This is a genomic window from Roseibium sp. AWQ4_290, from assembly GCF_056160985.1.
Genome location: NZ_JBSWYG010000003.1, coordinates 171821 through 283744 on the forward strand (window position 1 = coordinate 171821; position 111924 = coordinate 283744).

The 111924-nt window shown below is 59.7% G+C and carries 102 protein-coding genes, 1 tRNA gene and 2 pseudogenes (2 of these 105 only partly in view); 52 read left to right on the forward strand and 53 right to left on the reverse strand.

Translation table 11 applies throughout. From position 1 onward, the window contains the following. The 3 genes from ACXAH0_RS04510 to ACXAH0_RS04520 all read left to right on the forward strand — a co-directional run. Positions 1-635: the 3' portion of a GIY-YIG nuclease family protein gene (locus tag ACXAH0_RS04510; protein ID WP_475189392.1), read on the forward strand. Its footprint begins 580 nt before the window's first position; 635 of the gene's 1215 nt are visible here — the last part of the coding sequence; the start codon falls outside the window, past its left edge; the stop codon is at positions 633-635. 459 nt (positions 636-1094) lie between these two features. Next, positions 1095-1601: an antirestriction protein ArdA gene (locus tag ACXAH0_RS04515; protein WP_475189393.1), complete on the forward strand. Its 507-nt coding sequence runs from the start codon at positions 1095-1097 to the stop codon at positions 1599-1601. 99 nt (positions 1602-1700) lie between these two features. Then, positions 1701-2450 (forward strand): hypothetical protein, encoded by a 750-nt coding sequence (locus ACXAH0_RS04520; RefSeq protein ID WP_475189395.1) that lies wholly within the window; start codon positions 1701-1703, stop codon positions 2448-2450. Positions 2451-2452: 2 nt separating this feature from the next. Here ACXAH0_RS04520 and ACXAH0_RS04525 read toward each other — a convergent pair whose 3' ends face one another. Continuing rightward, positions 2453-2611, reverse strand: a complete 159-nt coding sequence (locus ACXAH0_RS04525) for a hypothetical protein (protein ID WP_475189396.1) — start codon at positions 2609-2611, stop codon at positions 2453-2455. 344 nt (positions 2612-2955) lie between these two features. Between ACXAH0_RS04525 and ACXAH0_RS04530 the strand changes: the two genes are divergently transcribed. After that, positions 2956-3591, forward strand: a complete 636-nt coding sequence (locus tag ACXAH0_RS04530) for a recombinase family protein (RefSeq protein WP_475189397.1) — start codon at positions 2956-2958, stop codon at positions 3589-3591. Then, positions 3581-3730: a hypothetical protein gene (locus ACXAH0_RS04535; RefSeq protein WP_475189399.1), complete on the forward strand. Its 150-nt coding sequence runs from the start codon at positions 3581-3583 to the stop codon at positions 3728-3730. Before ACXAH0_RS04530 ends, ACXAH0_RS04535 begins: the two co-directional genes overlap by 11 nt. Positions 3731-3796: 66 nt before the next feature. On the opposite strand, the gene ACXAH0_RS04540 is transcribed toward ACXAH0_RS04535, so the two are convergent. The 5 genes from ACXAH0_RS04540 to ACXAH0_RS04560 all read right to left on the reverse strand — a co-directional run bounded on the left by ACXAH0_RS04540 (position 3797) and on the right by ACXAH0_RS04560 (position 6605). Next, positions 3797-3979, reverse strand: a complete 183-nt coding sequence (locus ACXAH0_RS04540) for a hypothetical protein (protein ID WP_475189400.1) — start codon at positions 3977-3979, stop codon at positions 3797-3799. Positions 3980-4157: 178 nt separating this feature from the next. Beyond that, entirely contained in the window at positions 4158-4631 is a 474-nt protein-coding gene (locus ACXAH0_RS04545; RefSeq protein WP_475189402.1) for a hypothetical protein, read from the reverse strand. Positions 4632-4646: 15 nt separating this feature from the next. Further along, positions 4647-5945: a relaxase/mobilization nuclease domain-containing protein gene (locus ACXAH0_RS04550; RefSeq protein WP_475189403.1), complete on the reverse strand. Its 1299-nt coding sequence runs from the start codon at positions 5943-5945 to the stop codon at positions 4647-4649. Beyond that, positions 5942-6364, reverse strand: a complete 423-nt coding sequence (locus ACXAH0_RS04555; protein WP_475189404.1) for a hypothetical protein — start codon at positions 6362-6364, stop codon at positions 5942-5944. The genes ACXAH0_RS04550 and ACXAH0_RS04555 overlap by 4 nt, the downstream gene beginning before the upstream one ends. Continuing rightward, positions 6342-6605, reverse strand: a complete 264-nt coding sequence (locus tag ACXAH0_RS04560) for a hypothetical protein (RefSeq protein WP_475189406.1) — start codon at positions 6603-6605, stop codon at positions 6342-6344. The genes ACXAH0_RS04555 and ACXAH0_RS04560 overlap by 23 nt, the downstream gene beginning before the upstream one ends. 635 nt (positions 6606-7240) lie before the next feature. On the opposite strand from ACXAH0_RS04560, the gene ACXAH0_RS04565 reads away from it, so the two are divergent. Then, positions 7241-8557 (forward strand): NAD(P)/FAD-dependent oxidoreductase, encoded by a 1317-nt coding sequence (locus ACXAH0_RS04565; protein WP_475189407.1) that lies wholly within the window; start codon positions 7241-7243, stop codon positions 8555-8557. Between the two features lie 108 nt (positions 8558-8665). Here the strand turns inward: ACXAH0_RS04565 and ACXAH0_RS04570 are convergent, their stop codons facing one another. Both ACXAH0_RS04570 and ACXAH0_RS04575 read right to left on the reverse strand, forming a co-directional pair. Then, positions 8666-8950, reverse strand: a complete 285-nt coding sequence (locus ACXAH0_RS04570; protein ID WP_475189408.1) for a hypothetical protein — start codon at positions 8948-8950, stop codon at positions 8666-8668. A 156-nt stretch (positions 8951-9106) separates the two neighbouring features. Then, a complete protein-coding gene (locus ACXAH0_RS04575; protein WP_475174019.1) occupies positions 9107-9781 on the reverse strand; it encodes a TetR family transcriptional regulator C-terminal domain-containing protein in 675 nt (224 codons plus the stop codon). A gap of 224 nt (positions 9782-10005) precedes the next feature. On the opposite strand from ACXAH0_RS04575, the gene ACXAH0_RS04580 reads away from it, so the two are divergent. The 4 genes from ACXAH0_RS04580 (at position 10006) to ACXAH0_RS04595 (ending at position 13262) form a co-directional block, all read left to right on the forward strand. Beyond that, complete coding sequence (locus ACXAH0_RS04580; RefSeq protein WP_475174016.1) at positions 10006-10776, forward strand: ABC transporter ATP-binding protein; 771 nt, start codon at positions 10006-10008, stop codon at positions 10774-10776. Positions 10777-10841: 65 nt separating this feature from the next. Next, the gene (locus ACXAH0_RS04585) at positions 10842-11615 is read left to right on the forward strand and encodes a transporter substrate-binding domain-containing protein (protein ID WP_475174015.1); all 774 of its coding nucleotides are present in this window, start codon (positions 10842-10844) and stop codon (positions 11613-11615) included. A gap of 90 nt (positions 11616-11705) precedes the next feature. Beyond that, positions 11706-12422, forward strand: coding sequence for an ABC transporter permease (locus ACXAH0_RS04590; RefSeq protein WP_475174012.1), 717 nt, complete (start codon positions 11706-11708; stop codon positions 12420-12422). A 96-nt stretch (positions 12423-12518) separates the two neighbouring features. Next, a complete protein-coding gene (locus tag ACXAH0_RS04595; RefSeq protein ID WP_475189519.1) occupies positions 12519-13262 on the forward strand; it encodes an ABC transporter permease in 744 nt (247 codons plus the stop codon). A gap of 60 nt (positions 13263-13322) precedes the next feature. On the opposite strand, the gene ACXAH0_RS04600 is transcribed toward ACXAH0_RS04595, so the two are convergent. Next, a complete protein-coding gene (locus tag ACXAH0_RS04600) occupies positions 13323-14084 on the reverse strand; it encodes a class II aldolase/adducin family protein (RefSeq protein ID WP_475189409.1) in 762 nt (253 codons plus the stop codon). Further along, on the reverse strand, positions 14081-14770 hold the full coding sequence (locus ACXAH0_RS04605) for a hypothetical protein (RefSeq protein WP_475189412.1): 690 nt from the start codon (positions 14768-14770) through the stop codon (positions 14081-14083). The genes ACXAH0_RS04600 and ACXAH0_RS04605 overlap by 4 nt, the downstream gene beginning before the upstream one ends. A 200-nt stretch (positions 14771-14970) precedes the next feature. On the opposite strand from ACXAH0_RS04605, the gene ACXAH0_RS04610 reads away from it, so the two are divergent. Both ACXAH0_RS04610 and ACXAH0_RS04615 read left to right on the forward strand, forming a co-directional pair. Then, positions 14971-16155, forward strand: a complete 1185-nt coding sequence (locus ACXAH0_RS04610; RefSeq protein ID WP_475189414.1) for a M20 metallopeptidase family protein — start codon at positions 14971-14973, stop codon at positions 16153-16155. A gap of 54 nt (positions 16156-16209) precedes the next feature. Then, positions 16210-17127 (forward strand): homocysteine S-methyltransferase family protein, encoded by a 918-nt coding sequence (locus ACXAH0_RS04615; protein WP_475189415.1) that lies wholly within the window; start codon positions 16210-16212, stop codon positions 17125-17127. Between the two features lie 389 nt (positions 17128-17516). On the opposite strand, the gene ACXAH0_RS04620 is transcribed toward ACXAH0_RS04615, so the two are convergent. The 4 genes from ACXAH0_RS04620 to ACXAH0_RS04635 all read right to left on the reverse strand — a co-directional run bounded on the left by ACXAH0_RS04620 (position 17517) and on the right by ACXAH0_RS04635 (position 21843). Further along, positions 17517-18917, reverse strand: a complete 1401-nt coding sequence (locus ACXAH0_RS04620; protein ID WP_475189416.1) for an amidase — start codon at positions 18915-18917, stop codon at positions 17517-17519. Between the two features lie 123 nt (positions 18918-19040). Next, on the reverse strand, positions 19041-20345 hold the full coding sequence (locus ACXAH0_RS04625; protein ID WP_475174001.1) for a HAMP domain-containing sensor histidine kinase: 1305 nt from the start codon (positions 20343-20345) through the stop codon (positions 19041-19043). A 3-nt stretch (positions 20346-20348) separates the two neighbouring features. After that, positions 20349-21035, reverse strand: coding sequence for a response regulator (locus ACXAH0_RS04630; RefSeq protein WP_475174000.1), 687 nt, complete (start codon positions 21033-21035; stop codon positions 20349-20351). Positions 21036-21141: 106 nt separating this feature from the next. Beyond that, positions 21142-21843, reverse strand: a complete 702-nt coding sequence (locus ACXAH0_RS04635) for a Spy/CpxP family protein refolding chaperone (protein ID WP_475189417.1) — start codon at positions 21841-21843, stop codon at positions 21142-21144. Between the two features lie 527 nt (positions 21844-22370). Between ACXAH0_RS04635 and ACXAH0_RS04640 the strand changes: the two genes are divergently transcribed. From ACXAH0_RS04640 to ACXAH0_RS04670, 7 genes are all read left to right on the forward strand, one after another. Next, a complete protein-coding gene (locus ACXAH0_RS04640; RefSeq protein ID WP_475189419.1) occupies positions 22371-24149 on the forward strand; it encodes a hypothetical protein in 1779 nt (592 codons plus the stop codon). Positions 24150-24527: 378 nt separating this feature from the next. Further along, entirely contained in the window at positions 24528-25901 is a 1374-nt protein-coding gene (locus tag ACXAH0_RS04645) for an ABC transporter substrate-binding protein (protein WP_475173995.1), read from the forward strand. 192 nt (positions 25902-26093) lie between these two features. Beyond that, positions 26094-27398 (forward strand): carbohydrate ABC transporter permease, encoded by a 1305-nt coding sequence (locus ACXAH0_RS04650; protein ID WP_475189420.1) that lies wholly within the window; start codon positions 26094-26096, stop codon positions 27396-27398. Continuing rightward, the gene (locus ACXAH0_RS04655; protein WP_475189421.1) at positions 27395-28240 is read left to right on the forward strand and encodes a carbohydrate ABC transporter permease; all 846 of its coding nucleotides are present in this window, start codon (positions 27395-27397) and stop codon (positions 28238-28240) included. Before ACXAH0_RS04650 ends, ACXAH0_RS04655 begins: the two co-directional genes overlap by 4 nt. Continuing rightward, the gene (locus ACXAH0_RS04660) at positions 28240-29298 is read left to right on the forward strand and encodes an ABC transporter ATP-binding protein (protein WP_475189422.1); all 1059 of its coding nucleotides are present in this window, start codon (positions 28240-28242) and stop codon (positions 29296-29298) included. Before ACXAH0_RS04655 ends, ACXAH0_RS04660 begins: the two co-directional genes overlap by 1 nt. A gap of 10 nt (positions 29299-29308) precedes the next feature. Continuing rightward, complete coding sequence (locus ACXAH0_RS04665) at positions 29309-30799, forward strand: glycerophosphodiester phosphodiesterase (RefSeq protein ID WP_475189425.1); 1491 nt, start codon at positions 29309-29311, stop codon at positions 30797-30799. Further along, positions 30792-31823 (forward strand): LacI family DNA-binding transcriptional regulator, encoded by a 1032-nt coding sequence (locus ACXAH0_RS04670; RefSeq protein ID WP_475173988.1) that lies wholly within the window; start codon positions 30792-30794, stop codon positions 31821-31823. The genes ACXAH0_RS04665 and ACXAH0_RS04670 overlap by 8 nt, the downstream gene beginning before the upstream one ends. A 45-nt stretch (positions 31824-31868) precedes the next feature. Here the strand turns inward: ACXAH0_RS04670 and ACXAH0_RS04675 are convergent, their stop codons facing one another. From ACXAH0_RS04675 to ACXAH0_RS04695, 5 genes are all read right to left on the reverse strand, one after another. Continuing rightward, positions 31869-33506: an MFS transporter gene (locus ACXAH0_RS04675; RefSeq protein WP_475189426.1), complete on the reverse strand. Its 1638-nt coding sequence runs from the start codon at positions 33504-33506 to the stop codon at positions 31869-31871. 188 nt (positions 33507-33694) lie between these two features. Beyond that, complete coding sequence (locus tag ACXAH0_RS04680; RefSeq protein WP_475173984.1) at positions 33695-33964, reverse strand: DUF1427 family protein; 270 nt, start codon at positions 33962-33964, stop codon at positions 33695-33697. 29 nt (positions 33965-33993) lie between these two features. Further along, positions 33994-35733: an amidohydrolase gene (locus ACXAH0_RS04685; RefSeq protein ID WP_475189428.1), complete on the reverse strand. Its 1740-nt coding sequence runs from the start codon at positions 35731-35733 to the stop codon at positions 33994-33996. 68 nt (positions 35734-35801) lie between these two features. Beyond that, positions 35802-37598 carry an amidohydrolase gene (locus ACXAH0_RS04690; RefSeq protein WP_475189429.1) on the reverse strand — a complete coding sequence of 599 codons (1797 nt, stop codon included), beginning with the start codon at positions 37596-37598 and terminating at the stop codon, positions 35802-35804. A gap of 116 nt (positions 37599-37714) precedes the next feature. After that, positions 37715-38413, reverse strand: a complete 699-nt coding sequence (locus ACXAH0_RS04695; protein WP_475189432.1) for a hydrolase — start codon at positions 38411-38413, stop codon at positions 37715-37717. 163 nt (positions 38414-38576) lie between these two features. Between ACXAH0_RS04695 and ACXAH0_RS04700 the strand changes: the two genes are divergently transcribed. Beyond that, positions 38577-39473, forward strand: a complete 897-nt coding sequence (locus ACXAH0_RS04700) for a helix-turn-helix domain-containing protein (RefSeq protein WP_475189433.1) — start codon at positions 38577-38579, stop codon at positions 39471-39473. A 137-nt stretch (positions 39474-39610) separates the two neighbouring features. Here ACXAH0_RS04700 and ACXAH0_RS04705 read toward each other — a convergent pair whose 3' ends face one another. The 5 genes from ACXAH0_RS04705 to ACXAH0_RS04725 all read right to left on the reverse strand — a co-directional run bounded on the left by ACXAH0_RS04705 (position 39611) and on the right by ACXAH0_RS04725 (position 44245). Further along, positions 39611-40666, reverse strand: a complete 1056-nt coding sequence (locus ACXAH0_RS04705; protein WP_475173975.1) for an L-idonate 5-dehydrogenase — start codon at positions 40664-40666, stop codon at positions 39611-39613. Between the two features lie 8 nt (positions 40667-40674). After that, positions 40675-41952, reverse strand: a complete 1278-nt coding sequence (locus ACXAH0_RS04710; RefSeq protein WP_475173974.1) for a TRAP transporter large permease — start codon at positions 41950-41952, stop codon at positions 40675-40677. 2 nt (positions 41953-41954) lie between these two features. Continuing rightward, the gene (locus ACXAH0_RS04715) at positions 41955-42470 is read right to left on the reverse strand and encodes a TRAP transporter small permease (RefSeq protein ID WP_475173972.1); all 516 of its coding nucleotides are present in this window, start codon (positions 42468-42470) and stop codon (positions 41955-41957) included. Between the two features lie 62 nt (positions 42471-42532). Beyond that, positions 42533-43510 carry a TRAP transporter substrate-binding protein gene (locus ACXAH0_RS04720; protein ID WP_475173971.1) on the reverse strand — a complete coding sequence of 326 codons (978 nt, stop codon included), beginning with the start codon at positions 43508-43510 and terminating at the stop codon, positions 42533-42535. 12 nt (positions 43511-43522) lie between these two features. Continuing rightward, positions 43523-44245, reverse strand: a complete 723-nt coding sequence (locus tag ACXAH0_RS04725) for a GntR family transcriptional regulator (RefSeq protein ID WP_475189434.1) — start codon at positions 44243-44245, stop codon at positions 43523-43525. 143 nt (positions 44246-44388) lie between these two features. Between ACXAH0_RS04725 and uxuA the strand changes: the two genes are divergently transcribed. Together uxuA and hmuQ are read left to right on the forward strand one after the other, a co-directional pair. After that, positions 44389-45606 (forward strand): mannonate dehydratase, encoded by a 1218-nt coding sequence (gene uxuA / locus ACXAH0_RS04730; RefSeq protein WP_475189436.1) that lies wholly within the window; start codon positions 44389-44391, stop codon positions 45604-45606. A gap of 183 nt (positions 45607-45789) precedes the next feature. Then, positions 45790-46104: a heme-degrading protein HmuQ gene (hmuQ, locus tag ACXAH0_RS04735; RefSeq protein ID WP_475173964.1), complete on the forward strand. Its 315-nt coding sequence runs from the start codon at positions 45790-45792 to the stop codon at positions 46102-46104. Between the two features lie 34 nt (positions 46105-46138). On the opposite strand, the gene ACXAH0_RS04740 is transcribed toward hmuQ, so the two are convergent. From ACXAH0_RS04740 to ACXAH0_RS04750, 3 genes are all read right to left on the reverse strand, one after another. Beyond that, on the reverse strand, positions 46139-46597 hold the full coding sequence (locus tag ACXAH0_RS04740) for a DUF302 domain-containing protein (RefSeq protein ID WP_475189439.1): 459 nt from the start codon (positions 46595-46597) through the stop codon (positions 46139-46141). Positions 46598-46756: 159 nt separating this feature from the next. Continuing rightward, positions 46757-47389 (reverse strand): ferric reductase-like transmembrane domain-containing protein, encoded by a 633-nt coding sequence (locus ACXAH0_RS04745; RefSeq protein WP_475189440.1) that lies wholly within the window; start codon positions 47387-47389, stop codon positions 46757-46759. A gap of 8 nt (positions 47390-47397) precedes the next feature. Beyond that, entirely contained in the window at positions 47398-47886 is a 489-nt protein-coding gene (locus ACXAH0_RS04750) for a twin-arginine translocation pathway signal (RefSeq protein ID WP_475189441.1), read from the reverse strand. Between the two features lie 844 nt (positions 47887-48730). On the opposite strand from ACXAH0_RS04750, the gene ACXAH0_RS04755 reads away from it, so the two are divergent. Beyond that, positions 48731-50422 (forward strand): methyl-accepting chemotaxis protein, encoded by a 1692-nt coding sequence (locus ACXAH0_RS04755; protein WP_475189443.1) that lies wholly within the window; start codon positions 48731-48733, stop codon positions 50420-50422. A gap of 382 nt (positions 50423-50804) precedes the next feature. Next, positions 50805-51863: a hypothetical protein gene (locus ACXAH0_RS04760; RefSeq protein ID WP_475173955.1), complete on the forward strand. Its 1059-nt coding sequence runs from the start codon at positions 50805-50807 to the stop codon at positions 51861-51863. A gap of 184 nt (positions 51864-52047) precedes the next feature. Here ACXAH0_RS04760 and ACXAH0_RS04765 read toward each other — a convergent pair whose 3' ends face one another. From ACXAH0_RS04765 to ACXAH0_RS04775, 3 genes are all read right to left on the reverse strand, one after another. After that, entirely contained in the window at positions 52048-55437 is a 3390-nt protein-coding gene (locus tag ACXAH0_RS04765; RefSeq protein WP_475189444.1) for an error-prone DNA polymerase, read from the reverse strand. Between the two features lie 265 nt (positions 55438-55702). After that, positions 55703-57154: a Y-family DNA polymerase gene (locus ACXAH0_RS04770; RefSeq protein ID WP_475189445.1), complete on the reverse strand. Its 1452-nt coding sequence runs from the start codon at positions 57152-57154 to the stop codon at positions 55703-55705. After that, positions 57123-57749, reverse strand: coding sequence for an ImuA family protein (locus ACXAH0_RS04775; RefSeq protein ID WP_475189448.1), 627 nt, complete (start codon positions 57747-57749; stop codon positions 57123-57125). Before ACXAH0_RS04775 ends, ACXAH0_RS04770 begins: the two co-directional genes overlap by 32 nt. A gap of 583 nt (positions 57750-58332) precedes the next feature. Here ACXAH0_RS04775 and ACXAH0_RS04780 point away from each other — a divergent pair. From ACXAH0_RS04780 to ACXAH0_RS04795, 4 genes are all read left to right on the forward strand, one after another. Continuing rightward, positions 58333-59643 (forward strand): extracellular solute-binding protein, encoded by a 1311-nt coding sequence (locus tag ACXAH0_RS04780; protein WP_475189449.1) that lies wholly within the window; start codon positions 58333-58335, stop codon positions 59641-59643. 112 nt (positions 59644-59755) lie between these two features. Then, positions 59756-60637 carry an ABC transporter permease subunit gene (locus ACXAH0_RS04785; protein ID WP_475173947.1) on the forward strand — a complete coding sequence of 294 codons (882 nt, stop codon included), beginning with the start codon at positions 59756-59758 and terminating at the stop codon, positions 60635-60637. Between the two features lie 10 nt (positions 60638-60647). After that, positions 60648-61490, forward strand: coding sequence for a sn-glycerol-3-phosphate ABC transporter permease UgpE (ugpE, locus tag ACXAH0_RS04790; protein WP_475173944.1), 843 nt, complete (start codon positions 60648-60650; stop codon positions 61488-61490). A gap of 8 nt (positions 61491-61498) precedes the next feature. After that, on the forward strand, positions 61499-62575 hold the full coding sequence (locus ACXAH0_RS04795) for a sn-glycerol-3-phosphate import ATP-binding protein UgpC (RefSeq protein WP_475173943.1): 1077 nt from the start codon (positions 61499-61501) through the stop codon (positions 62573-62575). Positions 62576-62786: 211 nt separating this feature from the next. On the opposite strand, the gene ACXAH0_RS04800 is transcribed toward ACXAH0_RS04795, so the two are convergent. After that, positions 62787-63143 carry a cupin domain-containing protein gene (locus tag ACXAH0_RS04800; RefSeq protein ID WP_475173941.1) on the reverse strand — a complete coding sequence of 119 codons (357 nt, stop codon included), beginning with the start codon at positions 63141-63143 and terminating at the stop codon, positions 62787-62789. Between the two features lie 357 nt (positions 63144-63500). Here ACXAH0_RS04800 and ACXAH0_RS04805 point away from each other — a divergent pair, with 357 nt between their 5' ends. After that, positions 63501-64631, forward strand: a complete 1131-nt coding sequence (locus tag ACXAH0_RS04805; RefSeq protein ID WP_475189450.1) for a DNA alkylation repair protein — start codon at positions 63501-63503, stop codon at positions 64629-64631. Between the two features lie 24 nt (positions 64632-64655). On the opposite strand, the gene ACXAH0_RS04810 is transcribed toward ACXAH0_RS04805, so the two are convergent. Both ACXAH0_RS04810 and ACXAH0_RS04815 read right to left on the reverse strand, forming a co-directional pair. Beyond that, a complete protein-coding gene (locus tag ACXAH0_RS04810) occupies positions 64656-65861 on the reverse strand; it encodes an MFS transporter (RefSeq protein ID WP_475189452.1) in 1206 nt (401 codons plus the stop codon). Continuing rightward, positions 65851-66210: an MmcQ/YjbR family DNA-binding protein gene (locus ACXAH0_RS04815; protein ID WP_475189453.1), complete on the reverse strand. Its 360-nt coding sequence runs from the start codon at positions 66208-66210 to the stop codon at positions 65851-65853. The genes ACXAH0_RS04810 and ACXAH0_RS04815 overlap by 11 nt, the downstream gene beginning before the upstream one ends. A gap of 433 nt (positions 66211-66643) precedes the next feature. Here ACXAH0_RS04815 and ACXAH0_RS04820 point away from each other — a divergent pair, with 433 nt between their 5' ends. The 3 genes from ACXAH0_RS04820 (at position 66644) to ACXAH0_RS04830 (ending at position 68448) form a co-directional block, all read left to right on the forward strand. Then, positions 66644-67504, forward strand: coding sequence for a LysR family transcriptional regulator (locus tag ACXAH0_RS04820; RefSeq protein WP_475189454.1), 861 nt, complete (start codon positions 66644-66646; stop codon positions 67502-67504). A 197-nt stretch (positions 67505-67701) separates the two neighbouring features. Further along, positions 67702-68130 (forward strand): Hsp20 family protein, encoded by a 429-nt coding sequence (locus tag ACXAH0_RS04825; RefSeq protein WP_475173931.1) that lies wholly within the window; start codon positions 67702-67704, stop codon positions 68128-68130. A gap of 33 nt (positions 68131-68163) precedes the next feature. Beyond that, on the forward strand, positions 68164-68448 hold the full coding sequence (locus ACXAH0_RS04830; protein ID WP_475173930.1) for a BQ00720 family protein: 285 nt from the start codon (positions 68164-68166) through the stop codon (positions 68446-68448). Between the two features lie 126 nt (positions 68449-68574). Here the strand turns inward: ACXAH0_RS04830 and ACXAH0_RS04835 are convergent, their stop codons facing one another. From ACXAH0_RS04835 to ACXAH0_RS04850, 4 genes are all read right to left on the reverse strand, one after another. Further along, positions 68575-69882, reverse strand: a complete 1308-nt coding sequence (locus tag ACXAH0_RS04835; RefSeq protein ID WP_475189456.1) for a serine hydrolase domain-containing protein — start codon at positions 69880-69882, stop codon at positions 68575-68577. After that, on the reverse strand, positions 69879-70520 hold the full coding sequence (locus ACXAH0_RS04840; protein ID WP_475189457.1) for a DUF1700 domain-containing protein: 642 nt from the start codon (positions 70518-70520) through the stop codon (positions 69879-69881). Before ACXAH0_RS04840 ends, ACXAH0_RS04835 begins: the two co-directional genes overlap by 4 nt. Next, a complete protein-coding gene (locus ACXAH0_RS04845; protein ID WP_475189460.1) occupies positions 70517-70879 on the reverse strand; it encodes a PadR family transcriptional regulator in 363 nt (120 codons plus the stop codon). The genes ACXAH0_RS04840 and ACXAH0_RS04845 overlap by 4 nt, the downstream gene beginning before the upstream one ends. 274 nt (positions 70880-71153) lie before the next feature. Further along, positions 71154-72167, reverse strand: coding sequence for a GlxA family transcriptional regulator (locus ACXAH0_RS04850; RefSeq protein WP_475189461.1), 1014 nt, complete (start codon positions 72165-72167; stop codon positions 71154-71156). A 134-nt stretch (positions 72168-72301) separates the two neighbouring features. On the opposite strand from ACXAH0_RS04850, the gene ACXAH0_RS04855 reads away from it, so the two are divergent. Together ACXAH0_RS04855 and ACXAH0_RS04860 are read left to right on the forward strand one after the other, a co-directional pair. After that, on the forward strand, positions 72302-73465 hold the full coding sequence (locus tag ACXAH0_RS04855; RefSeq protein ID WP_475173925.1) for an S-(hydroxymethyl)glutathione dehydrogenase/class III alcohol dehydrogenase: 1164 nt from the start codon (positions 72302-72304) through the stop codon (positions 73463-73465). Between the two features lie 148 nt (positions 73466-73613). Then, positions 73614-76163: a heavy metal translocating P-type ATPase gene (locus ACXAH0_RS04860; protein ID WP_475189464.1), complete on the forward strand. Its 2550-nt coding sequence runs from the start codon at positions 73614-73616 to the stop codon at positions 76161-76163. A gap of 292 nt (positions 76164-76455) precedes the next feature. Here the strand turns inward: ACXAH0_RS04860 and ACXAH0_RS04865 are convergent. Continuing rightward, positions 76456-76809, reverse strand: a pseudogene (locus ACXAH0_RS04865) (integrase core domain-containing protein); the annotation flags it as partial. Positions 76810-76907: 98 nt separating this feature from the next. On the opposite strand from ACXAH0_RS04865, the gene ACXAH0_RS04870 reads away from it, so the two are divergent. After that, positions 76908-77267 carry an ArsR/SmtB family transcription factor gene (locus ACXAH0_RS04870; RefSeq protein WP_475173923.1) on the forward strand — a complete coding sequence of 120 codons (360 nt, stop codon included), beginning with the start codon at positions 76908-76910 and terminating at the stop codon, positions 77265-77267. A 30-nt stretch (positions 77268-77297) separates the two neighbouring features. Next, positions 77298-77651 carry a hypothetical protein gene (locus ACXAH0_RS04875; protein ID WP_475173922.1) on the forward strand — a complete coding sequence of 118 codons (354 nt, stop codon included), beginning with the start codon at positions 77298-77300 and terminating at the stop codon, positions 77649-77651. Between the two features lie 453 nt (positions 77652-78104). On the opposite strand, the gene ACXAH0_RS04880 is transcribed toward ACXAH0_RS04875, so the two are convergent. Further along, positions 78105-79430 carry an OpgC family protein gene (locus ACXAH0_RS04880; protein ID WP_475189521.1) on the reverse strand — a complete coding sequence of 442 codons (1326 nt, stop codon included), beginning with the start codon at positions 79428-79430 and terminating at the stop codon, positions 78105-78107. A 49-nt stretch (positions 79431-79479) separates the two neighbouring features. Then, positions 79480-80865: a tetratricopeptide repeat protein gene (locus ACXAH0_RS04885; RefSeq protein WP_475189466.1), complete on the reverse strand. Its 1386-nt coding sequence runs from the start codon at positions 80863-80865 to the stop codon at positions 79480-79482. A 286-nt stretch (positions 80866-81151) separates the two neighbouring features. Between ACXAH0_RS04885 and ACXAH0_RS04890 the strand changes: the two genes are divergently transcribed. Next, a complete protein-coding gene (locus tag ACXAH0_RS04890; RefSeq protein ID WP_475189467.1) occupies positions 81152-82312 on the forward strand; it encodes a YeeE/YedE family protein in 1161 nt (386 codons plus the stop codon). Positions 82313-82671: 359 nt separating this feature from the next. Here the strand turns inward: ACXAH0_RS04890 and ACXAH0_RS04895 are convergent, their stop codons facing one another. After that, positions 82672-83433: an SDR family oxidoreductase gene (locus ACXAH0_RS04895; RefSeq protein ID WP_475189469.1), complete on the reverse strand. Its 762-nt coding sequence runs from the start codon at positions 83431-83433 to the stop codon at positions 82672-82674. Between the two features lie 248 nt (positions 83434-83681). Between ACXAH0_RS04895 and ACXAH0_RS04900 the strand changes: the two genes are divergently transcribed. From ACXAH0_RS04900 to ACXAH0_RS04935, 8 genes are all read left to right on the forward strand, one after another. After that, positions 83682-84467, forward strand: a complete 786-nt coding sequence (locus ACXAH0_RS04900; RefSeq protein WP_475173912.1) for an ion transporter — start codon at positions 83682-83684, stop codon at positions 84465-84467. A gap of 145 nt (positions 84468-84612) precedes the next feature. Further along, on the forward strand, positions 84613-85464 hold the full coding sequence (locus tag ACXAH0_RS04905) for a CE1 family esterase (protein ID WP_475189471.1): 852 nt from the start codon (positions 84613-84615) through the stop codon (positions 85462-85464). 60 nt (positions 85465-85524) lie between these two features. After that, the gene (locus ACXAH0_RS04910; protein ID WP_475189473.1) at positions 85525-86775 is read left to right on the forward strand and encodes a CaiB/BaiF CoA transferase family protein; all 1251 of its coding nucleotides are present in this window, start codon (positions 85525-85527) and stop codon (positions 86773-86775) included. A gap of 175 nt (positions 86776-86950) precedes the next feature. Further along, a complete protein-coding gene (gene panC, locus ACXAH0_RS04915; RefSeq protein ID WP_475173907.1) occupies positions 86951-87838 on the forward strand; it encodes a pantoate--beta-alanine ligase in 888 nt (295 codons plus the stop codon). 35 nt (positions 87839-87873) lie between these two features. Beyond that, a complete protein-coding gene (gene panB / locus ACXAH0_RS04920) occupies positions 87874-88698 on the forward strand; it encodes a 3-methyl-2-oxobutanoate hydroxymethyltransferase (RefSeq protein WP_475173906.1) in 825 nt (274 codons plus the stop codon). 95 nt (positions 88699-88793) lie between these two features. Next, the gene (locus ACXAH0_RS04925) at positions 88794-89846 is read left to right on the forward strand and encodes a bifunctional transcriptional activator/DNA repair enzyme AdaA (RefSeq protein ID WP_475189475.1); all 1053 of its coding nucleotides are present in this window, start codon (positions 88794-88796) and stop codon (positions 89844-89846) included. A gap of 210 nt (positions 89847-90056) precedes the next feature. Beyond that, positions 90057-90179, forward strand: coding sequence for a hypothetical protein (locus tag ACXAH0_RS04930; RefSeq protein ID WP_475173902.1), 123 nt, complete (start codon positions 90057-90059; stop codon positions 90177-90179). A 121-nt stretch (positions 90180-90300) separates the two neighbouring features. Further along, entirely contained in the window at positions 90301-91188 is an 888-nt protein-coding gene (locus ACXAH0_RS04935) for a delta-class carbonic anhydrase (protein ID WP_475173897.1), read from the forward strand. Between the two features lie 126 nt (positions 91189-91314). Here the strand turns inward: ACXAH0_RS04935 and ACXAH0_RS04940 are convergent, their stop codons facing one another. The 6 genes from ACXAH0_RS04940 to ACXAH0_RS04965 all read right to left on the reverse strand — a co-directional run bounded on the left by ACXAH0_RS04940 (position 91315) and on the right by ACXAH0_RS04965 (position 99328). After that, positions 91315-92961 (reverse strand): ABC transporter ATP-binding protein, encoded by a 1647-nt coding sequence (locus ACXAH0_RS04940; protein ID WP_475173895.1) that lies wholly within the window; start codon positions 92959-92961, stop codon positions 91315-91317. A gap of 2 nt (positions 92962-92963) precedes the next feature. After that, positions 92964-94028, reverse strand: coding sequence for an ABC transporter permease (locus ACXAH0_RS04945; protein WP_475173893.1), 1065 nt, complete (start codon positions 94026-94028; stop codon positions 92964-92966). Positions 94029-94038: 10 nt separating this feature from the next. After that, on the reverse strand, positions 94039-94995 hold the full coding sequence (locus tag ACXAH0_RS04950) for an ABC transporter permease (RefSeq protein WP_475173892.1): 957 nt from the start codon (positions 94993-94995) through the stop codon (positions 94039-94041). Positions 94996-95282: 287 nt separating this feature from the next. Then, positions 95283-96893, reverse strand: a complete 1611-nt coding sequence (locus ACXAH0_RS04955) for an ABC transporter substrate-binding protein (RefSeq protein WP_475173890.1) — start codon at positions 96891-96893, stop codon at positions 95283-95285. Between the two features lie 530 nt (positions 96894-97423). Continuing rightward, positions 97424-98029 (reverse strand): TetR/AcrR family transcriptional regulator, encoded by a 606-nt coding sequence (locus ACXAH0_RS04960; RefSeq protein ID WP_475173888.1) that lies wholly within the window; start codon positions 98027-98029, stop codon positions 97424-97426. Positions 98030-98083: 54 nt separating this feature from the next. Further along, positions 98084-99328 (reverse strand): MFS transporter, encoded by a 1245-nt coding sequence (locus tag ACXAH0_RS04965; RefSeq protein ID WP_475189478.1) that lies wholly within the window; start codon positions 99326-99328, stop codon positions 98084-98086. Between the two features lie 608 nt (positions 99329-99936). Between ACXAH0_RS04965 and ACXAH0_RS04970 the strand changes: the two genes are divergently transcribed. Continuing rightward, positions 99937-101328, forward strand: coding sequence for an MFS transporter (locus ACXAH0_RS04970; protein WP_475189480.1), 1392 nt, complete (start codon positions 99937-99939; stop codon positions 101326-101328). 151 nt (positions 101329-101479) lie between these two features. Here ACXAH0_RS04970 and ACXAH0_RS04975 read toward each other — a convergent pair whose 3' ends face one another. The 3 genes from ACXAH0_RS04975 to ACXAH0_RS04985 all read right to left on the reverse strand — a co-directional run bounded on the left by ACXAH0_RS04975 (position 101480) and on the right by ACXAH0_RS04985 (position 104116). Then, the gene (locus ACXAH0_RS04975) at positions 101480-101890 is read right to left on the reverse strand and encodes a hypothetical protein (RefSeq protein WP_475173881.1); all 411 of its coding nucleotides are present in this window, start codon (positions 101888-101890) and stop codon (positions 101480-101482) included. A 231-nt stretch (positions 101891-102121) separates the two neighbouring features. Next, positions 102122-103435, reverse strand: coding sequence for a COG3904 family protein (locus ACXAH0_RS04980; RefSeq protein ID WP_475189482.1), 1314 nt, complete (start codon positions 103433-103435; stop codon positions 102122-102124). Between the two features lie 309 nt (positions 103436-103744). Next, positions 103745-104116 carry a winged helix-turn-helix transcriptional regulator gene (locus ACXAH0_RS04985; protein WP_475189485.1) on the reverse strand — a complete coding sequence of 124 codons (372 nt, stop codon included), beginning with the start codon at positions 104114-104116 and terminating at the stop codon, positions 103745-103747. 48 nt (positions 104117-104164) lie between these two features. On the opposite strand from ACXAH0_RS04985, the gene ACXAH0_RS04990 reads away from it, so the two are divergent. The 3 genes from ACXAH0_RS04990 (at position 104165) to ACXAH0_RS05000 (ending at position 108446) form a co-directional block, all read left to right on the forward strand. After that, complete coding sequence (locus tag ACXAH0_RS04990) at positions 104165-104665, forward strand: VOC family protein (RefSeq protein ID WP_475189486.1); 501 nt, start codon at positions 104165-104167, stop codon at positions 104663-104665. 1826 nt (positions 104666-106491) lie between these two features. Continuing rightward, entirely contained in the window at positions 106492-107034 is a 543-nt protein-coding gene (locus ACXAH0_RS04995) for a hypothetical protein (RefSeq protein ID WP_475173872.1), read from the forward strand. Between the two features lie 26 nt (positions 107035-107060). Then, positions 107061-108446 carry a Hint domain-containing protein gene (locus ACXAH0_RS05000; protein WP_475173871.1) on the forward strand — a complete coding sequence of 462 codons (1386 nt, stop codon included), beginning with the start codon at positions 107061-107063 and terminating at the stop codon, positions 108444-108446. Between the two features lie 57 nt (positions 108447-108503). On the opposite strand, the pseudogene ACXAH0_RS05005 reads toward ACXAH0_RS05000, so the two are convergent. The 3 genes and pseudogenes from ACXAH0_RS05005 to ACXAH0_RS05015 all read right to left on the reverse strand — a co-directional run. Further along, positions 108504-108626: pseudogene (locus ACXAH0_RS05005) on the reverse strand (helix-turn-helix domain-containing protein); the annotation flags it as partial. Positions 108627-108798: 172 nt separating this feature from the next. Beyond that, positions 108799-109584: a hypothetical protein gene (locus tag ACXAH0_RS05010; protein WP_475189489.1), complete on the reverse strand. Its 786-nt coding sequence runs from the start codon at positions 109582-109584 to the stop codon at positions 108799-108801. A gap of 218 nt (positions 109585-109802) precedes the next feature. Continuing rightward, positions 109803-109892, reverse strand: a tRNA-Ser gene (locus tag ACXAH0_RS05015). Positions 109893-110576: 684 nt separating this feature from the next. Between ACXAH0_RS05015 and ACXAH0_RS05020 the strand changes: the two genes are divergently transcribed. The 3 genes from ACXAH0_RS05020 to ACXAH0_RS05030 form a co-directional block, all read left to right on the forward strand. Beyond that, complete coding sequence (locus ACXAH0_RS05020; RefSeq protein WP_475189524.1) at positions 110577-111233, forward strand: 50S ribosomal protein L21; 657 nt, start codon at positions 110577-110579, stop codon at positions 111231-111233. 54 nt (positions 111234-111287) lie between these two features. Further along, complete coding sequence (gene rpmA / locus ACXAH0_RS05025) at positions 111288-111557, forward strand: 50S ribosomal protein L27 (protein WP_055119650.1); 270 nt, start codon at positions 111288-111290, stop codon at positions 111555-111557. 138 nt (positions 111558-111695) lie between these two features. Next, positions 111696-111924, forward strand: the 5' end (the start) of a protein-coding gene (locus ACXAH0_RS05030; protein ID WP_475189491.1) for a GNAT family N-acetyltransferase. It continues 377 nt past the right edge of the window; the window shows 229 of its 606 coding nt (coding positions 1-229); its start codon is at positions 111696-111698; the stop codon falls past the right edge of the window.

A 111924-nucleotide genomic window follows, 5' to 3' on the forward strand; every position in this document is an offset into this window, starting at 1 on the left:
TTGGCGGTCAGACCTTGTATGTCGCAGAAGTCGGCGAACCTATAAAAGCCCCAAATGGTGAAATGGATGCTCGTCTGCGTGTAATTTATTCGAATGGCACGGAAAGCAATATTCTGCTTCGCTCGCTTCAGCGTGCAATTTACAAAGATGAGACCAGTCGCAGAATCTCCGAGCCTTCCGCTGGGCCGTTATTTTCGGATCAGTCTGAGGAGGACGATCTAGAAAGTGGCACAGTTTATGTTCTGCGTAGTAAGTCTGAACACCCCGTTGTCGCGGAAAACCGAGAAGTCTTGCATAAGATCGGCGTCACTGGCGGAAACGTTGAAAAACGCATTGCGAATGCTGCAAAGGAAGCAACTTACCTGCTCGCAAGTGTCGATATTGTAGCGACATACAAGCTCTACAACATCAACCGAACAAAGCTTGAAAAGATCATTCATCGGATTTTCGAACCTGCAAAACTCGATATAGAAATCAAGGATCGCTTCGGCCATCCATTTACTCCGCGTGAGTGGTTTTTAGTGCCTCTAAATGTAATTGATCAAGTGGTTGAGCACATTAAGAACGGCACGATTACTGCAGTCGTTTACGACCCAAAGTGCGCGCAACTTTCAAAGCGTGATCGTGGTGACTGATCTTGGTAAAGTATTTGATCTTGCTAATTTAAGGCGCGCCTATAGATGGACGTTGTCCAATCCAGACGCCGCCTACAAATCCTATTTCCGCGATTCATATGATGCCTTTGCTATCACTTCTCACACACACCTTAAATGGATCAGGGCTGAACGCGTGATAGTACCTTAATTAGGTAAATGACTTTAAGCGCCCCGTACGGGCGGGCTGTCGTGAACCGAGCCTGGTGTCTCGGCCATTCGGCGTCCATCCCTTGCGCAGGTTAATCGGGCTGAGGGGCGTTGCCCCTACGCCCTCAATACGCAGGCTGTTGGAACGGGCAGGACCGCGTTCTTCGCGCAGATCAGTTTGATCCGCTCTTCCCGCAGTCCGGCCCGCCGCGCCTGCATATCTACCCCCTTACCCCATCCTCGCCGGAAGCAGGGTTGCATGAGCAACCCACTATCTATTTGGAGGATGAAATGACATTATTATTTGCGCAGCCTTACGATGTTTCGGCCACGGGCTTTTATTTCGACAGTTTTAAAGACTACCAAGACAAAGTGGCCAAGGCCGTGAACGATTACGGCCAGCGCGTCGAAGAGTTCGAGATTCAGTTTATCGACGGTGAGGACATTGATTGCGATTTGGCGAAAGCCTGGGGTTTAAGCCAGTGTAGTATTGCAGCATTTTTCGAAGCTGCTGACGAATGGGACGAAGATGAAAAGACGCGTTTCATCATTGCCGTTGGTGAGTGCGGCTATGCGTTTGATCCGGCCACTGCCGATCCGGATGATTACGACGTAGACATTTATCATCTAGACTGCATGAAAGAGCTAGCCGGGCATTTCGTTGATGAGGGTTTATTCGGTGATATCCCGGAACGCCTGCAATTCTACATCGACTATGACGCTATCGCCCGCGATCTGTCGGTTGACTACGCCGAGTCAGAAATCGCCGGACAACGGCTGATTTACCGATGTGCATGATTACAATGGGCTGAGTGCATTTGTATGCATGCACTCAAATTTGCACCCATCACCTAAAACGCGGTAAAATATTGAGGAATAACAAGAAATTGGTATGTGATGGTGTATTGGGAGGAATTCAACAGGGTTTCGGGCAGTGACGCGCAAAAGCGCGCTCAGATTGACTTTGACGATCACCAAAACGAAGCCGCAGGCCGAGACGTTGGCCGGATCAGACGTTTCCTCACGGGTGACCAGCACGACCCCCAAGCCATCCAGAAACGCCGCGCTGAGCGGGAAACCACATTCTTCCTGGCTATGACTGAAAGCACGAAACTCGCCCGCCTCACCGAGGAATGGGGCGAGAAGCTGCTTGAAGCCCGCAATTTCCTTGATGATGCCAGAGAGAAGTTGTCCGCGATCCGTGCCGGGATCGAGGCGCAGGAGGAAGAAATACTAGCCCGCGCCGCGCGCTTGCCAGACGGAACGCTGGTGTTTCAGGGCAAGGACGGGCGCGCTTATACGCGTGATGGCAAGCTCAGCGATGATCCAGATGCGCAAAGCATCATCTGGCAAAACCATCACGCCACGCTTGAAGACATCCAGAACAATGATGCTCGCAGGCAGAAAGCGAACGCCTTGGAGAACAAGTTGGATAACGCCGACGCGCAGCACGGCGAAATGGCCGAGCGCCGGAGCGATCCGGATAACCAGATGACGGTGGAAGACGTCGAAGACGAAATCCAGTCTCTGGACGACCTGATGGATGACATTTCTGGGAGCCTTACTGACTTACAGCATGACCATTCATCGGAATTTGGTCAAAATACCAGTCCAACACCGCCATCCGAATTTCCGAAATTGCAGTAAAACTACTTCGCTGGAAACCTGCCACATGCCTTGAAAATCAGGGCGAGCAGAACGGCATTCGGTTCATATTTCACGTTCTCGCGGATCGTCTTTAGAATTTCGTCCAAACGGTGGTTGTTTTCGTCTTCTTCTTCGCCGTACCAGTCATCAATGCATCTCATCAACTCTTTATCTGTCTGTGACGCAATAGTTAGGGCCATAAGTACGGACGTGCTGACAAAGCCGATCTGGGATTTCTCCTCCCATTTCTGAAAGTATTTGCCTTTTTCTTCAGCTTGTAACGGCGAAGATAGTGCGAAGAAAAATAAAGTAATAATTGCAATATTCTTCGATATAATCGATAACAATAACGATGGTTTTTGTTAAACGATACTTATAGAAAATAATAGTGGAATTTATGCTGTGTCCAAAGCCGCAAAGCCCCGGTTTCTCTCAATCACAATCTGAGGAAAGATCGTCATGCAGGTTTCACAAAAACCATCGTTTTTGTGAAGCGGAAAAGCGCATGAAACAGTCAGTTTCCGGCCAATCTCGCCTGATCGGTTATGCCCGCGTATCCACCAATGATCAAAACCCCGACATGCAGGTCGAGGCGCTTAAAAAGCAGGGTTGCCACCATATTTTCGTGGAAAGTGCATCCGGCGCGAACTGGGAACGGCCCGTGCTCGATGCAACGCTTAAGGAGCTGCGCGCTGGCGACACGCTGGTGATATGGCGGCTTTCACGGCTTGCACGGTCCTTGCGCCACTCTATCTATCTGGCCGATTTTCTGCACACCCATGGCGTCGGCCTGAAAGTGCTGGATCAGGCGATTGACACGACTACGCCCGCCGGACGGCTCTTCTTTCATATCATCGCGGCCTATGACGAATTTACGCGTGAGGTTATCGCCGAGAACACCGTCGCGGGACTGCAAATTGCGCAACAAAAGGGCAAGACCCTGGGCCGCCCGCGCAAACTGGACGAGCGCCAGGCGCGCGAGGCGTTTGAGGCGATGATCCTGAACGAGTTTAATTTCGCTGATACCGCCGCTCAATACGGCGTGTCCCACATGACGCTGCGCCGCGCTTTTAGCCGTTACGGGCTGAAAGAACCGGACTTACCCAAAAATCAAAAGAAGGAGAAAACCCATGAGCAATGACCAAGACGACGAACTAACCCCCGATGAGCGCGCCAATCTGGAAGCTATGGCCCGGCTGGTGCAAGAGCTGACAGGAAAAGAAATGACGAAGCTTACGGCAGAGGGGCTGGCAAACTTGCTCAAGAGTGGCCAAACGTGACACGGCTGTGAAATGTAGCCGCAACGCCGGATGGTTCCGGCATCGCCGCAAAGGTAGAGCCGCGCACTAAAAGCCCGGCGTGCAGCGCGAAGCCAATTCCGCTTCGATATTGCGCTGTGATGCCAGAGCGATTTCGCGCTCATGCGAGCCGCGCGGAGCGGCAGCCAGGGCGTTAAAAGCCTCGCGGAGAAGACCGTGCAGCTCAGGCGTGCTGCGCTTCGCCGCTTCAAATCGCGTGATGAGTTTCATTTGATCCTCCTTGGGTTCAAGGAGGCCCCGACCATCGGAGCCTTTCGGCCCCGGCTCACACACCATCATCAGGGACAAGAAGGCATCCGCATGGATCGGCGGCAGACGTCAACCCGAAGCGGGGATCAATTAAAAACTCATCTGATTTGAACGCAGATCGCGCACCGAGCACACGACTTTAAAACGGTATTTCATCGTCAGGCTGAGGCCCCGAAGGCAGCTTCGTTTCCGCTCGCATCGCTTCCTCAATTTTTAGGAAATCTGCATATTCCCTTTCAACGGTAAGGCGCAGCATTTCTTCAAAGGACACACCTTCGAACCGCGCCATTTCATCGAGTTTCATCGCCTGTGTATTGCTCATTCGGAACTTCGGTATCACGACCATTTTCATCTCCTTTCTCGTTTGTTTGTTAAACTCCAATTCGAACAGAATCCGGTCATTCCACCCGGCACACATGCGCACCTGGATGTATTCCCAGACCTGCCGCCACAGCTGGAGGTCTTCCGGCGTATTAACCGCAGTCAGACAGAACTGCGCCTCGTGGTACTCATCAAGACCGCGTTCTTCGCATTCACGAATAAACGCCCGCGCGCATAAGAGCGCGTCGAAGCTCATCCGCAATGTCCAGGTTTCGATTTCGTCGTCTTCCATCAAGAACTCCTTTGGTTACGATGGTTCGTGGGTTATGCCGCGCTGATCGCGCGTGCGTGATCGCCGACGTTCTGTATTTTTGTTGCGCTTCTCGGGCGGCTGGCTACGCATCTCCATGAACTTCACAACATCGCGGTTCAGCGCTTGAATCTTTGCTTGCTGCTTCTCTCGGGCCTGCTCGATCTTGCGCTGCAAGGCCCGGCGTTCGCTGAGTTGGTGCTGGATGGCTGCATGTTTTTCAGCGCGGTCCCGTTGCTGCGTCCGTTCAATCTCGGTTTCGTTCTCTTTACGAATTTTCTTATTTTTGCCCGTGACCCAGCCCCACAGGCCGCGAATACCTTTTGGCGTCCGCGCAGCCCTTTTGCGCTCTTCTTCCAGCCAGCGCGTCTCTTGCAGCGCCTTAAGCTGGGCTCTGGCCTTGCGGTGACGCTGCACCATCTGCTCGCGCTGGAACTGCGCAGCGAGGTTTTGCTTTTGCGCGCGGGCTTCCTCTTCCTTCGCCCAGGCCTTGAGCTTCGGCGTCATCCGCTCGGCGATATGGGCTTTGGCGGCATGCGTTGATTGCAGGTCTTTCGGATCGCCAAGCCGTTCTGTCAGCGTTCTGGTCTTTGCGCCCGTGGCCCGGCTCAGGGAATAGACCTCACCGCGCCAATCGACGGCAACGAAGCCGCGCCGATCACCCTTCGCGAGGAAATAGCCTTGCTGGCGCAGAGCCGCTTCGAAGGACTTGCGCGAATCTGACGAATTCCAGCATTGCGCCAGCGCCTGTTTGATCGCTTTCGGGTCTTGCCGCGTGCGCTTGGCCTGCTGCCATTCCTCGCGGGTAAAACTGAGCGGATCGCGGTTCCGGCCATGCTTGAAACCGTCCGGCAATTCCCAGCCATGCTCAAGATAGAGATCATGGGCAATACCGTTCAGCTTGCGTTTGTAATGGGAGAGATTGACCGCCTTCATTTCATCACCGTCAATCCGGCTCCAGACCGCATGGGCGTGGCGGCGGCCTTCTTTTTCATGGAAGACAATGGCGCGTGGCTGGCCGTCCAGACCAAGCTCACCTTCGATCCGGCCGATGGCGGCTTCGAAAACTTCGACTGGCACGTCTTCATTTTGCGGCGGGCTCAGACTTAGCGAGAACAGATGGTTTTTGCAGCGCGTGCCTTTGGCAATCGCCGCGCTTTCCTGCATGGCTCCATGCAGATCATCGCTCACAAAGCCGCGCAGTTCATGCAGCTCGATATGCTCGTTCTCAGCGCCCATCATTAAATGGTTGGCGAGTTCCCGTGCATGGCCGCGCTCATTGCCCTTGAGGATCATGATGAACCTCCATCCAGGCCGAGCGCTTCAATCAACACCGCACGCATCAGCGCAACATCGGAGCAAGCTTCGCGCAGTTCATTCTCGACTTCCGGGTGTACGGGCAAAGTGCCTGTATTCACCGCGCGGGCGAGCTGATTGAGATTGGAGGAAAGATGCGATTTTCCGAGCGCTGAAAGCACGCGGCCCAGGGCTTCATGATCCTTGACCGGATTGGTGTTCCGGCGGCGAACCTTCGGCAGCTCCTCGTCAAATAAGAGCGCTCTAATATAAGCGCCAAGCGGCACGCCATTCGCAGCCGCATCCAGTTTCGCCCGTTCTTCAAACGTTAGGCGCAGCGAAAACGGCGGCGGGGCTTTGCCCTTCCGTTTTTTGCTTTTAGCTATCTTATTGAAATCACGGTGCGAATTCGTCATCATCGCACCTCAGACTTTCAAAGTCTAATTGTGCGAGATGCTGTTCCCAATCCTGGAGAGCCTCGAACAAACGGTTCGATTCTTCTCCCGTCAGGTCCACCATTCTTCTTCTCCTCTTAAAATCATAATTTTTTCTCTGACCAAAGCAAAGTGTTGGCAGGTCTGGAAGCGGGTTTGTGTTGGATGCAGCACCAGCGGCGGCATTGCGGACAAGACTGCCGTAATACCAGGCGCAGTTGCTCATGACCTCTTTGATGCCCCATGTCCGTTCAACGGCCAGGCGCTTCGTGTGACCCGGTCTTGTCGATCGGGTTAACGAGTCAACGGTGCAACGATGTCCGATGGGCGGAATTGGGTCACCGGAGGCCGCGCTTGGAGGGTCTTCGGACTTTGTCGCACGTCTGCCCGATGACCCGTTTCGACCTGTGACGCGCTCCTGGCCGAAGCCCCTCCAAGCGCGGTCAAATGGATCATGATCAAATGCGCTTGGTGTGAGTTCTGTTTGGAGGAACGCCTGCCAATGCTCGGAATATATGCAGCATTTCTATCCTGTTGGCTGATGAACGACACCATTCACCAAGGATCATGGACCGGTTTGCCGATCAAAAGACGATGATCCAGCACGTGGGGGCGCCAAGAGCACTCTCACTTTTGCTCGAAAGAAGTTGGATTTGGTATTGGGCATAGCCTCCGGACGCAACGAAGCGCCGGCGAAAGGCGCGGGCGCCGCGCCCATCTAGACAGCCAGCCATACCTAGCCTGCTGATTGCAAGACCGAGGACGAGAAAAACCCGGCAAGGTGGGCTTCCCTTTTGGGTGGAAATGCCGCTATCTGCCGGTCCAGAACGCGCACAGCCTTGTCGGAGCTTCTCCATACCAATGTCCAATCGAACCACGAAATTACAAGATACGTGTGGCTGGACGGCGCTTGCGCCGGGGCTGGCCCCGTACCCATCCCTGGGAGCGGATCTGTCAGCAGATTGTGTTGTCGTCGGTGCCGGGTTTACCGGTCTGGCAGCGGCACGCCGTTTTGCGGAACTGCGGCCTGAGGCACGGATCGTGCTGGTGGACGCAAAGCGTGTTGCAGGCGGTGCCAGTTCGCGCAATTCCGGCTTTGCGGTTGCCAATGAAGGTCCCGGGCACGCCCAGCTTCATACCGAGCATGGGCGCGCCAGCTATTTCACCATGAACCGGATCGACCGGAATGGGGTTGAGGAGCTGCGACGGCTGATTGCAGAGCACGGTATCGAGGCGCAGTGGGAGGATACGCCGTCGATTCATGCAGCGCATGATCCTCGGCATTTCGGGCGTTTGCGCCGCCATGTCGAAGCGTTTCACCAGTTGGGGATCAACGCGCGCCTGTTGGAAGCACCGGAGCTGAAAACGCGATTGGGCACCGGATTTTATGGTCTTGGGGTTGAGACGAGTGGTGGCGCCCTGCTGCAGCCGGCGATGCTGGCGCAAGGGCTTGCTGCTCATCTGCCAGAAACTGTTGAAGTTTATGAAAACACGCAAATATCGTCACTCCGGTATGTGAATGGCGGCTGGGTGTTGGACGCAAACGGGCACAGCTTGCGCACGCCAAAGGTAATTGTCGCGGTGAACGCGTTTTTTCCCAGGTTAGGCTTGAAGCGGTTGCGGGTTTTTCCGCTGGCGCTGACCGCCAGCCTGACCCGGCCGCTGAGCCCGGACGAAGAGAGCGAAATCGGCAGCCCTGCCAGTTGGGGTATCCTCTCGCCGCGATCCCTGGGAGCGACAATGCGGCTGACCCGCGACCGCCGCATTCTGATCCGCAACACGGCAGAATATCTGCCGGGTGGAATCAATGCGTGCCAGTTGGCCACAAGGCGCGGGATACACGGCGTCGGACTGTCCAAACGCTTCGCTTTCCTTGATGAAAGCGCCATTGACTATACATGGAGCGGGGCGATTTGCATAAGCCGCAACGCCAAGCCGGTCTTTGAGGAAACCCGGCCGGGGCTTTACCTGTGCGGCGGCTACAACGCCTCTGGTGTTTCCCGTGGCACGGCCATGGGACGCCTGATTGCGGACTTCGCGCTAGAGCAACAATCGGATCTGCTGAGCGACGCGTTGAAGCTGATCAAGCCCACTTTCATCCCTCCCAGGCCGTTTCTGGATATGGGGGTGAGGCTGCGGGTCTGGGCCGAACGGCGGGCTGCGGCGAGTGAGCGGTGAGGTTGTCTCTTTGGCCAGGCCGGTTTCACGACCGGCCCGGCATATCCGCGGGCCAATGCCCACCTGCTCAAAAACGTGGTCAGGATTTCGAAGCTTCGGGCAATCGCATCAATTCGGCCATGCAGGCACAGCGCTCCGGGAAACCGTTTGTTCGCTCAACGCAACAATCTTGCGCATGGCGTCGATGAGTGTGGCATAGGGCAGCGTCAGGGCCACAAAAACAGCAAAGAGCGTTGTCTGGGTGCCGGGGAAGCAGAGGATGTTCCCGCCGGTGATGTCCGGTGCCTTGCTGCAACAGGTCTTCACGAGCGCGTCGACAAGACCCGGTTCGCCGCGCCCGTTTGAATACCGGGCGCGGCCGCTGCGCAGAGCTTCAACGCAGGCTTCGGGCAAGTCTGGATCGGTGGCGATGTCCGGCTCACCAAGGTCAGTTCAATAACGGTTTCTCCAGCCGCAGCCTGGGCACGTGCAGCATTGTGGATTGGCCATTTGTCCCCCCCCAAAAAAAAGATTTTGCAGGCGTTCCGTGATCGCGGCGTCGTGCATGGATCAACTCCTCTTGTCCGGCAGAGCCAGATGGTGTGTGAGAGTGCTTTGGGGAAGGCCCAGCATCCGCTCGGAGGCTTCCAAGGCAATTTGAGGCAATTGTTCGGTGTTGTAGAGACCGTGCGCCAGTGAGCCCTCTAGCCAAAGCCCATCAATCAGACCATTCAAGGCTATCGATAACTTGCGGCAGTCCTGCGGGCTCGCAGGTCGTTCGTGTTCAACAAGGACCGGGTGGATCAGGGACTGAAGCAAGTCAAGGAAGTCCCGATAACTTTCCCGATGAATGTCCGAATAACCGGGCTCGTTCCGCACCCGCCCAATAAAGGTCGCCCACAAGGAGACTTTTTGCTCCGACAGATTGGGCGGTGAAACATTGGCTTGTATGAACCGGCTCAATGTCATTGCAGGCACCGCCGATGCACGTTCTGCCGCCGCTGCTGCGGTTTGAGCCGCGTCACTGGTCAGTTGCCCGGTCAAATATGTGTAGGCAGCGTGAACCAGATCATCCTTGGACGTATAATAGTGCCGGATCAATCCTGGAGTTATTCCCGCCTTAGCGGCGATTCTGCGTACGGTCGCGCCGCTCAATCCATGTTCTGAGATTACGTTTAGTGTTGCCTCGATCAACGCCTTTCGGCGTGTGTCTTCTGATAGACGTTGAAAACTTTTACGGCTCATTCAAGAGACACTCCGAAAATTGCCCACCGATACTCTGTTCTACAAATGTAGAAATCTTAAGCAGTCGCGCCTCATTTAGCGTCAACGCGCAAATGAGAATATGATCGAATGTTGATTCACCTAGATATTTGTTATTCAGTTGTATAACAATGATCAAGAGATCAGTTTGGAACCTATGAAGCGCTGACCAAGTGCTTTGGGGCCTGCAAGACAACGGACAGAGTATGAAAGACAGCCCGGCAATCGAAATTCGGGATTTGCACAAGAGTTTCGGTGATACCGAAGTTCTGAAGGGCGTGTCGCTCAAGGCCTATCCCGGTGATGTCGTTGCGATCATCGGCGGGTCGGGATCCGGCAAGTCGACCATGTTGCGCTGTATCAACATGCTCGAGACGCCGACCTCCGGCGAAATTCTGATCCAGGGTGAAGCTTATAGTATGCGCAGGACACGTCAGAGGGGGCTGGAAACTGCGGACCCCAAACAGGTGCAACGAATCCGGGCCCATCTCGGAATGGTGTTTCAGAATTTCAATCTGTGGCCGCATCGTACGGTCCTGGAAAATGTCATCGAAGTGCCGGTGCATGTTCTCAAGATTCCCCGCAAACAGGCCATCGCCAAGGCAGAAGACTTGCTGGCGCGGGTCGGCTTGGCGGAGAAGCGGGACACCTTTCCGGGGTTCCTGTCCGGCGGACAGCAGCAACGGGCCGCAATTGCCAGAGTGCTCGCGGTCGAACCGCACGCCATGCTGTTTGACGAACCGACGTCAGCCCTGGATCCGGAACTTGTCGGTGAAGTCCTTTCCGTCATCCGGAAACTGGCAGAAGAGAGCCGGACAATGATCCTTGTGACCCATGAAATGGCCTTCGCCCGCGATGTGGCTTCGCATGTCATCTACCTCAAGGATGGCGTGATCGAAGAACAAGGCCCGCCGGAGGAGATCTTTGGCAATCCAAAATCGTCTCATCTTAAACAGTTCATCAGTGTTTTTGCCTGATCAGGCACGTTCCAGAAAAAGCGCCGTGAGGCGTGTGCTTTTTCCGTTCAACCATAGGAGACCCCATGTTCAAGAAACTAGTGCTTGCAGCAATTGCTGCAGTCAGCTTTGTGCTGCCGGCTGCCGCGGACACTTATAAAGTTGGAATTTCCGCGGAACCATATCCGCCTTTCTACAAGCCGGATGCAGATGGCAACTGGACTGGTTGGGAAATCGACTTCATGAAGGAACTCTGCTCACGGCTTGAAGCAGAGTGTGTTGTTACGCCGATTGCATGGGACGGCATTATTCCGGCGCTAAAAACCGGCAAAATCGACATGATCATTGGTTCCATGTCAATCACGCCGGCACGGGCCAAGCAGATCAACTTCTCCGACAAATACTATCAGTCTCCGACCGGCCTGATGACCACCAAAGGCGCCAAGTTTGAGCCGAGCCCGGAAGGTCTGTCGGGCGCAATTATTGGCGCTCAATCTGGCTCTATTCAAGAGGCCTATGTCGAGAAACATTATGCCGAGACCGCAGGTGATGTTCGCATTTATCAGACCTTGGACGAGGAGCTGCAGGACCTTGTCGCGGGACGACTTGATGCGGTTGTCGGGGATTCGCTTGCAATGGAACCCTTTATGCTGTCTGAAGAAGGCAAGGCCTGCTGCGAATACAAGGGAGCTGTGGCTGCGGACACGGCGATCCTTGGAGCGGGAGCCGGCGTTGGCTTGCGCAAGGAAGACACGGCACTTCTTGACCGCGTGAACAAGGCCATTGCGGAGATCCGCAGCGATGGCACCTATGCACGCATCTCCAAACCGTATTTCGCCATTGATATCTACGGCAACTAAAACCGATTGCGGACCGTTTCTCATCAAGCGGTCCGTACTTCATTGAACTTTTCACAGGCCACGGGACGATAAGGCGCAGCGTTTACAATCATGGATATGATCGATTTCAGCCTGTTGGCCTATAATTCGCCCGGGTGGGGCGGCGCATTGCTGGCCGGTTTCTTCACGTCGGTCCAGCTTGCCGCCGGCGGCTATGCGCTCGGCCTCGTCATCGGCACGATTGGGGCTGCCTGCAAGCTTTACGGCGGTCCTGCCTTGAAGGATCTGGCAGAAGTCTACACGACCGTGATCAGGGCGGTTCCCGAACTCGTGCTGATGTTGGTGTTTTACTATGCCGGAACTGATCTCTTGAACCGGCTGGCGCAGTCTTTGGGCTATGAGGGGTTCGATATAAATGGCCTGATGGCCGGGATTTTGGTGATCGGCCTGGTAATGGGCGGCTATGCCACCGAGGTTTTGCGTGGTGCCATCAAAGCCGTGCCGCAGGGGCAAATCGAGGCAGCACACGCCTTCGGTATGCCGCCCTTTCTCGTCTTCCGACGGGTAACGCTGCCGGCCATGACCCCGCATGCCCTTCCCGGACTTGCCAATTTGTGGATGATTGCGACCAAAGACACTGCACTGCTTGCTGTGATCGGCTTTACCGAGCTGACATTGGTCACCCGGCAGGCCGCCGGTGCCACGCGCGCTTACTTCCTGTTCTTTCTGGCGGCGGGCGCGCTCTATCTGATCCTGACCCTGGCCTCGAATGTGGTGTTGCGGTTGGTTGAAAAAAGGGCCCGTCGAGGCCTTGTTCCGGCAGCCTGAGAAACTGGGATGGCACAGATCGAAACGACCGAAAAACTGGTAGTCCCGAGCCATCCGCTACGCGGTTTTCTTCGTGCTCTGGCCCAGCCTCACCGTATGATCCTGCTGGCTTTCGCGCTGGCCGGGCTCGCTGCCATTGTCCTCCTTATGGACTGGTCCTGGTTGCCGCAGTATCTGCCGAAATTGTGGCAGGGACTTCAGATGACCCTCATAATGCTGACTGCCAGTGTCGTCGTAGGCTTTGTCTTTGCCCTGCCGCTCGGTCTGGCTCAAGTTGCAGGACCTGCGCCTTTGCGTTGGGCGGCCGCCGGATTTTGCACGATTGTCCGCGGTACGCCGCTCCTTCTTCAGATGTGGCTGATCTATTTCGGACTTGGGTCTCTTTTTGCGCAGTTCCCGGAGATCCGTGAGTCCTGGGCGTGGCCGTACCTCCGCCAGGCCTGGCCTTACGGGTTCTTCTCACTGGTGGTGTCCTTCGCCGCCTATGAGGGGGAGGTGATGCGGGGCGCATTCGCAGGTGTTCCCAGAGGTGAGCTGGAGGCGGCGAGAGCCTTTGGAATGTCGCGCTGGCTTGTCTTCCGCCGGGTCTGGTTTCCCCGAGCCGTACACAGGGCACTGCCTACCCTGACAGGTGAGATCATCTTGCAACTGAAATCCACTCCGCTGGTGGCCACCATCACCGTCATGGATCTCTATGCGGTGGTGACGAAAATCCGCCAGGCCACCTATCTCACTTATGAGCCGCTGCTGCTTCTGGTGGCAATCTATCTCTGTTTGAGCGGTGTCCTTGTGGTCTGCATGCGGATGCTCGAAAACAGTGTGCCATCCACGACCCGTTAAGCGGCTTCGCACTGGTAGTCTGTCTCCGGTCTGTGAATGCTCCCCCGGAGACAGCCGTGTCTAGTCCTTGTAGTCTGGATGAACGTCTTCCAGCAGGCGGAGATGGGCCGCCCACTCCAGGGCAACATCGTCATCCTCTCCCATGCTGTTGGCATATTGCTGGACGACCTTGTCCGCAATCTCATCTGGCACAGCCCTGAGCGGCTGGCCCATGGACAAGGTGGCCACCTGGATCTCACACGCCCGTTCCAGATAGAACATGTTGTTGAACATTTGCGCCGCCGTGCGGCCGGTGGTCAGCAGACCGTGGTTGCGCAAGACCAGCGCCGGTTTGTCGCCCAAACTGGCGACGATTCGCGACCGTTCATCCAGATCCAGCGCAATTCCCTCATAGTCGTGATAGGCGACATTGCCGAAAAACTGAAGAGCGATCTGGTTTAGGGGCAACAGACCGTCTTCCAGGCTTGAAACGGCGACACCAGCACGCGAATGGGTGTGCATCACCCAAGCGGCCTCATGACTGGCACGGTGTATGGCCGAGTGAATGGTGAAACCGGCCGGATTGACGTTGTGGGGGCTGTTGCAGACCTTGTTGCCGTCCACATCGATTTTGACCAGCGAAGATGCAGTGATTTCCTCCCAGCGGAAGCCATAGGGATTGATCAGGAAATGCCCGTCTTCACCTGGAACCCGCGCCGTGATGTGGGTGTAGATCAGATCCGTGAACTTGAAATGGGCTGCGAGACGGTAACAGGCAGCCAAGTCGCACCGGGTCTGCCATTCGGCCTCAGATATGGAAACAGGAGGGGGTTGAACGGTCATAGTGTCTTCCTTTTTGATGGAACTGTCTTAAAAGCGCGCGCGGTTGATGCTGAGCCCTCGGACCAGGTCCTCCCACAGGGCACAGGACGTTTCGATAACCTGGGCGGCAACGAAGTCAGGCCTGGTATCGCTGGCAACATGCGGCGTGATCCGCAGCGCCGGTGCTGCCCGGAACGGGAGGTCTTGCGGCGACGGCTCCTCACGGAAGACGGCAAGAGTTGCTCCCGATAAGGCGCTGCGATCAAGTCACCTTCGACCAGATGTTCGCCCCAGCCAATCTGGACGGGCCTGGCGCCGGGGGGCTGGCAGGCGAAAAGATCTTTGTTCAAGATGGTTTCGGTCGAGGGAGTAAGAGGCAGGACGTTGATCAGATGATACGCCCCGGCTGCCGCATCGCGCGGGGTGGTCGCCGCAGAAAAAAGGCCGTCTGCAAGTCCAGGGTGGGCAGGATGCGCATCGATCCCCGCGCCGACGGACATGGCCAGTTCCAGGTAGGGAGAGCCGGCGAAGGGGGCATCCCCGGAAAGCCTGCAAATGGCGAAACGCATCGCTTCAAGCCGCTGGATCTCCTCCGGATGTTTCAAGATCACCCGGGCGGAGGCAGCACACAGTGCGGCGCCAAAAAGCTCGTCGTGGCCGAGCATATCGCTCAAGTAGACACTGCGGATTGTTTTTGAGTAACTCATCTGAAAAACGCCTCCGGAAGTGATGGTGTTCGCCTGCGGTGAATACTTGTTGCACAATCGTATAATAAATGCCAAATCCCTTGCAGCGGATATGCGATGGTCCTAGGGGGAAACCGCCGTTCAAACCGGTGAGGCCGCCCGCAATGGCCTGTCAGCTGCTGCAGCCAATCGCCAGATACCATCCACTTGAGACATCAGCTATGGAAAAGCCGAACGATATAGGACCCGTCATTGACGCAATCGTTTCAGAAAACGAAGAACGTTTGGTGGCCATCCGGCGTGACATTCACGCCCACCCTGAAATCGGCTTTGACACTGTGCGCACGGCGGGCATTGTCGCCGGTGAGCTGAAGGCACTCGGATTGAACGTCAAGACCGGCGTGGGCCGGACCGGCGTTGTGGCGGAGATAGAGGGCGGGCTGCCCGGCCCCTGCCTCATTCTGCGCGCAGATATGGATGCCCTGCCGATCCAAGAGCAGACGGGCTTGCCATTTTCTTCCACCGTCCCCGGGACGATGCATGCCTGTGGCCATGACATTCACACCGCGTCCTTGCTGGGGGCCGCCTCTGTTCTGGTGCAGCTTGCGCCCAAATTGAGCGGCCGGGTGCGGCTGGTCTTCCAGCCAGCGGAAGAAACGCTCGACAGCGGTGCCCGGGCGATGATCGGGGACGGGGCCGCCGATGGGGCGGATATGGCCGTTACATTCCATAATATGCCGAACCTGCCTGCGGGCCACCTCCGGCTGATCCGGGGGGCAAGCACCGCCTCTTGCGACGACTTTAAGGTCACGATCACCGGCAAGTCAGGTCACGCAGCAAAGCCCAACATGGCCCGGGACCCGATCGTATGTGCCGCCTCGGTGATCCTGCAGCTGCAGACAATTGTCTCGCGCTTCGCCGACCCATCCGACTCGCTGGTGTTGACCATCGGCAGCATTCACTCCGGTTCCACCCAGAATATCATTCCAGACAGCTGCGTCTTTGAAGGCACAGTGCGCTGCCGCTCGGTGGCGGCTCGGGACATGGCCGAGGAAGCCCTGACCAAAATTTGTCAGCAGGGCGCTGCGGCCATGGGCCTGTTTGCCGATGTTGAGTATTTCCGAGGCGTTCCGGCGCTGCAAAACGATGACCGGATTGTCGATTCCGCCTTCGCCTCCCTGAGTGAGCATTTCGACGAGCCGCCGCAGGTGGAAATCGGAAAGGATTTTGGGGCAGAAGATTTTGCCCTTTTTTCCGAAAGGCTGCCGTCCCTGCAGCTGCATGTTGGCTCGGGTCAGCCAGGCCGGGACGACAAACTGCACAATTCCGACTATCAGCCGGATGAGCGGGTGATTGCCCAAAGCGCCAAGGCTTTGTCGCGGATCGCGATCGGCCTGTTGAAATAGCAATCCGGCCGCCGGGGAGGCGGTGGATCACGTTTGATGAACAACGAGAAAACAATGAAAACTGTGACTTTGCTCGACGGCGGCATGAGCCGGGAGTTGGAGCGCTGCGGCGCTGTGTTGCGTCAGCCGGAATGGTCGGCGCTTGCCTTGATCGACCGGCCGGAGACCGTAAGGGCCGCTCATGAGGCCTTCTTGAAGGCCGGGTCGGACGTGATCACCACCAATACCTACGCGGTGGTGCCCTTCCATCTGGGTGAAGACCGCTTCAAGACCGAAGGGCCGGCGCTTGCCCGTCTGGCGGGCCGATTGGCCCGTGAGGCGGCAGCCAGCAAACCCGGAGCCCGGGTGGCTGGGTCCCTGCCGCCGGCCTGCGGGTCTTATACGCCGGAGAGCTTCGACGCGGCTGCGGCCAAAACCATTTTGGCAACACTGGTCGAGGCGCTGGAGCCGAGTGTGGATTTCTGGCTGGCAGAAACCATGAGCAGCCTGGAAGAAGCGCAGGTGACAGCCTCTGCCGCCGCAAGTTCCAAGCGTCCACTGTGGATCTCCTACACGCTGCGCGACGATGTCACGCCGGAAGAGATGGGCGAGCCGATGCTGCGTTCGCACGAGAGCGTGCGCGATGCCGTCAAGCTTGCCATCGATCTCGGGGCGGAGGCTGTCCTCTTCAATTGCTCCATGCCGGAGGTGATGCTGCAGGCGGTCGAGACGGCTGCCCGGACCATAGCGGATGCGGGCAAGACACTTGCCATCGGCGTCTATGCCAATGCACTGCATTCGCAGGATGAAGACGGGGCAGCGAACGAGGTGATTTCCGTGGTTCGTGACGATCTGCAGCCGGACACATATGGTGCTTGGACCGACCTTTGGGTTGCTGCCGGGGCTTCTCTCATCGGAGGCTGTTGCGGCATAAACTCTGAGCACATCAAAGCTCTAAGCGCCCGCTATGACCGGGAACTGACCCATGTTTAAACCTATCCCCTGCGGGAGTCCCGCAGGAGATTAAGGCGTGATACACATGGCGCAGTTGAGCGTTGTCAGACGCTGGCATTTCGTGATCAGCTTTCGATCTGGGAGGTTTCCCGGTGCGCCGGTATCTCCCGATACTGTTCGAAAGTCTCTGCGCACCGATACCGATACTGATGCACCCACATAACGGTCCAGCAAGCTCGACGCCTTTGCCCACACGGGTTTTTGACAGCTAAGCAAATCGAGAAGCTGCGCGAAGAGCCAGAGCTGTCCCGGTCCAATAGGGTCTTGTTTGGTGAGGTTGCTATTCGCTGTAGGGAGTTCAACCATCTGCAACGCGCCGAACCGGTATCATAGGCTCAGGAGAGTGGCGGCCGGAACTACGCTATGTATTACCCTCCAATCATCTCCTCCAACCGGGCCATCAGCGACAGAACCTTGCCGTCCGCGCCGCGGGCGCCGATGGCCTGGAGGGCAACGGGAAGCCCGGCAGATGTTGTGCCGCAGGGCACCACCCCGGCGGGCTGCTGGGTCAGGTTGATGGGGAAGCTGAAACTGGCCCATTCGGTCCAGCGGCTGAGGCCGGAGCCGGCCGGAACTTCCAGGCCCGCCTCAAAGGCCGGGACCGTGACCGCAGGCGACAGGATGAAGTCATACTCCGCTAGGGCCTCGTCCATGCGCGCGCCAAACTCGGCCCGCGTCACCTGGGCGGCCACAAGGCTTCTGGCGTCGAGTGCCAAGCCTTGCTGCTCGATTTCCGCAAGGCCCGGATCTATCCCGGCCCGGTCTTCGTCCGGATAGGCGGCCAGCCGGGTGGCCGCGCCGGAAAACCAGTGGGCATGGAAAGTTTCAAGAAGGTTGCCGCCCGGCAACTCAAACGGCTCGATCTGCGCGCCCGCAGTTTCCAGGCGTTTCATTTGCTTGTCCACCAGGGCGGCGATCTCCGGGTCCAGCGTGCCGGCCGGAGGGGTGGTCCAGTAGCCGATGCGCAGGTCTTTCAGTGCGGGCGGGCCGAACGCCAGCTCAGGCAGGGCGCCTTCGCCCTGAAACCAGTCGCGCCGGTCCCGCCCGGACATGGCTGAGAGCATTGCAAAGGCATCGGCCGCGCTGCGGCCCATGGGGCCGATATGGGCAACTGTGCCGAAGGCGCTTGCCGGATAGGCGGGCACCCGGCCAAAGGTCGGTTTCAGGCCGGTAATGCCGCAAAAGGCGGCTGGCACCCGGATCGAGCCGCCGCCATCCGTGCCCAGATGAAAGACACCGGCGCCGAGGGCGGCGGCCACCGCGGCCCCGCCGGACGAGCCGCCAGAGGTCATGGCCGGATTGTGCGGGTTGCGGGTGATCCCGAAGGCTCTGCTGTCGGTCAGCGCCTTCCAGCCGAATTCCGGTGTCGTGGTCTGGCCCAGAAAAACCGCGCCCGCAGCCCGCAGCAGCCGGACGCTCGGGGCATCGTCTTCCAGCGGGGTCTCTCGGGTTAACGTGCTGCCATAGCGCACCGTCCATCCGCGCACCCAGACAATGTCCTTAAGGGTCGTCGGGACCCCGTCAACCGGCGACAGGGGGGCTCCGGCTGCCCAGCGGGCCTCGGAGGCTTTGGCTGCTTTCAGCGCGCCGTCATGATCAAGAAAGGTGAAGGCGTTCAAGGCCGGGTTGATGGCCTCCGCCCGGGCAAGACAGGCCCGGGTCACTTCGACGGGGGAGAGGGTGCGGTTTCGAAAAGCTTCGGCAAGATCTTGCGCGCTCATGCGGCACAGGGCGTCCGCATCATCAAGGGTCATACGATCAGAGGTCATTGGCAATCGCCCTAGGGGAAGGAGGGATACAGATGGTAGCCAATTTTACCGCTGCGAAAACCCCTAAATCTGTCAAATAGCCGCCGGGACCGACCAAACCGCTGCTCAGGCTGGTCTGACTTGTCAGGCCGGGTCTCGGGACAGGGGCAAGCGCACCCGGATCAAGGACGGCCGGGCGGGATCAGGGCAGACCGAAGCGCTGCCCCCATGGGCTTCGGCGATCTTGCGCACAAGCGGCAGACCAAGGCCATAGCCGTCGGATTTGTGGGTCTCCGGGGAGCGGTAGAAGGGCTGAAAGACATTTTCCCGTTCGCTTGCAGCAATGCCCTCGCCGCTGTCGCTGACCTCAATCTCGATATGATCTGCGGTCTGGCCCAGATGAATGGAGACCGGGGCCTTGCCGTGTTTGAAGGCGTTTTCCAGAAGGTTTCCGATCATGCGGTGCAGCAGGCGCGGGTCGCCGGTGAAGTCCGGGGCGCTGCCCGAGAGGCTGCAGCCGTCGAACCGGGCGCATTCTTCGGCGGCCAGTGCCAGCAGATCGACGGTCTCGGTGCGCTCCATGGGCGTCGCTGCATCCAGCCGGCTCATGACCAGGATTTCCTCAATCAGGGCATTCAGCTCCGCAATGTCCTGTTTCAAGGCGGCCCGGCGGGCGTCGGATTGTTCGGCCTGCTCCATTTCCAGCCCCAGCTTTATGCGGGCCAGCGGCGTGCGCAGCTCGTGGGACGCATTGGCCAGCAGCAGCCGGTGGGCGGTGACCAGATTTTCGATCCTGTCGGCCGAGGCATTGAAGGTGCGCGCAAGCTGGGCGACTTCATCCTGGCCTTCCACCTCTACCCGGGCCTTCAGGTCCCCGGCGCCGATGCGTTCCACCCCTTCGCTCAAGGTTTCCAGCCGCCGGGTGAGGCGCCGGGCAATCGGATAAACGCCGACACCGACACAGATCCCGACCAGCGCCAGCGGCACCAGCAGGTTGAGGATCGGAGAGACCGGTGGCTTTTCGAGTGGATCGGCCACCAGCCAGCGGCCATCGGGCAGGGACAGCGCCAGCACCGGGCCGCCCGCTCCGGGAAACCAGCCAGTCTGGCCCGTGCGGTTGTCCGGCGGCATATGCGGGTCGCCATGGACCGCAATCCGTTGGCCGGTTTCGTCGAAAAGCGCCATTGCAATATTCAGTTCACTGCCGAGGGCTACCACCGTCTCGCGCTGCTGTGCCTCAGGGGCTGAGGCCGGGGGCAGGGTGAGGGCGACAAAGCGGCTGACCGTGTCCAGAATGGTCCGGTCCTGCCGCTCCCGGCCGACATATTCCCACAAGAACCCGGAAAGGATCACCACCAGAACCAGGCTGGCGACCAGGGTTGCGTAGATCTGCAGATACAGCCGGCGGGCCACGGTGGAGGCAAAGAGCCGGTGTCTGGAGCCGCTCATGGTCTACTCCTGCGAACGGGCAAAGACATAGCCCGCCCCGCGCACGGTGATCAGCCGGCGCGGCTTGTTTGGATCATCCTCGATCTCGGCGCGTATGCGCGAGACATGCACGTCGATTGACCGGTCGAAAGCGGCCAGTTCCTCGCCTTTCAGGGCGGTCATGATCGTGTCGCGGGACAGTACCCGCCCGGCTCGGCTGGCCATCACTTCCAGCAGCTGGAACTGATGGGCGGTCAGATTGCACACCTTTCCGTCCACCCGTGCCTCCATGGCCGAAACGTCAATTTCCAGCCGTCCGAAGCGCAGGACGGGACTGCCGTTCTGGCTGGGCCCGCGCCGCAGCACTGCTTTCAGGCGCGCAAGCAGTTCACGGGGCTCAAAGGGTTTGGGCAGATAGTCGTCAGCGCCCAGTTCCAGGCCGATGATCCGGTCCATGGGCTCGCCCTTGGCGGTCAGCATCAGGATCGGGGTCCGGTCATCGGCGCGCAAGGTCCGGCAAACCTCCAGCCCGTCCATATCTGGCAGCATCAGGTCCAGCAAGATGGCGTCAAAGGACTGGCGCTTCTGCAAGGCAAGGCCTTCCGCACCACTGGCGGCAATCGTCACGGCAAAGCCGGAGGTGCCCAGATAATCCTGCACCATGGCGGCAAGCCGGACGTCGTCCTCAATCAGAAGAATGTGCTGGGTCATGGTCTTTGATACGTGAACAGAGCCCCCCGGCCGGGGCCGGAGGGCTTTTCTTATGGCGGTTTCCGGGCTTCAGATCAACGGATCTTCCGCTGGGCGCCGGGTGAGGTCAGCGGCGGGGCATCATCCCGGGGCCTTTGGCGTGAAAGGCCATCAGGCGGGCATCCAGCTGCTTGCGCTGTTCCGGCGTAAGGATCTTGGCGACCGCGACAAGGGCCTTGGTCACCTTTTTGCTGATGTCATCGGCCAGCGCCAGTTTTTCCGCCCGCAGGGCCTCAATGGCAAAGCCGTCCACCTCATCAGCCAGCAGCAGGGCCTTCAGATCCTTGCCGACCGTGTCAAACTGGCCACGGGTGTCTTTCAGCTCCAGGGCAAGCGGGGTGACGATTGCCAGGATCTGCTTCACCTGTTCAGGCGTCGCGTCGATTTCGATGGCCGCATGACGGACCATCCGGCTCAGCTCGGCGGCAAGATCGGCATCGCTCAGCATGAACAGCATGCCTGGATCACGCGGTCCGCCCGGTCCGGCATGTCCACCGGGGCCTCCAGGAGCTCCAGGGGCGCCGGGTCCACCATGGCCTCCCGGGCCACCGGGGCGCCAGCCAGCCTTGATAAGGCCCGGCAGCACGGTGGTGGCGGCATCAGCCGACATCTGCGACGTCAGATCCTTCAAGCCGGAGGTTTGCGGTGCGCTGCTGGCGCCCATGGCAGAGGTGGCCAGAATACCGGCACTGAGCAGGCCGGCCGCAATCACGCGGCTTGTCCGGACGGTGGGGGTCTTGAAACGGGAATTCTCAAGTTTGTTCAGCATGGGGGGACTCCTGTCTTGAACAAGATGCGAGGCGGGCAGCGCCGATGCGCGGCAGATGGCCGGGTTCTCTTTGGCGGGATAGGGCTCAAGAGATCCGGCCGGCAGGGAGCCGCACGGCAGCGCCCGGAGAGCTGACGGTGGAAGGCCGGAAGAGTGGCGCCGCCAGGAAACACCAGGGTGGGGGCGGTCGGTGTTTCCTGGCGGCTCTTCGGGGCACAGTCAGCGCTCCGTTGCCGCAAACAGAAATAGGCCGGGCCAGTTTCTGGTGTTCGTCCGCTCTGTAAAGAAATGTAAAGCTCACCCGGGTTTGGGTCTGAGACCGCGCCTGAGGTGGAATCTGGTGCGGGGTCTTGCGCTGGCCTGGGTCTTGGGGCGCAAAGGGCGGCGATCTATCGGTCACCTAAGCCAATCTTAATCTGTCCCTGTCACAATTGCCCTGTTCCAATCATGTCTTGGGTGCTGGAGTGATGCAAAACGTGCCGGGGGCGGCAGATACCAAACACGCAGACCGCGCCGGTGGGGGCGCCGTGCACCGCGGAGGAGCTGCGGCCCCGGCCTTTGCGTTTCCGGGTGCGGCGTCCGGTCAGGCCCATTTCCAGCTGGCTGTTGTCTGCGTCGCAGTCTTTTGCCTGGCAGCCATTGGCATCCTTTGCGTGCCGCTGGTACTGCCGGTCGGGCCGCTCTATTGGGACACGTTTATCTATTATGACGCGATCGGGCGGATCGAGACCGGCCAGTTGCCCGGGATTGATTTTCTCGCCCCTGCCGGGCCCCTGGAATATTTTCTGGCCTGGCTGGGCTACCGGGTGTTTCCGTCCGCGCATCCGGTCCTGCTGACCCAGTTTCAATGGCTGCCGCTGACGGCTCCGCTGTTGATCGTGATCCTGCGGGATGCGCGCCGCCATGGGCCGGTGGCCGTCTGGGGACTGGTGATCCCCTGGCTGGTCATGAGCGCGCTTCCCTTCAATCCCGGCGGGCCGCACAGTCCGGGGGTGGATGGCTATGGCATCTACAACCGCAATGCGGCGCATCTGATGTTTCTGGCTTCGGCCGCCATCCTGTTTCTGCGGCGCGCCTGGGTGCAGGTGGCGGTGTTCAGCCTGGTTCTGCTGGCCCTTGCCTTTTGCAAGATTACGGCCTTCGTGGCCGTGGGGCCGCTGTTTCTTCTGGGGTTTGCAGCCGGGCGCCTGTCCTGGCGCACAGCGCTGGCCACCACCGTGATCTGCCTATGGACCACGCTTTGTGTGGAATGGGCCACCGGGCTGGTGAGCGCCTATCTTGGCGATCTTCAGACCCTGCTGTCGCTGAACAGCGAAGGTGAGGGCAAGCGGCTGTTGCGGGCGGTTGAAAACCGGTTCGACGTGGTGTTGGCAACACTCATCCTGTGCTCGCTGCCGCTGGCCCCGCTTGTCAGACCCCCTAAAGAGGAGGCTGCGTGGATCCGGGCGCCCTTCGACCGGCCCTGGATCTGGATCTCGGTGTCGCTGTTCTGCGGCGTCCTGTTTGAGACGCAAAACACCGGCAGCCATCCCTATGCGGTCATGCTGCCTGCGCTTTTGCTGCTGGCGCTGCTGCCGTTGCGCCCTGAGGCGGGCTGGCGCTGGGCTGCGCTTGTGGCGGTGGCCTTCATTGTGGTGCCGATGACGGCCGACATGATCAGCCGGGCCGCCGGAACGCTTGTGCGGTTGCCAAGTTATGAACGGGTGGATGCGGCCAATCTGGGTGGGCTTGGCCGGGTCTCTGCCAAGCCCCGTTGGCTGGAGCGGGCCGCGCATATGCGCGCGGCCTATAGCGGCCATCCAGGCACTTTTGAGGAACTGGCGGCAGAGGGGGAGCTTCCGGCCCCCGCTCTCTTTGCCGATCCGGACTTCCAGACGCTCTATCTTCAGGAATTGAGCGCTGCCGTGGCTGCGCTTGTCCGGTTGGAGACCGTGGTCGGGCGTCATGCCAAGACGGTCTATCTGCTCGATTTCACCAGTCCACTGGCCTTCCTCATGGGGCGTGAAGCACCGCGGCATGTCAGCATCGGCGCCGCGCCGGGGCGGACCGTGCCGCCCTTGACGCCCGAAACCGCAGCGGCCCTGGACGCGACCGAGCTGATTCTGGAGCCCAAATGCCCTGCTGAAGCCCAGCAGCATGCTTTGGCTGAGCATTTCAAACCGGCGCTTGCGCGCCGCTCGCGCTATCGTCTGACCCCGTGCTACGATGTGTTGTTGCAGCAGGACAGCGCCTGGGCCCGGTATTTCGACGGGCTGGCGCCGCAGGAGGGCCCGGCGGCTGATAGCAGGACGCCAGCAAAGCCCTGAAAGGCTGCTCCAGCCTTCTTGCGGATCACCATGTCCGCCTGAAAGGCCCGGGTGAAAGAACCTGCACTGGTCTGTTCCGGAAAAATCACAGGACATGCAAATTCAGTTCAATCGGACTTGCCTGCTGCGCTTCCCCTCAGGGATTTCAGCGCAAAAGACATAATGGCTTGAATCTGAAGGAACGCGACACGCACACAGCGGACAGGCACAGCCCGTATGTCCGTGAACTGGCCCTCGTCTTTTCCTGCAAATGCCCGACTGTCATATCAGCGTAATGACACGTCAGTATTTGTCCACCTGCACACGTGTGCAAAAAGACGATACGGCGCTAGTTTTTCCCCTCCCGGAAACGGCGCATGACCAAGACAGGTGAGACTGATGACCACTCTTGTTTCCAAATTGCGCCAGTCCGCTGCGGCGGCCGTTCTGGCGCTCACGGCAGCAGCGGCTGCCGGTGAAGTCCAGGCGAAGGATCTGACCATCACCGTGTGGGCCGGCGGTTCCAATGACAGTGATGTCTACCGTCTGGACGCCATTTCCATGGCGGCCGATCTGCTGGAGCGTGAATACAATATTGCCGGCAAGGACCTTCACATCACGGTCGAAAAGAAACGCGACTTTGCCGATTGGGCGGCCTTCAAACAGGCTGTCACCCTGGCGGCGGAAGCCGGTGACGCGCCGAACATCGTTGTGACCAGCCACCTGGACATTGCCCCCTGGAGCCAGGCCGGCCTGATTGTTCCGGTCGAAGACTATGTCGACATGGATGCCTGGCCGATCAACGATATCTACGACAACCTGATCGAGATCACGTCTTACAATGACGTTGTCTATGGCCTGCCGCAAGATTCCGAAAGCCGCCCGTTCTTTTTCTGGAAAGACACGATGCGCAAGATCGGTTACACCGACGCGGAAATCGACGCGCTGCCGGGCCGGGTCGAATCCGGCGATTACACGCTCCAGAACGTTCTGGAAGATGCCAAGAAAGCCGTCGACATGGAAATTGTCGAAAAGGGCTACGGCTTTTATCCACGCGTGTCCAACGGTCCGGACTACGCCCAGTTCTACCAGTCCTTCGGCGGAGAATTGCAGGACAAGGAAACTGGCAAGCTGCTTCTGGACAAGAAGGCGATGACCGAATTCTACCAGTTCTTCGTGGACGCGGTAGAAGCTGGGGTCACCCGCAAAAACCATCTGGGCACGGAATGGGACCAGTGGTATGCGGAAGTGGCGTCCGGCAAGGCGGCCCTGTGGCATGGCGGCACCTGGCACTATGCCCGCTACACCGGCAAGGAAGGCCTGAAGGACTTCTTCGGCAACATCCAGTTCACCCTGATCCCGGCGGGCAAAAAAGGCGAAGGCCGTGCCAACACGATCACCCATCCGCTTGCCTATCTGCTGACGAAACAGGACGACGAAGAAGCAGTCGAGATCGCTGCCCAGCTGATCAAGATCGCTTCGGAACCGCGCATCAACACCCTGCATGCGATCAAATCCGCGCATCTGGGCATTGCCCATCAGCAGTCCAATATCGAACTTTATGCGAATGACCGATGGGCGGCTGAAGCCACCGAGCGCCTGCTGGTTCATGCCAACGCCCAGCCGAATCACACCGGGTACGGCCAGTTCTCCCAGATCATGTTCAAGGGTCTGGAAACAGCCTGGACCGGCACCAAAACCCCTGAAGAAGCTGTGGCCGAAGTTGAAGCGGAAATGAAAGCCACCCTCGGCGATGAGCTGATTGTCCGCTAAGCGCTGATCCGCTGCGCCGGCTTTTGAACCGGTCTGGCGCAGCGGCCTCAAGGCCTGGCCGTGAAGGTTCCTCAGCGACGGGGAGCGGACACTAAGCCGGGCTTTGGGCTGCACTCCGGGTGGCGGTTTTCTCCCTTTCCCGCCGCCCGGGCCTTTTTCTAGGGCCTCTTAGGTAATTTCCGGAGTTGTTTGATGCGGCGCACATATTTGCTGGGCCTCGGCTTTCTGACGCCTGCCTTTCTGATCATCCTGTTCCTGTTTCTGGCTCCTGTCCTGCTGACCGTGTTGTTTGCCTTCACCAACATGAGCACCGCAACGGGCATCATGGGCGGGGCCTATGAGATCAACGCAGCCTCCTTACGCCGCCTGACCGATGCGGGCGCGCAGAAAGCCTTTGTCGAGGCGCTCGGCACACAATCCTACACGGTCGATAGCACCGGGATCTCCGAGGTCGCCGCTGTCTATGGTGAAGACTTTGCCAGCGAGATCGGCGCGCGGCTGCAGGGAGAGCACTTTCAAAGCCGCCGGGACCTGGAACGGGCCCTGCGCAAGCTGAAAACCCGGCCGCGCTCGACACGGGATCTCAAGAAAGCCGCTGATCTTTTCAAACGCTCCGTGATCAACACCCGTTATGAGACCGCTGACGGGCTGTTGTCTGCCGCCCGGCAGAATGGCGTGCAGATGACGGCGGAGGAGGCACAGCTGCTCACCCGCACTGTCTATACCGGCTGGACCTGGACTTCCGGCAATTTCAAGCTGATGGCACAGATCCCCTATATCTGGCGGGTGGCGGGCAACACGCTGCTTTACGTGGTGCTGACCCTGGCGGTCGCGGTCGGCCTGGGGCTGTTTCTGGCCATCACCACCTTCTACCTACCCTCAGCCTCTGCCACCACGTTCCGGGCGATCTGGTTCCTGCCGCGCATTCTGCCCAATGTCATCTTTGTTCTGATGTGGAAATGGCTGGCCTGGGACACCGGGTTCCTGTCGTCGTTCCTGGCGAATTTCGGGGTGCCGCCGCGCAACTGGATGCTGGATACGGGGGTGAATGCCTGGGTGTTCATCGTCTTGATCAACGGGTTTGTCGGCGCCTCGCTGGGCATGATCCTGTTCGGCAGCGCTATCAAGGCCATCCCGCAGTCCATGCTCCATGCCAGCGAAGTGGACGGCGCCTCGCGCTGGCAGCAGGTGCGTTACATCATCCTGCCGCAACTGCGCTGGCCGGTCATGTTCATCTGCGCCTACACCACGCTCTCGCTTCTGACCAGTTTCGAATACATCCTCCTGGCCACCGATGGCGGGCCGGGCGGGGCAACGGAAGTCTGGGCGCTGATGGCGTTCCACACCGCACTCGACAACTATGCAGGCAATCTCCAATACGGGCTCGGCTCGGCCATGGCCCTCGTGCTGGTGGCTGTCGGGGTGCTAGCATCGCTAGCCTATCTGCGGGTGTTCAATTTCAACGATCTCGTGGCCAAACCACGGATCGAACAGTGAGGGAGAGCGCCATGTCGTCTGTAAATTTCCGCTCCTGGCCCCTGTTTCTGCTGCTGGCCGTGCTGTCGATGCCGCTGGTGACCATGTATGTCTATCTCTTCGTCGACACGGTGACCGACAGCACGGCCGGGTCGCTCATTCCGGACCGGTTCACGCTCCGGCACTGGCGCTTCCTGTGGGAAGAGCCGGAGACAGGCCGCGTCAGCATCTGGGCGGTCACGCTCAACACGTTCATCTTTGCCACCAGCACCATGGTGCTGAATGTGACCGCCTCGGTGACCTGCGGCTATGCCCTGTCGCGGCTGAACCTGCCGTTCAAGCGGTTCTTTCTCGGCAGCATCCTGACCCTGCATGCCTTCCCGACCATCACCCTGATCATCTCGATCTTTCTGATCCTGCAGATGATCGGCCTCTACAACACGCTGATCGGGGTCATTCTGGTCAAGACCGCCCTGGAACTGCCGCTCGGCATCTGGATCATGAAAGGGTTCTTTGACACGGTGCCCTGGGAGATCGAGATGGCCGGCCTTCAGGATGGGGCGAGCCGGTTCACCGTTTTCTGGAAACTGGTTCTGCCCCAGGTTCAGCCCGGGATTGCCGCGCTCGGCGTGTTCATCTTCCTGTCCGCGTGGAGTGAGTTCATCATTCCGCAGGTGCTGGCCCCCAGCGGCAGCGCACAGGTGCTGTCCACCTATCTCTCCAACCTGATCTTTGATGACGTGAAGCCGGACTTCAACATGTTCAAGTCCGTGGGTGTGTTCTACGCCCTGCCGGTCATCGTCATCTATCTGATCTTCAACAAGCAACTCATGAACATCTATGGCGGAGGCACGAAGGGCTGATGCGGATCTCAATCGAAAACTTCACCAAGACCTTTGGTGAGACGACCGTGATCGAGAACATGTCCCTGGACATTGCCAGCGGTGAAATGCTGGCGCTTCTCGGCCCGTCCGGCTGCGGCAAGTCGACAACCCTGTTTGCGGTCTGCGGCATTCACCGCATGGATGGCGGACGTCTTCTGTTCGGCGGGGAGGATGTCACGGCGGTGTCCTCGCAGAACCGCAATGTCGGGGTCGTTTTCCAGAATTACGCGCTGTACCCGCATATGAATGTCTATCAGAACATCGCCTTCCCCTTGAAAGTGCGCAAGGAGAGCAAGGCAGAGATCGACCGAAAGGTGCAGGAGATTGCCGGTCTGGTCCATATCGGCGAGCTTCTGGAGCGCCGTCCGGTGCAGCTGTCGGGCGGCCAGCAGCAGCGGGTTGCCCTGGCACGGGCGCTGGTGCGCAAGCCCGACATTCTGCTTCTGGACGAGCCGCTGGCCAATCTGGATGCAAAACTGCGGCTGGAAATGCGCTCCGAAATCCGGCGCATTCAGCAGCAGACCGGTATCACTGCCATTCTGGTAACCCATGATCAGGTGGAAGCCATGTCCATGTGCGACCGGATCGCGATCATGGACAAGGGGCAGATCGTTCAATTGTCGGCCCCAAAAGAGATGTATGAAGACCCCAAGTCGGATTTTGTCGCCGGGTTCCTGGGCAATCCTCCCATTGCATTTCTGGAGGGCCTGGCCGGGGAGGGGGGCTTCCGGCTCGCCAAGTCCGACATCACTCTGCCCGTTCCCTCCGGCATTGCCGTTCCAGCGGCCGGTGCGGCCATGCGCCTTGGCATCCGGCCGGAATTTTTCCAGCCCGGCCATGCGCTGAAAGTCCCCGGCCGGATCAGTTTTGTCGAGACACAGGGCCGTGAGGAGCTTTACGACGTCACGCTGGAAAATGGCTCTGTACTGCGCTCCATCCAGCCGCAGGGTGGCGGGTTCCAGCTTGGGCAGGAGGTCAGCTGGGGCATCGCCCAGGATCGCATCCTCGCCTTCGGCCCGGATGGCAACCGGTTGTGACGGTGCGCTGATGGCTGCTTTCCTGCCGGACAAGAACTGGGTGCGCGCGCATACGGGCCTCCCCTTGGCCATCGCTCATCGCGGGGCCAGCGCCTATGCGTTCGATAACACCTTGCGGGCATTTCAAGTTGCCCATGAGCTGGGCGCTGACATGTGGGAGGTGGATATCCGCCTGACCCGCGACGGTGTGCCAGTGGCTTTTCACGATGCGAATCTGAACATGGGCGCTGGGAACATTCACCCGCTTTCAGAGATCTCTTCACAAGAACTGTTTGCCGTCACCGCAGCCGCAGGCCGTCCGGCACCCGCCTTTGAAGAGGTGGCGCGGCTGGCCGCAGCACTTGGAACCGGCATCTATCTGGATGCCAAGGAGGGGGACGCGGCAGCGCTTGCAATCGAGATCCTGAAGGCACAGCGGATCGGCAAAGTGATTGCCGGTGCCAACACGCCGGAGGATTGCAAAAGCCTCAAGGCGGCTGGGTGCCCCTATCCGGTATCCCTGCTGGTGGGATGCGGCCAGGATCCGTTTCCACTGGCGCAGGCCTGCGGAGCCGAGATTGTTCACCCGTGCTGGGAAAAGGCCTCTGCGCGCCCGGACCGCCTGCTGGACGCGGCTTTTTTCCGCCAAGCTGAGGTCTTGGGCCTGCCGGTGGTGACCTGGCATGAGGAACGGGCAGAGGTGCTGCGCGAACTGGTGCGGATGCCTTTGCTTGGCATTTGCTCTGACCAGCCGGAAATGATTGCTCGATACCGGTATGAGGACGCAGCCCTGCCGGAGATGGTCTGCCATCGCGGCGCCTGCCGGATCGCACCGGAAAACACGCTGGCCAGCGCACGGGCCGCCTGGGACGCGGGCTTTGCCTATGTGGAAATCGACGTGCGCGAGACCGCTGACGGGCATCTGGTGGTTCATCATGATGCGCAGCTGGAGCGCACGACCTCAGGTGGGGGGGCGCTTGGCAAGCAGACGCTGGCCGCCCTCAAACATCTGGACGCCGGACACAGCTTTGACGCGTTTTTTGCCGGCGAAGGCCTGCCTGAGCTGGGTGAGGTTCTCGCCCTGGCCGTTGAAAAAGGCGGCAAGCTTTATGTGGAGCTGAAACAGGCGGACCCGGTCAGGACGGCACACACAGTCCTGGACCGGCTGCCAAGCGACAGTGTTTTCTTCTGGTCGTTCGATCAAACTCTTTTACGGGACATCCGGGCGGCCATTCCAGAGGCGCGGCTGATGGTCCGGCCTGAGGACTATGGCTCTTTGGAGGCCTGCCTGACGGCGTTTGACGCAGATATTGTGGAATTCAATGCATCGAACGCGGGGGAGGAGGCTATTGCGGCTGTGCGGGCAGCGGGCCGTCAGGTTATGATCGCCTATATGGGGGACGCGCCAGACGTGATTTTGAAACTTGCCGGGCTGCAGCCGGATCTATTCAACGTGAATGCGCCGTTTCTTGTCCGCAGGCTGAGCGCGCAAGCGTCAGAACGGCCGTCCAGCCATGCCTGATCAAGGACCGTCGAAAAAGCAGGTCAATTCCTTTGATGTCGCCCGGCTTGCGGGGGTCTCCCGCTCCGCCGTGTCGCGCACCTTTACCGATGGCGCCAGCGTGTCGGCGGAAACCCGGGAGAAGGTGATAAAGGCCGCCCGGCAACTGGGCTACCGGGTGAACGTGCTGGCCCGCTCCCTGCACAAGCAGAAATCGGATCTTGTCGGTCTTGTGGCTGCTGATCTCGACAATCCGTTCCGGGCCGAGCAGGTGGACCTTCTCTCCCACGGGCTTCTGGAGCTTGGGTTCCGGCCCATTCTGCTAAGGGGCGATCCGGAGGCCGATGTGGCTGATCTGATCGGTTCGCTGCTGCAATACAGCGTCGCGGGGGTGATCGTCACCTCAGACACACCACCGGAGGAGATATGCCGGGAATGCCTTGAAAACGGGGTGCCTCTGGTGGTGGTCAACAAGCGCGACCCGGGCGCGCCGGTTGACCGGGTGGTCACTGACTTTGAGGCCGGTGGGCGCCTCGCGTTTGAACATCTTGTCTCTCGGGGCTGCCGTAAACTGGCGGTCGTGACCCCGGAGCGTTCGTCCTATTCCATCAAGGGCCGGGCGCGAGCATTTGAACGGGCGGCCCTGGATGAAGGCATTCCTGTCCGCTACATCGCCCGGGGCACCCAGTCCTATGACGGCGGGCTGGAGGCAGCCGCTTTTGTCGGCGCACTGAAAGATGAGATCGACGGGCTTTTCTGCACCGCCGACTATCTGGGCCTAGGGGTCCTGGACGGCCTGCGCTACGAGTTCGGCATCAAGGTTCCTGACGACATGCAGGTCATGGGCTATGACGATATCGTGCAGGCTTCCTGGAAATCCTATGACCTGACCACGATCCTGCAAAGCCGCCAAGATCTGTGCGACATCACCCTGGCCCTTCTGATGCACCGCCTGCAAAATCCGGATCTGCCGCAACAGGTGGAAACCTGCGATGTATCCCTGATCCAGCGTGGCACGACCCGGGCAGCGCCAGAGCCGGTGTGACCGCCAGCCGGAACGCGATGGGCTCGGGCCAGAGGCCTTCGCAAGCTACCGCTTCGGGGCGATCAGATGGCGAACTTTTGGGGGGGCCTCCCCGGTGTGGAAAGTGTGCAGGTTGCCCTGCAAATCCGCATCTGTCCGGGTGACCCGGTCATGCTGGCGCAAATGGTCGAGCCAGCTGGAGACGATGAAACATTCCGTCCAGAGGTCTTCTTCTTCGCCGTCTTGAAAGATGTGCCAGTCCACGGCGCCGTCCCGCCGCCTCTGTCCGGAAAAGGCCCTGAGTGCAGCCAGAAAACTCCTGGTGTCTTCGGGCTTGACCCGGTACTCGATCAGGATCATGACCGGTCCCCGGTCCGGTTCCAGTTCCCCGCTGATCTGGGGGGCTGGCCAATGGGCGGACGGGGCAAGGTCAAGCGTGCCCACGGAGGTTAAGGGAACTTGCCGCACCAGGGCAAGGAAACCGAGAAGCAGGGCGGCGGCGGCAATCAGAGCGGTGGGGATGGAGGCGAAAGACGCAACTTGCCCCCAGATCACACTTCCCAGGCTCATGGAGCCGAAAAAGACAGTCAGATAGATCGACAGTCCCCGGGCGCGCACCCATTCGGGCAGCGAGGCCTGGGCCGAGACATTCAGGCTCGACAGCACCGCGATCCAGGACAATCCGGCCAGCAGGGACACAGCGTAAGCGGCAAGCTCTGACGGAACCAGCGCGAAGACCAGAAGCGCCAGAGCGGTTCCCGATGTTCCGGCGGCCACCGTGTTGTTTGCCCCTAGCTGCTTTCGAAGCTTTGGCAGAAGCAGGGCGCCCAGAACCGCACCGGCCCCGACAAAGCCAAGCAGCAGTCCGTAAAGGCCGGGGCCGCCTTGAAGCAGGTTCTTGGCGATCAGTGGCAGCATCGCCCAATAGGCGCTGGCAAAGAGAAAAAAGGCAACGGCCCGCACAAGCGTTGCCTTCAGGGCAGGACTGTGAAGAGCGTAACGCAGCCCGGTCTGAATAGCGCTGAAAACAGGTTCCGGCGGCAGGTGCCGGGTGGTCTCCCGATCCTGTTTCCAGAAGATGAGCGCTGCCAGAATACCGATGAAACTGATCGCATTCAGCGCAAAGGGGGCAGCAAGCCCAACGGCGGTGATCAGCACTCCGGCCAGGGCCGGGCCGATGGCGCGGCTGATATTGATGCCCATGGAATTGAGGGCCACGGCTGCTGCAAGGTCCTTTTTCGGAACCAGGCTGGGCACGATCGCCTGCCATGCGGGCGCGGCAAAGGCTGCTCCGGTACCGAGCAGAAAGGTAAAGATCAAAAGCAGTTCGATGCTTTCCTGCCCGCTGGCCACAAGAATGGCGAACAGACCCGCCAGGACACCCATGAGAAGATTGACAATGAGCAGCAGTTTCCGCCGGTCAACACTGTCGGCCACCGCGCCCGCAAGGAGCGCAAACAGAAACACAGGCAGGGTTGTTGCCGCCTGAACCAGCGACACCATCACCGGGCTGGGAGACAGGGTTGTCATCAGCCAGCCCGCTCCGACATCATGCATCCAGGTGCCGACGTTGGAGACGACTGTGGCGGTCCAGAGCAGGGCAAAGGGAAGGGACTGGAACGGTGCCCAGGCGCCGCCACCCTGCGTCCCGGACTTTGAGGCCTTCATATCCTGGGTGGGCTCGTCAGAGGGTGCCGTTGTCATGGGGTCTGGTCCTTTCAGGAAGCCGTTAGTCAACGCGATCTGAAGTTCGTCTCATTTTCCAGCATGTTCAGAACGAATTTCAGTTCCATGAGGGTGACTGGTAAGACTATGTTTCTAATGTGATTTCCGGAACGGAAACACGCTACGGCGTGCGCTGCGCGAATGAGGCGGATTTCAATTCCACCACACTAGGCGTTTGTGATGTCTTGGGCCGGTCTGTCCTCCCGCCGGGGCGTTTTTGTTACGGCAAAGCTTTTGCCGTGAAGGCACTGGGCGGCGGCTTCCCGGCTGGTCATCCTGTCCTTGATCCAGGTAACGGCCGTCTCGCCCGCCAGCATGCCAAGAAGACCCAAAAGAGCGATCACCGGCGGGGCCGGGGAGCGGGTGCCAAGCAGCGCATAGAGAACGCCGACACCAAGGCCGATCCCCAGAGACACGAGATAGGGAGTTGCAGTCATGTTGTTCTCCTGAAAGGACCGGTTGTGTTCTAGCTGAAGCGACCCTGCTCGCCCGGTGCGCCGGGTGCGCCGAAAAACGGCAAGGGCGACCAGTCGGGCAACTCGGCAAGCGGTGCGGGGGCAAGTTCGGCAAAGCTGCCCTTGGCATGAACGATTGCGCCACCGGACAGGGTCAAATCGGATGAAATATCGGCAATCTCATGCTCTTGGACCGTGAAATAATCCCGGTCCAGCACCGCGAGATCAGCGAATTGGCCAGGGGTGATCTGGCCCTTGAGGCCTTCTTCCCGGCTGAACCAGGCGCCGTTGGCTGTCCAGTGCCGCAAGGCCTCTTCCCGGCTCAGCCTGTTCTCAGCGGCCCAGATGACATCGCCGCCCCGCCCCCTGCCGGAGACGGCCCAGTGGATTGCCAGCCAGGGATTATAGGACGACACACGGGTCGCATCGGTTCCGGCGGCAAGAGGAACCCCGGAGGCCATCATTTTGCGCACCGGCATCACCTGCCTGAGGGCTGCTTCGCCATAACGGTTCTTGTAGGCAGTCGCCTGAAAGGCGATGCGGTTCTGATACGAAATGCCCCCGCCGAGCCGGGCGACCCATTCCATTGTCTTTTCCGAAATCGTTTCGCCGTGGTCGAAAATCCAGTTGAGCGCGTCGAGCCCCTTGTCGCGGCCAACCTCCTCCAGAACCGTCAACAGGCGGTGTGCGCTTTCTTCATAGGTGCAGTGAAAACGGATCGGCCAGCGGTTCTCCAGGAGGAACTCAAGCACCGGTCTGAGGTCGCCTTCCATGCGTTTGGGCAGTTCGGGCCTTGGATAGGAGAAATCCTCAAAATCATAGGCGGAGGCCACGAGCATTTCCCCGGCGCCGACGCATTTCAGATAGGCGTTGCCCTGATCAGGTTTCACCATGTCGTGCCAGCGCTTGAAGTCATCAAGTTCCAGGGTTGGCCGTTGTGCGAAGAGCTGATAGCCGATGCGCACGGTCTGTTCGCCGCGCCGGTTCAATTCGGAAATCACGCCGTAATCATCCGGGTAGTTCAGAAAACCACCGGCACAATCCAGCGCTGAGGTCAGTCCGAGCGCGTTGAGGGCCCGGAAGTAGTGTTTTGTGGACAGGATCTGCTGCTCAAACTCAAGTTTCGGAGCCATGTCGAGCAAGGCGTAAAGCGGCTGTGCATTCGGGCGGGCCAGGGCAAGGCCTGTGGGCACGCCATTGCTGTCCCGTTCCAGGCGCCCGGAAACGAAAGGCTCATAATAGTGGCTGTCGATTCCAAGGGCCCGCAGGGCGGCCTTGTTCAGCCAGGCCCGGTCATAAAGATGCAGAACATAAACCGGAACGTCCGGTGCGGCCGCATTGATCTCTTCAAGGGTCGGCAGCCGTCTCTCCGCGAACTGGTCGGCGGACCAGCCGCCGACGACCCGGATCCACTGGCCCGCCGGTGTGCGCTGAGCCTGGGCCCTCAGCATGGCCAGACCATCTGCAAGCGAGGGGACACTGTCCCAACGCAGCTCCATGGCGAAATTGTTTCCCTGCCGGATGATATGCGTGTGGCTGTCGATCAGGCCCGGGATCACCCGCTTGCCCTGCAGGTCGATCATCCTGGTGCCGGGGCCCTGAAACCGCAGCAGGTCTGCGGCCGCGCCAACATCCAGGATCCTGCCGTCCCTGATGGCAATGGCATCCGCTTCCGGGCGGGCCGGGTCAAAGGTTGTGACCTTTCCGTTGGTCAGGATCATGTCTGCATGGGTCACGTCAGCGAAAGTCATGGGAAAGGCTCTCCGGAGTTGCGCCGAAAGGGGGGACCCGGTCCAGGTGACCGGGTCGTTTCAAGGGGTCAGCTGTTGCGGGTGTCGCCGAAGGTGATCACCGGGGACCAGTCGGGACTGACCGGAGGCACGTGGCGCAGGTCATGATGGGCCAGTTCTCCACGGGCAAAGACGACCTTGCCGTCCACCGCAGTCAGGGCGGAGGTAATGCGGGCGATTTCCGCGTCGGTGACGGCGAAATAGTCCCGGTCCAGAATGGCGAAATCCGCCAGCTGGCCTTCGGCGATCGCACCCTTGCGGCCTCTGTCGCCGGTGAACCAGGCCGATCCGGTTGTCCAAGTGCGCAAAGCCTCTTCACGGGTGAGCAGATTGGCATCGTCATACATGCGCATGCCGCCGCGTGAGAGCCCGGTGGCCATCCACTGGATCGAGTACCAGGGATTATAGGAGGTCACACGTGTGGCATCGGTGCCGCCGCCCATGGGCACGCCGAGATCCATGATGAAACGGAAATCCGGTGTTGTCTTGAGCTTCTCCGCTCCATAATTGCGCACGAAGTCTTCCGCTTGGAACTGAAGGCGGTTTTGCAGGGCGATGCCGCCGCCAAGCTCCGCAATGCGTTCCAGATTGCGCTTGGAAAACGTTTCGACATGGTCGACGAACCAGCCATCGACGAGCCCGGCGCCCTTGGCGACATCCTCGTAGACTTTCAAGAGCCGGTCGCCGGTCTCGTCATAGGTGATGTGCTGGCGGAAGGCCCAGCCCTTTTCGCCCAGAAGGGTCATGATCTTGTGCTGGATCTCTTCCGCATCCCGGTCAATCTCTGGACGGGGGTCACCGAAAATCTCATAATCATAGGACGCCCAGGTCAGGTTCTCGCCTGCTCCGACAAGTTTCAGCATGTCGTCGCCGGTTCCAGGCGTGAACGTGTCTGTCCATGCGGTGTAATCGTCGAGTTCGCGTCCCTTCACCTGTGGGAAGGTGTGATAGCCGATCCGGGTGGTCAGCAGGCCCTCGCGGTGCATGTGATTGATGACCTTGTAAGGGTCGGCCTCGGGAAACTCCATACCGCCACCGCCCGCGTCCGACACGGACGTGATGCCGAGCGAATTCAGTTCGTCCATATACTGCATGGAGGAGTTGATCTGGTCCCTGATCGACAGTTTTGGCGCCTGGCTAAGGGTCTTGTACATCAATAGGCCGGACGGAGCAGCCAGCAGGCGGCCGGTTGGCACGCCACCGGCGTCCTTCTCGATCAGGCCGCCCGGATAGGTTGGGTGGTCCGCCTTGTCATAGTTGAAATACGAGACCGCCCGGCTATTGAGCAGCGTCATCTTGTAGAGATAGTGGATCAGCACAGGGTGATTGGGGGCGACGCTGTCAAGTTCGGCCCGGGTCGGCAGACGCTTTTCCTTGAACTGGAATTCGGAAAACCCTCCGGCCACACGGATGAACTGCCCTTCGGGGGTGCGGCCGGCCTGAAGGCGCAGAAGGTGCAGCGCCTCTTCAAGACTGTCGGCTGCATCCCAGCGGACTTCCAGATTGTAGTTGACCCCGCCCCGGATCGAATGGGTGTGGCTGTCGATCAGACCTGGAATGACCCGCTTGCCGTTCGCCCGGATGACCTGGGTAAAGGGACCGATCAGCGGGGTCACGTCCGCCTCGCTTCCAATGGCGATGAAACGGTCGCCGCGGGCGGCAAGTGCGCTGGCCTCCGGCCGGGCCGGATCCATGGTTGTGATGCGGCCGTTCAGAACCACCAGATCCGCATGGGCCGCAGAGGCCTGCGCCAGAGCCGGGGACACGGAACTTGAAGCCAGAAGCGCCGAGGCGCCCTGAAGAAACTGTCGGCGGTGAAGAGGCATGAGAGATCTCCTGCCGCACAAGGCGGCGGTGTGTGTTCAGCCGTTGCTGGAAAAGGGAAAGGCCCGGTCACCTGCGCATTCGGATCAGGCGCAGGTGACGGTAAGCGGACAGGGCTTTAGGCGGCAGCACTTGTCTGCGCTGCCGGAACCGGGTCAAGCCGTTCGCCATGGGCAACCCGCTCGGGCGCCTTGTGAACCATGGTGTAGGCATAATCGACGCCCATGCCATAGGCGCCCGAATGCTCGCGGACAATGTCCATCACTGCGTCATAGGTCTCCTTGTGCGCCCAGTCACGCTGGAGCTCCAGAAGCACCTGCTGCCATGTGACGGGCACGACACCAGCCTGGATCATGCGCTGCATGGCCATGTCGTGGGCGCTTTGGGAAGTGCCGCCGGACGCGTCTTCGACCATGAAGATTTCGTATCCGCCTTCGCGCATGGCATCGAGCGAGAACATCAGATTGCAGACTTCGGTCCAAAGGCCGGACACGATCACCTTCTTGCGGCCGTTCTTGACCAATGCATCGCGGACTTTCTGGTCGTCCCAGGAGTTCATGGAGGTGCGCTCCAGAAGCGGGGCCTCCGGGAAAACAGACAGCAGTTCCGGATAGGTGTGGCCGGAAAAGCCTTCGGTCTCCACGGTCGTGAAGGTGACTGGCAGGCCGAATACCTTGGCGGACTTGGCCAGAGCCACCGCATTGTTTTTCAACGCCTGCCGGTCGATGGACTGAACGCCGAAGGCCATTTGCGGCTGGTGGTCGATAAAGATCACTTGTGCGTTTTGCGGGGTCAGCAGCTCAAGTTTGGTCGACATAAATTCTCTCCATACTGTCTTTCAGGAACAGGTCTTGCGGTTCGGACAGGACAGGAGATGGGGACCGTTGAACTGGATTTATTTCATCATTCGTGCATATGTTTTATACGAACTTGCGGAGTGCTGAAGCGCTGAGAAACGCAGCGTTAGAAGAGACGAAACAATGGGCCGACACGCCTTTCAAACTGAACCGGAACATTGCCTGGTCTACAGAAGCATCCGGAGCGACGACGCGGTTCCGCAAATCTTCGGGATCGAGCAGCGCTGGAATATGCCAGCGGTCCGGCACAGGGGCAGCCTGGGGGCTGGCACCCGCTTTGACGGTGTGAACCACTATATTCTGACCTATCACATCGGCGGGGCGAAGGCGCGCCGTCTTGACATGAATGCAGGTGCCGAGATTGCCAGCGAAGGCGCCCTGTCCCTGCAAAAGCCGAACAGTGCGGGTGTTTTTGCATCTGCCGGGGTGATCGACTATGCCCACTTCTATTTTACCCAGGGTCTCCTGTGCGAGATTTCGGAGGAATTGGGAGAGGATCAGCTTGCGGAGCCGGAGGATTTCTTCGCACTGTTTGATGCGGCCGCAGGCAGTGACGCCGCCGCCTATATTCAGCGTGCGGCCGACCGCAGAGATCCGCCAAGCTCAATCGAAATGGATAGCAGAGCCTATCTTCTCGGGCTCGGCATTTTGCGCGCCGTCCGCGCAAAATCGGGTCATGTCGCGCATCTGAGCCGGGTCAAACCAGGCTGTACGATGAAACCGGTTCTGGAGCTTATCGAAGACCGAATAAGTGCGCCCCTGAGACTGACGGACCTGGCCGAGACCCTTGACATGAGCCCGTTTCATTTCACCCGGGTGTTCAAGGCAGAACTAGGTCTTTCGCCATCTAAATATCTTGTGAAGCGGCGGGTCGAGCGCGCCCGTGACCTGATCCGTCAAACCTCCCTGGCACTTGCTGAAGTGGCCTTCCGCACAGGCTTTTCCAGCCAGGCCCATATGACCAGCCGCATGAAAGCGGAACTCGGTGTCACTCCAGGCGAAGTGCGCAAGGCGGATTAGAGCATCGTGCAGACTTATCGCACAATGCTCTCAGAACGGCCAGCCGCTCGTGTGGTGGAATGGAAATGAGCCTGATGTGTGCAGCGTGCGCCTTGGCGGATTTCAATCCCGGAAACCACAATAGAAACAGAGGCTTGCTAGTCGGCCGTTTGGCCGTTGAAGAGGATATGGACTTTCATGGCATTGCCCTTGTCGCTGGCAAAGTCGAAGGCTTCCACCGCCTGTTCCAGGGGAAAGGCGGGGCTGATGATCGGGGCAACGGAGAGGCTGCGCGTGTCGATGGCGTCAACGGCGGCTGCGAACTCCTCGTGGAAGCGGTGGGTGCCGCGCAGGTTGATTTCCTTGCTGACGATGAGGTTGAGCGGCACGGGAATGTCTCCGGCAACCCCCACGGCCACCATGGTGCCACGTGGCCGCAGGCACAAAAGCGCGTCACGGATGGCGGCCGGGGCGGCCGAACATTCAAACACCACGTCAAACTGGCCCTTATCCGCCTTGTCGCGTTCCAGTCCTTCCGGGTCCGTGCTGAGGTTCACGGTCTCGTCCGCCCCCATCTGACGGGCAACCGCAAGGGGCTTGTCTTTCAGGTCGGTCGCAACAATCCGGCCCGCCTCCGCTTGCCTGGCCACAGCCACACACAGAGCGCCGATGGGACCAGCGCCGGTGACGAGCACACGCAGGCCCTTCAGGTTCGGGGCCTGGTTCCGGGCGTGCAGGCAGACGGCGAGCGGTTCTGAACAGGCCGCCTCGCGCACTGAAACCTTGTTGTGAAACGCAAAGACCTGCGTTTCCGGCACCACCAGCCGTTCCCGGAAGAGGCCCTGCTCATGGGGCAGGCGGTAGGCAGAGCCCATGAAGCGCATGGACTGGCAATGCACCTCTTCCCCGCGTTGGCAGAAGCTGCAGGTGCCACAGGGCTGGCTGGGATTGACGGCGACCAGCGCGCCTTCCTGCACCCTGGTGACCCCGTCGCCAACGGCCACCACCCGTCCGGCGGCCTCATGGCCCATGGCGATTGGCTCGCGCACCCGGATCGGACCGAAGCCGCCATCATGATAATAGTGCAAATCCGATCCGCAGATCCCGCCGGCCAGGATTTCGATCTTGACCTCGCCCGGGCCGGTACCCGGCTCGTCACGGGTTTCCAGGCGCAGGTCATGGGCGGCGTGCAGCACGCAGGCGCGAACAGTCATGTCAGGTCCTATTGAAAGAGGAGACCCGGCAACCAGGTGGCCAGTCCCGGAATGAAGGACACCAGCAGAAGGACAATCAGGTTGCTGAGAAGGAAGGGGAAAATGGCCCGCACCACCGGCGTCAGCGGCAGGCCGGCAATGCCGGAACAGACGAACAGGCAAACGCCAACCGGTGGGGTCGTCAGGCCGATCATCAGGTTCAAGACAGCAAAGGTGGCAAAATGCAGGGGCTCAATGCCAACCGCCTGGGCCAGTGACAGCAGCGGCACGAACAGGATGATCAGGGCGGCGATGGTTTCCATGAACATGCCGACAAAGAGCAGCAGCACATTGATGATCAGGATGACTAGAATACGGTTGTCTGTGATGGACAGAACCGCATCGGCAATCGCCTGGGGGATACGTTCGGAGACCAGAATCCAGCCGAACACGTTGGCCAGACCAACCAGGGTCAGGATGGAGGCGGCGGAAATGGCGCTGTCGACGATGATTTTCGGCACCTGTTTCAGCGGCAGCTCGCGATAGACAAAGGCGCCGACCACAAAGGCGTAGACACTGGCGACAACAGCGGTTTCCGTTGGCGTGGCAATGCCGCTGAGCAGGCCGTAAATGATCAGGCCGGTCATAGCCAGGGCCCAGAAAGCGCTGGTGAAGGCGCGCATGAGTTCGCCCGTTCCCCGCCAGGGCTCCCGGGGGAAATTGCGGCGGCGGGCAATCACATAGCAGGTGATCATCATGGCAAGGCCCATCAGAAGGCCCGGAATGGCCCCGGCCATGAACATCTGGCCGACGGAAATGCCGCTCAGCGCTCCGACAATGATCATGGGCACGCTGGGTGGGATGATGGGGCCAACCGTGGAGGAGGCCGCTGTGACGGCAGCGGAAAAGTCCGCCGGATACCCGGCCTTTTTCATGCCGGGGATCATCACGCCGCCAATGGAGGCCGCATCGGCCACTGCAGTTCCGGTGATGCCGCCAAACAGCATGGAGGCGCCGATATTGGTCAGGCCCAGCCCGCCGCGGATCCAGCCGACCAGCGCATTGGCAAAGCGGATGATGCGCTCCGTGATGCCGCCATTGTTCATCAGGTTCCCGGCCAGGATGAAGCCTGGAATGCTCAACAGCACGAAGACGTCAATTCCGGCATAGACTTTCTGGGGGATGACCACCAGTGGAATCCCGGACAGAAGAAGATAGCTGAGTGAGGACAGGCCAAGGGCAATTGCAACGGGAACGCCCAGAATAAGCGCACCAATGAAGACGGCAAACAGTACCAAGACGTCCATGGTCAGCCCTTTGTATCGTCGGAGTGGGAAAGGCCGGAGCCCAGGGGGGCGGGGCTGAACGCCGCAAGCGCTGCCCGCAAGAGGGCAAAGACCAGAAGCAGGGCGAACAGCAGAAACACGCTGAAATGCACAAAGTCCATTTGAACGGCCATGGCCGGGGATTTCTGCAACTGGCCGATCGCGACAAATTTCCAGGCACCGGGGAGGAGCAGCGCGGCCAGTCCAGCGGTTGCCAGAGACGCGATGACCGTCAGGACGCGTGGCCAGGGGGCGGGCAGGCGGTCGCAGACAATGTCCACATTCACCAGATCCCCCGTCATCAGGGCAAGGCCTGCCCCAAGCGCGGTCATGTAGATCAGGGCAAAGCGGGTCAGTTCTTCAGTCCAGACCGGGGAATTGCCGAAGGTGCGTCCCAGAACCTGGGTCAGAACCGCAGCGATCAGGATGAGGAAGGCGAGAAAGACACCTGCGCGGCACAGTCTGTCGAGACCATGGCTAAGTTTCTGGGCGGCATTCATGTGAGTGTCCGGAAAAAAGGCCTGCCACACGGACTGTGCCGGCGGCAGGCCAGGGGAGGATCTTATTTCTGGCTGTCGAAGAGTTGTTCCACGATGGGCTTGATCTCGTCATTCACATTGGCCAGAACCGCATCCTTGGCAGCTGCGGCATAGGCTGCACCGTCAACCTCCACGAATGTCATGCCCTTTCCTTCCAGATACGCCCGGTCTTCGGCCAGGCTGGCCTCCAGTAGACCGCGCTCATAGGCTTGGGCCCGCTTGGCGGCTTCCAGAACGCTGGCCTGATCGTCTTCGCTCAGCGACTGCCAGGTGGCTTCGGCAATCGTCAGATAGATCCAGGACCGCACATGCTGGGTCAGGTTCACATGGGACTGCACCTCGTTGAAATTCGCGGAGCGGATCAGCGCCAGCGGATTTTCCTGGGCATCAATGGTGCCGTTCTGCAGGCTGGTGAACACTTCCGAAAAGGCCATCGGGGTCGGGGCCGCGCCAAGCGACTTCCACACATCCACAAAGAGCGGCACATTCGGCACCCGCAGCTTCAGCCCTTCCAGCTGATCCGGCGCGGTGATCGCCCGGTTGGAAGTCAGGTTGCGGGGCCCGCGGGCAAAATAGGCAATCGGGCGGATCCGGGCCTTTTCGATGATCTGGGCTTCGATCTGGTCGCCGATCTCACCGCCGGCCACTTCGTCCATGTGTTCGGTGGAGGAATAGGCGTAAGGGACGGCGAGCAGGGCGGCCATCGGCGCCCAGTTCTGCAGGCTTTCCCCTGTGATTGTCATGTCGACGGTGCCAAGCTGCATGCCGTTGATCAGATCGATTTCCTTGCCGAGGGATTCGTTCGGATAGATCTCGACCGCGATGCGCCCATCGGTCAGGGCCGACAGCTCCTCACCGAATTTGACGGCGGCCTTGTGCCAGGCATTCTGTTCATTGGCCAGGTGGCCCAGCTTCAGGGTTGTCTCCTGCGCGGCTGCCGCGCCCATCGCAAAATGCGTGGCGAAACAGGCGGCCAGAAGTGTCTTCAATCCATATGCCATAGTTGTCACTCCCTAGGGTTTTGATGAGGCTTCCGCCGACAGATCCTCGCTGCGGTCGAAATACCCCCGGTTCTTCTGAATAATCTGCGGCAGAGTCTTGAGGATCTCGTTCAGGTGTCCGCGCATGGCCCCGGACGCCTTTTCCGGGTTTGCCGCTTCGATCTGGTCGATGATCGCGATGTGCTGCTCGATCAGCGTGTCAATCGGGAACAGCTCGAAGCTCAGGAACCGGACCCGGTCCATCTGGCTTTTCAGCCCTTCCACAAACTGAAACGCAACCTCCTTGCCCGCCGCCTCCGCAAGGGTGCGGTGGAAACGTTCATCCTCGTTGATGAACTCGGGAGGCGAGGCCTTGATCCTGATCTGGTTCTGCAATTGCTGGCGCAATTCGCGCACCAGGGCCGGATCCGGATCTACTGCAAGCAGCCGGACGATATCCGCCTCGACCGCTTCGCGCACGAATCGCGATTGCAGAACGGTCGGATAGTCGATCCGGGTGACCAGCGTGCTGCGCTGGGGCCGGATGAGTATCAGGCCTTCCTCCGCAAGTTTGATGAAGGCTTCGCGAACTGGTTGCCGGCTGATGCCGTAGCTCTTGGCGATCTCTGCCTCGGACAGCTTGCTGCCCGGTGGGAGGTTGTTCTTGACAATACGGTCGCGCAGCAAACGCCGCAGTTGCGGTGCGATTGCGGCCGTTTCATCAAGACCGGTTTCAGTTACGACATCGTTTTGCACGAGCTGTCCTCCCAGGATCGTTATCTGCGCAACTGCCATACTAGTCAACAAAAATTTGACAAGCGCTCTGCAACCCTTCAAAGACTGTTCGAAAGACCGGTGCAACAGGTAGACACCGGACGGCAGACTTGGAGGAACGTCAGGTGCATGAGACTTGGAGGTGGTTCGGCCCGTCGGACCTTGTGGGACTAAGCGATGTGGCCCAGGCCGGGGCAAAGGGCGTTGTGACAGCCCTGCACCACGTGGCCCCTGGTGACGTCTGGATGCCTGAGGAGATCGCGGCCCGTCAGGAGCTTATACGCGCCGGCTCCGGGCATTTGCTGACGCCTCTGACTTGGGATGTGGCGGAAAGCCTGCCTGTCTCGGAAGACATCAAGCGCCAGACCGGGGCCTGGAAGGACCACGTTGCGGCTTATAAGACCAGCCTGTCCAATCTGGCGGCGGCCGGGATCAAGGTCATCTGCTACAATTTCATGCCGCTGCTCGACTGGACCCGCACCGATCTTGCCTATCAGGTGCCGACCGGGGCCACCTGCATGCGCTTCGATCTGATCGATTTTGCCATGTTCGATCTCTTCATCCTGAAGCGGTCCGGCGCGGAAGCAGACTTTCCCGAAGACGTGGTTGAGGCGGCCCGCAGGCGTTTCGCCGAGACAGATGACGCGTTCAAGAGGGCGCTGGTCGACAATATCATCTGCGGCCTGCCGGGCGGCAATGACCGGCTGACCCTGGACGATATCCGCCGGCACCTGGACGCCTATCAGCCCTTTGGCGAGGAAGCCTTACGCCGCCATCAGGCCGATTTTCTGGAACAGGTGGCCCCCCATGCGCAGTCTTTGGGCCTGCGCTTGTGCTGCCATCCGGATGATCCGCCCTACCGCCTGCTGGGGTTGCCGCGCATCATGTCGACAGAGGCGGACTACGCCCGTCTGGTGAAGGCCGTCGATCTTTCAGCCAATGGCATCACGCTCTGCTCCGGGTCTCTTGGCGCGCGGGCCGACAATGATCTGCCCGGCATGATGCGCCGGTTAGGCTCTCACGTGCATTTCCTGCATTTGCGCAATGTGGCGCGGGAGCATGATCAGCTCTTCGGTTCGTTCCATGAATCGGAACATCTGGACGGTGGCGTCGATATGGCTGCACTGATTGCAGCGGTGCTGGACGAGGAACAGGACCGCAAGGCGGCCGGGCGCGCGGACTGGTCCATTCCGTTCCGTCCGGATCATGGTCAAGACATTCTGGATGATCTGAAGCGCAAGGCGCAGCCGGGCTATCCGGCCATTGGCCGCCTGAAGGGGCTTGCGGAATTGCGCGGGGTGATCGCCGGACTGACCCATTCCAGACAGGTTGCCGGCGCTTGACCGGGGCATGGCCGCCGGGTCTTTTCCGGCCGGTGGGGCCTGTCTTTCTGTGCCGGACACAGCGTGAAAATAGGGCAGTCAGTTACCGCGATCAAATGGCTTGATAAACTTGAGAAAATAATTCAGGTTGCGCGCACACCAAAAGATTGTATCTATCTTGATCATCGACATCTGGAGCTGCGTATGTATCTGGCAATGAACCGGTTTTCCATATTGAAAGGCCATGAGGAAGAGTTTGAGGCAGTCTGGCGCGAGCGGGAGACCCGCCTTGCCGAAATGCCGGGCTTTCAGACCTTCCATCTGTTGAAGGGCCCGGTTGACGAGGAAACCGGCACCACCCTTTACGCCACCCACACCGTTTGGAGCGGTCAGGGTGATTTCGTCAACTGGACCAATTCTGAACAGTTTCACGATGCCCATAAGAATGCGGGCAATAACGGCCATATGTATGCCGGTCATCCCCGCTTTGAAGGGTTTCAATCCGTCCTGACGGCGTGAGGCAAATCCGGACCGGATTTGCAAAGGCAGCGCGTTACTGCGCTGCCTTTTTGGTCAGGGCTTTCAAGGCACCGGTCATTTTGGCAATGCTCGGATGGTCGGCCGCCAGCCCATGGACTGCCGCCAGATCCGCCGGATCATGATAGACGAGCACTGTGCCGTCCACCGTCTCGATGACCGCCACGCGGATCGGCAAATCAAGCCCTGCCTCGGGCGCATCGCGGATGACCGGTGTTCCTAGGTTCGGATTTCCGAACATGATCAGCTCATTGGCCGGGATCTCCATGCCGATGCTCTTGCCGCCGCCCGCATGGTCGACCCGGGCAAACACTTTGGCCCCGGCCGCCTCAACGGCGGCGACAAGATTGTCGGCGGTCTCGGACACCGAATGCGGACTGGATACCCGCACGGGGTCGGCCTGTGCGGCCGTAACGGCGGTGAGAGACAGGACGAGGGGGGCTGCCAGGGCAGTTAGCGGGACAAGACGCAGCATCAGATCCTCCAGGCAATTAAGAAATAAGGACCGCAGTCTCCTGTGCGGCAGCCGGCAATGCCAATCACAGTTTGCGGAGCGGCTGGATTTGGACAAAGTCCGGCAGATGGTGGTCACCCGATTGCTCCGGCAATGTTGCGACTGCCTTGCATCTAAATGCTAGTGCGGGATGCGTCTGCTGCGGTCCCTTCGTCTTGGTGAAGGCCGGGCCCATATCCTGCCTGCCGCGACTACCAGGCTTGCCCCGAGGGCCAGCAGGCAAAGCAGCACTTTGGTGACCGGCTCCATTGTTCCCTCGATCAACAAGGCGTGGGCCACGGTTCCGGCCACACAAACAAGCGCCAGCCCCAGATGCGCCCTGCGCCACAGGCGAGGGGACAGTTTTAGCTTCCGCCGGACTGCGGCCAGAAGCGCAGCGCCAAACACCGCCCACATGGCGACAACACCCCACGCGGAAAAAGGGGTTGGGGAGCGGAACAAAAGCGCGTCGAGCACGTCCGGCGGGCTGGTGATCCAAAGCCCGGCCACATGCAGGACAACCGCCACAATCAGCAGCATACCGCCCCAGCGGTGCAGCCGCCGCCCGCGTGTACCGGCCAGGCCTGGCAAGGCGCCGGCGGCCAGAAGTGGCTGCATAAAGAGCAGTGCGAGGGCGGCAATCCCGGCAAATCCTGCGGCGATATAGACCGGTTCGCGCCAGGCCAAGAGCGGACTGAGCCCGGCCGCCAGCGTTGGCATGGCCAAGGCCGCTGCAACCAGAACCCAGATGAGGACAGCTCGTATTGGCAGCACTTTGAAGGTCAGGCGGGCAGCAAGACAAAGTGGGCTTCCAGGCGCTTGTCCCTGGCGCTTGACATGACCGGCCTCAGGAACACGGTTTCAAAGTCGCCACTGTCATAGGCCAGATGTCCGTGAGGCTGGCCGAAGGCAGGCACGATCTGCGGCATCTCGAGACGGAACACCCCGTTTTCGTCGGTCAGAGTTGCCCCATGGCTGTGCGGATCCCGCTCGTGCCCTTCTGTTGTATGGGCCCAGATCTGGATGCGCTGGCCAGCCAGTGGCGCGCCGTCTCCAGCCCGGCGGACCGTGCCGGACATCCAGAAGCCCCCGCCTCCGATCCGGTCCACAAGCGGGGCACCGGGCCGGTAATTGTTGGAGCCGCCCCGCATGGACCGGGTCGGGGCCAGGCCCTGCGCGTTTGCAGGTACAAGCAGCCCAGAACAACCGGCCGCGAGAGCTGCCCCACAGGCCGCAAGAAGGGTTCGCCGGGTGAAAGGGGCACGCGTCATATCGCTGTCTCCTGTCGTGCAATCGGAGCCGGGTCAAGGAGCCGGGGGATCTTGAGGGCGGATCGCCCAGCTTTCAGATGCAGAGTATAGGGCACTTGGTGGCAATTCCGAGAGGGTGCTGCATGTGATTGACAAGACATGGCTCACGCTTGCGTGAGAAAAAGGGGAGAGGCATGAGAGGTGTCAGCCTGCATCCAGATGCGGCTTGGAGGTGTGCTTCGCTTCGTCGAAAAAATTGAAAAACAGATTGTAGAAAGAAATGTGAGAACTCGTTGCATGCCATTTTTTTGGAATAATGCACTTCGATCTTGGTTTGTTTTGATTTTGTTGCAAGCTGATGCCATGTCCGTTGGGTGGAAATGGGTCTCCGGAGGCCGCACTTGGTGGGGCTTCGGACATTGCCGCACGTTTGCACCAAGATTCCCGTCATAAGTGCGATCCAGCGATGTCAGCGGGCAAGGCAGATCCGGTCAAATCGTGCAGACTTATCGCCCGATGTTCTAGCGTATGGTCGAGACCCGAGGAGCTGTCGAGGGGTCCGTAACGGTCATTGCTGAAGCCGCTCCGCATGGATCGGATTGGGTTTCTTTAGGGCATGTTGCCCTTCGCAGCTGGAGTGCGGGATTTGGTTTCAAGGGATGAAAAGCTTAAAAAGATGAATTTACGCAAGTGAAAATCGCTGATCCACCGAAAGGAATAGAAAAATCTATCAACTTTATGTTGTTGTAAACATTGTAAAAATTACTATATAAGTAGAAATGCGATTTTTTTATTTTTGAATTAAATATTTTTTAGCTGGAATCTGTTGTCATAGGGTCAAAATTAGCGATGAGGATCACGAAATATGTCTTTTGCGCGTTGGCCTTTGGCTTGGAAAATCTGCACCCCTGTTTTCGTCATTACTGTCTTCACAATCGCGTTGGCAGGCCTTTCTCTAAGCTCGCTCAAAAGTGCGATGTTGAAAGAACGTCTGGTGAAAATCGAAGACATTTCAAACACGGCAAAGATGATTGCCGTGAGCTATTATGAATTGGAACAGGCCGGTACGCTGACCCGCCAGGAAGCGCAAAGCCTCGCGGTCAAGGCCATTTCCGCCATGCGCTATGAGAATGGCGAAAACTATGTCTTCGTCTTCAACAACGAGTCCATCACCGTGTCCCACGCCAAGGCGAGCCTGATCGGGAAGGACCTGTCCGGGCTGAAGGATGCAAATGGTGTTCAGATCATTCCCGAGCTGGTTAAACTTGCCAAAGCCGGCGGCGGCAATATGCAGTATTTGTGGCCACGCGCGGGAGACGACACTCCGATCCAAAAATGGGGCTATGCGACCGGCTTTGCACCTTGGCAATGGATGATCGGCACAGGCGTTTATATCGATGATCTTGAGGCAGCCTATTGGAGCCAGGCGGTCATGATCATTGCCCTGACCGTGATCGGGGCTCTTGTGGCCGGGTCGATCGCGTTTTTGGCAATCTCTAGCCTGGTTAAACCTCTCAAAGCCCTGACCTTGAATATGAGCCGTCTGGCGGATGGCGAGGCCGATATCCGGATTGACGATGCCGACCGGGGAGATGAGATCGGCCAGATGGCGGCAGCGATGGAGGTCTTTGTCAAGAATGAGCACAAGCGCCGCGCTTTGGAAGAGCGGCAGGCGGAGAGTCAGGAAGAGGCCGCCCGCAAAGGTGCCGAAATCCAGCAACTCAGCAGCGAGTTCGACCGCCAGATTATGGACATGATGGGCATCATTGATGCGTCGGTGCAGAACCTGCAGGCCTCTTCTGCGGACATGACCGGGGTGGCAGCGCAGACCACGGAGCAGAGCGGTCTGGTCTCCAGCGCCTCATCCCAGGCGGCCAGCAATGTGGAGATGGTCGCAGCGGCTGCTGAAGAATTGTCGGCCTCTGTCAGCGAGATCCGCCGTCAGGTTCAGAGCTCCAGCGACATTGCGGCCAAGGCCTCAGGCGAGGCGGAAGCCACCAATGAGCGCATGAACGGATTGTCCGAAGCCGCAACCCGCATCGGTGAAGTGGTGACGCTGATCCAGGCAATTGCCGAACAGACCAACCTGCTGGCTCTCAATGCCACAATCGAGGCGGCCAGGGCAGGTGAGGCCGGCAAGGGCTTCGCGGTTGTGGCGGCTGAAGTCAAGGACCTAGCGACCCAGACCTCCAAGGCAACGGAAGAGATCTCAAGCCAGATCAGCGCAATTCAGGAAGAGACCAGCCACGCGGCCAGTGCAATTTCCTCGGTGACGGAAATCATCAACAACATGAACGAGATTGCGTCGTCCATTGCTTCATCGGTGGAAGAGCAGGGCGCGGCAACTCAGGAGATCGCGGCCAATGCAACGGAAGCTTCGCGCAGCACGGTGGACGTGACCACCAATATTGAAAGCGTGGCAACAGCTGCGGAAAACACCCGTGATACGGCGGAAAAGGTTGATGCTTCCGCGCGCCAGCTGGAAGATAACGCCGCCATGCTGCGCGATCAGGTTGGCGCGTTCCTCGGCGAAGTCCGCGCCCGGTCTGCCGCCTGATCAAGGCAGAGCAAACCAGGACAATTTGAAGAGACCCGCCCGGACTTGGGCGGGTCTTTCCGTTTCATAGGCTGTTTTTTCTGCGCGGACGGAGGGGCTTTTTTCTCCGCGAATTCTGAGTAGGGGGTGTCCCAAAATTGGGTAGACACACTCATGGCCTTAGAAAGGCGCCGTGCCTAGTCTGACTGACAGTCCGTTTTGGATGGGAGTGGCCTGTCAGCAACGGGGTTTGAGACCGGAAAGTACCGGTTCTGACGGCTGGGCTCCGTTGCCGCTGTTTCAAACTCTGTGACACGCCCGCGCTGCCCTGGTTCGGGAGCGTGGCCAAGTTTCTGGCCACAGAGCCCCTTGAACACAGGCCGAATGTGTTTGGGAGCTATTTATGACGAAATTTCTGTTTTCAGCCCTCGCCGTTTTTACCTTGGGCGCTCCGTCCCTTGCCCAGGCTGCTCCTGTGGATGCGGTCAGCTTTCTTCAGATGGATTACAGGTTTGTTTCGGTTGCCACGGACCCGGTGCCGGGGCCTCTGGTGGTTGGCGCCTCTCCGGCAGGGATGTCCGTTAGCACCGGCGGGCCGGCCTTCAACATCTCCATCGGCAGCCAGATTGAGGACCCGGGCGCGGTCACCGCGATCGATCAGAACACGGTTCAGGTCGGCTGTGCCTCCTGCGAGCCGCTGGTCCCCTTTGTCAGCACCCGCCGTTTGCGGGTCAACCGTGCTGATCCAACCGAATTTGCAGATGCCCAGGCCAACATTGAAAACACCATTTCGCAGGATCAGGGTGCCGACGTGACCAGTTTTGCCATTGGACAGCAGCAGACGGACCGCGACGGGCTGGCCCAGCTGCGGATCACGTCCTCCCCGGCGGCTGCAGAGGCCGGGTCGACTTACGGTATCTCGCGTGTGACAACGTATGAAAACACCAGTGATGCGCAACTGGCGCTTCAGTTTGTGACCGAGATCGACGTGGACCTTCTGGCCCGGTATTCCGGGGAGGACGGGTTTGCCCGGGCCAGCACAACGCAAAGCGTCCTTTTTTCCGGCGTGTCCGATGGCAATCTGACAACCGTCGTCACCGAAGATACCTCCCAGGTGACGGAGATCGGCGACGGGGCCTCCGTGACAGCGGATACGTTTCATTCCGGTTCCGGCATCATGGGACTGCTGTTCTCCGCCAGTGCCACTGCCCTTGGGGATGGTGGTTTCACCGAGGCCAGCTTCAGCCTCTTCCACCGGGTTGTTTTCCTGCTGTTCATCGACCCCGGTCAGGCCGTTCAAATGGAAACCGCGTTTTCCCAGGCCAATTTTGTCGAATATGCGCCGGGTCCGGTGTCCGAGATTCCCTTGCCCGCCGGTGCGCTGCTGCTGTGCAGCGGCCTGGCCCTGCTCACAGGCCGCCGTGCCTTTCAGGTGTTGCTGATCCATACCAAGCACGGTTGATCATGCGCTATCTGACCGCACTCGGAGGGACTTCGGACGTTGTCGCACGCCTGGCCCGATACCCCGCATTGGCCTGCGATGCGCTCCTGGCCGAAGCCCCTCAAAGCGCGGTTAGTTAGGTCAGGATCAATTGCGCTTGATATTAGAGCGAAGAGGCGGGGCGCAAGGTCCATAGGGTATCTCCTTAATGAAAGTCACGGCTTGGAAACAGCCGCTTGGCCTGCTCGCGCGGGTGCATGGCCCTTGGCCGGGGGGCAGAAGATTTCAGGTGGTGCGGCACTTCGTCGGCCTTGGGGGACATCTGGCCCAGAACCTCATCATTGGGGTGGCCCAAAAGGGCAAGGTCCCGGGAGCGGTCCTCGATATGGTCGGCGATGAGATGAACGACCATGCCCTCGCGCTCCAGGCGCCCGGTGACTTTCAACAGCCGCCCGCCAATCACGGCCGCGCGGTAGCGTTCATAAAGCTTCGGCCAGACAACCACATTGCTGACCCCGGTCTCGTCTTCAAGGGTCAGGAAGATGACCCCTGAGGCGGTGCCCGGGCGCTGGCGGGTGATGACGAGCCCAGCCACGCTGACGCGCCGTGCCTGGGCGGGCGTCAGCCGGGACAGCCGGTCATGGGGGGTGAGGCCGGGAAGGTGCGGGCGCAGCAGTTCCATCGGATGGGCGCGCAGGGTCAGGCGGGTGGCAAGATAATCCTCCACCACTTCCTGGCCCAGATGCATGGCGGGCAAAAGCACATCCGGCTCGAAGATGGCTTCACCGTCAATCGGGTCGTTGAAGAGCGGCAGCGGTTTTGGGCTGCGGATCGTCTTGACCTGCCACAGGGCGTCCCGGCGGCTGAGACCCATGCCGGCAAAGGCATCTGCCTCGGCCAGCCGTTCCAGGGTCGCAGGCGCCACGCCGGTTCTGAGCCACAGGGTTTCCGGGTCCGGATAGCCGTTGCCGCGGGCGGCCACGAGCCAGCCGGCATCCTCCTCCTTCAGGCCCTTGATCTGGCGGAACCCGAGCCGCAGGGCCAGTGCGCCGTCGCTGCGCCGCTCCAAGGTGCAATCCCACTGACTGGTGTTGACGCAGACCGGGCGGACCTCCACCTGGTGCTCGCGGGCATCGCGCACGATCTGGGCCGGGGCGTAAAAGCCCATCGGCTGGGCATTGAGCAGGGCGCAGGCAAACTCGGCCGGGAAGTGGCATTTCAGATAGGCCGAGACATAGGCCAGCATGGCAAAGGCTGCCGCATGGCTTTCCGGAAAGCCGTATTCGCCAAAGCCCTCGATCTGGCCGAAACAGCTTTCGGCAAAGCTCTGTTCATAGCCGCGCGCAGTCATGCCGGAGATGAATTTCTCGCGCAGCTGGCCGATGGTGCCCATGCGCCGGAAGGTGGCCATGGAGCGGCGCAGCTTGTCTGCCTCCGACGGGGTGAACCCGGCGGCGACAACGGCGATCTGCATGGCCTGTTCTTGAAACAGCGGCACGCCGAGGGTCTTGCCAAGTACGTCCTCCAGATCCTTTGAGGGAAAGGAGACCGGCTCCTTGCCCTGGCGGCGGTTGATATAGGGATGGACCATGCCGCCCTGGATCGGGCCGGGGCGCACGATGGCAACTTCAATGACGAGATCGTAAAATTCACGCGGGCGCATGCGCGGCAGAAAGTTCATCTGCGCCCGGCTTTCCACCTGAAAGACGCCGATGGCATCGGCCCGGCACAGCATGTCATAGGTGGGCGTGTCCTGCTGGGGCACGCTGGCAAGGGTCAGTTGCTTGCCGTGGTGGGTTTCGATCAGGCCGAAACATTTGCGCAGGCAGGTCAGCATGCCGAGACTGAGCATGTCGACCTTCAAGATGCCGAGCGCGTCGATATCATCCTTGTCCCATTCGATCACCGTGCGGTTTTCCATGGCCGCATTCTCGATCGGGCACAGGGCGTCCAGCCGGCCTTGCGTGATCACGAAGCCGCCCACATGCTGGCTGAGATGGCGCGGGAAGCCGATGATCTCCCGGATCAGCTCGATGGTCTGGGCGACCCTCGGATGGGCAAGGTCCAGCCCCAGTTCCTTCATCCGGGCCTCTTCCGGCCCGCTGTTGGAACAGCCCCAGATCTGGCCGGACAAGGCGGCGGTCATGTCCCCGCTCAGCCCCATCACCTTGCCGACCTCGCGGATGGCGGCGCGGCTGCGGAAATGGATCACCGTGGCGCACAGCCCGGCCCGTTGGCGGCCGTATTTGCCATAGACATACTGGATCACCTCTTCGCGCCGTTCATGTTCGAAATCCACATCGATATCGGGCGGCTCGCCCCGGTGCTCGGAAATGAAGCGCTCGGACACCATAGTGATGGTTTCAGGCCCCACATCGGTGATGCCGAGTGCATAGCAGATGATGGAATTGGCGGCCGAGCCGCGCCCCTGGCACAGGATGTTGCGGCTGCGGGCAAAGCGGATGATGTCGTGAACGGTCAGGAAATAGGCGGCGAAGGCGAGTTTGCGGATCAGCGTCAGCTCTTTCTGGGCCAGCTGCTGGGCGTGAACAGGCACCCCGGCCGGATAGCGCCGTTCAAGACCCTCGAAGGTCAACCGCTCCAGACGCTCCTGGGGCGGTTCCCCGCTGGTGATTTCGTCCGGATATTCATAGGACAGTTCAGACAGGTCGAAACTGCAACGGGTTGCAATCTCGGCCGTACGCCGGAGGGCGGCCGGATGGTCGCGGTAGAGGCGGGCCATGTCGTTGGCCGGTTTCAGCCGCCGTTCGCCATTGGGCAGGGCGCGGGTGCCGATCCCGTCAATGGTGCAGCCTTCCCGCAGGCAGGTCAAAACATCGGCCAGCCGCCGCCGTCCGCCCTGGTGCATCAGCACATCGCCGACCGCGACCATGGGGGTGGCCAGTATATGGGCGGTTCTGGCGCAGGTCCGGAACCAGGCCTGGTCGGTGCCGTCATAACGCGGCGCAGCCCCTAGAAAGACATGGCCGGGGGCCTCCTGGCGGAGGGTGTGGATATGATATTTAGCCGTCTTACAAATTCCGTCCCGGGTGGAGGAGACCTGGGGCAGGGCGATGAAGATCAGGCCGTTGCAGAAATTCAAAAGGTCTTCGAAGGCCAGATCGCAGCCGCCCTTTTCCGCCCGCCGCTTGCCAAGGGTCAGCAGCTGGCTGAGGCGCTCATAGGCGGGTCTGTCCGTCGGCAGGGCGATGAAGTCAACCGGACTGTCGGTCAGCACCAGCCGGGTGCCGGTGATCAGCCGGGGCAGCTTCAGGGCAGGTGGCGCGGGCAGGGGCTGTGCTGGGCCGTCCGGTTGCCGGGAGGACGGATCGATCCGCATGTGAGAGCGTACGCACACGCCGCCGTCCCGGGCGGCCCGCTTGAGTTCCTTCAGGGCGGAATAGGCCCTGACAACCCCGGCAAGGGAATTCCAGTCGGTGATCGCAATGGCCGCCAGTCCAAGCGTGGCGGCCCGGGTTACCAGTTCTTCGGGATGGGAGGCGCCGCGCAGAAAGGTGAAATTGGAGGTCACGCACAGTTCCGCATAGGGCGGGCTGTCCCAATGCTGCCCGTCCGGAAACACATGGGAGGTCATTGGCGCGTCTCCCGTGTCCCTTCAGAGTGTGTACTGATCAAGGCCGGGCGAGTTGTCGAAAGATGTCCCTCCTCCGCCGCCCCGGCCTTGCGCAGGTGCCTGATCCTGAGCAGGCGGCATGGCGGTCCCGGCTCAAGGCCGGGACGGCGCAGAGGGAGAGGCAAGCCAAGGCGGCACATGGGGAAAGAGGAGCCGGGATGGCGAAAGGGGAGTGCGGGGCCGGGACGGCGCAGAGCGGCGGCGGTAAGGAATGGAGGGAGCCGCATCAGCCGAACTCCCCTTGCACGTACCAGCCCGGGGTCTGGGGGGTGTGGAACAGCCACAGGCGCGGGCCCTGGCCCGTGGCGATACGCCAATAGTCGCGCAGACCCCGGGCCCAGCTGCCGTCCTGGTCCCACCAGGACGGGCTGATCCGTTCGGGGCCTTCGGCGGTCTGTGTGGTCAGGGTGCGGCCGCGCCAGCGGAACCGGCCGGGCGGGGTCGCGCCGTGGCCGGTGATCGGCTCGGGCGGGAACAGGCGCAAGGGGCGCGGGCGGCGGACGGGCCAGGCGGCCACCGGCGGGCAACTGGCCGCCGGGGCCAGCTTGAAGCTGCGTTCGGGAATATGGCTGTCCACGGGCACGAAGCGCTGAATGTTCTCCAGCCCGATCCGGCTGCCCAGCTGGGTGATGAGATCGGACAGGCTGTCCTTTTCAAGCGCCTGGGAGGGAGTGAGCTGCCGGGGGGCAAGCGGTTCCACATGGGTGGCTTCCAGGCGGATCAGGTCAATGCCATAACCGGCATCGACATTGCTCACCCCGCGCTCGAACAGGGCCAGGATCCGGGCTGGATCGCGCATCGGTCCGGCCAGGCGCAAGTCCACCGCCAGGGTTTCCTGATCTACCCGGCGGAAGGCGAGTTTCAGGTTACGGGCGCCTTTCTGGGCCGTGTCCAGCCGGGTGCACAGATGAGTCACCAGCCGCTGTGTCCCGGCCATGACATCCTCCAGAAGGCCGACCGGCTCGGGCAGGGTCATGCGCACGGCAAAAGGCCGGTCTTCCTGGAGCGGGGAAATCTGTTCGGGCAAGGTGCCGAGTGCCTGATCCAGGCGGCGCAGCACCTCGCCGTCATAGCGGCGGGCAATGGTGGCCCGGGGCAGGTTGTAAAGCGCGGAAATGGTGGCAATGCCGAGACGCTCCAGGCTGGTCGTGGTCTGGTCAGGCAGGCGCAGGGCTGTCAGCGGCAGCGGGCCTATCCGCTCCAGGATCCCGCCGGGCGGGGCAATGCCTTCAGCAAACCGGGCCAGCGCCCAGGCTGCGCCCGGGGTCGAGGCCAGACCGGTGCGGGCGGTGAGCCCGGCCCGGGCCAGACGGGCGCGCATGTCGTCCAGAAGAGGGGCTTCGCCGCCCAGAAGGTGAGCCGAGCCGGTGATGTCCAGAAAGAGGCCGTCCTGACGGTCGAGGCCGACCCAGGGGCAGTAGCGCAGGGCCCACCGGGCCAGCAGGCGCATAAAGCGCTGGTCGGCGGCCGGGTCGGCAGGGCGGGTCACCAGAGCGGGGCAGAAACTGCGTGCATGCACCAGGCTCATGCCCCGGCTGAGACCGGCCGCCGCCGCCCGCGGGCAGAGATCGTGAATCCGGTCCGAATTGCGGTCATGAAGGGTCAGGGCAAAGGGTGCGTCAACGGGCGCAGCGCGCAGGGACCGCTCAGCCGCCAGCCTCGGAAACCACAATGACACGACGCGCCGCTGCATCCCAACGGACCACCCATTCCGATAATGTTCCTATTTTGTTCTTTATAAGCGACCAGCGCCAATGAGTCGAGTCATGGTCATTTTGCTGAGGCAGTCCCGGCTGTTGCCTTAAGGGGCTGTGCGGGGAGAGGCGCGCGTCCGGCGCTGAGTTTGGCCCCGGCACATTGGTGCAGAGCCACCGGGTTTCGGCGGCGTTGCTGCCCGCGCCCTCCGGGATCAGCAGCAGGGCGGTGGTGCCGCCAGCCTCTGCGGCCAGTTGAAGGCGCCGCCCTTCGGTCAGGCCGATGGGGGCGGTCAGCTCACCGGCCACGAGCCCGGCAGCGCCGGAGCGCAGGGCCGTTTCCATGCTGGCCAGCACCGCCTGCTGGCTGCCGGTCCGGGTGATCAGCAATTTGCCCGGGTCGCAATAGGCGGAAAGCCCTTCCGGGTTGAGCACGGGCAGCCTGGCCTCGCACACCCAGACCACCGGGCCGTCCGCCTGGCCGGCGGCCATGGCGGCAAAGGCCAGCCCGCCATCGCCGCACACTTCATGGGCACGGGCCGGTTTCAACGGATAGACGGTGGCAAAAGGCAGGGACATGAATTGGGGAAACGCAGTTTATCAAATGTCATCATTGTTGGGCGGGCGAAGCGCCCGGAGGCAGCATAGCGGCAACGGCCGTAAGGTCAAAGGCTGGGATGACGCAGAGGGTTCAAGACCTTGAGAGAATTGGGGGGAGGTGACGGAACCTGAATAAAGTCATCGGGTTAGCGGTGGGGCTTGCGGCGGGCGAGCGAAGTGTCACTGAATTTTCATATGAACGACGCCGAAGCTACATGTGAGCCACCTAATGTTACCCGGCTTGTGGGGCGGCCCGGGAAGCGATCTCTGGCGCAGCGCACAGGAATGCAGGGGCCTCAAGAAGGGCCTTTTTGCCGGAAAAGCGCAGAAATCTGCGCCGGTTCGCCGCAATCCGGCCGTCAGAGGTAAAATAAATTCTTTCCCGTTTGCGGGCGTGGCTGAGGCGTGTTTAAATGTTCATATGAGCGTCATATAACGTTCATATGAAAATAATACGAAATGCAGGCGTTATCGTTTCGGGTGCCGGGCAAGCCATTTCGGCGCCAGAAAAAACCAACTGCTGACCTGGGCATCAGCCCTTCGAGATGGGAGCAAATTGAATATGGCTTATCGTAAGACTGTTGCCAGCCTTGTTGCTGCGGCCGCCCTGCTGGGCACTTCCTCCGCTTCTTATGCGGCCACCGACATCACCTGGTGGCACGCCATGGGCGGCAAGCTCGGCGAAGTCGTCAACCAGATCTCCACTGACTACAACGCTTCTCAGGATACTTGTAACCTGACCCCGGTCTACAAAGGCGGCTACGAAGACACGCTGACTGCTGGCATCGCCGCTTTCCGTGCTGGCGAACAGCCGAACATCATCCAGGTTTTTGACGCAGGCGCTGCCACCATCATCGGCGCGAAAGGCGCTGTTGTGCCGGTTCAGGACCTTTTGAAAGACAATGGCGTTGACTTCAACATCGAAGACTACATCGCCGGTGTCCGCTACTTCTACGCCGATAGCGACGGCAAGATGATCGGCATGCCGTTCAACTCGTCTGCCCCGATCCTCTACATCAACGAAGATGCGATGAAGAAGGCCGGCGTCGAAGCTCCGAAGACCTATGAAGACTTCGAAGCCATCGCTCCGAAGCTGAAAGAAGCCGGCTATGTGCCGCTCGTTCAGTCGCACCTGCCGTGGGAATTCGTGGAGAACTTCAAGTCCCGCCACGACCTGCAATTCGCCACCAACAACAACGGCTATGACGGCGCCAAGGGCACCGAGCTGGTCTTCGGCGATCCGATCAAAAACCATTTCACAGCCGTCAAGAAATGGCTCGACGAAGGCTATTTCGGCTATTATGGCACCGGCTGGTCCGACAACCAGCAGCCTTTCAACGAAGGCAAGGTGGCTCTGTGGATCGGTTCTTCCGGGTCCTTCGGCGGCATTGCTGCAACGGTCGACTTCCCGTTCTCCGCAACCTTCCTGCCTTACTGGGATTCCGTTGAAGGTGCCGGCACGGCCAGCTTCATCGGTGGTGCGGCCCTGTTCGCCATGTCCGGCAAGCCGGCTGAAGAAAACGCCTGCGTGGCCTCTTTCTTCAAGTATCTGACCTCTCCGGAAGTCCAGTACACCTGGCACAAGGAAACCGGCTATGTGCCGATCACGAAGGCAGCTTATGAACTGGCCAAGAAGGACGGCCACTACGAGCGCACTCCGGCTGCCGAAGTCGGCATCAAACAGCTGATGCTGCCGGGTGGTGAGTGGACCAAAGGCTACCGCATGGGCTTCTACGTCCAGATCCGCGACGTCATGAACCGTGAACTGGGCAAGGTCCTGGCCGGTGAAGAATCCGTCGACGACGCGTTTGCGACCATCAAGTCCGATGGCGACAAGCTGCTTGAGCGGTTCGCGAAAACCGTCGGAAACTGATTTTCCGAAACCATGAAAATGATGAGGGCGTCCCCGGGCGCCCTCATGTCCTGCGAGGCGGCGGACGTTCGGGCAACCGGGCCGGGCCGCGAAGTCCGTTTGCGGTGGCGCAATGAAAAAAGTTCAATTCAATACACCGGCGATCCCCTACCTGCTGCTGTTCCCGCAGCTGGCCATTGTCGCCGTGTTCTTTCTCTGGCCTGCCGCCGAAGCGGTGCGGTCCTCCTTTTATCTGGAAGACCCGTTCGGATTCGGGGCGACTTTTGTCGGGTTCGACAATTTCGTCGATACGGTCACATCGACCGATTACAGCCGGGTGGTCGGATTCACCGCCGTCTTCACGTCTCTGGTCACCTTCTTCTCCCTGGCCATCGCTCTCCTGCTGGCAGTGAAGGCGGACAAGGTCCTGCACGGGGCTTCGACCTACAAGACCCTGCTGATGTGGGTCTATGCGGTGGCCCCGCCGGTGGCCGGCCTGATCGGCATTTTGCTGTTCGACCAGCATGTGGGCCCGATCGTCCAATTCGTCGCCATGTTCGGCTGGGACATGAAGATCGGGGTGAACTATTTTGACACCTCCTTTGCCATGGTCACCACGGCGGTCTGGAAGCAGATCCCGGTGAACTTCATCTTCTTCCTGTCCGGCCTTCAGGGCATTTCCAAATCCGTTCAGGAAGCGGCCAGCATCGACTGCCGCTCCGGCTTCCGCCGCTTCTGGACGGTCACTTTCCCGCTGCTGGCGCCGACCGGTTTCTTCCTGCTGATCATCAACATCACCTACGCCTTCTTCGACACGTTCGGCATCATTGACGTGATCCTGAAGACCGAGCCCGGCAACAATCCGGTGACCCTGGTCTACAAGGTTTATCTGGACGGCTTCCGGGGCAACGACCTTGGCGGGTCCTCGGCCCAGTCGGTCCTGCTGATGATCTTCGTCTTCATCCTCACAATCATCCAGTTCCGCTTGATCGAGCGGCGCGTTCACTACACCTAGGAGACGGGATATGAAACGATTGCAGATCGGCGATCACCTGATCCTGCTGGCCGGTGTCTTCTTCATGGTCTTTCCCGTGGTTCTGGCCTTCCTGACCTCCACCCACGATGCGATCACCATCTACAAGGAAGGCCTGCAATTCACCTTTGGGGACGAGGGCCTGAAGGCTTATGAGACGGTGCTGACCAGCGCCGGAGGCTTCACCAAGGAAGTCAACGGCTTTGTCATGCTCAAGAACTCGCTGATCCTGGGCCTTGGCTTTGCCATCGGCAAGATCGTGATTTCCATGCTGGCGGCCTATGCCATTGTGTATTTCCGCTTTCCCATGGCTTCACTCTGCTTCTGGGTGATCTTCTGCACCCTGCTGCTGCCGCTGGAAGTGCGCATCCTGCCGTCTTATGAAATCGTGCAGGAACTGGGTCTGGTGAATACCTATACCGGGCTGATCCTGCCGCTGATTGCCTCTGCCACGGGCACGTTCTTCTTCCGCCAGTTCTTCCTGTCCGTGCCGGACGAATTGCTGGAGGCCGCCCGGATCGACGGGGCAGGACCCTGGAAGTTCTTCAAGGACATTCTGGTGCCCCTGTCGCAGACCATGATCGCGGCCATCTTCATCATCATGTTCGTCTATGGCTGGAATCAGTATCTCTGGCCGACGCTGATCACCACGGACGAAACCTTCTTCACGCTGGTGCGCGGTATCAAGCAGATCCTCCAGGTCTGGGTGGGCGCGCAGATCCCGGACTACGATCAGGCCATGGCCCTTGCCATTCTGGCAATGCTGCCGCCGGTTCTGGTGGTCGTGGTCTTCCAGAGCTGGTTCATCAAAGGGCTCGTCGAGAGCGATAAATGAGGTTTTAAATGGCAACGATTACTCTCGACACCGTCCGCAAGGTGTATGCGGGCAATGTGGAGGCGGTCAAAGGCGTCTCCATTGACATTGCCGACGGCGAATTCATCGTTCTGGTGGGCCCGTCCGGTTGCGGCAAGTCGACCCTGCTGCGCATGGTCGCCGGGCTGGAAGACATTACCACCGGCGAAGTCCGCATTGGCGAGCGTCTGGTGAACAACGTCGACCCGGCGGACCGGGACATTGCCATGGTGTTCCAGAACTATGCGCTTTATCCGCACATGTCGGTCTATAACAACCTGGCCTATGGCCTGAAAAACCGGGGTATGGCCAAGGACGAGATCGACCGCCGGGTGAAGGAAGCCGCCCGCATTCTGGAAATCGGTGATTATCTGGACCGCAAGCCCCGGGCGCTGTCCGGTGGCCAGCGCCAGCGCGTGGCTATGGGCCGAGCGATTGTGCGCGAACCGGCTGCCTTCCTGTTTGACGAGCCCCTGTCCAATCTGGACGCCAAGCTGCGGGTGCAGATGCGGGTGGAGATCAAGCGTTTGCAAAGAGCGCTCGGCACCACAAGTGTCTATGTGACCCATGACCAGCTGGAAGCCATGACCCTGGCCGACCGCCTGGTGGTCCTCAATGGCGGCAATATCGAGCAGATCGGCGCTCCGATCGATGTCTATGACAAACCGGCCTCCACCTTTGTCGCCAGCTTCATCGGCTCTCCGGCCATGAACCTGATGAATGTGAAAGCAAATGGTGATCGTCTGGAACTGGCCGAAGGCAGCGGGCTTTCCGGCCCCAATGCCAAGGCGAAAAACGCCTATACGCTTGGCATCCGCCCGGAACATCTGGAAGTCACGAGCGCCCCGGCCTCCGGGGACGACGTGGCACTGGAAGCGGTGGTCAATGTGCTAGAGCCGGTCGGTGCGGAAAGCTTCGTCTATGCCAGCTTTGAAAGCGGCGGGCCGGAAATCGTTGTGCGGGTGTCCAGCCATGCCAAGCACGCGCCGGGGGAAAAGATCCATCTGAAAGCCGCTCTGGGCAACGTTCATTTCTTCGATGCGGAGACCGGCAAGCGGATCGATTGAGCGGATTTTCGGGAAGGCCAGTCGGGTTTCATGGGCTCTGCCTTTCGCGGCCTGACATCACAGATTTCAGCTTAGAAAGACAAGCCGGTTTGAAGCCATTGGAACGTGCCACGCTCTGAGGGAAAAGGCGCGGACCACTCAGGTGGCCCGCGCCTTTTCAATGCCTTGTCGCGCCGCAGGGCAAAGCGCCTGCCTCAGCCGGGCCAAGCGATCAGATGCGGGGTTTCGGGGCAGGCGGCTGGTCCGAATCGCCGGAATTGGGTTCGCCCTTTGGCTCGATCAAAAGGACCTTGACCTCTGCGGCCGCGCGTGGGCGGTGCACTACCCCCTTGGGCACGATGAAAAGCTCGCCCGCCTTGACTGTTTCGGACGGCAGGCCTTCCAGATCCATGATCATCTCGCCTTCCAGCACGAAGAAAAAATCAGCCGTCGTGTCGTGCTTGTGAAAGGGGAATTCCCCCTTGAATTTGACGACCATGACGTCGTTGTCATTATAGTCGGCGACCACATGCGGGTCCCAATGGGATGCAAAGCGGGACAGCTTTTCAGCCAGATTGACGGGTTTCATGGAAAAAATCCTTGTTGGAGGTGCACGGACCCTATCGGACTCCGGCAGGCCGGGCAACACCCGGCTGAAGGGCGCCAAACACCTGCCCGGCCCGCCGGGGGAAGGTGATTGCTCACCTGCGCCTGCTGCACAACGGGCCGCAGAATGAGGGAGAGTGGATGACGCGGGTTTGTGAAAAGAAAGCGTTGCCAGTCTTCAGAAGGTCATCCCCGGTCGAGCCGGGGACGCCTGCAAGGAGGCCGTGGTTTCCGCCATGCGGGATCTCCTGACACCCTCTGTCAGGAGACCCAGTGCCCACCGCTTTTCCTGGCTGCAGGTGTCTGGCACATCAGGGCAAACGAACATGCTGGAACGCCGATGGAACCCTTCAAGAACAACATTTCGCCCGAGCTTGTGCGCTGTCTGGCCGGTCACCTCTCCCGGCATCTTGAGGGCTTTGATCAACCGGCCTTTGAAGCCGCAGTCGTGCCCCGGCTGCCGGATCTGGAGCTGAAACAGCGGGCGCGGCTGATTGCCGAGGAGACCGGCAAGGTGCTGCCCGCGCCTCTTTCTGAAAAATTCCGGATCTTGAAGGCTCTGCTTCATCCGGAAGACGGAGAGGGGAGTGAGCGCAAAAGCGATGCCAAGGGCATGCGCGGCTGGGCCATGATGGCGCTTGGCATGGTGGTCACGGATCATGGCCTGAACGATTTTGAAAGCGCGTTCGCGCTGCTCAAGGAGATGACCAAGCGGGCGACGGCGGAATTCGACGTCCGGCCGTTTCTGGCCAGGGATCAGGCCCGGGCCCTTGGCCTGATGGCCCCTTGGGTGAACGATCCGAATGTTCATGTTCGCCGTCTGGTGTCGGAAGGAACCCGCCCGCGTCTTCCCTGGGGCCTGCAGCTGAAAAGCCTGATCGCCGATCCTTCCCCCACTCTGCCGCTGCTCGAAGCGCTGAAGGATGATCCGCAGGACTATGTCCGCCGCTCGGTTGCCAATCATCTCAACGACATTGCCAAGGACCATCCGGATCTCGTGGCACAGATTGCCGCGCGCTGGCTGAAAGATGCGGACAAGGCGCGGGAAAAACTGGTGCGCCACGCCTGCCGGACCCTGATCAAGCAGGGACATCCGGCCACGCTGAAGGCCTTTGGTCTCAACCCGCCGCAAATCGAGCTGGCCGGGCCGTATATCAACACACCGCAGGTGATCTATGGGGAGGCTCTGTCCTTCGAAATGGAGCTGACGTCAACCGGATCTGCGCCTCAGGATCTGGTGATCGACTATCTGGTGCACTTCAAGAAGGCAAATGGCGCACTGGTGCCCAAGGTTTTCAAATGGACCAAACTCAGCCTTGCCCCCGGCGGGACGGTTGCTCTGGCGCGCAGCCATGCCATCAAGCCAATCACGACTCGGGTCTATTACGGTGGCGCCCAGGCCCTCAGCGTCAGGATCAATGGCCAGGATTTTGACCGGGCAGAGTTTGAGCTGGTGATGCCGGAGACGTAATACATAGCGTAATGCCGCTATTCATCAGCCGGTCCGCTTCAAGCGCAGCATCCCCCAGATCCCGAAGGCGGGACCGATTGCCATCGCGGCAAAGACACCCGGCCAGCCGATCACACCGGCGCAAAGCGGGGTCAGCTGGACGGTGAAGAAGGTCAGCGCAAAGCCGAGGGCCGTTTGGAAGGTCATCAGGCTGCCGGCCTGATCCGCCGGAGCGTAGTCGGCGACAAGAGCTGAAAACTGAGCCGAATCCGGCAGGATCGCTGCACCCCACACAAGAGCGCAAAGGATCACCAGCCAGACCGGTCCGCCAAAGACGAGCGCCGAGGCGAGGGCGGCGAGGCCGCTGACCACCATGGCAAGAATGGCGATATTGGCCTTGCCCACCCGGTCGGCGACAAGACCGGCCAGAACGCAGGCCACTCCGCCGGACGCGATGGTCAAAAAGGTGGTCAACCGGGCGAGCGTCAGGGCTTCGTCTTCCGGCAGCCGCAGGGCAAAGGAGGCAGCCAGCGCGACGCCGATCCAGGCCCACATGGCATAAAGTTCCCACATATGGCCGAGATAGCCAAAATAGGCATAACGGATCCTGGGATTGGTCCAGGCGCTCAGCACGGCCCGCATCTGCATGCGCGGAGCCTTGGCGTGAAAGGGTCCCAAACGGGTGAAGAGGCACAGTCCCCCGCCAAGAGCTGCGGCCGTCGAGGCGATGGCAAGGCTCCAGCGCCAGTCCGTCCCGCCAAAGAGCGCTAGCAGATGAGGCGCTGCAGAGCCAAAGGTGAGCGCGCCGACCAGGGTGCCCACCAGAAAGCCCCGGTCCCGTTTGCCCCAGCCAACGGCGATCTTCATGCCGACCGGATAGACCCCGGCCAGCAGCGCACCGGTTGCGAACCGGGCCAGAATGGAGACGGCCCCGCCGGGCTCGACCGCCAGAAGGCTGGCATTGAAAACGGCCGCAAGAATGGCGCAGGCGGCAAAGAACCGGCGCGGATCGATCCGGTCTGCCAGTCCGAAGAGGGCGGAGGCGACAGCTCCGGCGACAAAGCCGATCTGAACAGCACTGGAAAGCGCAGCCTGGCGGGCGGCGGAAATTTCGAAGTCGCGGGTCAGGTCCGGCAGGATGGCGGCGGTCAGGAACCAGAGGCTCATGGCTGCAATCTCGGCCAGCATCAATAGGCTCAAGGAGCGCCACTTGCCGGGAAGGCGAAGATGGTCAGGCCCGTCAATCTGCAAGGCCAAGCTCTTTGCGGCGTTTTTGGGTGAGTTTTCCGGCAATGATTTTATGGGCGGCTCTGATATAGGCTCTCAGATCGTCCCCGCTCATGACATCATCCCCTTGCAGTTGCACCCATTTGGCCCGGGCCAGATAGGGGGCTGGCACAATGCCGTCCTGCTGAAGCAGCAGCACATAGGACATGTCTGAGCACTTGAAGCCGATGCGCTCGCCCTCGCCCTCGCCCCAGCGCGAGCAAATGGCAAAGATCTTGCCGCCGACCTTCCACACGGAGGCATTGCCCCACTGGATCACATGGGTCGTGGCCGGAAGGGCCCGGCAAAAGGCATCAAAGTCGTTTCGGGTCATCAGGGCGGTGCTGCGGGTCCAAAGGAGGATCAATCAAAGAGCCCGGCCAAACTGGCTGTTTCAAAAAGCGGATGCAAGCCACAAACCATTGAAACCGGATGAAAGCGCGCAGCCAGGCCCGTTGTTTGTGCCGCCGCAGCCTGAGGGCTGTCTGGCGGTGAAGCACATGTTCCGGCAGGTCTTGAGGCCAGAATTCTAGATGGTGTGGATAGAGCATCCGGCGGGGATCGTTCCAGGTGACGCGTTGCGGGTCATCCAAGATTCGACGGTCATACTCGGATTGGTGGGCGCGCTGGCAGGAGCGTCGGCCAAGGCTGAGGGGAAAGATCATGGCACATTCCTTCAAATTTGATTTTCAAGAGGGATTTATGCCAAAATGTCTCATGAAATATAGTTATCTCTATGTTTTTAAAATGAAAAAGAAATTTCAAAAATGAAACAAAATACGAATTGGGAAGACTTGAGGCTGTTTCTCGCCGTCGCCCGGGCCGGTGGACTGGCGGGCGCAGCACAGGCGGCCGGTGTGAGCGCGGCTACACTCGGGCGGCGGGTGACCGCGCTGGAGCGCTCTTTGGAGACCCGTCTGGTGGAGCGGGAGGCGCGGGGTTACCGTCTGACAGCAGCCGGGCGGGATCTTCTGGACCAGCTTGAAGAGATGGATCAGGCTGCCCGCGCAATTGATCAATGGCGCACCAGTGGCCGCACTCGCCGCAAGATCCGGATTTCGGCCGGGGATTGGACCATGCGGCTCCTGGCCGGCCATGTGGAAGCGTTCTGGTCTCCGGAGGCTGCCTGGCAGCCGGAATTCCTGGCGGATCTGCGAGACCGGAACGTGGCCCGCCGCCAGATCGAGATCGGTGTCCGCAACCGGCGCCCGGCGCAGGAGTGGCTGGCCGGGCAAAAGGTTGGCACGGTCACCTTCGCCGCCTATCAGGCCGCGCATATTCCCGCCTCCGCAGATCTTGGCTGGGCCGGACTGGTGGAAGAAGAGGCCCATGTGCCGAGCGCCCTTTGGCTGAAGGAGCAGCAGGACCAGGAGATAACGGTGAGTGTCAACAAGACGGCCCTGGCTTTGCCCCTGGTGCGCAAGGGGCTGGTGCGCATGGTGCTGCCCTGTTTTGTGGGAGACGCCTTTGAGGACCTGAAGGCAATCAGCGCGCCAATCGCAGCGCTTCAGTCCGAGCGCTGGCTGGTCACCCATCATGATCAGCGCCACGATCCGGAGATCCGCAAGGTGGTCTCAAGCCTGGCAAAATTCCTGAGGCAGGATCCGGCGCTGAATCCGGACCTGTGAGCAAGGTCTGGATAACTATGGGCATGACCCCCATTTTCCGGGGGCGTGTTCACGGGAAATGTGCCCTGTGGAGAGGCGCCTTGAATCAATTTTAACAAGTCGCCATATTTAATGGTGAAGGGAGCCCCTGAAGGGGTCCTGCCCGGACGCCTTTGAAAGGGTCCGGGTGCAAGGTCGCTTCGACAAGGACTTTGAGGATGTCACGCATGTCAGCGTTTTCCAGCCCGTTCATGCTCGGGTTCGACGATATCGAGCGGGTGCTCGACCGGGTCTCCAAGGCCGCCAATGACGGCTATCCGCCCTACAATATCGAGCGGTTGCCAAAGGCCGAAGGCCGCGGCGATGTGATCCGGATCACTCTGGCCGTTGCCGGGTTCACCCGGGAACAGCTTGACGTTTCGGTGGAGGAAAGCCAGCTGGTGATCCGTGGCAGACAGGTGGACGACAAGTCCAGGGAATATCTGCACCGCGGCATTGCCGCCCGGCAGTTTCAGCGGGCCTTTGTCCTGGCCGAAGGCATCGAGATCCTCGGTGCGGACCTGAAAGATGGGCTTTTGTCCATCGACCTCACGCGCCCGGAACCGGAGCGCGTGATCAGAAAGATAGAAATCTCCAGCGGTGAATAAATCCTCGCCGGCCAAACAGAATGGAGAAGACTGATGCACGATCCCAACAGCCCGCAATGGGCAGACCAGACCCGCTTGTCAGAATTCATGTCGGCAGATGAGCTGACCGACCTTGGCACGGGCGACATTGCCTATATCAAGCCGATCAAGGCGCGCGACCTGAAAACCATGTTTCCGGATGTGCCGCCGCTGCATGACAACGTGACGCTTTATGCCCTGCAGAATGCGGACGGCACGCCGATCCTGCTGGCCGACAGCCGGGAAGCGGCGGTGGCCAATGCGTTTGAAGCAGAACTGGAAATGGCCTCGCTCCACTAAAACGGTGAGAGGATGAGACGGCCTTGGCCGTTCAGACCGCTTCAGGCGGTCAAGCCAGTCTCACCAAAACAAGCCCGCTGGCCCTGATCCTCCCGATCCGGGGCGCGGGCTTTTTTGTTTGAGGATTTAGTCCAGCTTCGCCTGCTGGTCTGTCCCCTGGAGACGGGCGGCGCGCAGGGTGGCGATGAGCTGCTCTAATTCCCTGCGGGTGGTGAACCGGTCCTCAATGCAATAGGAGCTTTGGCGCTGGTCTGGCGCGCGGCAAGCCCGGATCAGGGCTTCCAGAGATGTCTCCCCCGTTTGCTGCCCCGTACCGCCTGATATCCTTGGCAGGAATTTTTTGAGGAACGCCGTTGTGTCTGACTGCACCACAATCACGGTATCCCATGCGGGGATCACGAACAGAGCCTGATTGCCCAATCCCCAGCCCCAATAGGTGCCCGGGGGCAAGCCTTCCTTGGGTCCGGGCAACCACCAAAGGTCCGAGTGGCCCCATCTGAGATCGGTCCTGCCAGTTTTGCTATAGATACGCCCAATCCGCGCGATCCAGGCGGCTGGCACGATCTGATGGCCATTTCTCTTGCCCTTGTTCAGATAAATTTGGCCAAATGTTGCCAGATCCCGGGCGGACATTTTGAAGGCTGCGGCGCGATGTTCCGAGCGGTGCGGTTCGCTGATATAGGCAACATTTGCAAGGGAAAAATCCTGCATTCCAGCCGGTTTGGCAATGCCCTGCAGAAAGGCTTGCGCGATGGTCAGACCGGTGCATTTTTCAAAAATGGTCGTCAGGGCATTATAGTCCCAATTGTTATAGGCCCAAACTGTGCCCGGGCGCTGCGCCTCCTTGCCCAAGCGGCGCTCTTTCTGGGCCGTCAAACCGGCTTCTGCTGCTGCGGGATGGTTGATACCGGATCGGCTCTCGAGCAATTGTTCAACCTGTGCTGTTTGTTGCAGATCCGACAGCGGAGTCGGCGCATCATTGATCTTAAGCGCTCGTAAGCTGGCATGGAGCGGGATGCGCCCGTGTTCCGGGCAGGCGGCCTGATCCGGCTGCACTTGCCTCTCCTGCTTCGGTTCATCACTGGCAAATTGACCGATCAGGGCGCTCAGGAAGACCTTCCGGATGGAATGGACATCATATTGGGCCGAAAGATCCCCAAAACTTCCCACAATCTGGCCACCGGTCACGATCAACAGACTGTCCGTGCTCAGGGTGGCCGCATAGCCAAAGACCGCATCAAGACCTTCGGGCTTCCAGCCCAGAGCCTGGCTTTGAGCCGCAGGCAGCCGGGATATAGTCAGCGTCCGGGCGGGCCATTGATAGCTGCTGCCAAGACTTCCAATGCCACGCTCTCCGGTCGCCAGTAAATAGGCGAGGATGCTCCCGGCACCTGTCAACAAGACACAAAGGGCCAGCAACAGAGGCTTCGTCATGAGCTGGCCTCAAGAGCATCTCCAGAACGGGTTCGGGACGGGCGCAAGATGCCCGGCTGCAACAGACGGTAATGCAGTCTGGCATAGCGGGCCAGATAGCCCAAAGTCCGCTGCAAGGCAGCCAGCAGCACCCAACCGCCACCGATGCTGAGCAACAAAAAAACCAAACTCCGCGCCAGCAGATAAAGCATTGTTCCCTCGGACGGATCAGCCCTGCCGGACAGGAGACCGAGCAATGTGCCAAGGCCGATCAGACCGAACAGGGACAGGAGGAAGAACAGGATCAACGCACCTGCACCAAGACCCAACAGGACAGGCAGAAGGATCACAATGTCGGCCGCAGCCAGACCGCACAAAGCCAGCGCTGCTTTCCAGAAATTGGCAGGGCTGTGATGCTGTTCCCAGCGGCGCAATCCCATCTCGGCGCGCAGTTCCTGTGCCAGCCGCTCCGGGTCGCCATGAGCGGCCAGCACGTCGTCTATTTCCCGCCCTTCCGCCAGGGCTTCGTTAAAATAGGCCTGATAATCAGCGAGGATCTCCTCGCGCTCGCCCGCAGACATATCCCCCAGACCGTGCCTCAAGGTCTCAAGAAAGACCTGTTGTGGCATGTGTTGTCGCATCGGGGCTTGTCGTGTCATGGCATATCTCCAAGAATCCCATTAACGCCTGTCATGAAGGCCTTCCAGCCCTGTTTCTGTCTTTCAAGCTCCTGATGCCCGGTGTCGGTCAGCCGATAATATTTGCGTGACGGACCAGTGCTGGTTTCCACCAGCCGGGAGGCTACATGCCCATCCTTTTGCAGCCTGCGCAGAAGCGGATAGATGGTGCTTTCACCAATCCCGACCCTCTCGGAAAGGCTGCTTGAAATCTCATAGCCATAGCTTTCCTTGCGCGCGAGCATCGCCAACACGCAAAGCTGGAGGGCCCCCTTTCTGAGCTGGATCTGGGAGCTGTCCCGGTGTCTGCCATGGGCCATCTCTGCCGCATTATTTGTCATACATTACCATGTAATAAAAGGTACTATGTATTGCAAGGTTTTATGTTGCCAAAGCCTTAGAGGCGGATGCGATCCACTCCGGTGTCGCCATCCGAGAAGCCGGTATCAGTCGTTTTGGCGGGGGGGCATTGTTGCTGCATTTTGCGCGCGACCAGCTTCGCTTGGGCCTGGAACAGAAACTCAGGCCGAAGCTAACGGGAGGTGTGTGCTTTGCGAGCGCTAGGTTTCGCTTTTGTCTGGTAAGTGAGTTGTAACCAAGGCCTCGCAGCAGCACTCAGCCCCGTGTGCCGGTATTGCCGCTCGTTGAAAACCGCTCGCGGTACTGTTTCGGCGTGAGCGAGAAGCGCCGGGTGAAGACCTTCCGCATCTGTTCGTCGGAGGCGAAACCGGCTTCAAACGCGATTGATTTCATCGGTAAAGACGTGTCCAGAAGCAGACTCACAGCCTTTTCGCACCGGGCGCTTTCGACAAATTGTGCCGGTGTCAGCCCTGTTTCCTTTTGAAACAGTCTGGAGAAATTGCGCACGCTCATGCCGCTGCGTTTCGCGAGCGCATCGGCTGTCAGAGGATGGTCAAGATTGCCGAAAACCCAGGTTTGAATGTCCCGGATGCCGGTTGAAGAGGTCATCTGGCTGGTCAGGGCGGCACTGAATTGCGACTGACCGCCGGGCCGCTTCAGGTAGATGACAAGATCCCGGGCCACACTGAGGGCAAGGTCATGCCCGAAGTCCTGTTCGACAAAGGCAAGGGTCAAATCAATCGCCGCGCTAACCCCTGCCGAGGTCCAAAGATTGCCGTCCTGGATGAAAATCGCATCCGGCTCGACCTGCACATCCGGAAAACGCCGGCGCAAAAGCGCGGCAACGCTCCAATGCGTTGTCGCGCGGCGGCCCGCCAGATGGCCGCTGGCTGCCAGAAAAAAGCTGCCGGAACAAAAAGCGGCGAACCGGCTGGCAGCGGGGGCGTGGTCCCGGCACCATCCGACGATCTCCGGGTGATTGCACAAGGCCGTTTCAATATCAGGCGCCCCGGTCACCATAACCGTTGCGCATGGGGTGTCCGGCAGTGGCGCCGCCGCTTCAAGCGCAATCAGCGTGTCAGATGGGATCATGCCTTGCGTGGGGGCCGTGAGGGTAATGTCATAGCGGCGCGGGTCGCCCCGCTCTTCAAGATGGCGGTTGGCATAGGTGAGCACATTGATCGGCCCCACGGCTTCCATCGACTTGAAACCGGGATAGATGACAATCTGTACCGGCAGAACGTTTGAGGAGGGGGACGGTCTGCGCATGCTCGGATCCGTGGCCTTTGCCGGAAGACCGGTATTTTGGCCGGAATCGTCCGTATGGAAACATTCTTCAAGAGAGGGGATAGTTATAAGGTAACGCTCCAATCATCAAGCATTCGAAGAAGAAGGAGTGTTCCATGAAAACGCGTGCTGCTATCGCGTGGGAGCCGAACCGCCCCCTGGAAATCGAGGAAATTGACCTGGAAGGCCCGAAGGACGGTGAGGTTCTGGTCCGGATCGTCACGACAAGCCTGTGCCACACGGATGTCTTCACCCTGTCGGGCAAGGACCCGGAAGGCCTCTTTCCTGCGGTGCTGGGCCATGAGGGCTGCGGTGTGGTCGAGGAAGTTGGCAAAGGCGTGACGTCCGTCAAGCCTGGTGACCATGTCATTCCGCTTTATATTCCCGAAGACCCGAACTGTCCCTACATCAAGTCCGGCAAGACCAATTTGTGCCAGACGATCCGCGAGACGCAGGGCCGGGGCGTTATGCCCGACGGCACATCCCGCTTTTCCTACAAGGGCAAGATGATCCATCACTATATGGGCACCAGCACCTTCAGCGAATATACGGTCCTGCCGGAAATCTCCGTTGCCAAAATCTCCATGGATGCGCCTTTGGCCAAGGCGAGCGTTATGGGCTGTGCCATTCCCACCGGCATGGGCGCAGTGCGTAACACCGCGAAAGTGGAAGCAGGTGCCACGGTGGCCGTGTTCGGTCTCGGGGCGGTCGGTATGGCCGTCATCCAGGGCGCCAAAATGGCTGGAGCCGGGCGGATCATCGGCATCGATACCAACCCGAACAAATTCGTTCTCGCTCAAAGCCTGGGCGCAACCGAATGCGTCAACCCGGGGGATTTTTCCCAGCCGATGCAAGAGGTCATCGTTGAGATGACAAATGGCGGCGTGGATTATGCGTTCGAGTGTATCGGCAATGTCAATGTGATGCGCTCGGCGCTCGAGAGCTGCCATAAAGGCTGGGGCGAGTGTACGGTGATCGGTGTGGCCGGAGCCGGAGAGGAAATCGCCACACGCCCCTTCCAGCTGGTGACCGGCCGGGTCTGGAGAGGCTCCGCATTTGGCGGCGTTCTGGGCCGCAGCCAGCTACCGGGCATGGTGGATGAGTGGCTGCGCGGGGATTTCGACGTGGATCCCTATATTACCCACAACATGACCCACGACCAGATCAACACCGCCTTTGATCTGCTCAATGCCGGCAAGTCGATCCGCTCCGTCGTGCATTTCCAGCCCGACCAGACCATGCGCGTGAACAATTTGCCCGGCGTGATCGTTCCCACCTGACGCTCCGGCCGTTCGTGCTGCTGAAGCGAGCCTCTTCAGCAGCACCGCAACGGCGCTGGCAGCACTGGATGGTCAGGGGAACTGCTTATAGAAAACTGCCGGATTTGGTGTTGACCTTCCAGTGAGTGGAGCCCCTATTTGAGGGAGCATGCATGAACAAATCCTGGTCCCGTCAATGTCCTCGCAAAACACCCTGTCCCTTTCCCTTCAAGGTCTGTCCTGCGCCTCTTGCGCCGGGCGCGTTGAGCGGGGGCTCTCCGCGCTGGATGGGGTCGCGCAGGCGGCCGTCAATCTCGCGGCTGAGCGGGTTCACGTCACGTTTGCCAATGGGGACGGACAGGGAGCCGGGACCGGGGCGGTGATCGCCAAACTTGATGATCTCGGCTATCCGGCGCGCACAAAAACCGTCCTGTTGTCCCTTCAAGGCCTTTCCTGCGCCTCCTGTGCCGGCCGCGTGACCCGGGCCCTTGAAGCCGTGCCCGGAACGGTCTGGGTTTCCGTCAATCTTGCTGCAGATACGGCCAGCGTGACGTACGCCGAAGGGGCCGTGACGCCGGACGCGCTGTTGCAGGCCTCTGCCTTGGCCGGATATCCGGCAATGCTGGCCGATGCAGGCACAGCCCGTGACCAGGGCGCACGCAAGCAGGAGGAGGCGCAGATCCTGTTGCACAAGACGGTTCTTGCAGCGCTGCTGGCAGTGCCGGTTTTTGTCCTTGAAATGGGTGGTCACGCCGTTCCTGCCCTGCACCATTGGCTAGACGCGGCAGTGGGGCAGCAGAGCCTTTGGGGCCTGCAATTCATCCTGACCAGTCTTGTTCTGATTGGACCTGGGCGGCAGTTCTATACCAAGGGGCTCTCGGCGCTCGCAAAAGGCGCGCCGGACATGAATAGCCTGGTGGCTGTCGGCACGGGCGCTGCCTTCCTCTATTCCCTTGTGGCAACTTTCCTGCCCGCACTGATCCCCGCGGATGTGCGGGCGGTCTATTTTGAAGCGGCCGCAGTGATCGTGGTGCTGGTGCTGCTCGGGCGGTTTCTGGAAGCCCGGGCCAAAGGGCGCACCGGGGCGGCCATTCAAAGGCTGCTCGGCCTTCAGGTAAAGACGGCGCGGGTCCTGCGGGACGGCAAGACGGTTGAGGTGCCGGTCGAGATGCTGGCAACCGGCGACACCATCGTTGTGCGCCCGGGGGAGCGTATTGCCGTGGATGGGGATGTGGTGGACGGCGCCTCCCATGTTGATGAAAGCATGATCACCGGAGAGCCGGTGCCAGTGAAGAAGGCTGAGGGCGCGCAGGTCACCGGCGGCACGGTCAACGGACCGGGCAGCCTGGACATCAGGGCCACCCGCGTGGGGGCGGCGACAACGCTGTCGCAGATCATCCGCATGGTTGAGCAAGCCCAGGGGGCGAAGCTGCCGATCCAGGGGCTGGTTGACCGGATCACCTTGTGGTTCGTGCCTGCCGTCATGTCGGTGGCCGTGCTGACGGTGGCTGTCTGGCTGGCTGTTGGTCCGGAGCCTGCGGCAACGCTGGCACTTGTGGCGGGCGTCTCTGTGCTCATCATCGCCTGCCCCTGCGCCATGGGGCTGGCAACGCCCACCTCGATTATGGTGGGCACGGGGCGGGCGGCGGAAATGGGCGTGTTGTTCCGGAAGGGAGATGCGCTGCAGCAGCTGGCCCAGGTCGGCCTTGTTGCGCTCGACAAGACCGGGACGGTGACCGAAGGCCGCCCGGACTTGACTGACATGGTTCTGGCCGAGGGCTTTGACCGCAAGACCGTCCTGCAGCTGGCCGCTTCCGTCGAAAGCCGGTCGGAACATCCCATGGCCGAGGCGATCCTGCGCGCAGCTTCTGCGGACGCAGGCCCGCCTCTGACTGCCCAGAATTTTGATGCGGTGCCCGGACAGGGTGTCAGGGCCGAGGTGTCGGGACAGCAGGTTCTGGTCGGCTCCGGCCGGTTTATGGCTGAAAAGGATATTGCAACAGACAGATTGCAAAGCCAGGAAGAGGCGCTTGCGCGGAAGGGCCGGACGGCGCTCTATGTGGCGGTGGACAGGCGGGCCGCCGCTGTTCTGGGCATTGCCGATCCGGTCAAACCGTCCAGCAAGGCGGCCATTTCCGCCCTCAAGGCCAAGGGGTTGAAGGTTGCCATGATCACCGGCGACAAGCAGGAGACGGCGGAGGTCATCGCGGCAGAAACGGGCATCGACACGGTCGTGGCCGGGGTGCTGCCCGAAGGCAAGGTCGCCGCTCTCAACACGTTGCGCGGTGCTGGCGTCAAGGTCGCCTTTGTCGGCGACGGCATCAATGATGCCCCCGCTCTGGCGAGCGCGGATGTCGGTATTGCAATCGGCACGGGAACGGATGTTGCAATTGACGCAGCCGATATTGTGCTGATGTCGGGGGACCTGCGCGGCGTCGTCAATGCCCATGAGGTGTCAAGGCGCACCATGCGCAACATCAGGGAAAACCTCTTCTGGGCCTTTGCATATAACACTGCCCTGATCCCCGTGGCAGCTGGCGTCTTATTTCCTGCCCTTGGCGTGCTGCTGTCGCCGGTTCTGGCCGCCGGGGCCATGGCGCTGTCCTCTGTCTTTGTTCTGGCGAATGCCTTGCGCCTCCGCCGCCTTCAGCCGTCCATGGACGAGGAGGCGGCTGCAGTTCCACCCGCTCAGCTGCCGTTTCCAGCTGCTGCAGAATGATGCGGGAGGCCCGGGTCGTTGTCACGAGTGCAGAGGCTTTGCTCAAAAGGGGCTGAAACTAAACGTCATCTGGAAGGATCATTTCCCATGGGGCCCACTGGAACTGCTCGGCAAAACCATCACTAGGCATGGGAACAGCAGTCGCCACCGCAGTTTCGCCTTACGCCTTCGCATTTTGGAGCAGTGTAGATGCCAGGGCTCCTTCTGCCATAACTTCGCGTGCCTGCAACGTGCCATCAACACCAGCAATGAGAATATTGTCCAATGGCTTTCCAGCACTCTTGAAAGCGTTGATTGCACCGATGGCCAGGTTTGGCCGTATGTTGTTGTATGTCCATAGCCTGCGTGTTGCGTGATCCTGGGCCTCATCGATCGTTTTGAAGATATACAGCGCGAGCCTTTCATGGCGGACGGTTCGGTTGTCGCGGTCGATATTGGGCGTTCCGTTGTGGTTTACCAGGCAGGATGTCTTCCAAGCCGATCCAACGTTTTGAAGCCCATATTTGCAGGTCGGCACTGACGTTGTCCGGACCATTGTCCCCCCTGATGTTCAAGGGCTGTCCGCGCCATTCGATGATCCACTCGAGCGTGCGGATACCCGAAGGGCCGCAATGGAAATGGTCACTTCAATACCCTGGCCTTTCCTGATCGCTGCCCCCCCAAAAAAAAACCTGACCGAAAATTCACTTGAAGATCCTCTTCATACATGCCATTCAAATAATCAGTTGAATGTGAGAATGAGTTATGCCGAGCGAAGACGATCTCCCGGACTGTGGGCACAGCAGCCATGACACACACGCTGCCGCCGCTGTGCCTGAGCAAGCGACGGTGGAGCAGGCGGCGATGATGCTGCGGGCGGCAGGGGAGGCGGCGCGGCTGCGGATCCTGTTGCGGCTGGCTGATGGAGAGCGCTGCGTGACGGAACTGGCGGAAGAGGAAAACGAAAAGATCGCCAATGTCTCCGCCCGGCTGAAGCAGCTCCATGCGGCCCGGCTTGTGACGCGCCGCCGGGAGGCCAAACACATCTACTACGCCCTGGCAGATGAGCATGTGGTGCATCTCTTGCGCGACATTCTGGATCATGCGGCGGAAAGCACATCCTGAGTGAGACACAAGGAAAGAAGGAAAGACGCCATGTCCGGCAAGACACCGACCCATAAGGACCACCCCCATGTGCATGGCCCGGCCTGCGGCCACACGGCTGTGCGCCACGGCGACCATGTCGACTACCTCCATGACGGCCACCTGCATCATCAGTCAGGTGACACGGTGGAAGAGCATGTCATTGAAGTGTCCGACGCCAATCCAGAGGGCTGCGCGCCGGTGGCCTCTGACCATCTCGGCCATGAGCCGGGCCATGTCCACGGCCCGGGCTGCGGCCATGAGGCTGTGCCCCATGGCGGGCATATCTGCTATCTGGTCAACGGCCGCTTGCACCACCCCCATGACGGGCATTGCGACGATCACGGTCCGCTGGACCTCGCCTGATCGCGCGGGGTCGCAAGGGCCTTTTGACAAAAACGGCGCCAGGCAAAGCGTTTTCCTGGCGCTGTTTTTTTGGGGGAGGCGAGCCTAGAGCATCGTGCGATAAGTCTGCACCATTTGACCGGATCTGCTTTGTCTGCTGAGGAGGCGGATCGCGCGCCGTGGTGTTTCCCACCACAAGTGCGATCCAACGATGTCAGCGGGCAAAGCAGACCGGCCCCTGGGGTGATGGAAAGCAGCCCGTCGGCAGCGTTGCGTCGCTTGCCCGATACACCGCATCGCGCTGCGCGAAGCGCCTTGCCGAAGGATCTGCTTTCCAGCATCAAATGGTGCAGACTTATCGCACGATGCTCTAGCCCAAAAGCCATTTCCAGAGCCTGCCGCGTTCATCCGGATGCAAGCTGTTGTGCCTTTTGCGTTGAAATCTTTGATTTCAGGCAGCGAAAGCGGCTTGGTCTAGGTGAGCACCTTGTCCCGGATGTCTTTCGGTGTTTCGTCCAAGATGCCGTGGGCCGGCGGAGGGCTGGCGTCAGGCGCAGGAGGAGGGTTTTTGTCCGGACTGGACACAGGCGCGGCGTCCTTGGGCGGCGCGGGGACCGCAGGTGGTTTGCGCCAGGGCTGGCCCTTGTACCAGGCGACCACATAGGCCACCGCAATCAGCGCCAGGAACCCGCCCACATTGGTCAGAAGCTGGGCGCCCCACTCACCGCGCGCCCAGGCCATGTCGCGCAGAATGGCAGCGGCCTGGGCAATCACCAGGCTGGCCATGAAGACGGCGAGCGACTGCTGGCCCACCTTCTGCACGATGCGCACGAACTGGCCCCAGACAGCACCATGGCCAAGCAGGCGTTTGCCATGTTCTCCGGCAGCGACCCAGGCAACATAGGCCAGGGCGAGAAAGTGGACATAGCGCAGGAGGCCGAATTCTGTCTTGATCCAAAGCGGCTTGATGGCCTCCCGGATCTCGCGGGCCCACACCACATCATAGTAAAATTCGCCATAAACCCGGAAATAGGCAAAGGGCACGGTGACCAGCACAAGGGCGAGGGCAGCCAGAACCAGCGGCCAGCTGACAGGCGGGGCGGGGATCCAGCCGCGCATGAAGGCAAAGCCGGTGAAAAACAGCATCTGCCAGGCAAAGGGATTGAAGAACCATTTGCGATGCTCGCCACTGGAATTGAGCCAGGGCTCGGCCATCAGATCGAGCCAGCCGAACTGGGCGGCAAACCAGAGCCCGAAGGAGAGCACAAACGCGGCGGGAATAGAGGCCCGGGCCACCAGCATCAGCACCGGGATCAGGGCCAGGATCACCAGATACATGGGCAGGATGTCGAAATAATTCGGCACCCAGGTCAGCGTCAGAATGCCGGGCAGGGCGACGGCAGTGTTGTCATAAAGATGGCGCAGGTTGAGCGAATTGACATAGTCTTCGCTCAAGCCGCAACAGGAACTCAGAAAGCCGCTGTCGGTCACCAGCACCAGCCCGACCGCAATCACCAGAAACTGGCCGATATGGGCCCAGTAAACCTGCCAGATACGGTGCAGGATGCGGGCGGCCCCCATGCCCCAGCCATGCTGGTCGAACACCTTGCCAAAGGCGAGGGCCGAGGCCATGCCGGAGCAGAAGACAAAGATTTCCGTGGCATCTGAAAAGCCAAACCTGGCTGGGATCCACAAGGTCCACCAATTGGACGGCACATGGGCCACATAGATGATGAACATGCCGAGACCGCGAAAGAAATCGAGACGCGGGTCGCGCGGGCGCTTTGCTTGAGAGTGTATATTCACGGCTATTCCAGAAAATATGAGATCGGTCCGGTGTCGCCGAAAATTATGCTGAATTTGCGGCGCGCAGGTTCTCGTCCTCCATCACCTGCTCGGCCCGGCGCATCCGGGTGCAGAGCTCCAGCCGCTGCTCGGCGAACCGGTCCAGCGCCCCCCGCTTGCGGCTGCGGTCCTTGACCAGCCGCTCCGCGTCCTGGGACAGTCCGGCGCGCAGGGCCGCGTCAATGGTGATCCGCTCAAAGACATCGCGCTGGGCATGGGAGCCGCCCACGGTGTGCAGGGCTCCCCGCGCCGAGGCCAGCAGGGAAAAGGCCGAGGCGTAGTTGCCCTTCCGGTATTGTTCCAGGCCCAGGCCTGTGGGCAGGCCCGCTTCGGCGGACACCCGGCCGAGATCCGTTTCGTGCTGCGCCCGTGTTTTCAGCCCGCTCAGCAGCCGCTCCGTGCCCAGGCGGCGGCCGCCATTCAGCAGCGCCAGCAGATAGTGCAGATCGGCAAAAACATTGCTGCCATCTTCGGCCCGCTTGTCGGACAGAAGCGCGATTTCCTCCCAGCGGGCACCGACATCAACCCCTTCCAGCTCCAGGCGCACCAGAAGCGAGGCCGCGTTGGAAATGTCCCGGTAGTCATCCGTCTTGTCTTTGCGAATATCGGCATCATACAGCGCCAGCGCCTTGTCGGCCTGCCCCTGGTCCAGATACATGAGCGCCAGATGCCACCACACATGATAGCCGAAATTGTTGCAATGGGCCCAGCCCTCCGGCCGGGTTTCCAGCCAGCCGGCGCCTTCCTCCGAGCGGCCGGTCATGTCATGAACATGGGCCACCGCATGAAGGCCCCAGGCATCGTCTGCGGCAAACTCCAGTCCCTTGCGGCCCGAGGCTTCCGCCTGGCGGTAGTCGCCGGTCTCCTCCAGCGCAAAGGCGTGGCAGCCGAGCAGATAGCCATAGGCCGGGTGGCTTTCCCCGTAGGCAGGGGCGACGCGCTCGATGGACTGGCGCATCCCGGCCGCATCGCCGAGCACGAAGCGGATCGCATGCACCAGTTTCATGATCAGCGCATCCTGGGGCGAGCGGGCCAGTTCTGCATCCAGCAGGTCGGCGGCGCGGCTCGGGAACCCTTTGAGCCAGGCGGCCAGAGCTTCCAGCACCGCCTGCTCGCGGGCCGTGATTGGGGTGTGGCGCGCAGATTCCGTGGCAATCGCCAGACACTCGGAGGCGGTCGCAATCAGTTCCTTTCGGCCAAGGAGCAGGCAGAATAGGCCGCGCGCGCTATGGGCAAGGGCAAAGTCCGGGGCCCGGTCCAGGCAGGTTTCCAGATGTTGCGGCGTGGTTTTGCCGTGGGACAGGAATGCGCGCACTGTCAGGTTCCAGGCGGCCAGAGCCACATTGTCCACTAGGGTCACGTCATATCCGAACTGGTCACTAAGGCGCATGTTCTGCCTTTCAAATAAACGCAGCGGCAGATTGGCGGCGCCGCCTTTAAAAGATGCTGGCGGGCTCTGCGGCTAATAATAAGGTCTGTGGTAAAAATCCGCAGCCTTCTCATGAACTGCAAAACACAAAAAGGTGTTGGCAATGTGTAGAGGTCTGCCCCACCCTTGCCGTAACACTCATGTCGCTGCAGGTATTCGACTGTGAAGAGGGGTCCGTTTGCGGAGCAAGCCGGAAACGTCAACGCGGCCAGCAGCTTGGCGAAAGAATGCGAAAGAGTTGAGACCGATGGAAGCTCCCCGCTCCGGACCCCAGATCACCGTAACTGTGCTGGCCGCTGTCCTTCTGGGCCTGATCGCGCTCGCGGCCTACGGGCATGCGGGCCTGCGGCAGGTGGCGGCGGTCCTGATCGGGGCGGTGGCCGGGGTGTCGCTCTATCATGCCAGCTTTGGCTTCACCTCCGCCTGGCGCCGCATCGTCACAGAGCGGCGGGGGGCGGGGCTGCGGGCGCAGTTCGTGCTGATCCTGCTCACCAGCGTTGTCTCTTTTCCGCTGATTGCCTGGGGCAGCCAGCTGGGCTGGCCGGCGGGCGGCTTTGTCTTTCCTTTCGGCGTTGCGGCAGCCCTCGGGGCTTTCATGTTCGGCATCGGCATGCAACTGGGCGGCGGCTGTGGCTCCGGCACGCTGTTCACCGCTGGCGGCGGCTCAACCCGCATGATGGTCACCCTGGCCGCGTTCATTCTGGGCTCCGTTCTGGCAACTGCGCATTTTCACCTGTGGGCCCGCCTGCCCAAACTGCCACCCGTGTCCCTGATCCATGAATTCGGGCCCCATGGGGCGTTCCTGCTGACAGCCCTGGTGCTGGGAGGGCTGACCTATCTGACCATCCATCTGGAACGGACCGCCCATGGGACCCTGGCGGTGCCCCGGCCGACAGGGTCCATACTGACCGGGCCCTGGTCGCCTCTTCTGGGAGCGGTCATGCTGGCCTTTGTGGGCATCGCCACCTTTGTGGTCGTCGGCCGCCCCTGGGGCATCACCTCTGCCTTTGCCCTTTGGGGGGCAAAGGCCTTTGCGGCACTGGGCCTGCCGGTCGACACCTGGCCCTACTGGACCTGGCAGCGCAGCAGTCTGGAAAATTCCGTGCTGCGGGACACAACATCGGTGATGGATTTCGGTCTCATGCTGGGCGCCATGCTGGCCGCCGCGCTGGCGGGGCGCTTTACGCCGCGCTGGTGTCTAACCCGGCAGGACATGCTCACCGCCATTGCGGGCGGGCTGCTCATGGGCTATGGCGCCCGGCTCGCCTATGGCTGCAATATCGGCGCCTATCTCGGCGGTCTTGTGTCCGGCTCGCTTCACGGCTGGCTGTGGCTGGCCTTCGGTTTTCTTGGCAGCGTTTTCGGCACCCGTTTGCGCCAGCGGCTGCAAATCGGGGGATCAGCTTAAGTTCCGTAAGGTCAAGGACTTGAGGCGTCCCGCCCGGTACGATCTGTTGCATCCCGGACACAGATGGCACTTGCCGGAAGCTGAGGCGGCTCAGCGCGCAGAATTTTCTTGAGATGCCACATTTCAGTGGCCAGACTGAAACGGTCGTAAACAGCTGAAAGGAGGTGTGCCCATGTCTAGTGAGTATCGCAACGTGGCCCGGAAATCTGGGTGGAATGGAACGGTGCTGGAGCAGCCTCTGGAATCGAACGGTTTCACCGGGATCTGATCCGGACCTTCCGGGTCACGTCGATCTCATGGGAGGGCCGCTCAGCGGCCCTCTTTCTTTTTGGGATTTGGCAAGACCCGCTGGCCGGTCCTCAGATCAGTCCGACCGCCTTGCGCACCGCTTCATCGCGCAAGGAGCAATCAATGCCCCTGTAGGCGTCTCCGGCCGGGGTCGACAGCCAGCAGATCGCCTCGGCGACCCACTCGGCGGGAATATGGACGGACGGGTCAAGCTGGCTCACCGGATTGATGCCGGACGCCTTGATATCCACCTGCATCTGGGTCGCAACGGTTCCAGGGCTGAGCCCGACCACGCGGATGCCCTTGCCGCCGAATTCCTTGTCGCCGCAGCGGGTCAGGGAAAGCGCTGCCGCCTTGGATGCGCAATACTGGCTCCAGCCTTCCAGCGCGCCGGTGGCAGCTCCGGAACTGATATTGATAATCGTGCCCGCGCCCTGGGCCAGCATGTGGGGCGCCGCGGCCCGCATGCCGTGATAGACGCCCTTTACGTTGATATCGATGACCTGGCCCCAGGCCTCCGGGTCCGAGGACTCGATCCGGGAGATCGGCTCAATCACCCCGGCATTGTTGACCAGAATATCGAGGCTGCCAAAGGTCTCGATAGCCGTTTGTACCGCAGCTTCCACAGCGCTGTAGGTGGCCACATCACAGGCCAGCGCGACAGCTTCGCCGCCGCTGTCCCGGATCTCTGCGGCAATGCGCTCAATCGCCCCGCTGGAGCGGGCCGCCAGAACAACCTTGGCACCATATTTGGCAAAACTGCGCGCCGCTGCTGCGCCAATCCCGCGGCTGGCGCCGGTGATCAGAGCGGTTTTTCCGGACACATCAAACATTCATTCTCTCCAATCCAAAGGGGATGTTCGCATCCCGCTGTACTGAGCTTGGTATTCACCCATCTGCCTTGGTCGTAACCGGTGCGGCGCTGCGAATAAAGAGGCCCCTTGCTGCTGGGTCATGCAGGACGTACACGGAAGGGAGCGGCAGGCAACGTGAGGGGCTGCCGGAAAGCAGCGGGAGTGGTCTTCCGCAAGACGTACAGTATGTGAGTTGAGGAGGGAACAGCAATGGCGGGGCAGATCTGATGGCGGCGGAACGGTCAGCGCTGCGCAGCTTCCTGCGACAAGTGTATTTCGGTCATTCGGTGGGCGCACGTGTTTTCCGCTTCGGTCTTCTGGCGTTCGATCTCATCACCATCGGGTACTTCATCGCGTCTTCGGTTCTCGATCCAGACAGGCATTTTCACACGCTGGATTATGTGATTGCAGGGGTGCTGACGCTGGATTATGTCGCCCGGCTGATCGCCGCAGCCCGTCCCAGCCGATATCTGTTCAGCTTCACTTCCCTGGCCGATCTGGTGGTGATCGCCTCGCTGGTGGCGCCGGCCTTCCTGGAGAATTTTGCGTTTCTGCGCGTGGTCAGAATGCTGCGCCTGATGCGGTCCTATCACCTGCTCAAGGAATTGCGTGAGGCATCGGAATGGTTCCGCCGCAACGAGGACATCCTGCAATCGGCGGTCAATCTGGTGGTGTTCATTTTCGTGGTGACCGCCATTGTCTTTGTGGTCGAGGATGACCGGAACCCCAACATCAACACCTATCTGGATGCGCTCTATTTCACGGTGACCACCCTGACCACCACCGGCTTTGGCGATATCACCATGACTGACAGTGTCGGGCGGCTGATGACGGTGCTGATCATGATTTTTGGCGTGGCCCTGTTCCTGCGGCTGGTCCAGACGATCTTCCGGCCCGCCAAGGCCCATGTGGTGTGCCCGGATTGCGGCCTGCGCCGTCATGATACGGATGCGGTCCATTGCAAACATTGCGGGCGGGTGCTGAACATTCCCACTGAAGGGGCCTGGGAATAGGACCTGGGTCCGTTGAGGCTCTCTTCTTCACTGTGCCTCTCGCCGAGTTGTGATCGCCCCGGTCTGGACAAACGGTGGCAAAGCCCGTTCTGTCGGGCGGCCCGCCCGGTTGTTTGGCGGGCCTGATCAGGCAAAGGAGCAGGACATGCGTTTGAAGACATGGTCACTGGCCGCAGCAGTGGCGCTTCTGGTCCTTGGGCTGGTCACGGGACCTTTGCAGGCGATGGAGGCGGCCGGTTGCGGCGAGGACACAGCCTGCAGTCTCAGCGGCGGTGACTACTACATCCACCTGCCGGAAACCTGGGCCGCATCTTCTGCGCGCGGTGCGATCTTCTTCCTGCATGGCCACCGGGGCAAGGCGGTCAATGCCATCCGCAACCAGAGCTTCCGCAAGATGGCCGATGAGCTCGGTGTTGCGCTCGTCGCGGTGCAAGGGGTACAGGGCACCTGGTCCTTTCCCACTGCACCGGAGCATTTGCGCAACGAGCCGCAATTTTTTGACGCGGTCCTTGCAGATCTGGAGAAGCGCTTCGGGATCGGCCGGACCCGCACACTCCTGTCAGGGTTTTCCTCCGGCGCATTCATGACCTGGTATCTGGCCTGTGACGACTCCCGCCGGTTTGCGGGATTTGCGCCGATTTCGGGAGCCTTTTGGGAACCGCTGCCGGAGAGCTGCCCGACCGATGCGCCCTATCTGTTTCATGTGCATGGCACCAGCGATAAGGTGGTGCCGCTGGCCGGGCGCTGGCTGGGCGGACACAGGTGGAAACAGGGCGATGTTTACAAGAGTTTCGACGTCTGGCGCCGCCAGACCGGCCTGATCGCCACGCCACCGGAGACCTATCAGGACGGCGGTTTGAGCTGTGAACGATGGGTGCCGGAAAACGGTATGCTGGAGCTATGCCTGCATCAGGGTGGCCACAGCGTGGACGCCAAATGGATCCGGCGGGCCTGGACCAAACTCGGTGCGCTGAAGGGCTGGGTCCCGAAAAGCTGACAATCTGCCAATCCGTCCGTCGCCTGAAAGGGCCCCGGGCCACCATCTGAAAGGGTTTGTGTGTCACATTCCTCTGCCGCGCCTGGAGCGCTTTCCGGGCTTGTCGTACTGGACCTGTCGCGCATTCTGGCCGGTCCGACCTGTTCCCAGGTCCTTGGAGACCTTGGAGCGGAGGTCCTCAAGATCGAACGTCCGGGCCGGGGGGATGATACGCGCGGCTGGGGACCGCCCTTCCTGAAGGATGGCACCGGCGCGGAGACCGGCGAAAGCGCCTATTATCTTTCTTCCAACCGCAACAAGGCATCCGTTGCCATTGATCTTGCCAGTCAAGAGGGCCAGGCGCTGATCGCGGATCTGGCTGCACGGGCCGATATCCTTCTGGAGAATTTCAAGGTCGGCGACCTGAAGCGCCGGGGGCTAGATTATGTCACGCTGAAGAACCGCAATCCGGGACTGATCTATTGCTCCATTTCCGGTTTTGGTCAGACGGGCCCCTATGCCCACCGGCCCGGATATGACTTTCTGATCCAGGGCATGGGTGGGATCATGTCGCTGACCGGCTTTGCCGATGAGGCGGGTGGAACGGAAACCAAATGCGGGGTCGGCATTGCCGATGTCATGTGCGGCATGTATGCGGCGGTCTCCATTCTGGCAGCACTCACGCACCGCCACAAGACGGGTGAAGGCCAGCATGTCGACATCTCTCTTCTGGACGCCCAGGTCTCCTGGCTGATCAATCAGGGTGTGGGCTATCTTGTCTCCGGGGAGGTGCCTGGCCGTCTCGGCAATGGCCATCCAACCATCGTTCCTTATGAAACTTTTCCGGCCTCCGACCGGTCCTTCATTCTGGCGGTGGGCAATGACGGTCAGTTCCGCGCCTTCTGCGCAGTTGCCGGGGCGCCCGGCCTTGCAGACGATCCGCTTTTTGCCAAAAACGCTGACCGGGTGCGCAACCGGCAGAAGCTCGTGCCGCTGATCCGGCGCCTGACCATTGAGCGCAGTGCGGCAGACTGGATCAAAAGACTGGAACAGGCCGGTGTGCCCTGCGGTCCGGTGAATGATCTTGGCCAGGTGTTTGCCGATCCGCAGGTGCGCGCCCGGGAGATGCAGATCACGCTGCCGCATCCACTCAGCGGTACCGTGGATCTGATCGGCTCGCCCATCAATCTGGAAAAAACGCCCGTGCGCTATGACAAGGCTCCGCCACTTCTCGGCGCTGATACTGCCGATGTCCTGACGCGCCATCTGGGCCTGACGGAGGCTGAGCTGACCGGCCTTGCCGAGCGCGGGATCGTGGATCTGGGAGCTTAAAATCCGCCCTCACATGCTGGAGACGGCTTTTCAGGACGTGAGGCGAAAGCACCGCGTGAAAACCGGGAGCCGCACGCATGTGGTGCTGGACCCGCGCAGTCCCTTGCGCCTATGTTGCACTCGCGAAAAGAAGAAATTGCCCCCGGCTGGAACCGGAGGGCAGGGAGGCTGCAAGATGATCATCTGCCGGACGAAGGCGGAGATGCGCAACACCGTGCAAAGCTGGCAAAGGGCGGGCGGGACGGTCGCCCTTGTGCCCACAATGGGCTATTTGCATGAGGGCCATTTAAGTCTTGTGCGCATGGCCCGCACCAGGGCGGACCGGGTGGTGGCCAGTATTTTCGTCAATCCGGCGCAGTTCGGTCCGAACGAGGATCTGAGCACCTATCCGCGCGACGAGGCGCGCGATTTAGAGCTGTTGAAGGCGGAGGGGGCAGATGCCGTGTTCCTGCCTCCCGTTGAGGAAATGTACCGGCCGGGCGGCGGCACGTTTGTTGAGGTGCCGGAGCTGTCCGGCATTCTTCAGGGGGCCCTGCGGCCCGGGCATTTCCGCGGGGTCGCGACGGTCGTAACCAAACTCTTCAACATTGTGACCCCGGATTGCGCGGTCTTCGGCGAGAAGGATTACCAGCAGCTTACACTGATCCGGCAGATGGTGCAGGATCTGGACATGCGGCTTGAGATTATCGGCCATCCGACCGTGCGTGAACCGGACGGGCTTGCCATGTCCTCCCGCAATGTGCGCCTGTCGGAGGCACATCGCAAGGAGGCAGCCGTTTTGAACCGGGCCCTGAACCGTGCGCGGTGCCTTGCGGAGACCGGGCAGACGGTTGCGGATCTGGCTGAGGCGGTGCGCGCGGACCTGAATACGGCGCCGTCCGCACGGGTGGAAAGCGTTGACATCTGCGATGCAAGGACACTTGAAGAGCTCTCCGGCCCCCTGGACCGCCCGGCTGTGGTGCTGCTGGCCGTCCGCTTTGGCGGTGTTCTGCTGATTGACCAGCGTGTCCTGGCCCCGCCCCCGGATCTGGCCCCAAACCTTCCCTTGGCGCCCGCCACGTGAACGGGCCGGTTTTTCCCTTCAGATAAGGAAGACGCATGAGCGCGCAAGCCCCCCTCCGCCGCATGACGGCCCCCCAGATTGCCAGGCGCAAAGGCGGGGAGCCGATTGTCTCCCTGACCTCCTACCACGCACATACGGCTGCCATTGTCGACAGCCACGCGGATTTCATTCTGGTGGGCGACAGCCTTGGCATGGTGATGCATGGCATGGATTCCACGGTCGGCGTGTCTCTGGAGCTGATGATCATGCATGGCAAGGCAGTGGTGCGCGGCACGAAGCGCGCGCTTGTTGTCGTTGACATGCCCTTCGGCACCTATGAGGAAAGCCCGTCCGCCGCCTTCCGAAACGCGGCGCGGGTGATGAAGGAGACCCAGTGCGGAGCGGTCAAGCTGGAGGGCGGCACGCGCATGGCGGAGACGATCCGGTTCTTGAGCGAGCGCGGCATACCGGTGATGGCGCATATCGGCCTGACCCCGCAATCGGTGCATGTCATGGGCGGTTTCAAGACCCAGGGACGCCAGGAAGGCGATTGGGACCAGCATGTTGAGGATGCGGTGGCCGTGAGCGAGGCCGGGGCCTTTGCGGTGGTTCTGGAAGGGATGGTGGAACCGCTGGCGGCCCGTATCACGAAAGAAATCCCGATCCCGACCATCGGTATCGGCGCCTCGGCGCAGTGCGACGGCCAGATCCTGGTGCTGGAGGACATGCTGGGCCTCAACCCCGCGCCGCCGAAATTCGTCAAGGTCTATGGTGATCTCGGCGGGCAGATCGAAGCGGCGGTCAAGGCCTATGCGCAAGAGGTGAAGGACCGGAGCTTCCCGGGCGCTGATCAGGTGTATCAGCTGGCCCGGAAAGACTAAGCACAAAGCTGGCGAAAACGGAGCCTTTATTTGAATGTAAATAAACGCCCGATTTGCGGCTGCACATCCGTGTGTCAGGGCTTATCTTAGCGGCCATGCTGATGACCAGACCCAGTTTCGACACGCTTTACGACGCCCTGCTCAACCGGGACCCCTCCTATGACGGGCGCATGTTTGTCTGTGTGGCGACCACGGGTATCTTCTGTCGGCTCACTTGTCCGGCACGCAAACCGAAACCGGAAAACTGCACCTTTCAGGAGACGGTGGCTGCCTGTCTGGAGGCAGGCTTCCGCCCTTGCAAGCGCTGCAAGCCGACGACACCGGAAGCGAGCGCCGATCCTGTGATTGCCTCGCTGGTACAAGCTTTGGAGGCACGGCCCGGATACCGCTGGGGCGAGCCGGATCTGGTGCGCAGGGGGCTGGACCCGTCCACCGTGCGGCGGGCGTTCAAGCGCCAGTTCGGCATGACCTTTCTGGAAATGGCCCGCCAGCGCCGCCTGCAGGATGGTTTTTCCGCGCTGGCCGATGGCGGCAAAGTGATCGATGCGCAGATCACGGCCGGGTTCAATTCGCCAAGCGCCTTCCGTGCAGCGTTTTCCAAAGTCCTTGGGCAGGCTCCAGGCACGTTTTCCCAGGATCCGCTTTTGGTTGCGGATTGGGTGCCGTCCCCCCTCGGGCCTCTGGTTGCCGTCACCGACACCTCCCGGCTGCACCTGCTGGAGTTTTTTGACCGCAAGGCGCTACCGGCGGAGGTCCGGAAACTGAACGGCTTTGCGAAAGGCCGGATCGGGTTTGGCCGGACAGCTGTCACCGACCAGATCCAGGAGGAACTGGACCGGTTTTTCAAAGGGCAGTCTGCGGGGTTTCAGACCAAACTTGCGCTGCATGGCACCGCCTTTACCCGGGATGTCTGGCGGGCTCTGATGGACATTCCTGCGGGGCAAACAAAAAGCTATTCCGACCTCGCCCGGACGCTCGGCAGACCGGAGGCCGTGCGGGCGGTTGCGCGGGCCAATGGCGCCAACCAGATCGCCATTGTCGTACCCTGTCACAGGATCCTCGGGGCTGATGGTTCTCTGACCGGCTATGGCGGCGGGCTCTGGCGCAAGCAGCGCCTGATCGAGGTCGAACAGGGCTACCGAACCTGATCCAAACCGGTTTGCTGTTGTGGGTCGCAGGAGCTGTTTTATTGATTTTTATGGCTTTTTTACTTCAAGGTTGAAATGTTCGTGCTGGTCTTGAAGCAAAAAATCCCAAAGGTCTTGCACCGGATGATTGAAATTTTAACTTTCCTCCCCTAATTTCCTTTCATTGAAAGACCATCATTCCGGTCAAGGACCGGGCGTCGGGAGGTCGATATGACCCGTGATGATTTTGTTCGTGAATTCCGGAACCGCAGTGGCACCTGGCAGGCTCTTGCCGGGGTGTATGCGCTTCTTGTCGGATTAATGGCTCTGACCGGCTACATGATTACGGGTTGAGCCCTATAACCTTTGATGTGAAACGTGCCGCTGGCCTGGAAAGGTGCCTTTCGGGGCGCTTTGACGTGTTTTGGCCAGGGGCTGATTGCACTTTTTTAAAACGTATTCGGAGCGGAAATATATGCAGAAAAAAGCACCCAACCTGTTTGTGAGAACACTGGGGCTAGGCATCTTGGGCACCGGCGGGGTTGCCTTTGCGTCTGCCCTTGCAGCCTCAGATATTGCCGGGGCTGTGTCCGACGAGGTGATTGCCGGGCAGCGGACAGCCCTCGCAGCCGCGACAGCAGGGCAGGGCTTCGGCCCCCAGGCGCCGCGGGATCTGGCGTCTTCTCAAGGCAACAATCTGCGCTCCTTTGGCCGGGCGCCTGCCAGCGCAGAGATGAACCTTTGCAATATCCATTTTCATGAAAACGCTGAGCACAGGGGCGGCCAGTTCACGACCTTCGCCGGCAATGGCGATGGCAAAGGCTACGGTACCGGCTTCAAATATGACGGCAGCCTGAGCGATGCGGAACTGGCGCCGCTGGCCCAGCCGGTCGGATCAAGCGATCATGGTGATCTTGAGCCGGGCGATACGATCGAAATCCACTTCGTCTTCTCCTCCGCGCAGATCACGCCGGGCCCGTCTCTGGGGGCCTGTATCAGCAAGTCGATTGCCAATCCGCAGCTGCGGGTGGAGGCCGTTGTCGCGGTTCTGGTGAACGATCCGCAGGCGGCCGATTTCCAGGACATGGCCAAGGTGGAAAAGATTGGCGATCTGTATCAGGCCGTGAACATTCCTGCAGATCTGGGCACGCCAGTCAGTTATTCCGGCTCGACCACGGGTCCCAGCTACAACGAGAAAGGCTCGCCGTTCCAGGTCTCCTGGAATGTACGGCCGAATGTGGTGAAGCTCGACATCAACTCGGTCGGTGCCTGGCTCTCCGACAATCAGTTTGACGAAAAATACGCCCATGGGGTGCGCAATCTGGTCGTCAATCCGGATCTGCTGTCGCCAATCACCAACTAAAGCGCTTCCCATTCATGGCGGGCAACCTGATGTAACGCGATTTGCACCAGGCATCTTCAAGAAAGAGGAAAAACCCCCTTCGGCGCCTGTGCCGGAGGGGGTTTTTGCAGGGAAAAGGGGGCGCGCCTATTGCGGCCCGCCCGGGGTGTCCGTGCCCCGCTCTTCCAGAAGAGTTGTCAGCCAGTTCGGGTCCATTTCGGGTACTGATGACAGAAGAAGGTCCGTGTAGGGATGATGGGGCGGGGTGAACATCTTGTCCTTCGGCCCTTGTTCCACCACCTTGCCCTTTTGCATCACCACCACTTCATCGGCAATCGAGCGCACGGTGGCGAGATCGTGGGTGATGAACATATAGGCCAGATCAAGGTCCTGCTGCAGCCGGTCGAGCAGTTTCAGGATACCTTCCGCCACCAGCTGGTCTAGCGCGCTGGTGACTTCATCGCAGATGATGAAGGCCGGATCGGCCGCCAGGGCCCGGGCAATGCCGACCCGCTGTTTCTGGCCGCCGGACAGTTCCGGCGGATAGCGGTTGTAGAACTTCGCCGGATCCAGCTCGATCAGGTCCAGCAGTTCATCCACCCGGTTCTTCAGCGCCGTGCCCTGAAGTCCCCCATAGAACTGGGCCGGTCGGCCGATAATGTCGCTGATACGGATCTTCGGATTCAGCGCCGTGTCGGCCATCTGATAGATCATCTGCACCTGGCGCAGCTGGTCCTTGGTCCGATCCTGATAGCGGGGCGGCAACGCTTCTCCGTTGAAGAGGATCTGCCCGGTGGTGGGCGGCAGCAGGCCGGTGATGCAGCGGGCGGTGGTCGATTTGCCGGAACCGGACTCGCCCACAACAGCCACTGTCATGCCGGGGTGAATGTCAAAGGAGACATTTTCCAGCACCTTGGTCTTGCCATAGGCCGCATCGATAGCCTGGACGGAGACGATCGGCACGGCGGCCGGATCGGCCGGGCGCTGTTTCTGGGGCCGTTTGAAGCTGCGCACCGCCCACAGGCTCTTGGTGTAGTCTTCGCTCGGCGAGTCCAGCATCTGTTCGGTCGGTGCTTCCTCCACCTCCTCGCCCTTGAGCAGCACCTTGATCGTGTCGGCCATCTGGGCCACCACCGCCAGATCGTGGGTGATGTAGATGGCAGCTGTGTTGAACTGGTCGACAATGTCGCGGATGGCGGCCAGAACCTCGATCTGCGTGGTCACATCAAGAGCGGTGGTCGGCTCATCAAAGATGATCAGATCCGGCCGGCAGGCCATGGCCATGGCCGTCATGGCCCGCTGCAGCTGACCGCCGGATACCTGGTGGGGATAGCGGAAGCCGATTTCCTCCGGATGGGGCAGCCGCAGGCGGCGGTAAAGCTCCATCGCATCTTCCTGCGCTTCCACGCGCTTCTGGATGCGGTACTGGATCGGGGCTTCGGTGTGCTGGTCGATGATCCGGTGAGCCGGATTGAACGAGGCGGCCGCCGATTGGGCCACATAGGCAATGCGCGAGCCGCGCAGGGCCCTTAAATCGCTTTGCGGGGTGGTGGTCAGCTCCATGCCGTCAAATTCAATGGAGCCGCCGGAAATCCGGCATCCGTCGCGGGCAAAGCCCATGGAGGCAAGGCCAATGGTCGATTTGCCAGCGCCCGATTCTCCAATCAGGCCCAGGACTTCACCCTTGTGGAGGGTCAGGTCCACCCCATGCACGATCTCGACCCAGCGGTCGTCGGAATAGCCCTCAATGCGAAGGTCCTTGATATCGAGCAGAATGTCTTTTTTCGGCACCATGCTCACACCTCCTTCAGGCCAGAGGACCGGAACAGCATCCAGTCGACCACAAAATTCACCGCAACGGTCAGCAACGCGATGGCTGCCGCCGGAATGAGTGGGGTTAATTCGCCAAAGGAAATCAGCGTCGCGTTTTCCCGCACCATGGAGCCCCAGTCCGCCGTGGGCGGCTGGATGCCGAGCCCCAGGAAGGAGAGCCCGGCGATCAAAAGGAACACGAAACAGAATTCCAGGCCGAATTCTGCCACCAGCGGTGCGGTGGAATTGGGCAGGATTTCCTTGCGGATCAGATACCAGGTGCCTTCTCCGCGCAGTTTGGCTGCTTCAATATAATCCATCACCACCACATTTCCGGCCACCGCCCGGGTGAGGCGGAAGACGCGCGGTGAATAGATCAGAGCCACGATCAGCACGATCACCGGCAAGCTGGTGCCAAATATGCTGAGCATCAGAAGGGCAAAGATCAGCGACGGTACGGACATGATCACATCCGCGGCCCGGCCCATGAGCTGGTCGAACCAGCCCCCCTTTGTGGCCGCAAGCAAGCCTGCAAGCGCGCCGATAAAAAAGGCGAGCCCGGTTGCCGTCAGTGCCAGGCCGACCGAGTTTCGCGCCCCGAAGATGATGCGGCTGAACATGTCGCGCCCAAGCTGGTCGGCGCCGAGAAGCATGGTGGCATCGGCCGGGGCGAAGGCAGAGGAAATCACTTCCGCTTCCCCGAAAGGGGCAATGACGGGCGCGAAAAGTCCGGCAATCGCATAGGTGAAAATCACGAACATGCCAAAGGCGGCGGTCAAGGGTGCGGTCTTCAGTTCCTTGGAGATGCCGTCCGGGGTGACAAGGATCAGGAATTCGCGGAAAGCATAGGAGACCCCGGCGGCCAGGGCCAACAGGCCGGCGGCGGTGGTGATGAAGCGCAGGGCCTCGACCCCGCCGACAATGCCCGCCACGAAGGAGATCAGGGTGAGGGAGAAGATCAGCAGGAAAATCTGCTTCTGCTTGAAATAGGCTGCCAGGCAGGAGGCCCCGATCAGCAGCGCGTAATAGGCAATAACGAAGGTGCTCATGGCGCGATCCTCACTTCGGGTGCCGCAAACGCGGATTGGTCAGGATAGCGCCCACATCCGCTGCCAGATTGAGCAGGATGAAGGTCGCGGCGAAGATCAGGCAGCAGGCCTGCACAACGGGGAAGTCGCGCTTCGACACTGCGTCCACCAGAAGCTGGCCGACGCCGGGATAGACGAACACCACTTCCACCAGCACCACACCGGTGATCAGATAGGCCAGGTTCAGCGCGACCACATTGATGATCGGCGCCCAGGCATTGGGCAGGGCATGCCGGACGATTACCTTCCAGGGGGGGACGCCCTTCAGGCGGGCCATTTCGATATAGGGGGAAGCCAGCAGATTGATGATCGCGGCGCGGGTCATGCGCATCATGTGGGCGGTCACCACCAGAACCAGTGTCAGCGCCGGCAGGAAGGTCCGGTGCAGCAATTCGCCGAAGCTCATGTCGGAGCTGAGGCTGGCAATCGCAGGGAAATAGTTGGTCTTGACCGCCAGATAAAGGATCAGGATGTAGCCGAGAAAGAACTCCGGGGAGCTGATGGAGGTAAGCGTCACCACATTGACAACACGGTCGAACAGGGTGTTGCGCAGCAACGCGACGATGATCCCCAGCAGGATCGAGATGGGAACCGCGATCACCGCCGCATAGGCGGCCAGGAACAGGGTGTGGACGAACCGGCCGCCAATCGCTTCGCTGACCCGCTCACCGGAGATGAGCGAGACACCGAAATCCCCGGTCAGCGCTCCGCCGAGCCAGTGCAGATAGCGTAGTGGGGCCGGCTGATCCAGCCCGAGCTTTTCCCGCAAGGCGGCAACGGTTTCAGGTGTGGCTGACTGTCCCAGCACCGCCTGGGCGATGTCTCCAGGGAGAAGTTCGACGGCAAAGAAAATCAGGATCGAGATCACGAAAAGCGTGATCAGCCCCAAGCCAAGCCTTTTCAGGATCAGCTGCAGGATATCCCCCATATGTTCCTCCAGTTTTAGAGCGTGCCGCGTTTTTTAAGGGTTCGTCCGGTTTGGCCTTTTAGGTGAAATCTTTCGATTTCAGGCAGCGGAAGGCAAATCCTTGTCAACGCGGTGGGCTTCTGGACATCCGGCGCCCCTGTTGGCCGGAATTGTGCCGGGCCTGGACCTGTTTGCGGTCCTTGGTGTGTCTTTGTTTGAAAAGAAAGCCCGGCGGTCAGATCCGGGGCGGCCCCTGATTGGGAGGGCCGCGCCCGGCATGAAGACGGCGGCAGGTGCCGCCATGAGCCTTAGGCCTCGAACCACCAGCGGTGGGTGCCGCGGGCGCCATCCACTTCCCAGGAGGCGGAAACGCTCGGGCCGTGTTTGACATTGCTGCGCCGTGCATAGACGAAATTGACGAACATCGGCAGCACGGTCCCGCCATCGTCGCGGGCCAGCAGGCACATCTCGTGATACATTTCCGCGCGCCGGGTCTCGTTCAGCTCGGCCTTGGCCTGCAGCAACAGTTCGTTGAACCGGGCATTCTTCCAGTGGGACTCGTTCCAGGCCGCATCGTCCTTGTAGGCCAGCGTGAAGATGTTGTCCGGCGTCGAACGGGCGCCCCATTTGACGAAGACGAACGGTTTTTTCAGCCACACATCCGACCAGTAGCCATCGGACGGCTCACGGACAGGCGTCAGGTCGATCCCGGCCTTTTTGGCCTGCTGGGAGTACAGCACCGCCATGTCGACGGCGCCTGGCAGCACGCTGTCCGTGGCCGACAGGCTGACCGAAAGATTTTCCATGCCAGCCTGCTTCAGATGCCATTTGGCCTTTTCCGGGTCGTAGGTCCGCTGCGGGATATCCTCTGGAAAATAAGGCATGTTCGGTGACACATGGAAGTCATTGCCCGGAATGCCGGTGCCGAAGGCAATCTTTTCAACGATCTCCTCCCGGTCGATGGCCAGTTTCAGCGCCATGCGCACATCCACATTGTCAAACGGGGCGGTATCGCAGAACATGGGCAGGGTGATCGCCGAGCCGGAGGGGATGTTGTCGAGCTCAACATCCGGGCGGCGCTGCAGCAGTGCCATGGTCTTCAGGTCGACGGACGAGATCGCATCCACATCGCCGGTCACCAGTGCGGTCTGGCGGGCATTGGGATCGTTCAGCACGGTCATGTCGATCCGGTCGAACCAGGCGCCTTCCCGGTGCCAGCCGTCATGGCGCACCAGGGAGGTGCCGATGCCGAATTCGTTGCGCTCGATCTTGTAGGGGCCCGCGCCGATCCCGCTTTCCCAGTCCACGGACCCGTCCCCGGTGGCGGGCAGCATGACCAGGTGATAGTCGGTCATGATCCAGGGCAGATCGGCAAAGCCCTGGTCCAGCTCGATGACGATATGGCTGTCGCCATCGGCCTTGATGTCGACCACGCTGTCCAGCAGCGCCTTGGCGGCCGAGGTGGACTTTTCCCCCCGGTGGAAGTTCAATGAGGCAACCGCGTCCTTCGCGGTGAATTTGCGCCCGTCATGGAACGTCGCGTTCGTGTCAAGCTCAAACGTCCAGACCTTGGCATCGGGGCTGGCTTCCCAGCCGACCGCCATATCCGGGCCCAGGGTGTTTTCCTCGGTGATCTCGGTCAGATAGCTGCGGTGCGTATGCGCCAGCTGGATGGAATAGACACTTTGATAAGTGCCGGGATCGTGGCTGTCGCTGGTGTTGCCATCATGCACGCCCAGCCGGAATGTGCCGCCGCGCTTGGGCTGCGCCTTGGCCTCTGACGTCCAAAGTCCCGTTGCGGTGGAAGCGGTGACCCCTGCCAGCATGGAATAGTGCAGGAACTCGCGCTTGGAGATGCCGCCTTTGCGAGCGGCTTTTTCCAGATTGCCGAGCAAGTCAGGATTCTTGGATTGTGTCATGGTAACTCCCCTTGGTAAGTCTTGATTGCGTGGGGCTGGCCCGGCGCTTGCCGCAGACTGTCCCAAATGTAGTTCGTGCGGGTTTCCGGTATTGGTAAAGCTCATAGATGCTGTTGCACCAGCAAAACATGAACCGTACCCGCGAGGCTACCCTTTCATTAAAAATCTTGAGAGCCCATTTGGTGCATGGCGTAACATTATTTTTTTCGCGGCGCAGCCCGAAAGTCACCCATTTTCTTTATTTTTTTGTCATGCATCGGGGTTCCGATGCTAGTGAGAGGTTAAATATTGAGAGAGATTTGAAGTTGAGCTTTCTCCGGGCCTGGAAATATTGAGTTTTACTTTCAAGTCAGGCCGATGAGAAGTTGAGCCCAGTCTTTTTCCGACCGGCAGGATACGCAAGTAGCTGGAAATAAGTCAAAAATATGCGGTGGTTTGGCGTTTTGCGCGGCCTGGGATACTTGGGAAGACTTTGGCAGGCTGCGTGGAGAGCGGAAGGGCAGGTCCCCTTTCTGCGTCAAAGAAGCGGGTCAGAGGCGCTCCGCGCCAAGTGCATTCCGGCAAAAGGCGGAAACCGCCTTTGTCAGCCCTGCCTCATCCACGGGCTGATCGCGGCTGAGCGTGTCCTCGACTGCGCCGTGAAAGGCGCTGAACAGCATGACCGCGCTCAGATGCGGGTCCGGCACATGCCAGGCCCCGGCCGCCATGCCGTCTTTCAGCACCCCGGCGAGCAGGGCGGTCACGGGATTGTCCGACTTCAGGGACCGGTTTGCAGGCCGGTACTCATGAAAGACCAGATCGTGCAGAGGGACATTTTGCAGATAGGCCGCCACGCAGGAGGACATGCAGGTGTCGAGCCTGTCCGGCCAGCTGCCAGCGCATTGGTCGAGCGCAGCCACAACGGTCTGGTGAAAGTCAGAAATATAGCGCACCCGCAAGGCGGCCAGAATCTGGTCCTTGGTGTTGAAATAGGTGTAAAACGTTCCCTTGGCCACCTCCGCACCGGCAACGATCTCGCTGACGTTGGTGGCTGCAAAGCCCTTTAGCAGAAACAGCGTCTGGGCGGCATCCATCAGGTCTTCGCGCCGCTCTTCTGCCGGTTTCTTGCGTGGTTTTTTGACCGTTGTATCCGTCATGCCCGTGTCTCTGCCCTCGTCCTTGTGCTGAAACGGCCCTTTTGAGAGGGACCTTTAGCAGATTCGCCGCCCAGTTTTGGTGTGAGCCCCTTCTTTTACAGGGCCATCTCGGCCGTCCATTACATGATCCTTTCCGGAGCGCAGGCCAAGGACGAGGGCAGCCGCCAGCAGCGCGATCAGGCTCTGCAGGGGCAGGGCCCAGCCTCCGCTCCAGTCATGCAACAGCCCTGTCAGGACGGGACCGGCGGCCGCAATCAGATAGCTGGCGGTCTGAACCATGCCCGAGAGCTGGATCATCTGCCGGTGCCCGCTGGTGCGTTTGATGAAAAGGACCCCCGGCAGCCCCAACCCGGCGCCCAGCCCGAGACCCAGGAGCGTGCAAGCGGCCGGAGCTGCAGGAACTGGTGCGAGCCAGACCCCCAGCAGACCCAAAATGCACAGCAGGCAGGCGCCGGTGATATGCAGATGCTGGCCCGGATGGCGCGCGGCGTGGGCAGGGGCGAAAAACGCGCCAAGCGCAACGGCAACAAAGCACAGGGCCAGATAAATCCCGGCGAGGGAGGCTGTCGTGCCCCGGGCGATGAGAAGGGCCGGCAGCCAGGCCAGCACCGCATAGAAGACCAGGGACATGAGGCCGAAAAAGCTGATCAGGCTCCAAGCGGTCGGGTGAGTCAGGAGCCAGCGCCAGGACGGTGCCGGATGGTCTGTCTGCTTCGGTTGCGGTCGCGTGCGCAGAAAGGGCGTAAGCGCGGCCAGCGCGAGCAAGGCAGGGACGGCGGCGGTCCCCAGCGAAAGGGAAAAGGAGCCCCCGGAAGCATGATAGACCGGAACCGCAAGGGCTGCCATGGCCGCGCCGCCAAGGCCCATCATCATGGCAAAGATCCCCATCATCAGGCCCATCTTTTCCGCTGCGAAATGCTGGCGGACAAAGACCGGTGTCAGCACGTTGAGCAGCGCAACGCCGATGCCCGCCACCACCATGCCCGACAAGAGGCCAGGCGTGCCAAAGGACCGGAGCCCGATCCCCAGTGTCAGGATCAGCATGCCCAGAAACAGGGCCCGCTCTTGCCTGAACCGATGTCCGGCAAAGGCGGCAAAGGGTGAGAACAGGCCCATGCTCAAGGCGGGCAGGCTGGTCACGAGCCCGGCGGTTAACGGGCTCAGATCCATGTAGGGCACCTGCGGGCCGACTCCGCCGAAGACAATGCGCAGATTCAGGCAGACCAGTAGAAACGCGGTGAGGACAAGGGCGCCATTGGGCGGGCGGAGGCCCGTTTCGAGAGGGCATGTGCGGGGCATGAGACCATCCTGAGATCACAAAGGGGGGAGGCAGGCAGGATGCCTTTCAGAGCGGCCCAGCTCGGGGAAGGGGCGCCCTCTGGGTTTCCGGCAGCGAGAGAGATATAAATATTGACTGACCGTCGGTCAATATAAATCGTACCGCGAAACTCTGTTGCCATTTGGAGCTGTTGAGGCCGCCAGCGGTGTCATACCAACCTGAATAGATAGAAACCGATCTGATGGTGCTGGTCCGGATTGGCCGGCAAGGCGCGTTGCGCAGGACGGCCTTTATGGCCGTTCAAGCGGCGCAACGCAGTCCGGCGGGCCGGAGCAGGCCACCGAGGCCGTGTTTGCGGACTGTTCAGCTACGTCCCAGGTTTTGAACGATAAACCATATCGCCCTGCAACCTGCTCCTTGCCGAACAGTCCCCAAACACGGTCAGATCGGTTCCTATCTAGTGAGGTTGGTATCAGGCCCGGAATACCGGCCGTCAGAGCCACGGTGCTGGCGCTGGCATGGGCAATGCGATATAGGGGGGAGCCAAGATTAAATGCACGCCATGTCACTTCCGACATCTCTCTGAGATCCCACATAAGTCTCCGAAAAGACTGGAGAACAGCAGGTCATGTCCGCTGCTGATACGGAACTTGCGCCCGAAGGGCTGGAAGGCGCCCAACGAAAACTGGCCGCGCTGGCCGTTTTCGTGACCCTTGTGCTCGTCGTGCTCGACGGGGCGATTGCCAATGTGGCGCTGCCCAGCATCGCGGTGGCCCTGAACGCACCGCCGTCCGAGACAGTCTGGGTGGTGACCGCCTATCAATTGGCGCTTGTTATGGGCATCCTGCCAAGCGCGGCGCTGGGGGAAAGCTTGGGCCATGCCAGGGTCTACCGGGCCGGGCTTGTGCTGTTCCTGACAGCTTCCCTCTTCAGCGCCCTGGCACCCTCGTTGCCCTGGCTGGTCGTTGGGCGGTTTCTGCAAGGGGCGGGCGCCTCCCCACTCATGGGCCTGGGACTGGCCTTGCTCCGCTTTATCTTTCCGCCTGCGCATATGGGGCGGGCCATTGGCTGGATTTCCACGATCATCGGGCTGACAGCTGCCTGCGCGCCAACGGTGGGGGCGGGCATTCTGTCTCTTGTCAGCTGGCCCTGGCTGTTTGCCGTCCATTTGCCCATTGGCCTGGCCGCGTTGCTGGCCGGGTTCAATCTGCCAAAATCGGGAGGCAGCGGCCGGGCGCTCGACAAGGGGAGTGTTGTGCTGAACGGAACAGCCTTTGCAGCCTTTGTTCTGGGGGCAGGCCAGATGGTGTCCCGGCCCCTTCTCGGCGGAGGACTTCTGCTTCTCAGTGTGGCCTGTTTTGCGATTCTGATCCGCCGGGAAGCCCCCAAGGAGGCGCCGCTCATTCCGCTCGACCTTCTAAGAAACCCGTCGATCCGGATTTCCGTGCTGACTTCCGTGTGCAGTTTCTCCGCGCAAATGGCAGCGCTGGTGTCTTTGCCCTTTCTCTACCAGCACGAATTCGGCATGAGCGTACTGGCGACCGGGCTGGCCCTGACACCCTGGCCGCTGACGATTGCCTTTGTTGGACCGCAGGCGGGCCGTCTTGTGGATGCGGGTGTACCGGGCGGGGTTTTGTGCGCGGCCGGGGGCACCCTTCTGGCCACTGGCATCGGCCTGATCGCGCTCTGGCCTGAAACCGGCAGCATGATCCCGGTTGTTTGTTTCACCATATTATGCGGGGCCGGGTTCGGCCTGATCCAGGTGCCCAACAACCGCAACATTCTGGTCGCGGCCCCAAAGGCGCGCAGCGGTGCGGCCGGCGGTATGCAGGGCACGGCCCGCCTGAGCGGCCAGACCTTGGGTGGCCTGTTGATGTCCCTCCTCTTCAGCCTGCCGATCGCCTCCGTCCTCGCCTTGCGCACTTGCCTTGCCTGCGCTGCCGGACTGGCCCTGCTGGGCGGCCTGATCAGCCTGTTGCGGATCGGTCTGGACAAGACGCGGGAAGAGGCGGGGGGCTGATCCCACTTTATGTTTCTAAGTGTGGTTTTCGAATTTGAAATACGCTCCGGCGGTGACGGCTAAAATGAGGCGTATTTTCAAATTCACCACACGAGCACCAAAGGAGCAGGTGGCCGCCGGAATGACGCTATGTATAAGGTCCCGCCAGCCGTCATTTTGACTTGGTGCCGAACTGTGCGCGCAAGCTGTCCGTCAGCCTGTCACAGCCGCCATATTGTTCGACAGTGCTCTTGAGCACCTTGCGGGCATCCGCATCGGAAAACGAAGGATCGTCTTTTCCTTCCAGCACAAATTCCGAAAGCGTTGCAGCGCGGAACCAGCTCTCCATCTCCATGACATCGGCATAGATGGGTGTTGCGGGGCCGCAGCCATTGTCCTGCATCAGGCTTTCCAGGCCTGGGCGCAGGTCCGGAAGATCGTTGCCACAGTATTTTTGAGCCAGAAAATGCGCCGCCATCAGCATGTCGAGACCGAAAAAAGGACCCGGCATTTCGCCTTTTTTGATTTCCAGCTTGCTGTCGCACCGGTCCGTTGCCCCTGCCACCTCCGCGGAACCTGCCATGAGACAAAAGGCCAGGGGGACAAGCGCGAAATGGGAAAGAGATCTGAAGAATGTCAAAAGCTTAGCCTTGAAAGGAGGTGGCCCTGAAAGAAGGTGACGCGCAACCAGGCGATGCGAAACGTGCTGTGCATTCCTACAACTTAAGCTAAACCTTATGAAGCGTATGTGTCAAAAAAATGCCGATCTTGATGAAGCCGTAGTCGCGGCGGACGGAGCCGCCTCCGGTGCGAGCTAGCGAATCCGGGATTGTCTTGGTGGCGGAAGGTGTGCCGGTGAACCAGAAGTCCAATCGGCTATTGCCTTTTCAATGGCAGAAAATCCTTTGGAGCCTTTTTCCAGAGTAAAAATGCCGCGCTTTCCGTTCTCGAACACGACAGGAAGATCGATCCAGCCTCGTCCTTTCAGCAGATTTATATTTTCCGCACGCTCCTGCGGCAAGTTCGAAAGAGCAATCCAGTATAGGTCAGGCTTGACACTCACGGATGCGCCTATCAGTGCGTCTCCCGGGGCTTCTTCCGTATCTTTCATCACTAGTCCTGGAACATTTACAATTGCGCCGAACGGATATGTGTGAGGAAGGTCAAATTTTATTTCCACTAGATGGCTGGCTTGAAGCTTGGTGTCGTCGTTTGGTTTAAAACGAATTCTGAATGAAATACTTTTTTCCGGGACGTCGACATCAGCAATCAAGACACTTTGTTTTTTGCCCGACAGGTCATCCTCTTCGGCCAAGGACCATGTGACATCGCCTTTGGCAACCGTGCCTGCACTGCCGGGGTTGCTGCCTTCTTCATAGAAAATTGCCAGTTGTCTGCCCTGAGACGTTTCCCGAGCACTTTCATTTGGCACTTTGCGGGGCAATTGAGTTTCTGAATGGCGATGCGTCCTCGATGAGGGGGGCTCAGGAACGGCGGCAGTGTCGTAATCAAGCCGGTCGCCTTTATTTCTGTGAATTAAATTAAAGTCCTGCATTTCTCGACCAGACAAATAACGCATGTCATTTGCATCAGTCTTTAGCAAAAGCTCTAGCAGATCGGGTTTGACACCCATTTCGATCATGTACGTTACAATATCAGCAGTTACGTTCTGAACGGTCGAAACAGCTTCGCTGGTCTCCAGGCGATCTTCTTCCGTTAAGGAAATTTTATGAACGCCGATAGCGCCTGGCTCTGCATATCTGTTCACACCCCCCATAAATGCCAGCGCGCAAGCCGATGAACATTCCAGCGCCCGAGGCTGTAGTGTTGAGAGCCCCAACCGTCTAATTGCACGCCCCAATTCAACTGCCTTAAAAGGGCTTCCACCAGTGCTGTCAAAAATGACGAGCTCTGCGCCTGAGTTGCGTACAAGCTTTTGAAATTCGGCTATTGAGTCGTCTAATGTAAAATCGCCTTCAATCAAAATAAATGTATCGTCGCCATTTGATGTCATGGCCTGAAAAGATAGTTTTGCCGTACTTGGCGCTACCCCGAAAAAAGAAAATATAAGCGCAAGTATCAATTTTCGGCTCAAATTGATCAGAGCCAAATTCTCGGTTTGCAACATCAAACTCTCATCTTCGAATGGCGTCGAAATATGATCAAGTGCGAAGGATATCTGAAGACACTATACTATAGCAAATCGCGTTTAAACGGCTTCAGATTTCGCTGTGTCTCAGCTGCGCTTCGAACGCGACATCTGAAACAGTCTGAATTCAATGAAACGCGACGCACACCTAGAACTTAAGCTGAACCCTATGAAGTGTATGTGTCAAAAAAAGCGCCGGGCGCAGAGAAAGGAGGGGGCTTTGGGGGGAGAGCCAGGCGTGATCAGCCAGGCGGCAGTCAACCCAATGCAGTCCCGGGCGGTGGCGCATCACGCTTTTGAACAGGTCCGGCCCGCATTCCAGTGCGCAAGGCCCTTGAGAATGGGAATCAGCGCAACACCGTCGCGCGTCAGGGAATAGGCGGGCACGGCCAGAGCGGACCGTGTGACCAATCCGTCCTTTTCAAGCGCGCGCAAGGCCCGCACGAGCACTCGGCGGCTCGCCAGGGCAAGGCGGCGCTGGAGGGGTGGCAGACTGCTGTGGCCTTCAAAAAGGGCGATCAGGATTGAGGCCTTCCAGGCCCCGCTCACCGTGGTGAGGCCCGCCGCAAGATCGCACCAGGTGTGCAGATTCTCCCGATTGCGTTCTTGAATGGTCGACCATGACCGCTCTGCTGTGTCAAAATTGTCAGACTGGTCCATGGCTCTTCCGGCTCCGATAAGTGTCGCCCACTTTATGGAGATGGTCATATGTCAGAACAAGTCTTTACCGGTTTTCACCACTACGCGGTGCGGTGCCCTGACCTGCAGCGATCTATCGCGTTTTTCGAAGAACTCGGGTTTCACCAAGTGCACGGTTGGGCCCTTCCTGCCTATGACATCGCGCACGCAGTCATGATGCAGGCCCCCGACGGCAAGAGCTGGATCGAACTTTTCGATCTGGAGGCTGCGATCCCGATGCAGGGCGAGGGCGCGCGGCCTGGGCAGCACGTCACCACAGGGGCCCTTGCCCATATCTGCCTGCGTGTGAGCGATCTTGAGCGCGCCTGCGCGCAAATCACCGCCGCGGGCGCGAGACATTTGCACGGCCCGGAAACGCTGGCGCTCGGCCACCCGGAAGTAAACGTGCACAACGCGATTTTTGAAGGTCCGGCCGGCGAGATTATCGAACTCCTGCACACCGTCCGCTTCCCTGGCGACCGGCCGGAACAGGCGCAGCCAAGGCCCCCCATGCCCGCAGGTCCGGCATAAATGGACACCCGCAAAACCCCATTCTTGAAATCGGCTTTGCTTGTCGACGGTCGTTTGATCCTTGTTTGTTCACGGTATTAAACCAACGTGTTCGACAAATTTCTCGTGCTGAAAACCGTGCTCTGAGGTTTTTGCGGGTGCTCAGCTGCGGGGTCCCATGTCTATGCGAAGAACCGGGAGACCCGTATTGGGCGGGACCTGTGGCCCGCCTGATACGCTGGTCGCACCTTGTCCGAAGCATCGACGTGGGGAAAGCGAGGGGAACCCATATGGCGAACTGTGATCGGATTTTTCGGTTGATTAAAAGACACTGAATTTGTAATTTTTTACCATGTAGAGTGGAGGTTGAAAGCTGGAAATAGTATTGGGAGCGATAATAGACCTTATTTTAAAGGTCATGAAAAACTCACTCGCACGCAAAATACTTATTTCAACTATACTACTCGTCGGTGTGTTGTGGGTCGCAATTAGCTATAGGATTTAGTTTGAATTATGAGTTTTATAGCCCGCCTAGTCAAAATTAAAGATGTCGGTCGGAAAAATGGTGTTTCATCAATCGTTGTTGAATGATTACTGAGTATCGCGAAAGGTTAGAACTGTCGATGGATAGATATTTTATTCACAAGAATAAAATAAATATAATTGACTTAGCTTTTGTCTTTTTTGCTTATATTCTTACAGGTTTTTTATATTCGTATTTTCTCTATTTTATGAATAGAGTAAATTTAACCTATGATTGGAATGTTTTACCGGTCGGAGAACTTCCGGTCCTAGTTTTTTCTGGAATTTTGTCGTACTTCTGGAGTTTTTTGGTATGTATAATTTCCTTAATTTTCTTTAAAATGCAAGATTTTCTGCCAAAAATATTTAAGAGAAATGCTTTTGAAATATCTTTGTTGTGCTTCTGGTTTACAGTTTTGTTGTTCAAAAACTTTGATGACAACGGCAGCTTCAACTACGAAATTTTCCGCAGGCAATGTGACTTCATCAATAATGGTTCTCTAACGGAATGCGGGCGTCAAAACCTAATAATTGAGTATTGGGCGAACGTCTTATTTTCTGCGGTGGTTTGCATCTTTGGAGCACTGATAAGGAATGCGACATATGGACGGATGGCAAGATAACGGCGATGGGACGTCAAGCTTTGTTACCCGAAGCGGCGACGTTATCATGGTTGGAAACTCTCATTTGTCCAACGGTGGAGCACATGGTCTCACGGTGGGGGAGATCACCAGAAGTAACCCCGACTATCATGAATATCACACACTGACGAACCTAGGGTACAACGCTGGAAGTCCGGTTGTTCCCTCTGAAATTGTCAACGACGGACTTCCGGCAAACCCGACGCGCTATAGATGGTTGGGAAGCGGTTTTGAAGGGAGTGCCCGATTTCTGCTCTGGTGAACATTCAGACCATTCGACGGAGCGCAGGCCGAAGTTGTTTGGAACACTTCAGGGTTGACCTCCTGAAAGCTGACCATCCTTTTTGGGCGGGGATGAGCGAGGCTCGTCACCGCAGGAGCAGCCGTCCAAAGTCGGCGGGAAGGACGTCACCGAGCTGCGGGCCCCCATGTCTATGCGAAGAACCGGGAGACCCGACCCGTGATGGGCGGGACCCGTGGCCCGCATAACACGCTGGTCGCACCGAGTGAGAAGCATCGACGTGGGGAAAGCGAGGGGAACCGCGATATGCTCACCGCATTCCAATCGAGACAGCGGTATTTTTTTATTGGCCTCAATAAATTTGAGAGGACAAGCACTGGTGAAATTTCCAGTGTTAAATGCTAATAGGGTATCGAACTCGTACTCATTAACTCGGGAAAAGAATGATCACTGGTGGCAAACTTGTTGTTCTGGCTGCTGGCATTTTTGGCAGCGTTTTCGTGAATTTGGCGTATTCCGCTGAGCGAACAACGCAAGGTGATGCAATCCAAGAGTCGGTAGCTCTTCTGAGAACGGGAGATTGTCCTGCGGCTTGGAGAATACTTTGGCCACAAGCCAAAGGACAAAACGTGCAAGCCTTCACGCTATTGGCGGAAAGCTTAGTCGTGCTCGGGCTCAATCCTCCTGGGCTTCCCGAGGATGATCTGGGGTGGAAGCGAACATATCTTTTTTTTGCAGTAAATGGATACAGTACCGAAAGCAACTTAGCTGGTCTTGAATTGCTTAAACTGCTTAAGTCAGATTTATTGCTGCAACCAGCCGGAGAGAATGTTGCGCTGTGCTTGGAAAGTGGTGAAAAACGCTCTCGATGCGTGGATGAAGCGGTAAAAGCAAAGATAATCCCGAGCTTTGAAGAGTTTGTTTCAGAAGTAGAGAAAGAGCAAGTTTCTTCTGATCAACCAGAATGTAAATCCTTTAGAAATTAGTGGGGGTGATTGTGGACTATAGAAATTTGACACAAGGCGAAATAGATCTTGCGAGTACAGTGTATGGGTATACGATAAATTATGATAAAGTAAAAATTTATCATGAAAGGTACGTTGCTTTTCAGCCAGAGAATGTGACGATGGCGCCGAATGGAAACATATACTTCCACGAACAGTCCCCAAATTATAGTGCAGATTTTTCAAAAACTAATCTTAGATTACAAGCGCATTTCGTGCATGAGATGATGCATGTCCAGCAATATCAGAGTAGTAGTGCGTTTGGTCCTTTCAAAAATCTGTTCTTTGAAAGAAACCCTTTCATGGGTGGAGGCGGTGACTATTACGACTATGGTGACTTAGGTTCTGTTTCGGATTTCAATGCATTAAACATTGAGCAACAGGCACAAATCATGAGCCACTATTTCTTGGCTCAAAGATTAGGCGGGAGCTACAATGGTTACAACATCGAAGATTTTGAGAAATTAATACCTGAAGAGATTCTCCAGTCAGCAGCGGACTTCAATGATCACTTTGGAATTGAACGTTGTTTCCTCGCTGGCACTCCCATTTCCATGTGGGACGGCACGGAGAAGCCGATTGAGCATGTCAAACCGGGTGACGTTGTAACCTCATACGACAAAAACGGCAAACTGGTACCCGGTCGTGTTTCGAAGACCATGGAGAACCGGGTCAAGCACATTCTTGATGTCTTCGGACTAATGGTGACGCCCGGACACGTCACCCTTTGCGGTGATGGCGAGTTCGAAGGCCAACATGTACCGATGATCGACATCCTACGATCCGACGGAGCGCTGGTCTTGGAAGATGGGTCCATGAAACGTGCCGCGACGAATTTCGCCGTTGGGTCCGTCGAAGACCGCTTTGTCCATGCCATCGTCACGGAGGATGTTCCGGGAACCGATAATGTTCGCGTTATCGAAAGCGGACGGATCCGGCTTGGGACCCGCTTCATGCACCCTTCTGGCGCAGACATCACCGTTCTGGAGATCATCCGGCGCACGGGCGGTACTCTTACCGACGACGGTTATGTCGTGCTGTCGGACGGGTTTACCAAGACCCCGTTCATCTGGACCTTTACCAATCGTTTGCCGAAACCGGAAGACTTCGTCCTGCAACGCAGTCAAGTGACATTGGCGGACATTTACGAGGCGGATGAATGGGAAGCCGTTGCACCTCAGGTTCCGCCACCGTATCGGGGTGAGGCCGGGCCATCGTTCGCGAGTATCAACGGCGGCCTCCAAGCGCCCGGCCGCGAGGATAATCGACCGCCGAATATTCCGGTCTCCATGCGGGGGGCTGCCAACCAGCCAACCATGAGCCGGAAGCAGCGCCGCGCCCATGAGGCCAAGCAAAGAAAGCAGGCCAAGCGCATGGCGAGAACGGCGCACTGACGCCCGCTCGAATAATCTTGGCGCTTCAATGCCTCCATCCTCAACGGCGGACTTTTAGCGGTAGAAGGTGTCTCGCGATAGTCCCATCACCTTGCACGCTTGGCTCACGTTGCCAAGCTCTTCGGCCAGGTTCAAAAGACCGACTTTGTGTTTAATGATCCGTTCGTTACTCTCGTACATCAGGGTTACCTTTTAGGGCTTGAGATGATTATTTGGTCACAACCATCAAAGCCGGTAACCCTCAGCTCGAAAACCGAGATGTCAGATCAAGTCTCAACTTCTACAGATAATGGTTCCGATGGCGATTCAGATCCGGAAAACGCCACACTCCCGTATCCGCCCTGATAGAGGTTTACGCTGGTATCGCTTGTTGCCAGAGACCATCGTAGATCGCGATTTTTGTCGGTGCTATGTGCGGCTGGAGAGGAACCAAATAGGTCGGTTTCTTGCCCGCATCCTTTATTGACCCTCCCACAATCCAACAGTCAGTGCTGTCGATAATGACCAGTCGATCATGGAGATCACGGCTTTTCCGCAAGTCTGGCTTAACTCCGTATTGGGCTCCAAAAGCCTTGGTGTGACCAGCGACTTCATTCGAGTATTTGCTGCAAAGGACTCGGATTGAGCAGCTCCCGCCCAAAGGGCCGAGGTAAGTTTCGAAGGCTTGGCCGGCAAAATATGGATCAACGACGAAAACTTCATTTTGCGCACCCAATATGATTTCCTTGAGCTCACGTAGGAAGTCGTACTGCTGCTGAGAGCTATAAACTTGGCACAAATCCTCGTGACCATCTAATTCCAGCTCCAGCTTTATTTCCTCTGCCGTCGCCAGTATTAGCTGACGGAACGGTTCTCTCACGATCGAGCAGAATTGAACGGAGGTCTGTCTTTGGGATTGGAAGGCAACCTTGTGTAGGATACCCACTCGCGACAATAGCGCACCAATACGGGCAATCCATCTTTGGGTTGCAGAACTCGCGTCAGCCACATACTTGTCGCCGAAATCGGGCGCTGTCTCGAACTCATGCATGAGCTTTATCAGAAAGACTTGCTTCTCTGCTGGGCCATCACCTTCGAGTTTCTTTTGGAGTCGATCCAGGTTGTCATTCATCGCAATGCTTGCCTTGGTTGATACCATGACGCGCTTCTGCCGGGATTGCACAGTAGCAATTCTCTCGGCATCTCTCACGGCTGTGGCTTGAAATGGCGCGAACCAGACGGCTCCGAAAATTCAGTGGGGTATGCAAGACCTTGCGTGTTGTTTCTATGTTGTCACGGGAAGCGGCAATGCACGCAATAGGTGTATAATTACCCTAAGCCTGTCAACATATTTTGCTGAATAAAATCATAAGTTTATGGCGGAGAGAGGGGGATTCGAACCCCCGGAACGCTTGCGCGCTCAACGGTTTTCGAGACCGCCCCGTTCAACCACTCCGGCACCTCTCCGCGGTCCTTGCGACAAAAACGGGTCTCAAGTGGCGCGGACCATAGACACACTCTTTGAGAGCCGCAAGTCCCGATTTGCATTCTTCACCGGGATTGCAGGTTTTGCCGTCCCGGCGGCCAGACGGCGCCCAGAAACCGGGTGGAACCCGCATAGAAACCGCGCAAAAGCCCGTCCTGACCGGTGGGCGGACCAGCCCTCTGCCTGGTGTGGTGGTGTTGACATATGCCTGATTTGTACAGCGCGCGCCGTAGCGGATTTCAGTTCCGAACACAAAAAAAGAAACATAGACTTGCCAGTCATCCTCATGTCTTTGAAGTTCGTTCTGAACGCGCAGGACAATGAGACGACCTTCAGATCAGGGTGACGAGTGAAAGCGTGTGCAGAGAGGTCCTGATCCGGGGTGGCTCCCGAGCCTTGCCGGACCGGGGGCAGAATTCCGTTTGACAAAGAAGGCTGGCTGGCTATAGTGCGCGGGCTCGAAAAGGTTTGGCTTTCTCGGGCTTTCTTAGTCGATCAAGGCCTGGCGGGCTTTTCAAGCTTCTTGCAACCCGACACAAAGATCTTCCTGGCGGATGGAAATCCGGCAAGGGCAGGCGCCTCAGTTCGATCTGAAAACAGCCGGAAGGCAGGCCATGGGGGCTGTGTCCGGCATGTTCAAAAACGAAAAGAAGGACGTGCGCGACATGTTCGCTGTAATCAAAACCGGTGGCAAACAATATACTGTTGCCGCAGACGACCTGCTCAGGGTCGAAAAACTTGACGCCGAAGCCGGCAGCACCGTCACCTTTGATGAGGTTCTGATGGTCGGCAACGGCACCGACACCACCGTTGGCGCTCCGACCGTTGAAGGGGCGAGCGTGGTTGCGGAAGTGGTCGATCAGGGCCGCGGCCGCAAGATCATCATTTTCAAGAAGCGCCGGCGTCAGAACTCCCGCCGCCGCAACGGCCACCGTCAGTCCTTCACCCTTGTCAAGGTGACCGACATCCTGACCGGCGGTGCCAAGCCGGCCAAGACGGCAGCGCCGAAAAAGGCTGCGCCGAAGGCCGACGAAGTTGAAAAAGCCCCTGCTGCAAAAGCCGCAGCAAAGGCTGAGGAAAAAGAAGAGGCCGCTGTCGAGCCGCTCTTCACCGCACCGGACACGAAGGATGATCTGAAAAAGATCTCCGGCGTCGGCCCGGTCCTTGAGAAGAAACTGAACGCTCTGGGTATCATGACCTATGAGCAGATCATCAACTTCTCTGCGGAAGACATCGCCCGCGTTGACGAGGTCCTGAACTTCAAGGGCCGCATCGAGCGCGACAACTGGGTTGAACAGGCCAAGGAACTGGCTGGCAACTAAGCCGCCGTTTCAGGACTGTTGATTTAAGAATTCGAAGAACGAGGAGTTCTCACGATGGCACACAAGAAGGCAGGCGGTTCATCCCGCAACGGCCGCGACTCAGCTGGCCGCCGTCTCGGCATCAAGAAATATGGTGGCGAAGCCGTGATTCCGGGCAACATCATCGCACGTCAACGGGGCACGCAGTGGCATCCGGGCACCGGCGTGGGCATGGGCAAGGATCACACCATTTTCGCGACCGTGGAAGGCAAGGTTCAGTTTAAGGCAGCGGCCAACAAACGAACCCTCATTAATGTGGTCCCGGTAGCGGAAGCTGCGGAGTAAAGCCGACGTGAAGTTTCGAAGCGCCGGCGTCCCTCAGACCCCGGCATTTCGAGACAGGTCAGCAATCAAGACCAGTCGAAGATGCAAGGGAGAGATGGGACGCCATCTCTCCCTTGATGTGTTTGGCTGGAGGATAAGATGGTTGTTGAAAGTGACGGTTTATTAGACGAGAGCAGTTTGACAGCGGCCCCGTTGCCGCAGGAAGCGGTTCGTGTGCGCCTTGATCGGCTGCGCAGGGACGATCTGGCCGATCTGGTGTTTTTGGCCAATAACAAGAAGGTGGCGGCAAACCTGTCGACCATGCCTCACCCGTTCTCCGCCCAGGACGGCCGGGAGGTGATTGCCAAGGTTGACCTTCACAAACCCC

What these genes read in the sequence shown, in the direction of transcription:
- ACXAH0_RS04635 (WP_475189417.1), bottom strand. Translation starts at nt 21,843, where the DNA reads ATGCTGAACAAACTTGAGAATTCCCGTTTCAAGACCCCCACCGTCCGG.
- ACXAH0_RS04820 (WP_475189454.1), top strand. Translation starts at nt 66,644, where the DNA reads ATGAAACAAAATACGAATTGGGAAGACTTGAGGCTGTTTCTCGCCGTC.
- ACXAH0_RS04985 (WP_475189485.1), bottom strand. Translation starts at nt 104,116, where the DNA reads ATGGACCAGTCTGACAATTTTGACACAGCAGAGCGGTCATGGTCGACC.
- ACXAH0_RS04625 (WP_475174001.1), bottom strand. Translation starts at nt 20,345, where the DNA reads ATGAGCGGCTCCAGACACCGGCTCTTTGCCTCCACCGTGGCCCGCCGG.
- ACXAH0_RS04955 (WP_475173890.1), bottom strand. Translation starts at nt 96,893, where the DNA reads ATGACACAATCCAAGAATCCTGACTTGCTCGGCAATCTGGAAAAAGCC.
- ACXAH0_RS04755 (WP_475189443.1), top strand. Translation starts at nt 48,731, where the DNA reads ATGTCTTTTGCGCGTTGGCCTTTGGCTTGGAAAATCTGCACCCCTGTT.
- ACXAH0_RS04760 (WP_475173955.1), top strand. Translation starts at nt 50,805, where the DNA reads ATGACGAAATTTCTGTTTTCAGCCCTCGCCGTTTTTACCTTGGGCGCT.
- ACXAH0_RS04545 (WP_475189402.1), bottom strand. Translation starts at nt 4,631, where the DNA reads ATGGAAGACGACGAAATCGAAACCTGGACATTGCGGATGAGCTTCGAC.
- ACXAH0_RS04905 (WP_475189471.1), top strand. Translation starts at nt 84,613, where the DNA reads ATGCGTTTGAAGACATGGTCACTGGCCGCAGCAGTGGCGCTTCTGGTC.
- ACXAH0_RS04900 (WP_475173912.1), top strand. Translation starts at nt 83,682, where the DNA reads ATGGCGGCGGAACGGTCAGCGCTGCGCAGCTTCCTGCGACAAGTGTAT.
- ACXAH0_RS04740 (WP_475189439.1), bottom strand. Translation starts at nt 46,597, where the DNA reads ATGCTGCGTCTTGTCCCGCTAACTGCCCTGGCAGCCCCCCTCGTCCTG.
- ACXAH0_RS04840 (WP_475189457.1), bottom strand. Translation starts at nt 70,520, where the DNA reads ATGACACGACAAGCCCCGATGCGACAACACATGCCACAACAGGTCTTT.
- ACXAH0_RS04665 (WP_475189425.1), top strand. Translation starts at nt 29,309, where the DNA reads ATGGCTGCTTTCCTGCCGGACAAGAACTGGGTGCGCGCGCATACGGGC.
- ACXAH0_RS04675 (WP_475189426.1), bottom strand. Translation starts at nt 33,506, where the DNA reads ATGACAACGGCACCCTCTGACGAGCCCACCCAGGATATGAAGGCCTCA.
- ACXAH0_RS04835 (WP_475189456.1), bottom strand. Translation starts at nt 69,882, where the DNA reads ATGACGAAGCCTCTGTTGCTGGCCCTTTGTGTCTTGTTGACAGGTGCC.
- ACXAH0_RS04750 (WP_475189441.1), bottom strand. Translation starts at nt 47,886, where the DNA reads ATGACGCGTGCCCCTTTCACCCGGCGAACCCTTCTTGCGGCCTGTGGG.
- ACXAH0_RS04680 (WP_475173984.1), bottom strand. Translation starts at nt 33,964, where the DNA reads ATGACTGCAACTCCCTATCTCGTGTCTCTGGGGATCGGCCTTGGTGTC.
- ACXAH0_RS04700 (WP_475189433.1), top strand. Translation starts at nt 38,577, where the DNA reads ATGGGCCGACACGCCTTTCAAACTGAACCGGAACATTGCCTGGTCTAC.
- ACXAH0_RS04895 (WP_475189469.1), bottom strand. Translation starts at nt 83,433, where the DNA reads ATGTTTGATGTGTCCGGAAAAACCGCTCTGATCACCGGCGCCAGCCGC.
- ACXAH0_RS04565 (WP_475189407.1), top strand. Translation starts at nt 7,241, where the DNA reads ATGTCCAATCGAACCACGAAATTACAAGATACGTGTGGCTGGACGGCG.
- ACXAH0_RS05010 (WP_475189489.1), bottom strand. Translation starts at nt 109,584, where the DNA reads ATGGTATCAACCAAGGCAAGCATTGCGATGAATGACAACCTGGATCGA.
- ACXAH0_RS04520 (WP_475189395.1), top strand. Translation starts at nt 1,701, where the DNA reads ATGGTGTATTGGGAGGAATTCAACAGGGTTTCGGGCAGTGACGCGCAA.
- ACXAH0_RS04815 (WP_475189453.1), bottom strand. Translation starts at nt 66,210, where the DNA reads ATGACCCGAAACGACTTTGATGCCTTTTGCCGGGCCCTTCCGGCCACG.
- ACXAH0_RS04710 (WP_475173974.1), bottom strand. Translation starts at nt 41,952, where the DNA reads ATGGACGTCTTGGTACTGTTTGCCGTCTTCATTGGTGCGCTTATTCTG.
- ACXAH0_RS04990 (WP_475189486.1), top strand. Translation starts at nt 104,165, where the DNA reads ATGTCAGAACAAGTCTTTACCGGTTTTCACCACTACGCGGTGCGGTGC.
- ACXAH0_RS04615 (WP_475189415.1), top strand. Translation starts at nt 16,210, where the DNA reads ATGAAAACTGTGACTTTGCTCGACGGCGGCATGAGCCGGGAGTTGGAG.
- ACXAH0_RS04845 (WP_475189460.1), bottom strand. Translation starts at nt 70,879, where the DNA reads ATGACAAATAATGCGGCAGAGATGGCCCATGGCAGACACCGGGACAGC.
- ACXAH0_RS04850 (WP_475189461.1), bottom strand. Translation starts at nt 72,167, where the DNA reads ATGCGCAGACCGTCCCCCTCCTCAAACGTTCTGCCGGTACAGATTGTC.
- ACXAH0_RS04830 (WP_475173930.1), top strand. Translation starts at nt 68,164, where the DNA reads ATGCACGATCCCAACAGCCCGCAATGGGCAGACCAGACCCGCTTGTCA.
- ACXAH0_RS04575 (WP_475174019.1), bottom strand. Translation starts at nt 9,781, where the DNA reads ATGAGCCGTAAAAGTTTTCAACGTCTATCAGAAGACACACGCCGAAAG.
- ACXAH0_RS04925 (WP_475189475.1), top strand. Translation starts at nt 88,794, where the DNA reads ATGCTGATGACCAGACCCAGTTTCGACACGCTTTACGACGCCCTGCTC.
- ACXAH0_RS04780 (WP_475189449.1), top strand. Translation starts at nt 58,333, where the DNA reads ATGGCTTATCGTAAGACTGTTGCCAGCCTTGTTGCTGCGGCCGCCCTG.
- ACXAH0_RS04860 (WP_475189464.1), top strand. Translation starts at nt 73,614, where the DNA reads ATGCATGAACAAATCCTGGTCCCGTCAATGTCCTCGCAAAACACCCTG.
- ACXAH0_RS04945 (WP_475173893.1), bottom strand. Translation starts at nt 94,028, where the DNA reads ATGAGCACCTTCGTTATTGCCTATTACGCGCTGCTGATCGGGGCCTCC.
- ACXAH0_RS04600 (WP_475189409.1), bottom strand. Translation starts at nt 14,084, where the DNA reads ATGACCGTTCAACCCCCTCCTGTTTCCATATCTGAGGCCGAATGGCAG.
- ACXAH0_RS04980 (WP_475189482.1), bottom strand. Translation starts at nt 103,435, where the DNA reads ATGTTGCAAACCGAGAATTTGGCTCTGATCAATTTGAGCCGAAAATTG.
- ACXAH0_RS04965 (WP_475189478.1), bottom strand. Translation starts at nt 99,328, where the DNA reads ATGCCCCGCACATGCCCTCTCGAAACGGGCCTCCGCCCGCCCAATGGC.
- ACXAH0_RS04950 (WP_475173892.1), bottom strand. Translation starts at nt 94,995, where the DNA reads ATGGGGGATATCCTGCAGCTGATCCTGAAAAGGCTTGGCTTGGGGCTG.
- ACXAH0_RS04885 (WP_475189466.1), bottom strand. Translation starts at nt 80,865, where the DNA reads ATGCGCCTTAGTGACCAGTTCGGATATGACGTGACCCTAGTGGACAAT.
- ACXAH0_RS04825 (WP_475173931.1), top strand. Translation starts at nt 67,702, where the DNA reads ATGTCACGCATGTCAGCGTTTTCCAGCCCGTTCATGCTCGGGTTCGAC.
- ACXAH0_RS04685 (WP_475189428.1), bottom strand. Translation starts at nt 35,733, where the DNA reads ATGACTTTCGCTGACGTGACCCATGCAGACATGATCCTGACCAACGGA.
- ACXAH0_RS04525 (WP_475189396.1), bottom strand. Translation starts at nt 2,611, where the DNA reads ATGAGATGCATTGATGACTGGTACGGCGAAGAAGAAGACGAAAACAAC.
- ACXAH0_RS04650 (WP_475189420.1), top strand. Translation starts at nt 26,094, where the DNA reads ATGCGGCGCACATATTTGCTGGGCCTCGGCTTTCTGACGCCTGCCTTT.
- ACXAH0_RS04645 (WP_475173995.1), top strand. Translation starts at nt 24,528, where the DNA reads ATGACCACTCTTGTTTCCAAATTGCGCCAGTCCGCTGCGGCGGCCGTT.
- ACXAH0_RS04595 (WP_475189519.1), top strand. Translation starts at nt 12,519, where the DNA reads ATGATCCTGCTGGCTTTCGCGCTGGCCGGGCTCGCTGCCATTGTCCTC.
- ACXAH0_RS04550 (WP_475189403.1), bottom strand. Translation starts at nt 5,945, where the DNA reads ATGATCCTCAAGGGCAATGAGCGCGGCCATGCACGGGAACTCGCCAAC.
- ACXAH0_RS04765 (WP_475189444.1), bottom strand. Translation starts at nt 55,437, where the DNA reads ATGACCTCCCATGTGTTTCCGGACGGGCAGCATTGGGACAGCCCGCCC.
- ACXAH0_RS04590 (WP_475174012.1), top strand. Translation starts at nt 11,706, where the DNA reads ATGGATATGATCGATTTCAGCCTGTTGGCCTATAATTCGCCCGGGTGG.
- ACXAH0_RS04975 (WP_475173881.1), bottom strand. Translation starts at nt 101,890, where the DNA reads ATGGCAGGTTCCGCGGAGGTGGCAGGGGCAACGGACCGGTGCGACAGC.
- ACXAH0_RS04610 (WP_475189414.1), top strand. Translation starts at nt 14,971, where the DNA reads ATGGAAAAGCCGAACGATATAGGACCCGTCATTGACGCAATCGTTTCA.
- ACXAH0_RS04870 (WP_475173923.1), top strand. Translation starts at nt 76,908, where the DNA reads ATGCCGAGCGAAGACGATCTCCCGGACTGTGGGCACAGCAGCCATGAC.
- ACXAH0_RS04670 (WP_475173988.1), top strand. Translation starts at nt 30,792, where the DNA reads ATGCCTGATCAAGGACCGTCGAAAAAGCAGGTCAATTCCTTTGATGTC.
- panB (WP_475173906.1), top strand. Translation starts at nt 87,874, where the DNA reads ATGAGCGCGCAAGCCCCCCTCCGCCGCATGACGGCCCCCCAGATTGCC.
- ACXAH0_RS04535 (WP_475189399.1), top strand. Translation starts at nt 3,581, where the DNA reads ATGAGCAATGACCAAGACGACGAACTAACCCCCGATGAGCGCGCCAAT.
- ACXAH0_RS04970 (WP_475189480.1), top strand. Translation starts at nt 99,937, where the DNA reads ATGTCCGCTGCTGATACGGAACTTGCGCCCGAAGGGCTGGAAGGCGCC.
- ACXAH0_RS04555 (WP_475189404.1), bottom strand. Translation starts at nt 6,364, where the DNA reads ATGATGACGAATTCGCACCGTGATTTCAATAAGATAGCTAAAAGCAAA.
- ACXAH0_RS04995 (WP_475173872.1), top strand. Translation starts at nt 106,492, where the DNA reads ATGATCACTGGTGGCAAACTTGTTGTTCTGGCTGCTGGCATTTTTGGC.
- ACXAH0_RS04605 (WP_475189412.1), bottom strand. Translation starts at nt 14,770, where the DNA reads ATGAGTTACTCAAAAACAATCCGCAGTGTCTACTTGAGCGATATGCTC.
- panC (WP_475173907.1), top strand. Translation starts at nt 86,951, where the DNA reads ATGATCATCTGCCGGACGAAGGCGGAGATGCGCAACACCGTGCAAAGC.
- hmuQ (WP_475173964.1), top strand. Translation starts at nt 45,790, where the DNA reads ATGTATCTGGCAATGAACCGGTTTTCCATATTGAAAGGCCATGAGGAA.
- ACXAH0_RS04630 (WP_475174000.1), bottom strand. Translation starts at nt 21,035, where the DNA reads ATGACCCAGCACATTCTTCTGATTGAGGACGACGTCCGGCTTGCCGCC.
- ACXAH0_RS04515 (WP_475189393.1), top strand. Translation starts at nt 1,095, where the DNA reads ATGACATTATTATTTGCGCAGCCTTACGATGTTTCGGCCACGGGCTTT.
- ACXAH0_RS05020 (WP_475189524.1), top strand. Translation starts at nt 110,577, where the DNA reads ATGTTCGCTGTAATCAAAACCGGTGGCAAACAATATACTGTTGCCGCA.
- ACXAH0_RS04705 (WP_475173975.1), bottom strand. Translation starts at nt 40,666, where the DNA reads ATGACTGTTCGCGCCTGCGTGCTGCACGCCGCCCATGACCTGCGCCTG.
- ACXAH0_RS04800 (WP_475173941.1), bottom strand. Translation starts at nt 63,143, where the DNA reads ATGAAACCCGTCAATCTGGCTGAAAAGCTGTCCCGCTTTGCATCCCAT.
- ACXAH0_RS04795 (WP_475173943.1), top strand. Translation starts at nt 61,499, where the DNA reads ATGGCAACGATTACTCTCGACACCGTCCGCAAGGTGTATGCGGGCAAT.
- ACXAH0_RS04585 (WP_475174015.1), top strand. Translation starts at nt 10,842, where the DNA reads ATGTTCAAGAAACTAGTGCTTGCAGCAATTGCTGCAGTCAGCTTTGTG.
- ACXAH0_RS04855 (WP_475173925.1), top strand. Translation starts at nt 72,302, where the DNA reads ATGAAAACGCGTGCTGCTATCGCGTGGGAGCCGAACCGCCCCCTGGAA.
- ACXAH0_RS04890 (WP_475189467.1), top strand. Translation starts at nt 81,152, where the DNA reads ATGGAAGCTCCCCGCTCCGGACCCCAGATCACCGTAACTGTGCTGGCC.
- ACXAH0_RS04660 (WP_475189422.1), top strand. Translation starts at nt 28,240, where the DNA reads ATGCGGATCTCAATCGAAAACTTCACCAAGACCTTTGGTGAGACGACC.
- ACXAH0_RS04775 (WP_475189448.1), bottom strand. Translation starts at nt 57,749, where the DNA reads ATGTCCCTGCCTTTTGCCACCGTCTATCCGTTGAAACCGGCCCGTGCC.
- ACXAH0_RS04935 (WP_475173897.1), top strand. Translation starts at nt 90,301, where the DNA reads ATGCAGAAAAAAGCACCCAACCTGTTTGTGAGAACACTGGGGCTAGGC.
- ACXAH0_RS04690 (WP_475189429.1), bottom strand. Translation starts at nt 37,598, where the DNA reads ATGCCTCTTCACCGCCGACAGTTTCTTCAGGGCGCCTCGGCGCTTCTG.
- ACXAH0_RS04875 (WP_475173922.1), top strand. Translation starts at nt 77,298, where the DNA reads ATGTCCGGCAAGACACCGACCCATAAGGACCACCCCCATGTGCATGGC.
- ACXAH0_RS04695 (WP_475189432.1), bottom strand. Translation starts at nt 38,413, where the DNA reads ATGTCGACCAAACTTGAGCTGCTGACCCCGCAAAACGCACAAGTGATC.
- ACXAH0_RS04720 (WP_475173971.1), bottom strand. Translation starts at nt 43,510, where the DNA reads ATGGCATATGGATTGAAGACACTTCTGGCCGCCTGTTTCGCCACGCAT.
- ACXAH0_RS04620 (WP_475189416.1), bottom strand. Translation starts at nt 18,917, where the DNA reads ATGACCTCTGATCGTATGACCCTTGATGATGCGGACGCCCTGTGCCGC.
- ugpE (WP_475173944.1), top strand. Translation starts at nt 60,648, where the DNA reads ATGAAACGATTGCAGATCGGCGATCACCTGATCCTGCTGGCCGGTGTC.
- ACXAH0_RS04580 (WP_475174016.1), top strand. Translation starts at nt 10,006, where the DNA reads ATGAAAGACAGCCCGGCAATCGAAATTCGGGATTTGCACAAGAGTTTC.
- ACXAH0_RS04530 (WP_475189397.1), top strand. Translation starts at nt 2,956, where the DNA reads ATGAAACAGTCAGTTTCCGGCCAATCTCGCCTGATCGGTTATGCCCGC.
- rpmA (WP_055119650.1), top strand. Translation starts at nt 111,288, where the DNA reads ATGGCACACAAGAAGGCAGGCGGTTCATCCCGCAACGGCCGCGACTCA.
- ACXAH0_RS04930 (WP_475173902.1), top strand. Translation starts at nt 90,057, where the DNA reads ATGACCCGTGATGATTTTGTTCGTGAATTCCGGAACCGCAGTGGCACC.
- ACXAH0_RS04785 (WP_475173947.1), top strand. Translation starts at nt 59,756, where the DNA reads ATGAAAAAAGTTCAATTCAATACACCGGCGATCCCCTACCTGCTGCTG.
- ACXAH0_RS04940 (WP_475173895.1), bottom strand. Translation starts at nt 92,961, where the DNA reads ATGGTGCCGAAAAAAGACATTCTGCTCGATATCAAGGACCTTCGCATT.
- ACXAH0_RS04960 (WP_475173888.1), bottom strand. Translation starts at nt 98,029, where the DNA reads ATGACGGATACAACGGTCAAAAAACCACGCAAGAAACCGGCAGAAGAG.
- ACXAH0_RS04805 (WP_475189450.1), top strand. Translation starts at nt 63,501, where the DNA reads ATGGAACCCTTCAAGAACAACATTTCGCCCGAGCTTGTGCGCTGTCTG.
- ACXAH0_RS04715 (WP_475173972.1), bottom strand. Translation starts at nt 42,470, where the DNA reads ATGAATGCCGCCCAGAAACTTAGCCATGGTCTCGACAGACTGTGCCGC.
- ACXAH0_RS04560 (WP_475189406.1), bottom strand. Translation starts at nt 6,605, where the DNA reads ATGAGCAACTGCGCCTGGTATTACGGCAGTCTTGTCCGCAATGCCGCC.
- ACXAH0_RS04540 (WP_475189400.1), bottom strand. Translation starts at nt 3,979, where the DNA reads ATGAAACTCATCACGCGATTTGAAGCGGCGAAGCGCAGCACGCCTGAG.